At 69.5% G+C, this 115,343-nt stretch carries 97 protein-coding genes and 5 pseudogenes (2 of these 102 cut by a window edge); 57 read left to right on the top strand and 45 right to left on the bottom strand.

The features are described from left to right. The 4 genes and pseudogenes from ACIRR9_RS19180 to ACIRR9_RS19165 all read right to left on the bottom strand — a co-directional run. Positions 1–368 carry the 5' portion of a GAF domain-containing protein gene (locus ACIRR9_RS19180; RefSeq protein ID WP_403753017.1) on the bottom strand. 82 nt of this gene lie to the left of the window's left edge, so 368 of the gene's 450 nt are visible here — the first part of the coding sequence; its start codon is at positions 366–368; its stop codon lies off the left edge, out of view. 79 nt (positions 369–447) lie between these two features. Next, positions 448–1,002, bottom strand: a pseudogene (locus ACIRR9_RS19175) (alkaline phosphatase family protein); the annotation flags it as partial. A gap of 398 nt (positions 1,003–1,400) precedes the next feature. Further along, a complete protein-coding gene (locus ACIRR9_RS19170) occupies positions 1,401–3,881 on the bottom strand; it encodes a SpoIIE family protein phosphatase (protein ID WP_403753015.1) in 2,481 nt (826 codons plus the stop codon). A 261-nt stretch (positions 3,882–4,142) separates the two neighbouring features. Next, a complete protein-coding gene (locus tag ACIRR9_RS19165) occupies positions 4,143–4,838 on the bottom strand; it encodes a TetR/AcrR family transcriptional regulator (RefSeq protein ID WP_403753013.1) in 696 nt (231 codons plus the stop codon). A gap of 166 nt (positions 4,839–5,004) precedes the next feature. Between ACIRR9_RS19165 and ACIRR9_RS19160 the strand changes: the two genes are divergently transcribed. The 4 genes and pseudogenes from ACIRR9_RS19160 to ACIRR9_RS19145 all read left to right on the top strand — a co-directional run. Next, on the top strand, positions 5,005–6,210 hold the full coding sequence (locus ACIRR9_RS19160; protein ID WP_403753011.1) for a cytochrome P450: 1,206 nt from the start codon (positions 5,005–5,007) through the stop codon (positions 6,208–6,210). A 46-nt stretch (positions 6,211–6,256) separates the two neighbouring features. After that, positions 6,257–6,454, top strand: a complete 198-nt coding sequence (locus ACIRR9_RS19155) for a ferredoxin (RefSeq protein ID WP_403753009.1) — start codon at positions 6,257–6,259, stop codon at positions 6,452–6,454. After that, entirely contained in the window at positions 6,451–7,626 is a 1,176-nt protein-coding gene (locus ACIRR9_RS19150; RefSeq protein WP_403753007.1) for an NAD(P)/FAD-dependent oxidoreductase, read from the top strand. The genes ACIRR9_RS19155 and ACIRR9_RS19150 overlap by 4 nt, the downstream gene beginning before the upstream one ends. Further along, positions 7,623–8,155, top strand: a pseudogene (locus tag ACIRR9_RS19145) (SDR family NAD(P)-dependent oxidoreductase); the annotation flags it as partial. The gene ACIRR9_RS19150 and the pseudogene ACIRR9_RS19145, both read left to right, overlap by 4 nt. A gap of 262 nt (positions 8,156–8,417) precedes the next feature. Here the strand turns inward: ACIRR9_RS19145 and ACIRR9_RS19140 are convergent. Beyond that, positions 8,418–8,786, bottom strand: coding sequence for a DoxX family protein (locus ACIRR9_RS19140; protein WP_403753005.1), 369 nt, complete (start codon positions 8,784–8,786; stop codon positions 8,418–8,420). 126 nt (positions 8,787–8,912) lie between these two features. On the opposite strand from ACIRR9_RS19140, the gene ACIRR9_RS19135 reads away from it, so the two are divergent. Continuing rightward, positions 8,913–9,374 carry a MarR family winged helix-turn-helix transcriptional regulator gene (locus tag ACIRR9_RS19135; protein WP_403753002.1) on the top strand — a complete coding sequence of 154 codons (462 nt, stop codon included), beginning with the start codon at positions 8,913–8,915 and terminating at the stop codon, positions 9,372–9,374. A 280-nt stretch (positions 9,375–9,654) separates the two neighbouring features. Here ACIRR9_RS19135 and ACIRR9_RS19130 read toward each other — a convergent pair whose 3' ends face one another. The 5 genes from ACIRR9_RS19130 to ACIRR9_RS19110 form a co-directional block, all read right to left on the bottom strand. After that, positions 9,655–9,843, bottom strand: coding sequence for a hypothetical protein (locus ACIRR9_RS19130; RefSeq protein ID WP_403752999.1), 189 nt, complete (start codon positions 9,841–9,843; stop codon positions 9,655–9,657). A 772-nt stretch (positions 9,844–10,615) separates the two neighbouring features. Beyond that, complete coding sequence (locus ACIRR9_RS19125; RefSeq protein ID WP_403752996.1) at positions 10,616–11,092, bottom strand: aldehyde dehydrogenase family protein; 477 nt, start codon at positions 11,090–11,092, stop codon at positions 10,616–10,618. Between the two features lie 306 nt (positions 11,093–11,398). Continuing rightward, entirely contained in the window at positions 11,399–13,414 is a 2,016-nt protein-coding gene (locus tag ACIRR9_RS19120) for an FtsX-like permease family protein (protein ID WP_403752993.1), read from the bottom strand. A 19-nt stretch (positions 13,415–13,433) separates the two neighbouring features. Then, positions 13,434–14,117 carry an ABC transporter ATP-binding protein gene (locus tag ACIRR9_RS19115; RefSeq protein ID WP_403752990.1) on the bottom strand — a complete coding sequence of 228 codons (684 nt, stop codon included), beginning with the start codon at positions 14,115–14,117 and terminating at the stop codon, positions 13,434–13,436. A gap of 16 nt (positions 14,118–14,133) precedes the next feature. Next, positions 14,134–14,505, bottom strand: coding sequence for a DUF4333 domain-containing protein (locus ACIRR9_RS19110; protein ID WP_403752987.1), 372 nt, complete (start codon positions 14,503–14,505; stop codon positions 14,134–14,136). Between the two features lie 160 nt (positions 14,506–14,665). On the opposite strand from ACIRR9_RS19110, the gene ACIRR9_RS19105 reads away from it, so the two are divergent. From ACIRR9_RS19105 to ACIRR9_RS19065, 9 genes are all read left to right on the top strand, one after another. Further along, positions 14,666–15,850 carry a sensor histidine kinase gene (locus ACIRR9_RS19105; RefSeq protein WP_403752984.1) on the top strand — a complete coding sequence of 395 codons (1,185 nt, stop codon included), beginning with the start codon at positions 14,666–14,668 and terminating at the stop codon, positions 15,848–15,850. Positions 15,851–16,921: 1,071 nt separating this feature from the next. Next, positions 16,922–18,337 (top strand): amidase, encoded by a 1,416-nt coding sequence (locus ACIRR9_RS19100; protein WP_403752981.1) that lies wholly within the window; start codon positions 16,922–16,924, stop codon positions 18,335–18,337. A gap of 756 nt (positions 18,338–19,093) precedes the next feature. After that, positions 19,094–20,728 carry an ABC transporter substrate-binding protein gene (locus ACIRR9_RS19095; RefSeq protein WP_403752978.1) on the top strand — a complete coding sequence of 545 codons (1,635 nt, stop codon included), beginning with the start codon at positions 19,094–19,096 and terminating at the stop codon, positions 20,726–20,728. Positions 20,729–20,738: 10 nt separating this feature from the next. Further along, positions 20,739–21,734, top strand: coding sequence for an ABC transporter permease (locus ACIRR9_RS19090; protein ID WP_403752975.1), 996 nt, complete (start codon positions 20,739–20,741; stop codon positions 21,732–21,734). 3 nt (positions 21,735–21,737) lie between these two features. Beyond that, on the top strand, positions 21,738–22,592 hold the full coding sequence (locus ACIRR9_RS19085; RefSeq protein ID WP_403752972.1) for an ABC transporter permease: 855 nt from the start codon (positions 21,738–21,740) through the stop codon (positions 22,590–22,592). After that, positions 22,589–23,584, top strand: coding sequence for an ABC transporter ATP-binding protein (locus ACIRR9_RS19080; RefSeq protein ID WP_403752969.1), 996 nt, complete (start codon positions 22,589–22,591; stop codon positions 23,582–23,584). Before ACIRR9_RS19085 ends, ACIRR9_RS19080 begins: the two co-directional genes overlap by 4 nt. Further along, positions 23,581–24,384, top strand: a complete 804-nt coding sequence (locus ACIRR9_RS19075) for an ATP-binding cassette domain-containing protein (RefSeq protein ID WP_403752966.1) — start codon at positions 23,581–23,583, stop codon at positions 24,382–24,384. The genes ACIRR9_RS19080 and ACIRR9_RS19075 overlap by 4 nt, the downstream gene beginning before the upstream one ends. 72 nt (positions 24,385–24,456) lie before the next feature. Continuing rightward, a complete protein-coding gene (locus ACIRR9_RS19070; RefSeq protein ID WP_401347967.1) occupies positions 24,457–24,933 on the top strand; it encodes a hypothetical protein in 477 nt (158 codons plus the stop codon). Positions 24,934–24,956: 23 nt separating this feature from the next. Beyond that, entirely contained in the window at positions 24,957–26,516 is a 1,560-nt protein-coding gene (locus ACIRR9_RS19065) for a class I adenylate-forming enzyme family protein (protein WP_403752962.1), read from the top strand. Positions 26,517–26,574: 58 nt separating this feature from the next. Here ACIRR9_RS19065 and ACIRR9_RS19060 read toward each other — a convergent pair whose 3' ends face one another. Continuing rightward, positions 26,575–27,165, bottom strand: a complete 591-nt coding sequence (locus tag ACIRR9_RS19060) for a TetR/AcrR family transcriptional regulator (protein ID WP_359219304.1) — start codon at positions 27,163–27,165, stop codon at positions 26,575–26,577. A 93-nt stretch (positions 27,166–27,258) separates the two neighbouring features. Between ACIRR9_RS19060 and ACIRR9_RS19055 the strand changes: the two genes are divergently transcribed. Next, on the top strand, positions 27,259–28,959 hold the full coding sequence (locus ACIRR9_RS19055) for a CocE/NonD family hydrolase (RefSeq protein ID WP_403752959.1): 1,701 nt from the start codon (positions 27,259–27,261) through the stop codon (positions 28,957–28,959). Positions 28,960–29,099: 140 nt separating this feature from the next. Here ACIRR9_RS19055 and ACIRR9_RS19050 read toward each other — a convergent pair. Next, a pseudogene (locus tag ACIRR9_RS19050) lies at positions 29,100–29,192 on the bottom strand (RidA family protein); the annotation flags it as partial. A gap of 407 nt (positions 29,193–29,599) precedes the next feature. Between ACIRR9_RS19050 and ACIRR9_RS19045 the strand changes: the two are divergent. Then, entirely contained in the window at positions 29,600–31,369 is a 1,770-nt protein-coding gene (locus ACIRR9_RS19045) for a hypothetical protein (protein WP_403752956.1), read from the top strand. A 71-nt stretch (positions 31,370–31,440) separates the two neighbouring features. On the opposite strand, the gene ACIRR9_RS19040 is transcribed toward ACIRR9_RS19045, so the two are convergent. Further along, positions 31,441–31,977, bottom strand: coding sequence for a GNAT family N-acetyltransferase (locus ACIRR9_RS19040; protein WP_403752953.1), 537 nt, complete (start codon positions 31,975–31,977; stop codon positions 31,441–31,443). Positions 31,978–32,158: 181 nt separating this feature from the next. Here ACIRR9_RS19040 and ACIRR9_RS19035 point away from each other — a divergent pair, with 181 nt between their 5' ends. Beyond that, on the top strand, positions 32,159–32,296 hold the full coding sequence (locus ACIRR9_RS19035) for a hypothetical protein (protein WP_403752950.1): 138 nt from the start codon (positions 32,159–32,161) through the stop codon (positions 32,294–32,296). 351 nt (positions 32,297–32,647) lie between these two features. On the opposite strand, the gene ACIRR9_RS19030 is transcribed toward ACIRR9_RS19035, so the two are convergent. The 4 genes from ACIRR9_RS19030 to ACIRR9_RS19015 all read right to left on the bottom strand — a co-directional run bounded on the left by ACIRR9_RS19030 (position 32,648) and on the right by ACIRR9_RS19015 (position 39,063). Next, positions 32,648–34,288 (bottom strand): DUF5597 domain-containing protein, encoded by a 1,641-nt coding sequence (locus tag ACIRR9_RS19030; RefSeq protein ID WP_403752947.1) that lies wholly within the window; start codon positions 34,286–34,288, stop codon positions 32,648–32,650. 133 nt (positions 34,289–34,421) lie between these two features. Then, positions 34,422–35,933 carry a family 43 glycosylhydrolase gene (locus tag ACIRR9_RS19025; protein WP_403752944.1) on the bottom strand — a complete coding sequence of 504 codons (1,512 nt, stop codon included), beginning with the start codon at positions 35,931–35,933 and terminating at the stop codon, positions 34,422–34,424. Then, entirely contained in the window at positions 35,930–38,056 is a 2,127-nt protein-coding gene (locus ACIRR9_RS19020) for a beta-galactosidase (protein ID WP_403752941.1), read from the bottom strand. Before ACIRR9_RS19020 ends, ACIRR9_RS19025 begins: the two co-directional genes overlap by 4 nt. Next, positions 38,053–39,063 (bottom strand): LacI family DNA-binding transcriptional regulator, encoded by a 1,011-nt coding sequence (locus ACIRR9_RS19015; protein WP_403752938.1) that lies wholly within the window; start codon positions 39,061–39,063, stop codon positions 38,053–38,055. Before ACIRR9_RS19015 ends, ACIRR9_RS19020 begins: the two co-directional genes overlap by 4 nt. 568 nt (positions 39,064–39,631) lie before the next feature. On the opposite strand from ACIRR9_RS19015, the gene ACIRR9_RS19010 reads away from it, so the two are divergent. The 4 genes from ACIRR9_RS19010 to ACIRR9_RS18995 all read left to right on the top strand — a co-directional run bounded on the left by ACIRR9_RS19010 (position 39,632) and on the right by ACIRR9_RS18995 (position 44,552). Then, a complete protein-coding gene (locus ACIRR9_RS19010) occupies positions 39,632–41,005 on the top strand; it encodes an ABC transporter substrate-binding protein (RefSeq protein WP_403752934.1) in 1,374 nt (457 codons plus the stop codon). A 3-nt stretch (positions 41,006–41,008) separates the two neighbouring features. Further along, positions 41,009–41,920 carry a carbohydrate ABC transporter permease gene (locus ACIRR9_RS19005; RefSeq protein ID WP_403752931.1) on the top strand — a complete coding sequence of 304 codons (912 nt, stop codon included), beginning with the start codon at positions 41,009–41,011 and terminating at the stop codon, positions 41,918–41,920. Continuing rightward, complete coding sequence (locus ACIRR9_RS19000; protein ID WP_403752928.1) at positions 41,917–42,831, top strand: carbohydrate ABC transporter permease; 915 nt, start codon at positions 41,917–41,919, stop codon at positions 42,829–42,831. The genes ACIRR9_RS19005 and ACIRR9_RS19000 overlap by 4 nt, the downstream gene beginning before the upstream one ends. Positions 42,832–42,935: 104 nt before the next feature. Then, the gene (locus ACIRR9_RS18995) at positions 42,936–44,552 is read left to right on the top strand and encodes a family 20 glycosylhydrolase (protein ID WP_403752925.1); all 1,617 of its coding nucleotides are present in this window, start codon (positions 42,936–42,938) and stop codon (positions 44,550–44,552) included. 133 nt (positions 44,553–44,685) lie between these two features. On the opposite strand, the gene ACIRR9_RS18990 is transcribed toward ACIRR9_RS18995, so the two are convergent. Beyond that, complete coding sequence (locus tag ACIRR9_RS18990; protein WP_403752922.1) at positions 44,686–45,951, bottom strand: ATP-binding protein; 1,266 nt, start codon at positions 45,949–45,951, stop codon at positions 44,686–44,688. After that, entirely contained in the window at positions 45,948–46,619 is a 672-nt protein-coding gene (locus ACIRR9_RS18985; RefSeq protein WP_403752919.1) for a response regulator transcription factor, read from the bottom strand. The genes ACIRR9_RS18990 and ACIRR9_RS18985 overlap by 4 nt, the downstream gene beginning before the upstream one ends. A gap of 86 nt (positions 46,620–46,705) precedes the next feature. Between ACIRR9_RS18985 and ACIRR9_RS18980 the strand changes: the two genes are divergently transcribed. From ACIRR9_RS18980 to ACIRR9_RS18970, 3 genes are all read left to right on the top strand, one after another. Next, positions 46,706–47,623: a hypothetical protein gene (locus ACIRR9_RS18980; RefSeq protein ID WP_403752916.1), complete on the top strand. Its 918-nt coding sequence runs from the start codon at positions 46,706–46,708 to the stop codon at positions 47,621–47,623. A 154-nt stretch (positions 47,624–47,777) separates the two neighbouring features. Beyond that, positions 47,778–48,482 carry an SIMPL domain-containing protein gene (locus ACIRR9_RS18975; protein ID WP_403752913.1) on the top strand — a complete coding sequence of 235 codons (705 nt, stop codon included), beginning with the start codon at positions 47,778–47,780 and terminating at the stop codon, positions 48,480–48,482. A gap of 61 nt (positions 48,483–48,543) precedes the next feature. Further along, a complete protein-coding gene (locus ACIRR9_RS18970; RefSeq protein ID WP_403752910.1) occupies positions 48,544–48,708 on the top strand; it encodes a LuxR C-terminal-related transcriptional regulator in 165 nt (54 codons plus the stop codon). A gap of 297 nt (positions 48,709–49,005) precedes the next feature. On the opposite strand, the gene ACIRR9_RS18965 is transcribed toward ACIRR9_RS18970, so the two are convergent. The 4 genes from ACIRR9_RS18965 to ACIRR9_RS18950 form a co-directional block, all read right to left on the bottom strand. Beyond that, a complete protein-coding gene (locus tag ACIRR9_RS18965; protein ID WP_403752907.1) occupies positions 49,006–49,683 on the bottom strand; it encodes an SDR family NAD(P)-dependent oxidoreductase in 678 nt (225 codons plus the stop codon). Positions 49,684–49,948: 265 nt separating this feature from the next. After that, positions 49,949–52,804: an FAD-binding and (Fe-S)-binding domain-containing protein gene (locus tag ACIRR9_RS18960; RefSeq protein WP_403752904.1), complete on the bottom strand. Its 2,856-nt coding sequence runs from the start codon at positions 52,802–52,804 to the stop codon at positions 49,949–49,951. Continuing rightward, on the bottom strand, positions 52,791–54,503 hold the full coding sequence (locus ACIRR9_RS18955; protein ID WP_403752901.1) for an IlvD/Edd family dehydratase: 1,713 nt from the start codon (positions 54,501–54,503) through the stop codon (positions 52,791–52,793). The genes ACIRR9_RS18960 and ACIRR9_RS18955 overlap by 14 nt, the downstream gene beginning before the upstream one ends. Before the next feature lie 429 nt (positions 54,504–54,932). Further along, positions 54,933–56,558, bottom strand: a complete 1,626-nt coding sequence (locus ACIRR9_RS18950; RefSeq protein WP_403752898.1) for a carboxylesterase/lipase family protein — start codon at positions 56,556–56,558, stop codon at positions 54,933–54,935. Positions 56,559–57,176: 618 nt separating this feature from the next. On the opposite strand from ACIRR9_RS18950, the gene ACIRR9_RS18945 reads away from it, so the two are divergent. From ACIRR9_RS18945 to ACIRR9_RS18915, 7 genes are all read left to right on the top strand, one after another. Then, positions 57,177–57,983 carry an IclR family transcriptional regulator gene (locus ACIRR9_RS18945; RefSeq protein ID WP_403752895.1) on the top strand — a complete coding sequence of 269 codons (807 nt, stop codon included), beginning with the start codon at positions 57,177–57,179 and terminating at the stop codon, positions 57,981–57,983. A gap of 244 nt (positions 57,984–58,227) precedes the next feature. Continuing rightward, positions 58,228–59,088, top strand: coding sequence for a fumarylacetoacetate hydrolase family protein (locus ACIRR9_RS18940; protein ID WP_403752892.1), 861 nt, complete (start codon positions 58,228–58,230; stop codon positions 59,086–59,088). 11 nt (positions 59,089–59,099) lie between these two features. Then, positions 59,100–60,116 (top strand): zinc-binding dehydrogenase, encoded by a 1,017-nt coding sequence (locus ACIRR9_RS18935; protein ID WP_403752889.1) that lies wholly within the window; start codon positions 59,100–59,102, stop codon positions 60,114–60,116. 14 nt (positions 60,117–60,130) lie between these two features. Then, entirely contained in the window at positions 60,131–60,871 is a 741-nt protein-coding gene (locus ACIRR9_RS18930) for an SDR family NAD(P)-dependent oxidoreductase (RefSeq protein WP_403752886.1), read from the top strand. Between the two features lie 876 nt (positions 60,872–61,747). After that, positions 61,748–63,580 carry an AMP-dependent synthetase/ligase gene (locus ACIRR9_RS18925; protein ID WP_403752883.1) on the top strand — a complete coding sequence of 611 codons (1,833 nt, stop codon included), beginning with the start codon at positions 61,748–61,750 and terminating at the stop codon, positions 63,578–63,580. Positions 63,581–64,158: 578 nt separating this feature from the next. Next, on the top strand, positions 64,159–65,817 hold the full coding sequence (locus ACIRR9_RS18920) for a tannase/feruloyl esterase family alpha/beta hydrolase (RefSeq protein WP_403752880.1): 1,659 nt from the start codon (positions 64,159–64,161) through the stop codon (positions 65,815–65,817). A gap of 72 nt (positions 65,818–65,889) precedes the next feature. Next, complete coding sequence (locus ACIRR9_RS18915) at positions 65,890–66,588, top strand: TetR/AcrR family transcriptional regulator (RefSeq protein ID WP_403752877.1); 699 nt, start codon at positions 65,890–65,892, stop codon at positions 66,586–66,588. A 77-nt stretch (positions 66,589–66,665) separates the two neighbouring features. Here the strand turns inward: ACIRR9_RS18915 and ACIRR9_RS18910 are convergent, their stop codons facing one another. The 4 genes from ACIRR9_RS18910 to ACIRR9_RS18895 all read right to left on the bottom strand — a co-directional run bounded on the left by ACIRR9_RS18910 (position 66,666) and on the right by ACIRR9_RS18895 (position 68,558). Next, the gene (locus ACIRR9_RS18910; protein ID WP_403752874.1) at positions 66,666–67,277 is read right to left on the bottom strand and encodes a TetR/AcrR family transcriptional regulator; all 612 of its coding nucleotides are present in this window, start codon (positions 67,275–67,277) and stop codon (positions 66,666–66,668) included. A gap of 91 nt (positions 67,278–67,368) precedes the next feature. Then, the gene (locus ACIRR9_RS18905; protein ID WP_403752870.1) at positions 67,369–67,707 is read right to left on the bottom strand and encodes a hypothetical protein; all 339 of its coding nucleotides are present in this window, start codon (positions 67,705–67,707) and stop codon (positions 67,369–67,371) included. A gap of 321 nt (positions 67,708–68,028) precedes the next feature. Next, on the bottom strand, positions 68,029–68,241 hold the full coding sequence (locus ACIRR9_RS18900) for a hypothetical protein (RefSeq protein WP_403752867.1): 213 nt from the start codon (positions 68,239–68,241) through the stop codon (positions 68,029–68,031). A 158-nt stretch (positions 68,242–68,399) separates the two neighbouring features. Further along, entirely contained in the window at positions 68,400–68,558 is a 159-nt protein-coding gene (locus ACIRR9_RS18895; protein ID WP_403752864.1) for a hypothetical protein, read from the bottom strand. Between the two features lie 121 nt (positions 68,559–68,679). On the opposite strand from ACIRR9_RS18895, the gene ACIRR9_RS18890 reads away from it, so the two are divergent. Continuing rightward, entirely contained in the window at positions 68,680–69,600 is a 921-nt protein-coding gene (locus tag ACIRR9_RS18890) for an alpha/beta hydrolase (protein ID WP_403752861.1), read from the top strand. A 52-nt stretch (positions 69,601–69,652) separates the two neighbouring features. Here ACIRR9_RS18890 and ACIRR9_RS18885 read toward each other — a convergent pair whose 3' ends face one another. Beyond that, positions 69,653–70,624, bottom strand: a complete 972-nt coding sequence (locus ACIRR9_RS18885; protein WP_403752858.1) for an NAD(P)H-dependent flavin oxidoreductase — start codon at positions 70,622–70,624, stop codon at positions 69,653–69,655. 288 nt (positions 70,625–70,912) lie between these two features. Here ACIRR9_RS18885 and ACIRR9_RS18880 point away from each other — a divergent pair, with 288 nt between their 5' ends. The 12 genes from ACIRR9_RS18880 to ACIRR9_RS18825 all read left to right on the top strand — a co-directional run bounded on the left by ACIRR9_RS18880 (position 70,913) and on the right by ACIRR9_RS18825 (position 88,113). Then, positions 70,913–72,319, top strand: a complete 1,407-nt coding sequence (locus ACIRR9_RS18880; protein WP_403752855.1) for a 4-hydroxyphenylacetate 3-hydroxylase N-terminal domain-containing protein — start codon at positions 70,913–70,915, stop codon at positions 72,317–72,319. Between the two features lie 13 nt (positions 72,320–72,332). Beyond that, positions 72,333–73,427: a CaiB/BaiF CoA transferase family protein gene (locus ACIRR9_RS18875; RefSeq protein ID WP_403752852.1), complete on the top strand. Its 1,095-nt coding sequence runs from the start codon at positions 72,333–72,335 to the stop codon at positions 73,425–73,427. A gap of 10 nt (positions 73,428–73,437) precedes the next feature. Beyond that, entirely contained in the window at positions 73,438–74,211 is a 774-nt protein-coding gene (locus ACIRR9_RS18870; protein ID WP_403752849.1) for an enoyl-CoA hydratase, read from the top strand. 31 nt (positions 74,212–74,242) lie between these two features. Beyond that, positions 74,243–75,397: an acyl-CoA dehydrogenase family protein gene (locus ACIRR9_RS18865; protein ID WP_403752846.1), complete on the top strand. Its 1,155-nt coding sequence runs from the start codon at positions 74,243–74,245 to the stop codon at positions 75,395–75,397. Positions 75,398–75,467: 70 nt separating this feature from the next. After that, a complete protein-coding gene (locus ACIRR9_RS18860; RefSeq protein ID WP_403752844.1) occupies positions 75,468–76,385 on the top strand; it encodes an enoyl-CoA hydratase/isomerase family protein in 918 nt (305 codons plus the stop codon). 946 nt (positions 76,386–77,331) lie between these two features. Then, entirely contained in the window at positions 77,332–78,849 is a 1,518-nt protein-coding gene (locus tag ACIRR9_RS18855) for an ABC transporter substrate-binding protein (RefSeq protein WP_403752841.1), read from the top strand. A 63-nt stretch (positions 78,850–78,912) separates the two neighbouring features. After that, on the top strand, positions 78,913–79,854 hold the full coding sequence (locus ACIRR9_RS18850; RefSeq protein ID WP_403752838.1) for an ABC transporter permease: 942 nt from the start codon (positions 78,913–78,915) through the stop codon (positions 79,852–79,854). Beyond that, a complete protein-coding gene (locus ACIRR9_RS18845; RefSeq protein WP_403752835.1) occupies positions 79,851–81,668 on the top strand; it encodes an ATP-binding cassette domain-containing protein in 1,818 nt (605 codons plus the stop codon). The genes ACIRR9_RS18850 and ACIRR9_RS18845 overlap by 4 nt, the downstream gene beginning before the upstream one ends. Beyond that, positions 81,665–82,528 (top strand): ATP-binding cassette domain-containing protein, encoded by an 864-nt coding sequence (locus ACIRR9_RS18840; RefSeq protein WP_403752832.1) that lies wholly within the window; start codon positions 81,665–81,667, stop codon positions 82,526–82,528. Before ACIRR9_RS18845 ends, ACIRR9_RS18840 begins: the two co-directional genes overlap by 4 nt. Positions 82,529–82,599: 71 nt before the next feature. Then, positions 82,600–85,107: a glycoside hydrolase family 3 protein gene (locus ACIRR9_RS18835; RefSeq protein ID WP_403752829.1), complete on the top strand. Its 2,508-nt coding sequence runs from the start codon at positions 82,600–82,602 to the stop codon at positions 85,105–85,107. 114 nt (positions 85,108–85,221) lie between these two features. Next, positions 85,222–86,787, top strand: coding sequence for a carboxylesterase/lipase family protein (locus tag ACIRR9_RS18830; protein WP_403752826.1), 1,566 nt, complete (start codon positions 85,222–85,224; stop codon positions 86,785–86,787). A 126-nt stretch (positions 86,788–86,913) separates the two neighbouring features. Next, positions 86,914–88,113 carry a serine hydrolase domain-containing protein gene (locus ACIRR9_RS18825; RefSeq protein WP_403752823.1) on the top strand — a complete coding sequence of 400 codons (1,200 nt, stop codon included), beginning with the start codon at positions 86,914–86,916 and terminating at the stop codon, positions 88,111–88,113. Positions 88,114–88,295: 182 nt separating this feature from the next. Here the strand turns inward: ACIRR9_RS18825 and ACIRR9_RS18820 are convergent. From ACIRR9_RS18820 to ACIRR9_RS18775, 10 genes and pseudogenes are all read right to left on the bottom strand, one after another. Continuing rightward, positions 88,296–88,388 (bottom strand): annotated as a pseudogene (locus ACIRR9_RS18820) (RidA family protein); the annotation flags it as partial. Beyond that, positions 88,373–88,890: pseudogene (gene proY, locus ACIRR9_RS18815) on the bottom strand (proline-specific permease ProY); the annotation flags it as partial. The pseudogenes proY and ACIRR9_RS18820, both read right to left, overlap by 16 nt. Positions 88,891–88,943: 53 nt before the next feature. Beyond that, on the bottom strand, positions 88,944–90,128 hold the full coding sequence (locus ACIRR9_RS18810; RefSeq protein WP_403752821.1) for an ArgE/DapE family deacylase: 1,185 nt from the start codon (positions 90,126–90,128) through the stop codon (positions 88,944–88,946). Between the two features lie 293 nt (positions 90,129–90,421). Then, positions 90,422–91,696: a M20 family metallo-hydrolase gene (locus ACIRR9_RS18805; protein WP_403752818.1), complete on the bottom strand. Its 1,275-nt coding sequence runs from the start codon at positions 91,694–91,696 to the stop codon at positions 90,422–90,424. A 50-nt stretch (positions 91,697–91,746) separates the two neighbouring features. Then, positions 91,747–92,364: a LysE family translocator gene (locus ACIRR9_RS18800; protein WP_403752816.1), complete on the bottom strand. Its 618-nt coding sequence runs from the start codon at positions 92,362–92,364 to the stop codon at positions 91,747–91,749. Between the two features lie 98 nt (positions 92,365–92,462). Further along, positions 92,463–93,584 (bottom strand): diaminopropionate ammonia-lyase, encoded by a 1,122-nt coding sequence (locus ACIRR9_RS18795; protein WP_403752814.1) that lies wholly within the window; start codon positions 93,582–93,584, stop codon positions 92,463–92,465. Positions 93,585–93,844: 260 nt separating this feature from the next. After that, positions 93,845–94,735 carry an MBL fold metallo-hydrolase gene (locus ACIRR9_RS18790; RefSeq protein WP_403752811.1) on the bottom strand — a complete coding sequence of 297 codons (891 nt, stop codon included), beginning with the start codon at positions 94,733–94,735 and terminating at the stop codon, positions 93,845–93,847. Positions 94,736–94,789: 54 nt separating this feature from the next. Further along, the gene (locus ACIRR9_RS18785; RefSeq protein WP_403752808.1) at positions 94,790–95,245 is read right to left on the bottom strand and encodes an SRPBCC family protein; all 456 of its coding nucleotides are present in this window, start codon (positions 95,243–95,245) and stop codon (positions 94,790–94,792) included. Positions 95,246–95,289: 44 nt separating this feature from the next. Further along, positions 95,290–96,069 (bottom strand): SDR family oxidoreductase, encoded by a 780-nt coding sequence (locus ACIRR9_RS18780; RefSeq protein ID WP_403752805.1) that lies wholly within the window; start codon positions 96,067–96,069, stop codon positions 95,290–95,292. 110 nt (positions 96,070–96,179) lie between these two features. After that, a complete protein-coding gene (locus tag ACIRR9_RS18775) occupies positions 96,180–97,058 on the bottom strand; it encodes an MBL fold metallo-hydrolase (RefSeq protein WP_403752802.1) in 879 nt (292 codons plus the stop codon). Between the two features lie 80 nt (positions 97,059–97,138). Between ACIRR9_RS18775 and ACIRR9_RS18770 the strand changes: the two genes are divergently transcribed. The 3 genes from ACIRR9_RS18770 to ACIRR9_RS18760 all read left to right on the top strand — a co-directional run bounded on the left by ACIRR9_RS18770 (position 97,139) and on the right by ACIRR9_RS18760 (position 100,026). Beyond that, entirely contained in the window at positions 97,139–97,570 is a 432-nt protein-coding gene (locus ACIRR9_RS18770) for a MarR family transcriptional regulator (protein ID WP_359212649.1), read from the top strand. A 735-nt stretch (positions 97,571–98,305) separates the two neighbouring features. Further along, complete coding sequence (locus ACIRR9_RS18765) at positions 98,306–99,232, top strand: LysR family transcriptional regulator (RefSeq protein WP_403753070.1); 927 nt, start codon at positions 98,306–98,308, stop codon at positions 99,230–99,232. 113 nt (positions 99,233–99,345) lie between these two features. Beyond that, entirely contained in the window at positions 99,346–100,026 is a 681-nt protein-coding gene (locus tag ACIRR9_RS18760) for a TetR/AcrR family transcriptional regulator (RefSeq protein ID WP_403752799.1), read from the top strand. Positions 100,027–100,071: 45 nt separating this feature from the next. Here ACIRR9_RS18760 and ACIRR9_RS18755 read toward each other — a convergent pair whose 3' ends face one another. From ACIRR9_RS18755 to ACIRR9_RS18745, 3 genes are read right to left on the bottom strand one after another with little or no spacing between them, the layout of a single operon-like run. Next, positions 100,072–100,980: a TIGR03564 family F420-dependent LLM class oxidoreductase gene (locus ACIRR9_RS18755; RefSeq protein WP_359212639.1), complete on the bottom strand. Its 909-nt coding sequence runs from the start codon at positions 100,978–100,980 to the stop codon at positions 100,072–100,074. Positions 100,981–100,993: 13 nt separating this feature from the next. Further along, positions 100,994–101,896, bottom strand: coding sequence for an SMP-30/gluconolactonase/LRE family protein (locus tag ACIRR9_RS18750; protein ID WP_403752796.1), 903 nt, complete (start codon positions 101,894–101,896; stop codon positions 100,994–100,996). A 46-nt stretch (positions 101,897–101,942) separates the two neighbouring features. Further along, complete coding sequence (locus ACIRR9_RS18745; RefSeq protein ID WP_403752793.1) at positions 101,943–102,773, bottom strand: TauD/TfdA dioxygenase family protein; 831 nt, start codon at positions 102,771–102,773, stop codon at positions 101,943–101,945. 164 nt (positions 102,774–102,937) lie between these two features. Between ACIRR9_RS18745 and ACIRR9_RS18740 the strand changes: the two genes are divergently transcribed. From ACIRR9_RS18740 to ACIRR9_RS18725, 4 genes are all read left to right on the top strand, one after another. Continuing rightward, entirely contained in the window at positions 102,938–103,687 is a 750-nt protein-coding gene (locus ACIRR9_RS18740; protein ID WP_403752791.1) for an SDR family NAD(P)-dependent oxidoreductase, read from the top strand. Continuing rightward, positions 103,680–104,663, top strand: a complete 984-nt coding sequence (locus ACIRR9_RS18735; protein ID WP_403752788.1) for a TIGR03621 family F420-dependent LLM class oxidoreductase — start codon at positions 103,680–103,682, stop codon at positions 104,661–104,663. The genes ACIRR9_RS18740 and ACIRR9_RS18735 overlap by 8 nt, the downstream gene beginning before the upstream one ends. 21 nt (positions 104,664–104,684) lie before the next feature. After that, on the top strand, positions 104,685–105,242 hold the full coding sequence (locus ACIRR9_RS18730; RefSeq protein ID WP_401348134.1) for a nuclear transport factor 2 family protein: 558 nt from the start codon (positions 104,685–104,687) through the stop codon (positions 105,240–105,242). Between the two features lie 62 nt (positions 105,243–105,304). Next, positions 105,305–105,898, top strand: coding sequence for a TetR/AcrR family transcriptional regulator (locus tag ACIRR9_RS18725; RefSeq protein WP_403752785.1), 594 nt, complete (start codon positions 105,305–105,307; stop codon positions 105,896–105,898). A 31-nt stretch (positions 105,899–105,929) separates the two neighbouring features. Here the strand turns inward: ACIRR9_RS18725 and ACIRR9_RS18720 are convergent, their stop codons facing one another. From ACIRR9_RS18720 to ACIRR9_RS18705, 4 genes are read right to left on the bottom strand one after another with little or no spacing between them, the layout of a single operon-like run. Then, positions 105,930–106,868 carry an HpcH/HpaI aldolase/citrate lyase family protein gene (locus ACIRR9_RS18720; protein ID WP_403752782.1) on the bottom strand — a complete coding sequence of 313 codons (939 nt, stop codon included), beginning with the start codon at positions 106,866–106,868 and terminating at the stop codon, positions 105,930–105,932. Further along, positions 106,868–108,082: a CaiB/BaiF CoA transferase family protein gene (locus ACIRR9_RS18715; protein ID WP_403752779.1), complete on the bottom strand. Its 1,215-nt coding sequence runs from the start codon at positions 108,080–108,082 to the stop codon at positions 106,868–106,870. The genes ACIRR9_RS18720 and ACIRR9_RS18715 overlap by 1 nt, the downstream gene beginning before the upstream one ends. A 1-nt stretch (position 108,083) precedes the next feature. Then, positions 108,084–109,532, bottom strand: coding sequence for an aldehyde dehydrogenase (locus tag ACIRR9_RS18710; RefSeq protein ID WP_403752776.1), 1,449 nt, complete (start codon positions 109,530–109,532; stop codon positions 108,084–108,086). An 11-nt stretch (positions 109,533–109,543) separates the two neighbouring features. After that, positions 109,544–110,503: a TIGR03621 family F420-dependent LLM class oxidoreductase gene (locus ACIRR9_RS18705; RefSeq protein WP_403752773.1), complete on the bottom strand. Its 960-nt coding sequence runs from the start codon at positions 110,501–110,503 to the stop codon at positions 109,544–109,546. 139 nt (positions 110,504–110,642) lie between these two features. Between ACIRR9_RS18705 and ACIRR9_RS18700 the strand changes: the two genes are divergently transcribed. The 6 genes from ACIRR9_RS18700 to ACIRR9_RS18675 form a co-directional block, all read left to right on the top strand. Beyond that, on the top strand, positions 110,643–111,497 hold the full coding sequence (locus ACIRR9_RS18700) for an enoyl-CoA hydratase/isomerase family protein (protein ID WP_403752770.1): 855 nt from the start codon (positions 110,643–110,645) through the stop codon (positions 111,495–111,497). A gap of 86 nt (positions 111,498–111,583) precedes the next feature. Further along, on the top strand, positions 111,584–112,891 hold the full coding sequence (locus ACIRR9_RS18695) for an aromatic ring-hydroxylating dioxygenase subunit alpha (protein WP_403752767.1): 1,308 nt from the start codon (positions 111,584–111,586) through the stop codon (positions 112,889–112,891). After that, on the top strand, positions 112,888–113,226 hold the full coding sequence (locus tag ACIRR9_RS18690) for a hypothetical protein (RefSeq protein ID WP_403752764.1): 339 nt from the start codon (positions 112,888–112,890) through the stop codon (positions 113,224–113,226). The genes ACIRR9_RS18695 and ACIRR9_RS18690 overlap by 4 nt, the downstream gene beginning before the upstream one ends. A 10-nt stretch (positions 113,227–113,236) precedes the next feature. Further along, the gene (locus ACIRR9_RS18685; protein WP_401348150.1) at positions 113,237–114,004 is read left to right on the top strand and encodes an SDR family NAD(P)-dependent oxidoreductase; all 768 of its coding nucleotides are present in this window, start codon (positions 113,237–113,239) and stop codon (positions 114,002–114,004) included. A 31-nt stretch (positions 114,005–114,035) separates the two neighbouring features. Then, positions 114,036–114,947 carry a PaaX family transcriptional regulator C-terminal domain-containing protein gene (locus ACIRR9_RS18680; RefSeq protein ID WP_403752761.1) on the top strand — a complete coding sequence of 304 codons (912 nt, stop codon included), beginning with the start codon at positions 114,036–114,038 and terminating at the stop codon, positions 114,945–114,947. 176 nt (positions 114,948–115,123) lie between these two features. Beyond that, positions 115,124–115,343: the 5' end (the start) of a family 78 glycoside hydrolase catalytic domain gene (locus tag ACIRR9_RS18675; protein ID WP_403752758.1), read on the top strand. The gene runs 2,897 nt beyond the window's last position; 220 of the gene's 3,117 nt are visible here — the first part of the coding sequence; the start codon lies at positions 115,124–115,126; the stop codon falls past the right edge of the window.

Here is a 115,343-nt window from a genome sequence, read left to right as displayed (position 1 = left end):
TCGTGGTAGCCGAGCCCGACCACCGCGACTACCCGTGTGCCGTCGTCCGGACCGAAGGCAGGAAGTGTGAGAGAACCCCTCGACCCGGCGGCACGGCCCGCCTTGACGGCGACGCCCGTGGGGTCGTTCTGGAAGTCGTCGATGGCGACGGCTTCCCGGCGCTGCAGGGCGGTTCCGGCCATCCCCTTGCCGAAGGGGATGACGGAGGTGCCGCTCTGCACCGCGGGCGGCAGGTTGTGCGCCGCCACGAGGGCGATCTCGCCGTCTCCCGCGAGTCCGGCGAGGTGAACGGAGCCGAGGAAGCCGCCCTGCCGCTCCACGAAGGCGGCGAGCCAGGCGGCGATGTCGGGACGGGCGTTTCGTATCACCGTCTCATTGAGGGGGTGGACATCTGTGCTCCTTGATGACGGACAGAGTGGCCGAACGCAGGGGGCGGCCGGCGGGAGGTCAGATGCCTGCCAGTCGCAGGAGCAGTGCCTTCACTTCGGTGGCCGCGTAGGCGTCCTGCTTCAACTCCGGTACGTGGCAGAGGAGTACGGGGCTGTGGTCGGGGTCATCGGGCAGGCGGCCATGGCTGCCGCTCACGCCGGAGGGGTCCAGTGGGACGGTGCGGATGCGGTAGCGGAAGCCGGCCTTCTTGCGCACCACCGCGCCGACGGCGCGGAGCTTCACCGCCGGGACCGTGTCGTCGAATGGCAGCTCGGCCGGGTCGTAGCCGGGTTTGCGATGGGTCTCGACCTGGCGGGCGAAGTCGGGGGCGCGGGCGTCGTCGAGCCAGTAGTACGTGAATCAGGCGTCGGGGTCGGCGATCACGACGAGTTCACCCGAGCGCTCGTGGTCGAGTCCGTGGGCCGTCTTGCCGTCCGCGTCCAGGACCTGTGCCACGCCGTCGAGTTCACTGAGGAGCCCCGCGGCCTGGTTGATGTCGTCCGGGTCCTTCACGTACACGTGGGCGATCTGATCGTCGGCGACGGCGAAGGCGCGGGAGGTCCAGGGGGCGAGGGCCCCAGCGACCGACCACCCCGGACCGGGGACGCCCCCGGCCGCCTCAGCCGTGCATGGCGGGGTCTCGGCTTGCTGCAGGAGCCCGCCGTATGGTGACCTCTGGTGAAGCCGGAGCCCCTGAGCTTCTGTAGAGACCGAGGCCCACCGGGCGAGCGGGCGCCACGGGCGGCTGCGATCCCGGAGTCGAGGCTGTCCCCGGAGAAACCCCGGCCGTACCGGCCTGGCCTCCGCCCAGCGCCCGGTCGCCGTGCGTGAGGGGATACCTGCCTGATCCGAGAGGAGTGAGGGTGGCGGTGCGCCGGGCGTCGGCTGGGTTCGCGCTGAGCCCCGCGAACGTCGCGCCGCAGGTCGTGATCGGCGGCGCCACGGACACCCGGGCACCATCTGCTGGAGTGCTAAGCGTCCAAGGAAAGCGGCTCCAGACCCAGCGCCGCCCAGATGGTTTTGCCTGTGCCGGTCTGGCGCGTGCCCCAGCTGCGGCTGAGCTGGGTCACGAGGAGTATGCCGCGCCCGCCCTCGTCGTACGTACGGGCGCGGCGCAGGTGCGGAGCGGTGTTGCTGGTGTCGGAAACCTCGCAGATCAGCTGACGGTCCCGGAGGAGGCGCAGCCGGATGGGTGGTGAGGCGTGCCTGATCGCGTTGGTGACCAGTTCGCTCACCACCAGCTCGGCGGCGAAGGACAACTCTTGCAGGTCCCAGACATCGAGCTGGTCGGCGACGAGCTTCCGGGCCCCGGCCACCGCCGAGGGATCCGGCGGTATGTCCCACGTGACCACGAGGTGCGGATCGAAGGCCCGGCTGCGGGCGACGAGGAGGGCGATGTCGTCGACGGGGCGCTCCGGCGGCACCGTCGCGAGCACAGCGTCGCAGACGTCTTCCAGCGATGCCGCCGGGTGAGAGAGCGCCCTCCGCAGCCGTTCGATGCCCAGATCCATGTCCTGTTCATGCGACTCGACGAGTCCGTCCGTGTACAGGACGAGGAGGCTGCCTTCCGGGAGGAACACCTCGGTCGTCTCGAAGGGAACCCCGCCGAGGCCCAGCGGGGGGCCGGGCAGCACATCCAGAAAGTCGACATTCCCCATCGTGCTCACGACGGCGGGTGCCGGATGGCCGGCACTGGCGAGGGCGCAGGTACGGGAGACCGGGTCGTAGACGGCGTACAGACATGTGGCGCCGAGGCCACCTGCCATTTCGGTCGCCTGGTCGGGAGGCGCGGTGCCGTCGGGGAGCGCCTCCTCGGACAGCCGGATGACCAGGTCGTCCAGATGAGTGAGGAGTTCGTCCGGGGGCAGGTCGATATCGGCGAGAGTCCGAACCGCGGTCCTCAGCCGCCCCATGATCGCCGAGGCCTGGACCCCGTGTCCTACGACATCGCCGACGACCAACGCGACTCGGGCACCGGAGAGAGGGATCAGATCGAACCAGTCGCCGCCCACGCCGGCCACATTGTCCGAGGGCAGGTAACGGTAGGTGGCCTCGACCGCCACCTGGGGCGGCAGGCGCCGGGGGAGCAGAGTGCGCTGGAGGGTCAGGGCCGTCTCCCGTTCGCGTGTGTACCGGCGAGCGTTGTCGATACAGACCGCTGCCCGGGCTGTGATCTCCTCCGCGAGGAGCAGGTCACCTTCGGCAAATGGCTCAGGTCTCTGATGACGGAGGAAGACCGCCACCCCCAGTGTGTGGCCGCGAGCTCGCAGCGGTACAGCCATGGCCGTATGAATGCCGTAGGTCCGGATGCTGGCCTGACGGCCGGCGTGTCCGACCGACCAGCCCGCCGCCTGCGGATCGAGTTCGGCGTGGAGTACGGCCTGCCCACTGGCCAGGCATTCCGCCGTCGGAGAGCCCGGACCCCAGACATCCACCTCCCCGGGACGGAGCACCGCCTCAACCACTCCCGGCAGTACCGACTGCTGCGCGATGCGACGGAGCCGGAAAGCCCCTACCGCGTCCGGCCTCAACAAGACTTGCTCGATCGGCGCCTGCTCAGCGTGCTCGAGATCGGGGAGCAGATCGACCGTGACGAAGTCGGCGAAGTCGGGAACAGCCACATCAGCGAGCTCCTGGGCCGAGCGGACGACGTCCAACGTGCTGCCGATACGTGCACTTGCGTCGTTGAGCAGTTGCAGCCGTTTGTGAGCCCAGTACTGTTCGGTCCTGTCATGGACAGACAGCCCTACGCCCCGGACGATGCCGCCAGCATCCTTGAGGGGGTAGACGGACAACGACCATGCCTGCTTGCGAAGCTCACCTGCGACCTGAACCTGGACATCGACATGCTGCGGCCGGCCGGATTCCAGCACCCACGCCATGCAACGCTCAACTCGTTCGAACTCCTCGTGAAGCATGAGCTCGGAGTGCAGGAGGCCACGCATCTCGCCCTCGGAGAGGCCGATGGCGCGCTCGGCGAAATGGTTGGCATTGACCAGTCGAAGGCGGGTGTCGTACGTCTCCATCGAGCAGCAGGACGCCTGGTAGAAGCTCCACCTGACAAGTTCCCCGGTCTCAGGAGCGAAGGCACCGACGATCCGCGCGGACAGGATCACCCAGTACGAGGCGCCGTCGTCGTCCGTCTGGTGATGCGCGAGCAGACGAACGTTCTCCACGTGGCCGTCCCGGTGACGCAGCCGGGCCGTCCCGACCCACCGGCGAAGGGACGGCAACTGCCGCAGCGCCTCGTCAGGGACCGGCGCGTCGACCAGGTCGGCGGCCGGCGTGCCGACGACCTCCGCAGCGGCGTAGCCGAGGAGCCGGCGGGCGCCCTCGTTCCATTCGGCGATCATGGCGTGCTCGTCGACGACGGCCATGGCTGTCTGCGCCGTCTCGGATCCCCCGACCGGCCCGCTCGGCGTCTGGGCTCCGTCGGCGCGGATTCGTTTCACGACCACCTCGCCTCCACGCCCTCAGGTTCTTTCCCCCTTCACCCATATTGCGGGGCTGGTGCCGATGGACGCGAGGCCAGGCGACGTTGCCGAGTGCGATCCCGGTACCCGCGCGGCAGCGGCACTTCCGCTGCCGGCTCGGAGGGTGGGTCACCCATTCGCGAAATGTGACCAATCACCACGTCTGGCCACCAGCGTGCTTGCTCTTGCCCTAGGTGTGCTGTCCGGCCGACCCCACCGGGCCGTGGAACGGGCCACGCCCTAACACGGGTGTCCCTCACCCCCCGGGCCAGTCACGTCCCCTTCTTCGGTCCGGACCGGCCCAGCCGCGGGGAGCAGGCGGCGGAGGAGCGACCGTTCCAGGTCGGCCAAGTGTGATTCGCTGCTGGTATGGGGCAGGGTCCGCCACAGGACGAGTTGGCCGTGCACGGCCGTCCACAGATGGGTGCCCAGGACCTGGGCCTCCGCGCAGCGCTCGGGGGCGACCACCGCCAGGTACGTCTCCACGGCGGCGGCCCACGCCTGGTACACGGTGGCGAGCGGATGGTCAGAGGCGGCCCGGCCCTCCGGCTCGTACTCCAGTCCGAACATGAGCCGGTACCGGCGCGGCTTGTCGACGGCGAACCGTCGGTACGCGACGACGGTGGCCTGTACCCGCTCCCACGGATCCCCACCGCGGGCGGCGACCTCCTCACCCGCCTCGGCCATCTCCGCGGCCAGCCCGCGGTAGGCGTCGGCCAGCACGGTCCAGACCAATTCACGCTTGTCCTTGAAGTGCAGGTAGATGCTGGGGGCGGCGATGCCGACCTCACGCGCGACACCCCGTAGGGACAGCGCGTTCTCCCGTCCGGTCTCCTCCAGGATGCGGGCCGCGGCGTCCAGGATCTCCTGCCGCAGACGCTCCCCCTCCCCCCAGGCGTTGCCGACCCGCCGATTCTGCTCCTGTCTTTCTTCCACGCGCTCCCCTCCCTTTGCCATCCAGCCACCCACCTCCATCGCCTCAATCCATTTTCGGTCAAAACCGCGATGCCGGTAACCACCACCAGTCGCCAGACCACCTAACACTGTTAGTCTATCCAGGTAACCACCTAACATCGTTAGGTGAGTAACGAGAGGAGCACCCATGCCCCCGACTCCGTCCTCCCCCGCGTTCGTCCTCACGCGCCCGAAGGACGCCCCTCTGGACCCGCCGCCGCTGTACACCCAGCTGCGTGAGGAACAGCCCGTCACCCGGGTCTCGCTCTACGACGGCCGGCTCAGCCCCTGGCTGGTGACCCGCTGGGAGGACGCCCGTACCGTGCTGGGCCACCCGGCCTTCAGCACCGCACCGTCCCACCCGAAAGCACCCAACATCAGGGAGGGCCAGACCGAGCCCCTGCGCGGCTTCTTCCAGAACTTCGACGCCCCCGTCCACACGACGTTGCGCCGCACCCTGACCCGGGAGTTCATGATCAAGCGCGTCAACGCGCTCCGCCCGGGCGTCGCCCGCATGACCGACGAACTCCTCACCGCCATGCGCAAGCAGAGCGGCCCGGTCGACCTCGTCGAGCACTTCTCCCTGCCGCTGCCGTCCCTGGTGATCTGCGAACTGCTGGGCGTGCCCTACGAGGACCACGCGTTCTTCCAGCGCGAGTCGGCGATCCTGGTCAACATCACGACCTCTCCGGAGGCGTTCCAACGGGCCTTCGCCAGCCTCGGCGAATACCTGCTGGGCCTCGTGCGGGCCAAGCGCGACACGCCCGGCGACGACGTGGCCACCCGGCTCGCCGCTCAGGTGGACGAGGGCGTCATCACCGACGAGGACGCCGCCGGCCTGGGGGCCTTCCTGCTGTTCGCCGGCCACGAGACGACCGCGAACATGATCGCGCTGAGCACCATCACCCTGCTGCAGAACCCCGACCAGATCCCGTATCTACTGGCCGGACCGGAGCAGGCGGCGGCCGCCGTGGAGGAACTGCTGCGCTACCTCAGCATCGTGCACGTCGGTCTGCGCCGCACGGCCCTGGAGGACGTCACCATCGGCGACGTCACCATCCGCGCGGGCGACGGCGTGATCATCTCCACCAACGTCGCCAACCGCGACCCGGGCGTCTTCAACGACCCGGACGACATCGACCTGGCCCGCGCCAACGCCCGCCAGCACCTCGCCTTCGGCTACGGCATCCACCAGTGCCTCGGCCAGCCCCTGGCCCGAGCCGAACTCCAGATCGCCCTGCCCGAACTCTTCCGCCGACTCCCCGATCTGAAGATCGCCGTGCCGTTCGAAGAGATCGCGTTCAAACAGGAGACCGGCGTCTACGGCGTAAGCGAACTCCCCGTCACCTGGTGACCGAAACCACCCGATCCCCCCACGAGAAGAACAGGGAAGAACCATCATGCATGTAGAAGTCGACGTCCCCAAGTGTGTCGCCTCGGGCCAGTGCGTACTGCTCGCCCCGGACGTCTTCGACCAGCGCGACGAGGACGGCATGGTCGTCCTCCTCGACCAGACCCCGCCGGCCGAACTCCACGACGCCGTCCGCGAGTCGGCGACCGTGTGCCCGGCCGCCGCCATTCGGCTGGTCGAGTCGTGAACCCCGCCCGCGTCGCCATAGCAGGCGCCTCCGCGGCCGGCCTGGCCGCCGCCGAAACCTTGCGCCGGGAGGGCCACACCGGCACCATCACCCTCATCGGTGGCGAACCGGGAATCCCCTACGACCGGCCGCCCCTGTCCAAGGAGATCCTCTCCGGCGCCTGGGCTCCCGACCGACTCCCCCTGCGCACCCCGGCCGATCTCGACGCCCTCGGTCTGGACGCCCGCTACGGCCACCAGGCCATCGGAGCGGACACCGCGGCCCGGACCGTGCTGCTCGCCGACGGCACTGAAGTACCGTACGACGGCCTGATCGTGGCCACCGGTGTACGCCCCCGGCAGCTCCCCGGCACACCGGCCCACACCCTGCGTACCCTGGACGACGCCCTGGCCCTCAGGGACCGCCTCGGCCCGGGCCGCACCCTGGCCGTCGTCGGCGCCGGATTCCTCGGGGCCGAAGCCGCCGCCATAGCGGTCTCGCTCGGCACCCGCGTCACCCTCCTCGAACCCGCCCCGGTCCCCCTGGCCCACGCGGTCGGCGAGGACATCGGGCGCGTCCTCTCCCAGGCTCACCTGGACCACGGCGTCGACCTGCACACCGGCACCGGCGTGAGTGAGGTGATCCCCACCGGCGTACGGTTGGTGGACGGCAGCCTGATCGAAGCCGAGACGGTACTGGTCGCCGTCGGCTCCCAGCCCAACACCGAATGGCTGACCGGAAGCGGGCTGCGCCTGGACGACGGGCTGGTCTGCGACGAGTACTGCGCCGCCGCCCCCGGTGTCTACGGGGCGGGAGACGTGGCCCGGTGGCACAACCCGCTCTTCGACACGTCGATGCGCATCGAGCACCGCACCAACGCCGCCGAGCAGGGCATGGCCGCCGCCCGCAACCTCCTCGGCGCCCGGCGGTCGTTCGCCCCCGTCCCCTACTTCTGGTCCGACCAGTACGACATGAAGATCCGCGCCTACGGCTACCTGCGCGGCCACGACGAGGTGCGGGTCGTCGAAGGCAGCCTGAAGCAAAGGAAGTTCACCGCCGTCTACCGCACCGGCGACCACCTCACCGGCGTCCTCTCCCTCGGCATGCCGCCCAAGGCCATCCGGCCCTGGCAACGGGCCATCGCCACCCGAGCACCCTGGCACGAGGTGCTTCCGAAAGGAGTGGCGGCATGAGCGACATCACCGGCTTCGAAGGGCGAGGTGTCATCGTCACCAGCGCCGGATCGGGCATCGGACGTGCCGCTGCACTGCGCTTCGCAGGCCACGGTGCGCAGGTCCTCGTCGCCGACATCAACTCCACCCGCGCCGCGACCGTCGTCAAGGAGAGAGAAGCGGACGGCGGTATCGCGCGGGCGGTCGTCGGCGATCTGAGCGACCAGAACACCGTCGACGAGGTGATCACCACCGCGGTCGAGTCCTTCGGCGGCTTCGGCGTACTCGTGAACAACGCCGGAATCATGGACAGCATGACCGCCACGGCCGACGTCGGTGACACGGAGTGGGAACGGGTCATCCGCATCAACCTCACCGCACCGTTCCTGCTGACCCGCGCCACCCTGCCCCACCTGCTGAACGACGGAAGGGGCGCCATCGTCAACACGGCCTCCGAGGCCGGTCTGCGCGGCAGCGCCGCACTGCCTGCACCGTCTCCAAGCATGGTCTCGTCGGACTGACCAAGTCGACCGCGGTCATGTACCGGGAAGGGTCGAATCCGGGGATCAGAGGGGGTTACTGAGTCCGCCGCGCGGCGGCCGCGTCGATGACGCCTCAGCGACGGTAGTCGGTGCTGCGTCAACCGTTGCCGATCAACTGCCGCCAAGGGCGAAGGCGATGATCCCCGTGACGACCGGGGCGGCATCGACGCCGGAGTCCCTGCGCGCGGGTGGGGGTGGCGATCACCTCGGGGCGCGGCCCCTCCAGGGCAGGGGGGGCCACCGGGCGAATCCACCTCCCCGGGCGTGGGGTCACATGGCCAGGGTCAGGGTGACGGCCGCAGCGACGGAAAGCAGGCAGAACACCATGGGAGCGATGGCGTTCGCGCGGGTGTCAGGGTTGGCGAAGTCGCCGGCTCTGCCGTGGAAGACGGCCGCGCCGACCGTCAGGACGGCGAAGCCGGTGGCCGCGGCGATACCCAGGGGCTGCCAGAAGAGGCCGACGACCAGGCCGGCGGCGGCAATCTCGGCCAGCCCGATCAGGCGGACCGCCCCGGGGCTCAGTCCCATGTGCGACTGGAGGGTGTCGATGCTCGCCCCCTTGAGCCTGACCTTGGGCACCCCGGCGGAGATCGTTATCAGGGTCAGCAGCACGCTGAGGATGGCTGCGGTGACGTACATGGGTTCAGTCCTTCCAGCTCGGTCGAAGCCCGGCAGGCGGCCACGCCGACGACCACACGAGAAACTTTCTTTCGAAAGAAAATATAAGTTTGCTACCGAAAGAAAGCAAGCGCTACTGTGATTCGCATGGGACCCAGTGACGAAGCCGCACCCTTCACCGAGGAGGAAGAGGCCTTCCTGGCGGCTCTGCAGCCGGCCGTCATGGCCATGACGCAGGCATTCGACAAGGCGATGCGCACTCAGGGCCTGACCCGGACCGAGTACTTCGTTCTCTTGGCGCTGAGTAAAGCCCCCGACCACACCATGAAACTCGGCGACCTGGCCGGCCTGTGTCACGTCTCGCCCCCGGTGCTCGGGCGCACCGTCCAGGCCCTGGCCGCCGAGGGGCTGCTCCTGCGTGAACAGGCACGACACGATGCCCGGTCGTTCAACGCCGTTCTCACCGACACCGGGCGCACCCGCTTGGAACAGGCACTGCCGGTCTACGTCGCCACGTTGCGCCGACTGGTCCTGGATCATCTGCATCGCGAAGACCTCGACGTGGGCAAACTTGCCGCCGCCTGGCAGCGTATGGCGGAGACGGCCTGACGTGACACAGCCCCGTTCGGGAGCCGCCACTCAGGACAGGGGTACACGCTCCAGCCAGACAGCAGCGCTCACCGCTCGATCTCATCGGTGAGGCCAGGAGACGACGTCGAAGGGGCCACCGCGGCGCCGTCGATGCGCCACAGGCGCCGATGCAGGTGCCGTGGACAGTGACCTTCTCACGCAGCTTGTGCAGGGGCAGGACGCTGGCACGGGTGCCAGGCAGATGGACGGCTCCAGGGGTTGTCGATGCTGTCGGATCCCCTCACGCCGTGGAGATCTTTTAAGTGCCCAACTCCGCAGCGGCGTCGGCCTGATGGTCACGTTCGCAGTCGATCGGGCTCCTGTATCCGGACACGCCGTGCAGCCGACGGGTGTCGCAGAAGCCGGTGATCCAGGTGGCGATCTTCAGCCGCGCCTTAGTGCGGGTGGTGAAGGTGTGCCGGTGGGCGTACTCGACGCCGAGGGCCACGCCGTAGACGATGTCCGAGGGTGATGGGCTGATGGGACGGGTCGGAGACGAGGATCAGGGACCGGGAAGAGGACCTTCTCCCCCACCACGCCCAGCACCCCGAAGGCGTAGCCGCTGAGGATCGCCAGCACGGTCGAGGCGGTCACCGCCGTGCCCGTGATGATCAGGCTCGACCTCAGGTACTGACCGAAGCCTCCCTGTCGCCACGCCTCGCTGAAGTTCGACCACTGCGGGTGGCCGAGGTCGAGTGTTCTCCCGCTGTCGGGGCTCACCGCGACACCGAGGATCCACACCACCGCCGGCGAGAGCCGCCGCGGCGCGAACCGGTCGGCGACGGCGAGTGGCCTGCGCGTCATGGCATGACGTGCTCGACCTGTGCGCATGCGCGCATCCCGGTGAGCGACGGGTCACTGCCGTGACCGGAGTGCCGCACGCCTCCGTGTGGCACCTCCGACACCGCGGTGCCGTGGGTACGGGGTCATTACGATCCCGGCGCGCAGCGCGGTCCGCGCGCATGGTCCGCTCGTGGCCGCGTGCCCAGGCGCTGACGACGAGCCCCGCGGTACCGCGTTGGCCAGTCTGAAGGCCTCGGACTCGCCGGTGAAAGAACCCGGGGCGTTCCGGCAGCGCTATCCGGTGACGACCTCGGCGTGGTCGGGCAGGGTCTGTAGCAGACGCCGTACGGAGGTGAGCTGGTCTCCGTTGTTGAGCGGGCCGAAGTCGGCGACCGGATCGTCGGGGCCGCCGGGGACCTGCTGAGTCGCCCGCTCGGCTAAAGGCGTCGTGGGTCCGATGGCGCACACCGGGCAGGTGCTCGGAGGCCAGCTGGTCGGTCGGCCAGGAGCGTGGCAGAGGAGGGTGTGGTGTCGGACGGTTCGAGGACGACGGTATTGCCGGCGGCGAGCGCGAGGGCGATCTTCCGCACGGCCGTCATCTGCAGGTAGTTCCGCGGGGCGATCTGCGCGCAGACGCCGATGGGCTCCCGGCGCAGCACCGACGTGCGGCCGGGAGTGCACTCGGCGGCCGCCCCGCCGAGCAGGTTGCGCGCGGCGCCGGCGAAGCAGCGCAGCACGTCGGCGCTCGCGGGCAGTTCGTCGGCAGGGCAGCGGGCGCCGGGACTGCTGGTGTCCGCCGCCTCGGCGCTCGCCAGGACGTCGGCGTGCCGCTCCAGCGCATCGACGACGCGCAGGAGCACGCCCTGGCGAAGATGCGGGATGGTGACCGAGGACGCGGGGCACTCAGGACCCACTCGGCCTTGCGGTACGGCGCCTCCGAGGAGGCAGTGGGACGTTTTCCCGTCTTGGAGGCCTCGGCGTTCGCATCCTTCGCCCCCTCGTTGCGGGCTGCCTTGACGCCCTCCCGCTTTTCCTGCGATTCAGCGGAGTCGTCGTTCCGGCGCTACCCGCCGACCCGTATGAGCCCATGTCTGCCGACACCGACCGATGAGTCGTCGGAAACTGAACGGTTTCATGCGTGGACTCTCGTCGGAGTGGTCAGCGCGCGCAGCGCCGGGGCCTGCCCAGCATTCAAACCGGCCTTGGCAACTCGCACGGCGTCAGGCCTCCGTCTGTACCGGACCTGCCGTCACCTTCCGTAGCAGCGGTCGACTGCCGGCGATCGCGGCGAGCATGGCCAACGCGCCGACAGCCAGGCAGATCAGCAGTTGCAGGGCGCCGACGGCATTCATGGTGGTGCCGGCCGCCTTGTTCAGTTGCGTGGCGCCGAAGGCGCCCATCGCGGTGGTGCCGCCGGCCAGGACGGCCAGAGGGATGACGGTCTCGCGGGTCCGGGCCTGGTCCAGCACCTCCAGCGGGGTACCGGACAGTCGCAACAGACCGTAGATCCGGCGCCGGTCAAGGACGTTCGCGGCGGCCGTGAGACCGGCCGAAGCGGCCGCGACAAAGAAGCTCAACGCCAGGGTCGCGGTGCTGACCGCGGCGACGCGGGCTGTGACCGTGTCGTCCGGCGCGGACACGTACTCCCGCGTGAACGGATACCTGCCGGACCCGAGAGGGGTCAGGGCGGTGACGGCGGTGTCGACGCTCTCCGGGCTGCCGGAGACCTGGGCGATCACGCCGTCCACGCCGCCCAGCAGGCTGTCGTAGTCGTTCTCGCTCGTGACCGTGACGGTCGCCGTGACATCGGCCCGGCGCAGGAGGGTACGGGCCCGGGTGGCCGTGTGCCGGGCGTCGGCCGGGTTCGCGGTGATCACCGCGACCTGGCCGTGGTGGCTCGGGCCGTCGGCGCCGAGCGTGCTGACGGAGAAGAACCCGGCCACGAATCCCGCGAGCACCAGGCCGCTGACGGTGCGCCAGGCCCCGCGCGGGTCGTCGCTGAGCCGGCGGGCGGCCAGCAGCGTGGCCGGGCGCTTGGCCCGGCGGCCCACGATCCGGCCCAGCCGGTCCACGACCCAGGGACCGAACAGCCAGAACCCGCCGTAGAACAGCGCCAGCAGAGCGAGCAGCTGCCGGGTCTTCAGCTGACCGCTGTCGCCCGTGGACATCCAGACGAAGAGCAGGACGGCGACGAACAGCACCAGGCGGATAGCGCGGGTGCGGCGCGGGGCGGCCTGCTGGGCGACGCCCAGGGGCGCGGTGGCCACCTGACGCAGCATCGTCACCGCGCTCACGGTGATCAGTGCCGTGACGGCCAGCACCACCGCCGCGAGCCACAGCGGCCCCACCCACACCTGCTCCGTGTACCAGGAGCCGACGCCGTACGGGATCTCGGCCAGCGCGGGCAGGAGCACCACGTAGGCCAGCGCACCGGCCAGTGCACCACCCGCACCGACTCCCCCCGCCTCGACCGCGGTCATGGCGAGGATCTGCCGCGGGGTCGCCCCGGCCAGCCGCAGCACGGCGAGGCGCTGTTCACGCCGGGCCGCGCCGAGCCGTCCGGCGGCCGAGGCCAGCACGACCACCGGCATGACGAGGAGTACCACCCCCAGCAGCACGGTCCCCTGATCGATGCCGGTGAACACGCTCGCCCGGGTCCCGGTGAACCCGGAGACCGGCGCGCGCTGCGTCAGTCCCTCGTCGTAGTAGTTCTGGTTCCCGGCCGTCCCGGAGACGGCCGGGTCGCCGGGCGCCCGTCCGACCACCGCCACCAGTTCGTCGGGCGAGGCGAGACCTGCGGCGCCGATCGTGCCGGGCGACCTCACCTTCGGGAACCGGTCGGCGAGTTGATCGGCGGGGAGCTTGTGCAGCAGCTCGCCCAGGGCCGGGGAGACGTACACCTCGCCCGGCTTCGGGAAGTCGTTCAGGCCTGGGGGCGCGGGGGTCGGGGCGCGGCCGGGCAGCCGAGCCAGGTTGACCACGGTGACCGGTTCATCGCGGACATACGTGATGGTCGTGGCCTGGACAGCCGTCGCCCGCTTCAGCGGTACGGCGTCGGGGGTGCGCCAGGTGGTGTGGTCGGCGCGGGCCCCCGCGCCGAGGGCGGCGGCGGTCATCACCAGGAGGAGGAAGGAGCCGACGGCGGCGGCACCGGCCGCGAGCAGCTGGGAGTGCAGGCCACGGCGGCCTGAGGCTTTGGCGAGGTGCCAGGTCAGGGGCAGGACGGGGGAAGGCATGGCGGCTGTTCCGGTGGGCTTAGGCGACAGTGAACTGGCTGTGGCCGCTGATCCGGCCGTCGCGGACCTGGAGGACGCGGTCGCAGAGGGCGGCGACGTCGGCGTCATGGGTGACCATCACCAAGGCGGCACCCGTCTCCCGGGTCGCGAAGGTCAGCAGCTGGACCACCTCGGTGCTGGTGCGCTGGTCCAGGGCGCCGGTGGGCTCGTCGGCGAAGACCACGTCCGGTTCGACGGCCAGGGCGCGGGCGATGGCGACCCGCTGCGCCTGTCCGCCGGAGAGCTGGCCGGGGCGCCGACGCTCCAGCCCGTCCAGACCCAGCGGTGCGAACCAACGGCGGCCGCGGGCGACGGCCTCATCGCGCGGCATGCCCTCCAGCATCAGCGGCAGCGCCACGTTCTCCTCGGCGGGCAGTTCCGGCAGTAGTTGGCCGGACTGGAACACGAACCCGAACCGCTTGCGGCGCAGTTCGCTGAGCCGGTTCTCGCCGAGCTTGTCCACGCGTTCGCCGCACAGCAGCACCTGGCCATCGTCGGGGCGGATGATGCCCGCCAGGACATGCAACAGGGTGGATTTACCGGAACCCGACGGGCCCATGATCGCCAGCGAGTCGCGCTCGCCCACCTCGATGTCCACGCCGGCCAGGGCGGTGGTGGAGCCGTACTTCTTGACGAGGCCGTGTCCGGCCAGAACGGTACTCATTGTCGTGGCCCCCTTCTCAGCGCTCGAACTTCCAGGTGACGCGCTTGGCGTCGGCCTTGACCACACGGACCGGGATCTCGACGGTCCCACCGCCGCTCTTCTCGCCGGTGCAGGTGAGGGTGGCTCCGGCCACGGCCTTGAGCCCGGTCGGGCAGGTGACTCGGGAGAGCTTGTCGCCGATCCAGGGCAGCGGGTGGTACTTGCTCTCGGTGCGGCCTGCAACGATGTTCGCCGCGAGCACCGTGTGACCGTCGACGGATGCCGTGCTGTACTCGTCCAGGCGGGTGGTGGACTCGGTGCCGGAGAGCAGATGCGTTCCGAGGCCTCCCAGGGCGACCACTGCGGTCACACCGCCGACGGCGCCGACGGCGAATTTGCTGCGCTGCATCTCGTACTCCTGGTGTCCGTGGTGAGGAAGCAGCACCACACTCGCCCGGGTGCCCGGCCGCGCGCCTCGGCCGAACGGCCGGAATCGTGGGCCGGACCCGCTGGGCGCCTCGGCCATTCGGCCGATCCCGCCGCCACGGCTCTGGCCTACGGTGATCGGCATGAAGCATGTTTCCGCCCGGGGCTGCGCCCATGGCCTCGCCGTAGGGGTCCTGCTCGCCGCGGCCGTCGTCGACGTGGTTCTCTACGCGGGTTCCGACGGAACGAGCGTCCTGCCCGGACTGGGCCCCGTCTGGCAGACCCTGGCCGTGGTGCTCGTCGGGCTGGCCGGCGTGCTGTGGCCGGCCGGGCGGCGGCCCGAGTGGCTCACCCCGCAGGTGCGCACCGGCGTGCCCGCTCTCGCCTCGGCCCTCCTCACGGCCGCGTCGCTGTTGGTCCACGGGCCGGTCGTGTTCGGGCCGGGCGAGATCGTGATCCTGCTGACCCTGCTCTTCATCGCGGTACGGCACTGCTCGCCCCGCTGGGCTCTGGTGTGCGGCGTCCTCAGCGCTGTCGCACTGCTGGCCCTTCCTGCGCGCGGCGACGTGAAGCTCAGCAGTGACCTGCTGGGCCTGCAGATGATCGGCCTGCTGCTGGTGGGGCTCGTCGCCGGGCTCGCGGGCTATCTGCGCTCGATGGACTACCGCCGCACCGTCGCCGTCGCCGACACACGCCGCCAGGAGCGGCTGGCGATCGCCGCCGACCTGCACGACTTCGTCGCCCACCACGTGACCGGCATCCTCGTGCAGACACAGATGGCCCGCATGATGACGTCCACCCAGCCACAGGAACTGGACCCCGTCCTGGCCGGCATCGAACGCGCCGCGACCGAGGCCCTCGCCTCCATGCGCCGCACGGTCGGCGTCCTCCGCGACACCGGCCCCGAGGCAGCCGATCGCCGCCCGGTCGGCGACCTCGAGGGCATCGCCGAACTGGTCGGGGGGTTCGCGACCCCGGGCCAGAGGGCCGTCCTGCGCCGCGACCCCGCCGTGTCCGACGGCCTCCCCCATGAGACGCAGGCCGCGGCCTTCCGTGTAGTCCAGGAGTCACTGACCAACATCCGGCGGCATGCGGCCGACGCCACATATGTCGACGTCTGGCTGCGAGACCACGTCGGCCGGCTGGAGGTGACGGTGGCAGACGACGGTCGCGGGCACACCCAGCTTCCTGCGGCCGCGCACGGTGGCGGCTTCGGCCTCGTCGGTCTGCAGGAGCGGGTGACCGCGCTGGGCGGCCGATTGGACGCCGGGCCGCGGGGCGGCGTGGGGTGGCAGGTGCGGGCGGTGTTTCCGGCGCGGAGATCCTGAAGAAGGCCGCCGCCACTTGGCGGCCCTCCGGCCCCGCCACTGCCACCGGTCACCGCCGACGGAGCAGGCCCGACCGGCGCCGCGACCGCCGAAGGAGCGATCGGACAAGCAGGCTGTCGAACGACGGCCGTCCAGGGTGTAACGAGCCGCCGCAGATCCGCGCGCCCCTCAACGCGCCCGCCAGGCACACACCACCAGCCGCGCTGACGGGCCGGCCGCCCGACGCCACCACCATCGCCCACCTCATCGTCGGGAGCGACCAGTGACCATTGCCGCTGCCACCCCTACGCCGCCGTCGACAAGCGCCTCGACCGCATCGCCGCCCTCGGCATCGGCGGCCGAGGCGTCGAACACCTCTACGTCGCCCGCGAGAACCAGGGCAGCCCCCTCGTCGGCGCCGCAGTGCAGGCCCTCGCCGATCTCGAACCGAACCCCACGGCGCTACTCACCACCGGATCCGTCTCCCCCGGCTGGATCTCCCCGCACATCGCAGAGAACGACGGGCCCGGAGGCGCCGCCGTCATCACCCGCGCCCTCGCCAGACACACCACCCACGGTTGTCCGCCCCCTCCTGGGACGGGACGCACGTCCTGAGGCGAGTACGCGGCGACATCGACGCCGCTCAGATGTTCCGGGCCGCCGATCCGCTCAGCGGTCTCCTCGCAGGCCACGGCCAGCGCGACGAGAGACCCCGGCTCGGCGGCGGCAAGGTCGGGCTCCGGCATCCAAGTCCGAGGACGGATCCGCTGCCCTGGGTGCCGGACATCGCGGAATCGCTCCACCGATACGGTCGGGGCCGGCTGCATTCCACAGTGACGTGCGTCTCGTTCCACCCCTCGGCTCCTGAACGCGGATCCCCGGGCTCCATTGGCTTCGCCACCTGTGGCAAGGGCGATGCGCAGAGATCTCTGCAGCTCCCAGCCCTGCCTGCGGCACCTTCGTAGACCGTATGGCACCTGGTGCACCACAGGCACTGACCGGCCGTGGGCTTTCGCCGCACCCCTTGACGCAGCGAGGCGGACGCGTTCATATAACGAGTGCTTCACTAAAACCAGCGAGGGAGAATCCCCAGTGCCCGACGACCTCACGTGGCTCAGCGCACACGAACTCGGACAGCTGTACAGGAGCCGTAAGTTGTCGCCGGTCGAGGTGGTCGGCGCGGCGCTGGATCGCCTGGAGCAGGTGGACTCCCGCCTGAACGTCATGGTGACGGTCACTGCGGAGGCCGCCCGCGAGCAGGCGCTGAAGGCCGAGCGGCGCTTCGCCTCCGGGGAGGAGTTGCCTCCGCTGTACGGGGTTCCCATCACGGTGAAGGACCTCACCGACACGGCCGGTGTGCGCACCACTTACGGTTGCGTCGCCTACGCCGACCATGTGCCGGACGAGGACGCCGCCGCATGGTCACGGCTCAAGGACGCCGGGACGATCCTGCTGGGCAAGACCACGACTCCCGAGTTCGGACTTCTCGGCGTCACCGAGAGCAAGCTGACCGGAACCACCGGCACCCCATGGGCCCCGGACCATGCGGCAGGCGGCTCCAGCGGAGGGGCCGCAGCCTCGACCGTCGCAGGTGTCGCCCCGATCGCCTGGGGCTCCGACGGCGGGGGCTCCATCCGGGTACCGGCCTCGCTCTGCGGAGCGGTCGGGGTCAAGCCCTCGACCGGCCGCATTCCCCACATCGGGAACACGGAGCCCGACAGCACCGAGGGCCCGATCGCCCGCCGTGTCGTGGACGCCGCGCTCCTCCTCGACGCCACCGTCGGCCCTCACCCCTTGGACCGCTTCTCCCTGCCCGCCACCGGCGAACAGTACGCGCGGGCCGCCCTGGCCGAGGGGGATCTGAGCGGACTGCGCATCGCGGCCGACCACGGTCTCCTGCACGGTCCCGTGGACCGGGAGACCCAGCGCGTCTTCTCCGCCGCCCTGGAGGACCTGCGGGCCGCCGGAGCGGTCGTGGAGGAGACCCAGGTGGAGCTGCCGGACCCGATGGAGTTCTTCCTCGCTTACTGGGGCACCGAGTACATTCCGTTCGTCGAGCTCATGCGCGCGGCGGAACTCGAGGTCTGGCCGCTGGCGGCGGACATCGCCGATCGGGCGGCGCGACTTTCACCTGCGGATGTCGGACGTACCGGACGCGAGACGAAGACCGACATCTACTGCGCCTACGCGAAGGTGTTCGCCGACTTCGATCTGCTGGTGACTCCTACCACCCCCTTCCCTGCTTTTCCCCACGCCGGGGACGTGGGTGGCCCCGCCACCGTCAACGGACAGTCTCTCGCCGAGCCGGGATGGCACCTGCACCGGCTGACCGAGTCACCCAGCCATGCAGGGCTCCCCGCCATCTCCGTGCCCTGCGGATTCACCTCGGCAGGCCTTCCGGTCGGCCTCCAGATCATCGGCCCTCAGCACGCCGACGCAGCCGTCGTCTCCGCCGCCGCCCGCTACGAACGCGCCACCGCCTGGTGGACCCAGCACCCCGCACTCTGAATTCAGCCCGCGTAGCACCACCGCGCGCCGGACGCACCCGACAGGAGAACGCCGGCCACACCGCCCGCCGAAACCGGCGGCTGCGGTCTCCCGGCGCCGGCGCGTCCGGGTAAGCCCGTCGGACCCCTACCCCGACGACGCGGCCCGAGCTCCCCACCTCACCGCAGATACCGGCCAGAGGCCGGCCAACGGCACATCGCCGGAGTCGGCCGCCGGCAGAGACCCCGGCCGTACGTGCCGGACGACCCGGTCCACGCCCCCCTGGGGGTGGACCATCGGCCACGGCGCCAGAAGTTTGCGGTGCGCCACCGCTCCGTCCGCGATGCCTCACGCAGACGCGGGTACCGTCGCGGACGCGGCTCTTCGCATACGGACGACTTCGTCCGTGCCCGGCGTGGCCCTCGCGCTCCCTCCGGGTCGGCTCGGCACGGAAGCCGGAAAATCAATCCGTGCGCCCGGCACAAGGCCCCTGCCCTGCGGATGTGATGCCACAACAGGGGCTCGGGTCTGACGGCCGTGGTGAACGACTCGCCCCGTCGACTCCCGCCTGTCACGTGACAGGCGGGACCGGGAACGGCTTGATGCAGGCAGGTGCCCTGCGACCGCCCCCTGCCCCCGGCACCCGGACCAACTCGGACGAAAGTCACGACCTGGAAAAGCCCCGGGATGAGCATTGCCTGTTGTACATCACCCGTCATACATTCTCCGTCAACTTGGCTCGAAGGCGGCCGCAGGCTGCAACGAAGGGGCGTACCGATGGCTACACGACACATCCCGAGGGCCGCGGTGCTCAGCCTCGTACTGGCCGCGTCCACGCTCACAGCGTGTTCCGGCGGCTCGTCGGGCGGGCAGAAGTCGGTTTCCGCGGACGACCTGGTCTCCTCACTCCCCGCCGCCAAGGGAGACGTCGGCCAGATCACCTGGAACCTCACCGGCGGCGAGCCGGAAACGCTGGATCCCGCCAACGCGGCGACCACACAGAGCGGACAGGTGGTGCGCGATCTCTGCGACTCCCTGCTGACCCTGGACGCGAAGTTCAACCTCAAGCCCAATCTGGCGAGCTACCAGCAGCAGTCGCCGACCAAGCTCGTGCTCACGGTCCGCCCGAACGTCAAGTTCTGGGACGGATCGCCTGTCACCGCGGAGGACGTCGCCTACAGCCTGCGATGGGCCTCCGATCCGTCGAAGATCGCCAGCTATCTCTTCGCCGATGTCGACTCGATCAAGGCGACGGCTGCCGACCAGGTCACCATCACGTTCAAGCAGCCGGACGAGATGTTCACCAGCGAACTGGCCAACATGGTGGTCATGAAGAAGGCCTTCGTCGAGAAGGCCGGTGCCAAGCTCGGCACACCGGCCGGCGGTCTGATGTGCAGCGGACCGTTCAAGCTCGACAAGTGGCTCAGCGGCGACAGCATCACGATGAGCCGCAACGACGCCTACTGGAACCGTGCCCGGCGCCCGTTCGCCCAGTCGGTCAGATTCACGTTCGTCACCGATGCCACCGCCCTGGCCCAGTCGCTGAACGCCCGCGAGATCGACGGCGCCTACGAACTGTCCGCCTCCTCGGTTCCGGCCCTGGCGAAGTCCAAGGCGGGGCGCCTGGTCTTCGGGCCCTCTCCGCAGTCGATGAACATCTACGTCGCCCGCCCGGACGGTCCGATGGCCGACGGCGACCTGCGAGCCGCCCTGGAACGGATGATCGACCGCGACGCCCTCGCGAAGGTGGTGTTCCACGGGGCCGCCACTCCGCTGTACACCATGACGACCCCCGCGACCTGGCCCAACGCCCAGCGTACGGTGTACGAGAAGGCGTACAGGTCCTTCGAGACCACGCGGTCCTACGACATGGACGCGGCGAAGAAGCTGGTCAAGGGGTCCTCCTACAAGGGCCGGCAGATCGTGCTCGCGATCGCCGCGGGCGATGACGCCCAGTCGCGCACTGCGCAGTTGCTTCAGCAGCAGGCTCGGGAAGCAGGCCTCACCATCAGGATCCAGAGCATGCAGCCACTGGTCTACGCGCAGGCGGGTTACGACGCCACCAAGCGCAAGGGCGTCGATCTGATGCTGTCGTCGAACTTCAGCGCCGCGCCCGACCCGTTGGAGACCATCGGCTTCAGCTACCTGCCGAAGGTGACCTACAACTACACCGATTACAACAACCCCCAGGTCACCAAGCTCTTCGACGAGGCACGCAGCACCTTCGACGGGGAGCGCCGGGCCAAGACGGTCGTCGAGATGCAGGCCCTGTACGAGAAGGCGAACACGGTGATCCCGCTCGTCTCCACGAACACCACGACCTTCCTCAGCGACCGGCTGACCGGCGCGATCACCTCGTTCGCCTACTGGTCCATGCCGCAGCTGGCCTACGTCGGCGCCCCGAAGAAGTAGGAGCGACGAGATGTCCGTGTCCACCTCCACAGCCGGCCCGCCGGCCCGGCTCCGCGTCTCGTGGCGTCACCCCGTCCTGTCGCTCGCGGTGACGTACGTGGTCAGCCCGGTCGTCACCGTCCTGTGCGCCACCTTCCTCCTCTTCGCCGTCCTCGCCCTGTCCCCCGGTGACCCGGTGGCCCAGTTGCTGGGACCGCACGCCTCGGACTCCGCGCGAGCGGCGATGCGGGCCAGGCTCGGCCTGGACGACCCGCTGCCGGAGCGCTACTGGCACTGGCTGACCGGTGCCCTGCACGGGGACCTCGGCACCTCACTGACCTACCGGCAGCCGGTCTCGGATCTGCTCGTGCCCCGGCTGCTCAGCACGCTTCTGCTGGTCGGCATGTCAGCGGTCCTCATCCTCGTCGCGGGCCTGCTCCTCGGCGGGATCGGCGGGACCAGCCCGCGGTGGCGCCCGCTGGTCAACGTCGTGTCCGGGCTGGGCATCGCCGTGCCGGCCTTCGTCGCCACCACCCTCCTGATCAGTGTGTTCGCGGTGAGCCTCGGCTGGTTCCCGACCGGCGGCGCGGGCAGCGGCCTCGCCGACCGGCTGTGGCACCTCGTCCTCCCCGCGGTCGCCCTGTCGATCGGATACGCCGCCTATCTGATCCAGCTGACCTCCAGCGCGATCGGCGAGGAGGCGGCGGCCGAGCACGTGGTGACCGGCCGCGGCCGCGGGCTGCCCCGCTCCTGGGTCTTCCGGCGGCACATCCTGCGCAACGCGGCCCTGCCGGTCCTGACCGCGTCCGGCCTCACCGTGGCCGGTCTGGTGGCCGGCACGGTGGTGGTGGAGCCCGCCTTCGGCATCGACGGCATCGGCTCGCTGCTGATCAGGAGCGTCTCCGCCAAGGACTATCCGGTGGTGACCGCGGTCAGCGCGTTGATCGTCACCGTGTTCGTCGTCGTCACCACGTTGCTGGACGCCGGTCAGCACCTGCTGGATCCGCGGCTGAGGGAAGGACGCTGACCGATGGCCACACTCACAGCCACTCTCCGGCTGCGGAGCACCGGGCGCAGAGGGCTCGGCGACCCGCTGCTCCTCGTCTCGGCCGCGGTGGCCGCCTGTCTGGTGGTCCTCGCGGTGGTCGGCCCGTGGATCGCGCCCCACGACCCGGCGGCCACCGACGTCCTCGCCGCCGGTCAGGGCCCGAGCGGCGCGCACCTGTTCGGCACCGACTCACTGGGCCGTGACATCTTCTCCCGGGCGCTGACGGGAGCCCGGCTGAGCTTCGCGGGGCCCGGCATCATCGTGCTCGGCAGCGCCGGTCTCGGCACGTTGCTGGCGCTCGCCGCCGCCTGGCACGGCGGCTGGGTCGACCGGTTGCTGAACCGGGCGCTGACCTTGCTGTTCGCGATTCCCGGTGTGCTGGTGGCCGTGGTCGCCGCGGCCGTCTTCGGTGCCGGCTTCTGGGCACCGGTCCTGGCCCTGACCATCGTCTACACGCCGTACGTGGCCCGGGTGGTGCGCAGCGTCGCGATACGGCAGCGGCAGCTGCCGTACATCGAGGCGCTTCAACTGGCCGAGCTGTCGAGCTGGCGGATCTGCGTGCGGCACCTGCTGCCCAACGTGGCGCCCATCGTGCTGGCCCAGGCGACCATCGGTTTCGGCTCGGCTCTGATGGACTTCGGGGCGGTCTCGTTCCTCGGGCTCGGCATCCAGCCGCCGGAGGCGGAATGGGGGGTGATGGTGTCCGACGGCCGATCCGAGGTTCTGGACGGCGCCGTGCAGCAGAGCATGGCCGCGGGCCTGTGCATCGTCGTCTCCGTGGTGGCGTTCAACGTGCTCGGCGAGCGCCTCGCCCAGCGGTTCGGAGGGACCCGATGACCAGCACACCACTGCTTCGGATGCAGGATGTCGGGATCACGGCCGGGGACCGCAGGAGCAAGCGCACGCTGGTCCGCGGCGTGGACCTGACCGTGGCGGCCGGCGAGACCATGGGCCTCGTCGGCGAGTCCGGCTCGGGCAAGTCGATGCTGGTCAAGTCCGCGATGCGGCTGCTTCCCCAGCACGCCGAGACCTCCGGGCGGATCGACTTCGAAGGACGGTCGGTACTCGGCTTCTCACGCCGCGAACTCGCCGCCTACCGCTCCCGCGACGTCGCGCTCATCCACCAGGACCCGCGCGCCCACACCAACCCGCTGCGCACCGTCGGCGACTTCCTCGTCGAGGGCGTCGTGGCCGGCAGGCTGCTCGGCCCGCGGGAGGCCCGGCAGCGTGCCTGCGAGCTCATGACGAGTATCGGCATCACCGATCCGGAACACCGCCTGACGCAGTACCCGCACCAGCTCTCCGGCGGTCTGCTGCAGCGCATGATGATCGTGGCGGCGCTGCTGCCCTCCCCCAAGCTGGTCTTCGCGGACGAGCCCACCACGGCTCTGGACGTGACAGTGCAGTCGGAGGTGATGGCGATCCTGCAGGAGCAGATCCGGGAGCGGAACCTCGGTCTGCTGTTCATCTCGCACGACCTGGACCTGGCCGCCGCCGTGACCGATTCCCTGGCCGTCATGTACGCCGGGACAGTCGTCGAGCGCGGAGCCACGACGGAGGTCCACTCCCGTCCCCTGCACCCGTACACCGCGGGGCTGCTCGCCTGCCGCCCCAGCACGACGGCGGTCACCCGGCTGCAGCCGATCCCGGGCCGGCCGATCTCGGCGTACGAGGCGGGACCGGGCTGCGCGTTCGCCGCGCGCTGCCGTTTCGCCACCGAGGAATGCCGGCAGGACCGGCCCCGACTGCGCACCGTGGAGGACCGGTTGGTCGCCTGCCATCGAGTGGAACAGATCAGCGCGGAACTTCCCCAGGCGGTGCACTCATGACCGAGGCAGCGATCCTGGCTCGGGACACCGGCCCCGCGCTCATCGTGGAGCACCTGCGCAAGGAGTTCCCCACCCGCTCCCGTGACGGCAAGGCGGTCATCGCCGTCGACGACGTCGGCTTCGCCCTGGAACGCGGTGGGTCACTGGCGGTCGTCGGTGAGTCCGGCTCGGGCAAGACCACCGTCGCGCGCATCGTCGCCGGACTGGAGCGGGCCACCAGCGGAACGGTCACAGTCACCGGGAGCGGGAAGCGGTCGGCCCGCCCCGTGCAGATGGTCTTCCAGGACCCCTTCGCCTCCCTGGATCCGCGCCAGCGCATCGGCGCCGGTCTGACGGAACTCCTGCGCGTACGCATCGGGCTGGGACGCGCCGCGGCCCTGGAACGGGCGACGGGCCTGCTGGCCGAGGTCGGGCTCGACGAACAGCACGCGGCCCGGCTCCCCCGCGACCTGTCCGGCGGGCAGCGGCAACGCGTGGCCATCGCCCGGGCGCTGGCACTGGAACCGGAGATCCTCATCCTCGACGAGGCCGTCGCCGCCCTCGACGTCAGTGTGCAGGCGCAGGTGCTGAACCTGCTCTCCGACATCCGTGAACGCACCACGGTGGCCTTCCTGTTCGTCTCGCACGACCTGGCCGTGGTACGCCAGGTCACGGACCACTGCCTGGTCATGCAGCACGGCTGCGTCGTGGAGGAGGGCCGCACCGCCGAGGTACTGGACCACCCCCGGGCCCCCTACACACAGGAACTGCTCGACGCGGTGCCCAGGCCTGGCTGGCAGCCCCGGCGCCGACGCGCCTGACCCGCCGTCCGCCAAGGTCCGGGCGGACACATGCCCTCGTAGTAAAGCAGCCGCTACACAAAGGAGCCGACCATGGGCATCCTCTCCACCGAGGGAGCCACGACACTCACCGTGCCCCACCCCTCCCAAGCACCGGCCTTGCTGGACGGAACGTTCACCACGCCCTGGTTCGTCGTCGACGACGACCGCGCGAAGGACTTCGAGAAGGCGTCGTACCACGACCAGTACCCGCACGCCTACGAAGGCGAGGACGGGTACGGCGAGGACCTGGTGGAGGGCTTCCACCTGCTCAGCCTGCTGGACGTGCTGTGCAACCACTCCGTGTGGTCCGAAGGCCCGTGGATCGCCTGGAACTACGGACTGGACAACGTCCGCTTCGTCTCGGTGATCCGCACCACCGACCCGTTCCGCATCCACGGTCACGTCCGCGAGGTCATCGACCGCGGGGAACAGGGCCACCTCGTCGTCACCGACCTGCGTGCGGAGGTCCGGGGCCGGGAGCGGCCGGGATTCGTCGCGACGCTGCGTGCCCTGTGGTCCACCGTCTGAACCGCCGTAGAGAGGCCGAAAGCATGGAACTGAACGAGCACCAGCAGTACCTCCTCGGCAAGAACATCCCCGAGGCACTGGACTACGCGGCCCAGCAGTGGCCGGACAACGTCGCCCTCACCCACCTCGAGGGCGGCGGCCCCACCCTGACGTGGGCCGAGCTGCGCGAGCGGATCAGCCGGGTGCGCACCGGCCTCGAACGCCTGGGCGTCACACCCGGCCAGAAGGTCGGCATCATGCTGCGCAACCAGGTCGAGTTTCCGCTGACCTGGCTCGCGGTCATCGAAGCCGGCGCGGTCGCCGTGCCGATGAACCCGAAGTACACCCCCCGGGAGATCGACTTCGTCCTGAGCGACGCGGACGCCCGGTGGCTCGTCGCCGCCGATGACGTCGTCAGCGGCGCACTCGCCGACGACCGCGTCGGTCCGGTCCCGAGCGAACGGATCATCGCCGTGGGCGAACCGGTCGCGGGCGTGCACGACTTCGCCGCGCTGATCGCGCAGGACGCGGCGCCACGCACCCACCGGGCCGATCCCGGTGAAGTGGTCAACATCCAGTTCACCTCCGGTACGACCGGACTGCCCAAGGGGTGTCTGCTCACCCACACCTACTGGATCCAGATCGGCGTCTACGGCTCGGCCCTCGGGGACGCGCGGCGCATCCTGGCGGACCACCCCTTCTACTACATGCAGAACCAGGCCTATCTGATGATGGCACTGGCCGGTGGAGGGGGCCTGTACGTCACCGCGGGGCTGAGCCGGCGCAAGTTCATGAACTGGCTCGTCGACCACCGGATCGACATGGCGTGGATCGACGAGGGCATGCTCGACTTCCCGGAGAGCGAGGCCGACGGGCAGCTCGCCCTGAAAAGGGCACCGGTCTCGGCCCTGCCACCCTCCTTGCACGAACCCCTGGAACAGCGCTTCGGCCTGCGGGCGCGCGAGGTGTACGCCAGCACGGAGGTCGGCAACGGCACCTACGTCCCCTACGACCGCACCGACACGGTCGGCACCGGTTCCATGGGCTGGTGCTTCCCCCAGCGCGAATCGAAGGTCATCGACCAGAGCGGCGGCGAGGTCGAGCCGGGCCACTCCGGCGAACTGTGCCTGCGAGGCCCCGGCATGATGCTCGGCTACCACAACCGCCCCGAAGCGAACGCCGAACTCTTCCTGCCCGGCGGCTGGTTCCGCACCGGGGACATCGTCCGCAAGGACGCCGACGGGCAGCACTACTACGAGGGCCGCCTGCGCGACGTCATCCGCCGCAGCGGCGAGAACATCGCCGCCGCCGAGGTCGAGCTGCAGATCATGGCCCTGCCCGAGGTGGACGACGTCGGCGTCATACCGGTCCCCGACCCCCAGCGCGACGAGGAGGTCAAGGCGGTCGTCGTGCTCAAGCCGGGCGCGAGCCTGACCGCGCAGGAGATCGAGGCGTGGTGCCTTCAGGGACTCGCCCGCTTCAAGGTCCCCCGCTACGTCGAGTTCCGCGACAGCCTCCCCTACACCGCCAGCGGCAAGATCGCGAAGGCGGAACTCCGTGCCGAGCCGCACAGTGACCGCGTCGTGGACCTGCGCGCCTCCTGAAGCACGGCAGCGGACCGGCCGGAGGACACCGGTCGGTCCGCGGACCCGCGTCCCGACCTCAGCCGGCCGGCAGTTCCACGAACGACAACACCTTGAGAAATCGCTCCAGCGCGGCCAGCTGGCGCTCGGGGGTCCAGATCTCCGGGTGCTCGACCACGGACAAGGCTATGCCGGACACCCACACGCGCACCATGTCGACGGTTCCTTCCAGTTCGTCCGCCGGGACCAGTTCCTCGACGGCCCGCACCAGAACCGCTCGCATCGCCGGCTCCATGCGCTGCAGGTGCCGCCGGATGACCGGTTCCGCACCCTGGTGCGTCAGCAACGCCACCCGCGCGCGCTCCTGCCTCAACGCGTCCTCGGTGTCCGGCAGGAACCATGTGAGGGCGAACCGCATCCGTTCACGGGGATCCGCGATCTTCTCCAACTCGCCGAGGACGGCGTCCGCGTCGGCCAGCACAAACTCCAGTACCGCGTCGAGCAGGGCCTCGCGGTTGGCGAAGTAATGCGTGATCAGCGTGCTGGACCCGCCCATCCGCTGCGCGATCTTCCTGAGCGTCAGCTCGGGCAGTCCTCCCTCGCTCAAAGCCTCGAGCGAGGCCACGACGATGTCGCGAACTCGCTCCTCCGGATCAACGTACCGCGGCACCTGGGACCTCCCCGCCCTTCACACCCGACCGTCGCCTGACACAACCCGCAGAAGCTGTTATACAACAACCGAAACATATCTCGGAGGCATGCCATGAGCTTCACCATCGTCGAGACCATGACGTCGGAGCCGCCGTCGCAACACGCTCGGGAACACATGGTCGCCATGCGCGACGGAGTGGAACTGGCCACGGACGTCTACCTGCCGGACGAGGTCAGCACCCACTCCGCCGTTCTCGTGCGGACCTGCTACGACAAGTCGAGCCGGTACACCGCCCTGACCTTCGAGGCCGAGTACTACCGCTCCCGCGGCTATGTCTTCGTGGCCCAGGACGTCCGGGGCAAGTTCCGGTCGGGAGGGGAGACCCTCCCCTACGCCTACGATGTCGCCGACGGCTACGACACGGCTGAGTGGATCACCCGACAGCCCTGGTCCAACGGCCGGATCGGCGTGACCGGCCAGTCGTACTACGGCTTCACCACCTGGGCCGCCGTGGCCAGCGGCCACCCGGCCATCAGAGCGGCGGTCCCGATGGTCACGGGCATCGACATGGGCGCCGGCCACGTGGGAGCACAGTGGAGCCAGCAGGTCCCCTATATCGCAGGACTCAACGACCTCCTGCAGATCTGGACCGACCGCAACGGCTACCTCGCCGAGATCGACTGGAGCGCCGACTCCGTCGAGAACATCGTCGCCGCGGCCCGCACGCGGATAGGCGAGTGCCGGGCGGCCACGGACATGCTCGGGCGCTCCGCGGACCAGGGATGGTACAACCCCTACGGTGACCGGCACCCGTATCACACCACGTCGATTCCGGTCCTGCACTGGCAGAACTGGTACGACCCGGGCCTCGCCCCCCTCGGCCTGCGTGACTGGCGGCACTTCCGCTCCCTGGCCGGCCAGCGCGACCTGCACTTCCTCCGGGCCGGTTCGGCCGACCACTCCGGTTACCTGCTTCAGGACGTCGGAGCCGGCGACGAGCGCAACCCGTACCTCAGCGAATCCACGCTCGCCGAGAAGATCGAGACCGAGTGCGGCGAAGTGGCGGACTTCTTCGACGAGCACCTCGACGGGCTGCGGCCGACAGCCCCCCGTCCCCGTGCCCGGTGGCACGTCGGACACGTCGGCTGGCAGTCCTCCCAGGAATACCCGCCGCCCAGCCGACCGCTCACCTTCCACCTCTCCGCCCACGGCTCGGGGACGTACGCCCTGAACCCTGAGCCGGACGAGAACGCGACGTCCCTGGCGTGGACGCACGACCCCGAGCACCCCGTCCCGTCGAGCACCGACATCGAGGCGATCTGGTACCTGCTCGCCGACTGTCCCGACGAGCGCGACCTGGCGGACCGGCGCGACGTGCTGACCTTCCGCACCGAACCGTTGACCGAGCACGTCGACTTCGCCGGACAGCCGGTCCTCACGGGACGCGTCACGTTCTCGGCCCCTTCGACGCATGTCTTCGCGAAGCTGCAGGACGTGCACCCCGACGGCACCACCCGCCCGATCTCATGGGGCCGCGCAGTCCTGTCCGAGCGAGCGGGCGGCTCCTTGACCCTTGCCCTGGACGACAACGCCTACCGGCTCCGCAGGGGCCACTGCCTCCAGCTGCAGATCCAGTCGAGCGACTTCCCCCACTCCGCCGTGCACCCGGGCACCGACGGCAACCCGTGGCTCACGACGAAGCGGATCCCGAGCACGCAGAGCCTCGGCGTCGGAGGCCTCACCGGCGCACGGCTCGTCCTCCCCGCCATCACCATCGCGGAGGCTCCGGAGACACCGGCTCAGGTCGGCTGACAGACGTCGGGAAGCGGGAATCCGGCGGCCCGATCCTGCTCGGACGGCCGCGTCCGGCCGGCCCACGTCGAGGGCGTCGCGAGACAGTCCATGGAGACATGGGTCGGCCATGAGGCTCGTGGGCAGGGCTCGCCGTCCCGGTCGGACAGCTCGACCTGGATCTCGACCTCGACGGGGGCGTGCAGCGGGAGCACTGCGACGCCGACCACGCTGCGGGCGTGGACGCCTCTGTCCCGGGAGTGCGCGGTCATGCGGGTGCCGCAGCGTCCGCACCAGATCACTCCGTCCAGCAGAGCCGGCGCGTCGAGCAACGCGCCCCTACTCAACGAGCGTGCCCGGTTCGCCTCGATCCTGGCCGGGTTGCGTTGGTGCCGGCCGGTGTCGACAGAGGCAGGCAGTACTTCGGTCAAGGAGACCAGCCGTTTCCCGCGTGGGCGGCGGACGCGGCCGGTGAACGGCCGACCCGCCAGGCGGCGGCGCAGGTCGGTGTGGCTTCGACCATAGACGGACACCCCGACACAGGCCGGTTGCCGGAGCATGTTCTGGATCACGATCCGGCTCGGGCAGCGCCGTCCCCACTGCCCCTTGCCCACACCGGCACGCCTTCGGCACCCAGGAATGGCCGCACGACGACACTCCGGTGACGAAGACCCTCACCTACCGCAACAGCGGCAGCGCACCCGTCACCCTCCACCTCACGACCGAAGGCGCCCCCGGCGTGTTCACGGTGACCCCGTCCGACCTGACCGTCCCGGCAGGCGGCACCGCCACCGCCACCGTCACCGCCGACACCCGCAAGCGCACCACGGACGGCGTCTACTCCGGCGCGGTCACCGCCACTTCCGACGACGGCAAGAACGTGGTCCGCACCCCCGGGCTCGTCACCCGCGAGGTCGAGTCGTACAACCTGACCATAAAGACCATCGGCAAGAACGGCGGGAAGCCGGAATACGCCACCAGTTCCCTGAACTCGATGAGCAGCAGCAAGTACTGGTACCCCTTCGACCGAGACACCGACGGCGACTACCAGGTGACGATTCGAGTGCCCAAGGGCCGCTATGTGGTGGACAACTGGATCACCGAGGCCGACAGAAGCTCGATGCTCGTCTCCCCCGGCCTGTCGCTCACCAAGGACACCACCCTCGTCTTCGACGTCCGCAAGGCCAAGGGCGCCACGGTCACCGCGCCGGTTCCCGGGGCCGCCCCACGCAATCCGATCGTGAAGTACGCCGCCAACGGGAGCGGCTTCGGCATCGCCGTGGCCGTGGACGGCGGCATCACCACGGCCCAGGTCGGGCCGAGCGCTCCGGCGGACGAGTTTGCGGCCCAGTACAGCGGTGTCTGGTCGGCCGGCGGAGGCGCCGAGCCGCAGTACGACATCGTGGTCACTCGCAAGGGATCCTTCTGCACCGGACTCACCCGGACGGTCCGGCAGTCGTCGATGGCCAGAATCGAGACGGCCATCGGCTCCGACGTCAAGAACGGAAAGGCCGAACCGTCCGGCCAGAGGGAAACCCCCGGCTTCCCTCAGCTGACCCAAGCCGGCCCCGGCACTCTGGGGTACACCAGGCCCGTCCCGACCGCTCGCGCCGTGACCTACGTCTCGACGGACCAGGGCCTGCGCTGGAGCCTCGGCCAACGCATCTACCGCGTCAGCGAGCCCTCGCCGTACCGCGAGATCACCCCCGTCGCCGCCACGCGCTACGCAGCGGGCCGGACCTACCACGAGACATACAACAAGCCGGTGTTCGGTTTCGCTGTCGCGGACGGACCGAACTGGATCGGCGGAAAACGACTGGGCAACACGTACGCCCTGTGCAACTCGCTGCTCTCCGACGGCCATTACGTCTTCGACGTCGCGGCCAGTGAGAAGACCGTGCTCAAGGCCGGCCGCACGACATACCTCAGCACCACCGTGGACCCCTGCTTCACGGGTGTGCTGAGCGGGCTGCCCGCGGAGAAGACCAAGTACACGCTGGCCATGCAGTCACGGCGCAGCCTGAGCACCTACTCGGTCAGCGACCGGGTCACCGCGACCTGGACCTTCACCTCGGCGTACGTCGACCCCGACGGCCCGGCACAGGCCCTGCCGCTGTCCGCGGTCCGCTTCACACCGGCGCTGACACTGACCGGCACCGCCCAAGCGGGGCGTCGCACCACGGTGCCGGTCGTGGTGCAGGGGCCCGCGGCCGCCCGGGGGCACCTGAAGTCCCTGGCCTTACAGGTCTCCTGTGACGGGGGCCGCACCTGGCGTACGGTCGCCGTCCGCACCGACGCGTCGGGCCAGCGGTCCATCACCCTCACCCACCCGGCGAGGCCGGGCACGGTCTCCTTCAGGGCGGCCCTGGCCGACACCGCGGGCAACACGTACACCGGCACCATCGACAACGCCTACCGCACCGTCCGGTAGCCACCCCTGGTCGGGCCGGTAGTTCGAGACCGGAGTTCTGACGGGGTTCGTGCAAGACGCTCTGGCTCAGGTCACTCTGCCTGCTCCGTCTTCGTGTCAAAGACCCGAAAGCCCCGCCGCTCGTAGTTGCCGAGCGCATGCGGGCTGTCCTTGCTGCACGTATGCAACCACACGCGCTTCGTGGGCTCCCGGTGCTCCCACCGCTTCGCAAGGTCCCACGCCCGCGCCGTCCCGTACGACAGCAGATAACCGCCGATCCCTCGCCCCTGGAACGCCGGAAGCAGCCCGAATTGCGTGATCTCCACCGCGCCATCCGGCTGTGGGTCCAGCTCGATGTATCCCGCCGGCGTGCCCCGCTCGTACACCAGCCACGTCTCCACTCCCGGCTTGGAGACGAACGCCAGCCACTGCCCCGGCGTCCACTCGCGGCGCTCGCTCCAGTCGAAGCCTGCACCCACCACGGCGTAAAGCAAGCAGTTCAGCTCGGGCGAAGGAATCTCCACCCGGACAATCGACAGATCACCTGAGGTCGCGGCCTCCGGCACGCGAACGGAAATCAGATCAGCAGCAGACGTCTGTTCGAGAGACCAGGTGGTAACCGCGTTCATGACCTCATCTCATCACACCCTGTGTCGAGGAGGCTGACAGCCCACCGGCGCCATTGGCTCTGACACTGTTCAAACCGGCAGCACCACCACGGCACCACCAGCTTCACAACCGCCCCCTCCAACCCCTTCACCGGCTCGGGCGGTCTGAGCGGGGCTCTGTCCGCGATCACAGGGAGCCGTCATGGTCGGTGAGGTGGCGTTCGAGCGCATGCGGGCCGTCGGCGGCACCTGGCAGCGGCTCTTCACCACCCTGATACCCCGGGCCACCGGAGCCCGCGACAAGGGGCCCGCCTCGCGTGCGCCCTCACCACCGCCATAGCCCGCCTGCACGTTCCCAGACGACTTGATCGTCCGCGTACCGGACCGGACATGATCCGGCGGACAGGGCCTACTCGTCCGGCACGATCCGTGCATCTTCCTCTGGTCAGACCCTGACGAACCAAAGAAAAGCCCCAGATGTTGCCCAGCCGGACGGCGGTCCCGGCCTGTTCCATCCGCGCGATGAGCTGACGGCGCCCGGCCGCGTCTTCACCGTCGTACGCCGCGGCAGTGGTGGGCGCCCCGCCATCCCGGGGGCCGCAAGCCCTCCGTCAAGCCGTCACTGCTCCATCGTGAGACGAGAGCCCGAGACGCTGGTCCCGGCGCAGGAGGAACCCGAGCAGGACCTGAATCAGCCGCGGTCCACCACCACCGGCCGCTGCCCAGCCAGGCCGGCGGATCCATGGCTCCTCTCACGGGAGTACAGCGAGAAGCGCACGACACCGGACAGTGAACCCGAGGCAGGCATGAAGCCGTGCACGCGGTCCGGGTTCTCCCCGATCCTGATCCTGGTGCCGGCGGCGGTCTCATCGCCGTTCAGCCTTCTCTGCGGCACGAGTTCACCGTCCTTGGCGACAAGCTCGTCCGCCTGCAGGACGGCCACAGGCCGGTCGCCGTTCGGACGAAGGTCCACCGTGAAGTTGTGGCCGGCCGCGATGAACGTGTCTTCGCCGCTCCACAGCAGGAGCCCGTAGCCGAGGGGCTCGCCCTCTCCCCGCTCCTTGTGAGCCTTGATCACGAACTCGTACCGGCCGAAGGTGATCGGCTCCTCCTCACCGGCCCGGACTCGGAAGCCGCACACACGGTCCTGGGTCTGGGCCCTGAGAATCTCAGTCTCCAGTGCCGCGAGCTGAGCGTAGGTGCGGCGCAGGTCGCGGGCCTCGTCAACACCCAGGGAGTCGAAGCCGAACGGCGCGACTCCGATGGCACCGTACTTTCCGATGGCGAGAAAGCTGTGCGAGACGCCGTGTGCGTCAGCACGCATCTCGGGCACGAACAACGCGGTGTTGGTGTCCGCGTAGTTCTTGAACGGAATCTCGAAGTCACCGAAGTACACATCCGGCGCGAGGAAAGCGATCGCGGGGGCCGCCAGCTTCCAGACCGCGCTGACGTGCGGAAGCGGTCCCCCGCTGGGGAACACACCGGGTGCCTGCCCGCCGGCGAACACGACGTCCGCACGCGAGGACTCGTCCGGCACGATCGAGTCGAGCCACGCGTTGACGAACAATGGGATGTCGTGGTGCGCCCGGCCGGCGGCGGCGACGTGCTGGATGTAGGTCGCGTAGTGCCAGGCCATGAACAGCTCGGCCGTGCGGTCGGCGTCGCCGGTCAAGGCGCCCCATGTCGGGGCGGAGGGTTCGAGAGGGGCCCGGACGTGCGGCGATGCTCCAGAGCGCAGGGCGTCCACAAGGGGGGCCGGTACGGGAGCCTCCCAGGCGGCGGCCGCGTCCGCTCCGTGGGAGCGGGCGGCGCCGAGAAGGCCGACCTCGTTCTCGACCTGCACCATGATCACGGTCTTCTCGCGGCCGTCGACCCGTGCGAGGTGCTCCATGAAGGCGGCGAACGCGGCGGCGTCCGCGTCGCGGTTGGCCGCGGAGAACGGGCTGAGGTTGTCCAGCGGGATGCCGGCCGCGTCGAACTGCAGGGGAAAGCGGTACGGGTTGCGCTTCACCCAGACCGGCGTGTAGCTCGAGGAGCCGTTCTTCCAGCTCCCGAACCAGAGAAGCACCAGCTTGAGCCCGTGCTCGCGTGCGCCGGTGAGCATGGCGTCGACCAGGCCGAAGTCGAACTCTCCCTCGCGTGGCTCCACGAGTTCCCAGCTCACCGGGGCCAGCACGGTGTTCACCCCCGCACCGGCGAATCGCTCCCACAGCGGCTGGAGGTACTCCGCGCTGGACGACGTGGAGTTGTGAAGTTCGATGCCGCGTATCAGGAAGGGATCGCCGTCCACGACGAGCTGACCCGTGACCGCGTCGATGTAGTGGTCTTTCAACGGGGTTGTCCAATCGTTGCTGCATGACGGGGAGGTGCCTGCGTGCCAGGGCACGTCACGGGCGCCGACCGCGCCCCGCGTCCACGCGCGCGGGCGGCGACGTGGCACGAGCGGTCGGCGGACCCAGGCTTGATCATTCCGGGTCGGGCGCGATGTCCCAGCCGGCGTAGCGGAACTCCGCGAAACGCACCACTCCCTCGCTCGTATGGAGCCCGATGACCCGGCCGGTGAACGACGCGCAGGTCTCCGCCGTCCAGTACCGCCCGTCCAGCTCCGCGAGCGGTGTCCCGTTGGCCAGCAACCGGACCAGGTCCCCGCCCACGGCCGTGGCCTCCTCCGGCGGCGTTCGCAGTTCGAGGCCCAATTCGACCGGACCGGTGCGGAACGTCGTACGCCACTCCTGTCGCAGACCGGCAAGCGCGGCCCAGGCGGTCACGACCGTGATGTGGTCCTCCGTCCTCGCCTCCAGGCCGAAGTGATGCCGCTCGTCGTAGCGCACGGCCAGACCTCCCACGCCGTCGGAGGCGTCCACCGTGGTCGTCACCACGGCGTTCAGGTGGCGCTGACGACGGCCGACGAAGACCGGCTGCGGATCGCCGAGGCCGGCCTGCTGCCCACGCAGTTCCAGGTGCTCATCGGCGACACGGGCCACGGCGCGGGGTGTGGTGCGGACGGCCAGCCAGCCGGGATCGTCGAGGGCGGTCTCGTCCTTGAACGTGAACACGACGTGCTCGGTGCCCGGACGCGGAGCGAGTTCGACGGGAGCGACAGTCGGCCAGCCGTCGTCGGCCCAGACCACATCGGTGATGAACGTCTCCCGGCCCAGCGGAGAGAATGCCTCCGCCGCACCGACCGGACGCACGCCCAGCAGCACCAGCGCCCAGCCACCGTCGGGGGTTTCCACCAGATCGGCATGACCGGTGTTCTGGATCGGCCATGAGTGTCCGCTCGCCGTCAGCAGCGGATTGGCCGGGTACCCGGTGAACGGGCCGGCGGGGGACGCGCCGCGCGCGATGCTCACCGCGTGAGCGCGTTCCGTGCCGCCCTCGGCGATCACCAGGTACCAGTGGTCGCCGTGCCGGTACAGGTGGGGGGCCTCGGGGAACCGCAACCCGGTCCCGGACCAGAGCGAGCGGGGAGCTTCGAGGGCCCGGCCCGTGGCCAGGTCGACCCGGACCTGCTCGATGCCGTGGTGGCGTCCCGCCTCCTCCCCCGACAGCCGTAGTCCGGAGTAGGTGACGTAGGCGGTGCCGTCGTCGTCCCAGGCGAGGTCCGGGTCGATGCCGTCGACGCCGGTGATGGTCAGTCCTTCGCTCCACGGGCCGGCGGGGTCGGTGGCGGTGAACACCACGCAGCCCCGGGGGCTGCCGACCACTGTGACGATGACGTGGAAGACCCCGTCGTGGTAGCGGATGGTGGGCGCGAACACGCCGGCGCCGGTGACGACCGAGCCGACGACGACCTGCTCCGGGCGCTCGGCGACATTGCCGATGTGTTCCCATGTCACGAGATCGGTACTGCGGTACACCGGCAGGCCGGGAAGGTACTCGAAAGTCGAGGTCACCAGGTAGTAGACGCCGTCGACGAGGATGACACTCGGGTCGGGGTTGAAGCCCGGGATCAGGGGGTTGGGCCGGCCGGTCATGCCGTCACCAGCTCGACCGTGACAACGACGTCCCACGGGCCCAGCTCGATGGCGTCCCCCGCGCGGAACTTGCGGGCGGCCAGTACGTCTTCCAGGTCGACGGGCGCGGTGACCGTCTGGGGTTTCCACGCCCAGTTGTGCAGGACGTGCACGCGCCGACCGCCCTTGTTCGTCGCGCTGTTGACCGTGACGCTCTGCGGAAGTTCGCCCCAGAGCGCGGCTGTGGGGCGCGCCCACTCGAAGAGGGCCCTGGCGAAGGAGGGGTTGGGCAGGGTGCCCACGCACGTGATGCGTCCCTCGCCGTGGGGCCGGGTCGTCGCGGCCGCGAACTGCCCGAAGTGCGGGTGCTGGTAGCCGGCCAGGACCTGTGCGTCGGTGGCCAACAGGCCGTCGGCCCAACGGGTGGCAGTGGCGTCCTTTGTCAGTCGCAGTCCGCTGTCCGGCACGGCGGTCAGCGGGACGTCACCATCGAGGTTGCTGTATTCGCCGTAGACCGCACCCGCGGGTCCGGACAGGACCGGGGGCGCGACCTCCGCCCGGGCCCGGCCCTCCTCGTCGGTGTAGCCGGTACGCGGTCCCAGGACGAGGTGTCCACCCGCCGCGGCGTAGGCGGTGAGCCAGTCGAGCAGAGGCCGCTCGGTCACCTGCGCCCCCGCGGCGACGAGCAACGGGTGCTGTGCCGCGAACCGCGCGGGATCCGGGTGCTCCTGACCCGGCGCTCCGTGGAGGATCTGGTGGTCGTGGACCAGCCGGGCCTGCAGCCGGGCGTCGAAGGCACCCCGGTAGAAGGCGTCGAAGATCTCCCGGTAGGCGTGCCGGTCGGGGGCTCCGTGGGCGTCGGCCAGCGGCGGCTGCTTCTCCATCAGCCACTTGCTGGCAGTGGAGTACAGGAGGACGACGTCGCTGTGCGGCGTCAGGTCGGCCACCGTCTCGCCGGCGGCCTCGAACTCGGCTCCCAGCGCGGCTATCTCGCGGTAGGCGCGGCCGGGGACCTCGCTGTGCGGAAGGACGCCGCCCCAGTACGTCTCGGCGCCGAAGCGCAGGGTGTTCCACTGCCAGTACTCGATCATCGTGGCGCCGCGTGCCACCAGGGCCCAGGCGGCCTGGCGCCACTGCCCGTCGTAGGCGGGCTTGATGTGCCCGGAGTCGTTCACCGACAGGGCGACCGTCTCGGTGACCAGGAAGGGCGCCTGCCGGGAGGCGTACATGCGGTCCGCCGTCAGGTGCAGGGCGGGCACGCCGGTGGTGAACCAGTGCCGCTCAGTGGGGTGCGGTTGCGGGAGCAGCAGCGCGTCCTGCATGCCGTAGTAGGCGTTGCCGGAGGTGATGTCGAGTTCGCGGGACGTCAACTCGTCATCCATGGCGGGGAGTTGATAGGCGATACAGGTCGTGACGAACTGGCCGGGCTCGGTGTAGCCGCGCACGATGTCGGCCTGCCAGCGGATGAACTCGGCCGTCTGCTCGGCCTGGAACCGGCGCCAGGCCAGGTCGTACTGCGGTTGCGCGTTGCCGTCCGGTCTCCACAGGTCGGACCAGTCGGACAGGCGGTGCGACCAGTAGACGAGACCCCACTCCTTGTTGAGGGTCTCGACGTCCCGGTAACGGTGGCGCAGGTGGTCGACGAAGCGCTGGAAGACACCGTGGTTGTGCAGCAGGTGGAACCCCGGTTCGTTGTCCACCTGGACGCCGATGACCGCGGGATGGGCGGCGTAGCGGTCCATGATGACGCGGATGACGCGCTCGGCGTGGAAGCGGAAGGCGGCGTGGGTGAAGTCGGCTTCCTGGCGTGCGCCCCAGCCGACGCGTTCGCCGCCGGCGGTCTCGCCCGCGATCTCGGGGTACTTGCGCGCGAGCCACGGCGGAACCGCGTAGGTGGGGGTTCCGAGGATGACGTGGATGCCGCGGGCGTGAGCGTGGTCGAGGACCGGCTGCAGCCAGTCGACGTCGAAGCGGCCGTCCTCGGGTTCCCAGGTCGACCACACGGATTCACCGACGCGGATGACGCTGAATCCGGCCGCGGCCATCCGGTCGAAGTCCTCGGTGACACGCTCGCCACGCTGGTACTCGGCGTAGTAGGCCGCTCCGAAGAGGACGCGGCGGGGCAGGCGCGACGTGCTCGTCACGAAGACTCCTGACTGTGTGTGGTCGCTGCGCGCCGGGGCGGTGCGGTCGACTCGCGGACTGCGAGGACCGGTTCACCGAGATGCATCCGGCGGCCGGTGGCGGTGGGTGCGGCGATCTCCTCGACCAGGAGTGCGACGCCTTCGGCCGCCATGGCGTCCAGGTCGTGGACGATGGTGGTGAGAGCGGGGTTGAGGAAGCGGGCCGCGGGGATGTCGTCCATGGCCACGACGCTGACGTCGTCGGGCACGCGAAGGCCGTTCTCGTGCAGGGCTCGGATCAGACCGATCGCCATCTCGTCGTTGGCGACGAACACAGCGGTCATCGCCGCGTCCTCCGCGAGACGGAGCCCCGCCTCGTAGCCGCCCTCGCAGGTCCAGCCCCCCTCGATGGGCTCGACCACCGGCAGGCCGGCGTCGGTCAGCGCGGAGCGCCAGCCGTCGGCACGGTCCCGTGCCGCCCACCAGCGGTCGGGCCCGGAGAGGTGGCGGATCTCGGTGTGGCCGAGGTCGATGAGGTGACGGGTCGCCACATAACCGCTGCGGTCGGCACGCTCAGCCGCCTCTATGCGGCGAGGGGCGGAGACGCTGTGGAACCGTCCCATGGTCAGCACCGGCACGTCGATGGTCACCGCGATGGGCCCCTCATCGATGTCCTCGGGCAGGATGATGCCGTCGACGCCCTGCTCCAGGAGTCGCTCGATCGGGCCGGCGAGAGCGTGGGTGTCGTCCTCGCCCGTGTGTGCCGCGATCGTCGCGTAACCCAGTCGGCGCGCTGCCGCTTCCGCCGCGACGAGCAGGGTCGACGGTCCGTACAACCGGGCGTCGAGCGCGACGACACCGATCCGGCCTGTGCGGCCGGAGGTGAGGCTGCGAGCCGCCGCGTTGGGACGGTAACGCAACTGCTGCGCCGCGAGAAGCACCTTCTCCCGCACCTCGGGGCGGACATGCGGCTCGCCCCTCATCACACGCGACACGGTCTTCTGTGACACACCCGCCAGGCGTGCCACGTCGGTGCTCGCAGGCCGAGGAACGCCCCTGTCCCCGCCGGTGGGTACCACGGCTCACCGATCCCTTCACATCTCGCCCCGCCCGGCGGCGACTTCGCACCGGGCAGCTGAACGCGCTCAGACTACGTAGTCAACCGCGGAATGGGAAGAACTCAGATCGCCGCCCGTCCGACGTAACCCGTCCGTCATCCAAAGCCGGAAAAACAGGCACGACGTCCCTCTTGACTTCAGTACGTCCGACGATTCAAGGTACCGCTTGACTTCGTAGTCAAAGCGCGGACGGGGATCGCAGAGCGGTCGCCGTCGCGCCCGGTCCCGTGACCCGGCGATACGGGCCAGGTGACGGTTCCGAATCCCACGGTGAGTGTCACCCAGGCCGAGGAACCGGCTTGAGTGACCTTCGGAACCAGGGTCGCCGTCCGCCGATGCCTCGGTGGCGGCGTGATGTGAACCCATGCGTCCCAGACCGGGCGACGCAGCCGCTGCATGCCGACATGCAGTGTCCGACGCGGTCGATGTTCGACAGCACCTGGGCGTCAGATCGCCCGGAAGAGGGAGAGCGCCAGTCATGACCAGTCAGCCGAAGAACACTTCGAGAGCATGGAGTCGCCGCTCCTTCCTCGCCACGAGCGCGATGGCCACAGCGGGAACCGCGCTGACCGCCTGTTCCGGCTCCGGCAGCTCGTCCGACAAGTCCGTCAAGCCCATGTCGTCGGCGAGCATGGCGGCCGCGCTGAAGAAGCCGACCGAGATCACCTTCTGGACCTGGGTCGATCTGAAGAAGCAAGTAGCGATGTTCGAGGCGAAGTACCCCAACATCAAGGTGAAGATCGTCAACGCCGGCCAGAGCGCCGATGAGTACAAGAAGCTCAGGACAGCGCTCAAGGCGGGCACGGGAGCGCCCGACGTGGTCCAGATCGGGCTCGACACCCTGAGCGCGTTCGTGATCACGAAGGACCTGCTGGACCTGGCACCGTACGGCGCGGGTGACCTCAAGGACGACTTCGTCGACTGGACGTGGAAGCAGGTGTCCACCGGCGACAAGGTCTACGCGATTCCGCAGGACAGCGGTCCGCTGGGCACGCTCTACCGCAAGGACGTCTTCGACCACTACGGTCTGCGCGTTCCCGAGACCTGGGAGGAGTTCGCCGCGCAGGGGCGTAAGCTGCACGCCGCCAACTCCGCGATCTCGATGACGAACCTGCCCAACAACGACGCCCCGAACTGGCTGGGGCTGGCCTGGCAGGCGGGCGCCCGCCCCTTCTCGGTGAACGGGACGAACGTCACCATCGGCGTCAACTCCGCGAAGATGAAGCAGCTGGCCGGCTTCTGGACCCCCCTCGTGCAGCAGGGCATCGTCTCGGCCGACGCGGACTTCAACAACGACTGGTACGCCGGTCTCACCAAGGGCACCTACGCCACCTGGGTCACCGCCGGCTGGGCTCCGCTCTTCTTGCAGGGCGCCGCCGCGAAGAGCGCCGGCAAGTGGCGTGTGGCGCCCGTTCCGCAGTGGAGCGACGGGGCATCGGTGTCGGGCAACTGGGGAGGCTCGACGAACGCGGTCACCGCGCAGACGCAGCACCCCGAGGCGGCGGCCGCCCTCGCCATGTTCATCAACCACGACAAGCAGTCGTCCCTGAGCATGGCGACCGAACTGTCGCTGTTCCCGCCGCTGCGGAGCACGCTGGCCAACCCCGAGTTCATCGGCCAGAAGTCCGCCTTCTTCGGCGGTCAGAAGGTCAACCAGCTGTTCTCGCAGTACTCCGGGACGGTCAGCACCGACTTCCAGTGGAGCCCGTTCAACGACTACGTCACCAGCAGCTACAACCCGACCGTCGGCACCGCCCTGACGCGCAGGAAGTCCCTGTCGGACGCCCTGGACGCGTGGCAGGAATCGCTCACCTCCTACGCTCGCAAGCAGGGCTTCAAGGTGACCGGCTGAGTCATGGCTCTCGCACTTCCCGGGCGTCGCGGACGCCCCCGACAGCGCCGGCCGCACGGCCTGGCAGGCTTCCTCTTCGTCGCACCGTTCATGATCGTGTTCGTCGCGATGTTCGTGGCTCCGCTCGGCTACGCCGGGTACCTGAGCCTGTTCCGTACCCAGATCGTCGGTGGAACGGTCTTCACCGGCCTCGACAACTACGTCGACGCCTTCCACGACCCACAGCTCCGCGCGGGCCTGGCCCGGATCGTGAAGTTCTTCTTCGTCCAAGTTCCCCTCTCGATGGTGCTCGCCACCGTCTTCGCCCTCCTCATCGACTCGGGCCGGGTATGGGCACCGAAGGTGTTCCGGCTGGCGTTCTTCGTCCCGTACGCGGTTCCGGCGGTCGTCGCCAGCCTCCTGTGGGGCTACATGTACGGCCGGAAGTTCGGCGCCTTCACCCAGCTCGCCGAGCACATGGGACTGGCCAACCCGGACTTCCTGTCGGCCGGCCACCTGCTCTCCTCGATCGCCAACGTCGTGACGTGGGAGTTCACCGGCTACAACATGATCATCCTGTACGCGGCGCTCCAGGCCATTCCCGGGGAGCTCTACGAGGCCGCCGCGCTGGACGGCGCCGGTCCGATCCGCACCGCCCTGTACGTCAAGCTGCCCCTGCTGCGGCCGGCCCTCGGAGTGATCCTGCTGTTCTCGATCATCGGCGCGTTCCAGCTGTTCAACGAACCGCAGGTGCTCATCCCGTCCGCCGGCGCGGCCATCACACCCAGCTGGACACCGAACCTCTATGTCTACAACCTCGCCTTCACCGATCAGCAGACCAACTACGCCGCCGCGGTGTCCTTCGCACTCGGCCTCGTCATCCTCGTGGCGACGTACGTGGTCTTCGGCCTCGGAAAGCTAAGGAGGCCGCGGTGACCAAGACCCTCGACGCACCCGCCGTCGCACACACACCGGCGCCACCGGCCGCCCGGACCCGGCGGCGCAAGGACCGTAAGTCGGTCATCGCGACCGCCTTCCTCCTGGCCTTCTTCTGCTACTTCCTGGTGCCGTTCTTCTGGCTGGTCGTCTCCGCGACCAAGACGAACGGAGATCTCTTCGACTCCTTCGGGTTCTGGTTCTCCGGGCACTTCAACCTGTTCGACAACGTCCGGGCCGTCTTCGCCTACTCCGACGGCGTGTTCTGGCACTGGATGGCCAACTCCGCCTGGTACTCGATCGCCGGCGCCCTGGGGGCGGCCCTGCTCGCGACCTCGGCCGGGTACGGGTTCTCCAAGTTCGCCTTCTTCGGCCGGTCCGGGATGTTCACCCTGATCCTCGGCACGATCGCCGTGCCGACGACAGCGCTGGCCATCCCGACCTACCTGCTGTTCAGCAAGGCGGGACTGACCGATACCCCCTGGGCGGTGATCCTGCCGTCGCTGGTCAACCCCATCGGCATCTACCTGATGCGGGCCTATGTGGGGGACTCGGTGCCCGACGAGATCCTGGAGGCCGGGCGCATCGACGGAGCGAGCGAAGCCAAGATCTTCTTCCGTATCGCGCTGCCGATGACCGTGCCGGGATTCACCACGGTGTTCCTGTTCTCACTCGTGTCGACGTGGAACAACTACTTCCTGCCGCTGGTCATGATCAGCAACCCGAAGTGGTACCCGGTCACGGTCGGACTCGCCCAGATGAACGCCACCGCCAACGCGGGCGGTGGTGCACAGGCACTGTTCTCCGTGGTCATCACCGGTGCCCTGATATCGATCATCCCCCTCGTCGTCGCGTTCCTGCTGCTTCAGCGGTTCTGGCAGTCCGGGCTCTCGGCGGGTGCCGTGAAGTAGCCCCGAAACCGGCGTTCCGACGGAGCGCGAGGGCTCCCTGTTCAAGTCCGTGATCTCGATGCCCGGCCAGTCGGCCGGGCATCCCATCGAGAAGGGAACTGGCTTTGACCGACAACGGTTTCAGCAGACGCCGCATACTGGCGGGCGGGCTCGGCGTGTTCGCCGGCGTGGCGGTGGCGCAGACGGCGAACGCCGCTCCACTCTCCTCGTCCTCCACTGCCGACGAGGTGGCGTCCAGGCCGTCCACGATCCCCGCGCTTCGGGAGTGGACCGCAGGCTCGGGTTCTTTCCGGATCGGCCCGTCCGCGCGCATCGTCGTCCGCGCCGCCGACTCGCGCCGTCTGCGGAGCGACGCCCAGGTCTTCGCCGAGGATCTGCGGGCGCTGACCGGCCACGACGCCCCGATCGTGGTGACGGACGCCGCGCCGCGCGACGGTGACATCGCGCTCGACCTGCGTGCGACGGACGCCGTGCTCGGCACCGAGGGGTATCAGCTGACCGTGGACAAGAGTGTCCGCGTGAGCGCGAGGGCGTCGGCCGGCGTCTTCTACGGTACCCGCACCCTTCTCCAACTCCTGCGGCAGGACACCAGCATCGTCGCGGGCACGGCCCGTGACTGGCCCCGCTACGCCGAGCGCGGCCTGATGATCGACACCGCCCGTAAGCACCACTCGTACGACTGGTTCGTGTCGCAGATCAAGGACATGGCCTACCTGAAGCTCAACTACCTGCACTGGCACTTCAGCGACGACGAGGGCTGGCGTATCGAGAGCCGCCACGGTCTGGAGTCGGCGGAGCACCTCACCAAGCAGCAGGTGCGCAGCCTGATCGAGCTGGCGACGCGGCACCACATCACCGTGGTGCCCGAGATCGACATGCCAGGCCACCTGGGCTATGCGCTCAAGGCCCACCCCGAGTTCCAGCTCAAGGACCCGGACGGCAACGTCACCGCCACCAAGATCGACTACTCCATCCCCGCCGCGCGTCGCTTCCTGCGCGACCTCGTCGAGGAGTACCTGCCGCTGTTCCCCGGTCCCTACTGGCACATGGGCGCCGACGAGTTCCTCGGCGAAGCGCAGTTCGCGAACTACCCCCAGCTGGGGAGGTACGCCCAGCAGGAACTCGGCTCGTCGGCCACGGCGCAGGACGGAATCCGCAATCTGGTCAACGAGTTCAACAAGTTGGTTCGGTCCCGCGGAAAGACGCTCCGCGTCTGGAACGACACCTTCACCTCCGATGTCGCCTTCCCGGTCGACGAGAGCGTCGTCGTGCAGTGGTGGACCGACCTCAACACCCCGATCCCGAGCACCAATCCGGTGACACCCCAGGACCTCGTCTCCCAGGGCTACACCGTCTTCAACTCCAGCTTCTTCCCCACGTACGACTACCCCGACTACTTGAAGCCCGCCTCGGCCACCCCACGCGCCCTGTACGAGAACTGGACCGCGAACAGGTTCCACGGTTTCGCGTACTTCGACGACTACGGCACCGGTTTTCCGTTCCACGACCTCGACGCCACCGAGCCCAACCTCCTCGGCTCCGCCGTGCACTTCTGGAACGACGGCGCCGCGTCCAGCACCTGGACCGAGGAGAAGACCGCCGAGTCGCTCTTCCCGCGCCTGCGCGTGATGGCACAGCAGACGTGGGAGTCGGCCCCGCTGGTCAGCACATACGCGGAGTTCGAACCGATCCTCCAGCGGCTCGGGTCGGCACCGAGCTGAGCCGGGCCGCGTCTCACAGGAGGGTGGCCGACCCGCCAGTCGGCCACCCTCCGCACTGTGCAGGCCCCGGAACATCGCGTGCCCAGGCCGGCTCCCGCAGTTCTCCCCCATCACATCGGCGTCGACGGCCTTCTCAGGTCAGGCTGCCTGTCGCCCGGCTGCCCGGCCCGTCCGGCGCGGTGATGCGGAACGACAGGTGCGCGCCCTTCGAAGTGTCCCTGACCACGAGGGTCCCTCCGTGAGCGGTGGCGATGTCGCGGGCGATGGCCAGGCCGAGTCCGGAGCCGCCCGCGTCCCGTGCCCGGGCTTCGTCCAGGCGGTGGAAGCGCTGGAACACCCGCTCACGGGAGGTGGCTGGGATGCCCGGGCCGTCGTCGATGACGTCGATCCCGTCGGCGGTGACCCGGACCGTGACCCGGGAGGCGGCATGGCGGACCGCGTTGGCCACGAGGTTGGCGACCATGCGCTCCAGGTGGGAGCGGGAGCCGGTCACCAGGACGTCGGATTCCAGCTCCAGTGCGATCTTCACGGGGGCCGGGCGGGCGACTGCCTCGGCCGCCACCTGAGCCAGATCGACCTCGGTGCCGATCAGGGGTTCGCCCCCGTCGAGCCGGGCGAGCAGCAGCAGATCACCGGTCAGCTCCTTGATGCGGGCCACGTCGGTCAGCGCCTCGGTTACAAGGCCGGGCGCCTGATGCATCCCGAGTTCGAGTCGTGCGCTCAGGGTGGCCACCGGGTTGCGCAGTTCGTGGGCGGCATCTGCGACGAACTGCTTGTGCCGCTCGACCGCCGACTCCAGCTGGCGCAGGGTGGCGTTCATGGTCTGCGCGAGACGTGCCACCTCGTCGCGGGTCATCGGCTCGGGCACCCGCCGGTGGAGGTTCTTGGCGGTGATGTCGGCGAAGGTCGCCCTGATCGACTCCACGGGGGCCATCGCGCGGCCCATCAGCTGCCACGTCATCGCGGCCATCAGCGCCACCAGCGCCGGAACACCGAGCAGGAGCAGTCGTTCGAGCGTGCTGAGGGCGTTCCGCACGGGGGCCAGCGAGACCTTGGCCTTCACCGTCTTCGGGCCGTCGGCGGTGTCCACGACCGTGCTGGCGGTCGCATAGCCGTCGGCCAGCACCACCTTCTCCTCGTCCGTCCCGGCGGTGTGGTCGCTCTCCTCCGGCGTCGGCTCCGAGCCGTCCACCCCGCCCGGTGGAGCCGCGTCGACGGGCGCGTCCTCCTTGAGCGCCGAGGCGCTGGCCCTGACCTTCCGGGTGGCCTGATCGGCGACGCCGGCTTCAAGACTGTGGCGCATCGTGAGGATCAACACCAGGGATGCCGAGGTAAGCACCGTGGCGACGATGACGGTCGCGGCCAGGGTCACCCGTATCCGCACCGACAGCCGGTTCACGGAAGCTCCAGTAGGTAGCCGCTGCCCCACACGGTCGTCAGGGTGCGGATGCCGAACGGCGCGTCGATCTTCCGGCGCAGGGCGCTGACGTAGACCTCGACGATGTTGGGATCGCCCTCGAAGGCGAAATCCCAGGCATGCTGGAGCAGTTCCGCCTTGGTCACCACCTGGCCCGCCCGGCGGGCCAGCAGATGGAGCACCGCGAACTCCTTGGGGGTCAGCGCGATGTGTACGCCGCCACGCCGGGCGCATGCCGCCGCCGGGTCCACCTGCAGATCCCCCACCTCGATGACGGCGGGTCGTTCCTGCGCCCCGCGGCGGACCAGGGCCCGCAGCCGGGCCAGCAGCACCGCGAAGGAGAACGGTTTGGCCAGGTAGTCGTCGGCGCCGCTGTCCAGCGACTGAACCTCGTCGAGTTCACCGTCCATCGCGGTCAGCATCATGATGGGCGTCCAGTTGCCGGCTTCGCGCAGCTTCCGGCACACGGCGAATCCGTTGAGACCCGGCAGCATCACGTCGAGCACGATCGCGTCGTACCGGTGCTCTCCGGCCATCCAGACAGCCTCACTGCCGTCACCGACCACGTCCACGGCGAAACCCTTGTCCACCAGTCCGGACTTGATGACGTCGGCCAGTCGCTGTTCGTCCTCGACCAGTAGCAAGCGCATCGACCCAGCTTCCACCATCGGACCTGAAGGAATCCTGAAGACCCCTCTCAGGACCGTTTCAGGCACTGCCGGGCAAGCTCTCGGCCATGAACACGACCACGAGCCCCCCTGCCAGGCGCCTGACCGCGGCCGGCGCGCTCGCCGCCCTGGTGCTCACCGGATGCGGAATCAGCAATGCCGCCACGGACCCGGGCGGCGGCAGCACCTCGCGGAGGGCCCTCTCCGGGATCTGCGCAGCCTCCACGCAGCGAAACGGCGTCGTGCACTGCACGAAACTGTTCCCCGGGACGAAGCCGGTACGGCTCCCGGGCGACCCGTCCCGAACCCAGCGCTACGGAGCCGTCGAGCGCGGCGTCCCGACGTTCCACACCCGCGGCAGTGACCTGCCGCTCACCGCCGCCGTCACCAGGAGGCTGGAAGCGGAGGCCAACGGTGGCCGTACCGACTACGCGAACACGATCTACCTCGCGACCGTCTCCAAGGGCAAGGTCACCGAGATCAAGCCGGTTGCGAACATCGAGGAGAACGCCGTCCTTCGCGCCGTCTTCGGCGGCCGGGCCATGGAGGGGACCATCGGTGTCCGCACCCGCCAGGGCGACTACAGCTTCACCGCGGCCCTTCCCGTCCGCATCGAGTTCGCGGGCTCGCCGGAGCGCGGACAACTGACCGGAAGGATCTCCAACGCGACCAGCGCCGTCCGCAGCGCCAAGGGCTCCTGCTTCGCCCCGCTCAACCGCACCCGGGCGAATCCGCTGGTCGGAAAGTTCACCGCCAAGATCGGCATTCAGCGCGTCCCGTCGATGCACGGGGCGTTCGACGACGAGCTCATTCTCATCTGGGCCACTGACGAGAGCAACATGGGCGACGCGTACTACCCGAGCGTCGCGACCCTGCTCGGCGGGGACAGGCTCGGCCCGACCTGGGAGACCTCGCTCCACGGAGTGCCGTCGCTGGGCCCGCCCGTCAACCTTCGTCTCGTCACCGGCGGCGGCAGGACCTGCTGACGAGCCCACCCGCTGCGTGCCGGTCCTGACACGACGCCGGCACCGGCCGCACGGTCGCAACCGCGTGGACACCGACGGCCGGGCAGCGACTGCGCTGCCCCCAGAACCGCCGAGCATGAGAACCACTCCCACCGCCCTGAGGAACGGCCCCGCCATGCAGGAGCAACCCGCCCACCCCTACGGCACTCCCGACGCCCCACGCGTCGCCGTCCGTGGAGAAGCGCACCTCGAAGTCGACCCCGAATTCGCCGGTATCGGCGTCACCGTGAGAGCCCGGGGGACCGACCGCCGCGGCACCCTCGCCGACCTCAGCCGCCGAAACGCCCTCGCAGCCGACCTCATCACGGGCTACGGCAACGCCGTCGAACGCATGGAAACCGGCGCCCTGGCCATCACCCCGGAACTCGCCGAACACGGCCGCCGCGAACGCGTCCGCGCCTACCACGGCCACGTCCACACCACCGTCGAACTCACCGACTTCTCCGCACTCGGCGAACTCACCGCCCGGCTCGCCGACCTCGACCTCACCGACGTGGACGGCTGCTGGTGGGGCCTGCGCCCCGGCTCACCCGTGCACCGCCAGTGCCGCCGCGCCGCCGTCCACGATGCCGTGCAACGCGCTCGTGAATACGCCTCCACCCTCGACGCCGGCCTCGTCGCGCTCGTCGAACTCTCCGACAGCGGCCTGACCACCGGCGCCCCGTCCACCCACGACGACCACTTCGACCAGATGGCACCGCGCGGCGCCAGGGACGACTTCGCTGCTGAAGCATCCCTCGCCATCGATCTCCGACCCGAACGGCAGACCGTGACCGCACACGTCGAAGCGCACTTCATCATGACCCCGCCACGGCTGTGACCGTGATGGCTCTCTCCGGCCGCCACCGAACGCTCACAGCGGCAAGAGGTCGCCCAGCCGCATGCTCGCCCGGCTGTCCGCAGGGTTCACCGACGAGCACATCGCCCGCTCGCTCGGCTGCAGCCTTCGCACCGCGCGACGCAGGGTCGCCCACCTCATGCGCGAACTCGGCGCCACGACCCGGTTCCAGGCAGCGCCGCGCGCACGAGACCTGGGCTGGCTGTAGCAGCGCCGGCTAGGAGCCCTGACGCACGAACGCGGTCGGCGCCCGCCGCCATGCGCCGGAGCACGCCGGTCCGGATCCTGCCCCGTGGCTGTGGGCGGCGGGCAGATCAGCGCGGTGTCCGACGCATCCTCATAGGAGACACGAACTGCCGCTCTGGGCCGCGTCCCTCCCGCTCCGCCGCCGCCCACGGCCCGGCTCCGGCGCGCCACCGTGTTCCGTGGAAGGCCACCTTTCGACCTCCGCCGCACAGTGATGGACCCGTCCAGAGCCGGACCGTTCACGGCGGTGTACAGCGGTTCAGTAGGTCGCACGCCCCCCGCTGATGTCGTACACGGCGCCGGTGGAGAAGCTGACGCGGTCGGAGGCGAGGAACGCGACGAGTTCGGCCACCTCCTCAGGGCGTCCGATGCGACCCATGGGGATCAGGCTGGCGAGGCGCTCGAGTACCTCCGGCGCGGTGGTCGCGTTCATCGGTGTGGCGATGACGGCGGGCGTGATCACGTTGACCAGGACCCCACTGGTGGCAAGTTCCTTGCCGGCGGCCTTGGTGAGCGCGATGACGGCGGCCTTGGAGGCCGAGTAGGCGGAGAGGTTGGGGTTGCCGTCCTTGCCGGCCATGCTGGCGAAGTTGACGACTCTGCCCCAGCCCCTCTCCCGCATGCCTGGTACGAACAGACGCATGGTGTTCACCGTCCCCATGACGTTGACGTCGAGGACGCGCTGCCATTCGTCGCGCACGGTCTCCAGCAGTGGCTTGTTCGGCCCGACGATGCCGGCCGAGTTGACCAGCACGTCCACCGGCCCTATGCTGTCGGCCGCATCACGCAGTGCCGCTTCGTCGGTGATGTCGACGCACACGTCGGCTTCTGCGAGGTCGAGTGTCGTCACCTTCAGCCCGTCGGCGCGCAGACGCTCGGCGGCGGCGGCGCCCAGCCCGCGCGCACCGCCTGTCACGAGGGCGGTTCTGGCGTTCATACGGTGTCCTGCCTTCCAGTCGGGTGGGTGTGGCCTGGTGATTCGAAGGAGCGGAGTGAGTCGGAGCTCCGGACACGGCCGTCACAAGGCTGAGTCCGATGGACGGCTGAGGAGACTGGGCCGTCCCAAGCCCCGGCTCTTGGCTGCACCGTCGTTGGAAACAGGCGATCGGGGTCGCGCTCGGCCCTGACCGAGGCGATGGGCAATGCCCCTTCGATGTCCGACGACGTGCTGCGGGCCCTCGATTCCACCGCAGCAGCCCTGCTCACGGGTGAGGACGTGTCGCGTCGTCGAGAAGCTCCAGCAGATGGCGGTAAGGATGCCCGGTCGCCCTGGTCATGCCGAGTTCGCAGGTCCTGTTGACAGAGGCGTGGGCGGCTGCCGGATGCCGCAGTGCGGCTCGTGCCTCGGCCGCCGTCGCCGATGCGGTGAGCTCCGGGTGCAGCAGGCCCCGGTCACCGGCGAAGGCACAGCAACTCCAGTCCTCGGGTTGCACGACCTCCTCGGCGACCGCGGCCGCCACCCGCAGCAGCGCCGGGTTGAGGCCGAGCTGTGTGGAGGAGCAGGTGGGATGGACGACCACCGAGGGAAGACGGCGGGCCTGCGGCAGCCCGGGCAGCACGGTCGTGTCGACGAACTCCACCGCGTCCACGACTCGGACGGCCTCCTCGGCGAGCATGCGGGCCAGTCCCTCGGTGCACGAGGCGGCGTCGACCACGACGGGCAACGCACCGTTGTCGGTGGCCTCGCGCAGGACGGGCAGGACGCGGTCGCGCATGGCCGTGTGTCCGTCGGTCAGGCCCTTCGACTTCCAGGGTGTTCCACAGCACAGCGAGGCGATCTCGGCCGGCACCCGGACTTCCACACCGGCTCGCCGGCACAGGGCCAGGAAGGCGTCCCGGACTCCCGGTCCCGCCTCAGGGTCGGCCGGTGCGAACATCGTGGAGAGGCAGGCCGGGAAGTACACCGCCTGTGGTGTCCGCGTCTGCACGGGGCGGCGCCGGCTGCCGCCACGCGGCAGGTCGGCGGACCAGGCGGGCACCGTGTCCGCGCCGAGCAGCGCCCGCCCGGCCGCGGTGATCCGCGCGGGCAGCGCGTCGGGCACGGTACTCGCGGCGGTCAGCGCTATCGCGGCCCCTCTGGTGACGCCGTCCCAGTGCCGGGCCACGTACGCCCACACTTTCTGTTCGGTCCGGCCACGCTGTTTCGCACGCAGACTGCGTGTCAGGTCACCGGTGTCGATGCCGACCGGGCAGGCGGTCGCGCACATGCCGTCGACGGCACATGTGTCGACTGCGTCGTACTGGTATTCCCGCTCCAGCTCGGCGAGCAGCCCGGTGTCGCCCGCCTCCTTGGCCCGGGCGATCTCCCGGCGCAGCACGATCCGCCGGCGTGGGGAGGTGGTGAGGTCCTGGCTCGGGCAGACCGGTTCGCAGTAGCCGCACTCCACGCACCGGTCGACCTCGGCCTCGACGGTGGGCGTGGACTTGAGGTGGCTGATGTGCCCGGCCGGGTCCTCGTCCAGCAGCACTCCGGGGTTGAGCAGGCCGAGCGGGTCGAGCAGCCGTTTGACCTCGCACATGACGTCGTAGAGCTCGTCGCCGTACTGCCGGCGGACGTAGGGCGCCATGATGCGTCCCGTGCCGTGTTCTGCCTTGAGGGTGCCGCCGGCGCCGAGCACCAGGTCGACCATGTCCTCGGTGAAGCGCAGGTAGCGGTCGACGTTGCCGGGCGCGTCGAAGTCCTCGTTGAGCAGGAAGTGGACGTTGCCGTCCTTGGCATGGCCGAAGATGACGCTCCCGCCGTAGCCGTGGCTGTCGAACAGTCCGGTCAGCTCCGAGCAGGTCGGCAACAGCGCCTCGACCGGGACGGCGATGTCCTCCAACAACGCTGTCGTCCCGGACGGGCGGGCGCCGGCGACCGCCGTGTAGAGCCCCTTGCGGATGTGCCACAGTGCCGCCCGGGCGACCGAATCGGTGCTCAGCTCCGCGGGGGCCGCCAGGGGAAGGCCGGCGATGAGGCGCGACGAGGTGTCGACTAGGTCGGAGAGTTCCTCGCCCGACGGGCTCTGGTGCTCGACCAGCAGCGCGGCGTGGTCCCGTACCGTGAGCTCGCGCAGCGCGGCGATCGCGCGGGGGTCCTGACGGGCGACGCTCAGGCTGGTGGCGTCGAGCAGTTCGATCGTGGTGAAGCCGGTGTCGACGAGGGCCGGCAACGACCCGGTGGCGGCGGCGAGGTCGGAGAAGAGCAGCAGCGCGGTGGCGGCATGCGGGTGGGCCGGGACGGTGCGGAACGTCGCTTCGGCGACGAAGGCGAGCGTGCCCTCGCTGCCGATCACCAGGTGCAGGAGGATGTCGGCCGGACGGGTGTGGTCGACGAAGGAGTTGACTCCGAGGCCCATCGTGTTCTTGATCGAGTACAGCTTCTCGATGGTCCCGACCGACGCCGGGTTGCCCCGCACCCGGTCGCGCAGACGGGCGAGACCCTCATGGAGGTCGGGTTCCAGGGCGCGCAGCCGGTCGTCGGCGTCGATGGCTCCGGTGTCGAGCACCGTACCGCTCGGCAGCACCAGGACGGCGGACTCCAGCGTCCGGTAGGTGTTGGCCTCTGTACCGCACGTCATGCCGGAGGAGTTGTTGGCGACGACTCCGCCGATCGTGCAGGCGGACTCGCTGGCCGGGTCCGGGCCGAGCTTGCGGCCGTGGCGGGCGAGCCGGTTGTTGACCGCGCGCACGGTCGCTCCGGGCTGTACGCGGACGCGTGCGCCGTCGTCGAGGATCTCGATCCCTCGGAAGTTGCGGCGGGTGTCGACCAGGACCCCGTCATTGGTGGCCTGCCCGGACAGGCTGGTACCACCGGAACGGAAGGTCAGCTGGAGTCCGTGCGCGCCGGCCGTCCTCATAAGAGCGGCGACCTGGGACATGTCACGAGGGGCGACGAGGGCCTGCGGGACGAGCAGGTAGTGCGAGGCGTCGTGGGCGAAGGACAGCCGGTCCGAGGCGCGGCCGGTGACCGCGCCCGGAGCCGCCGACTCCAGTCGGGCCAGCAGGGCCGCGTCGGCGGCGAGCGGGTGGCCGGGCTGGACCGCCGGTGCGACCCGGCGGCGGTCAGTGCGACTCACGACTGACCTCCGAGCCGCTGGACCCGGTGAGGAAGTCCAGGTCGGCTCCGGTGTCGGCCTGCTGGACGTGGTCGACGTAGAGCCGCTCCCAGCCGCGACTCGGGGCTGCGAAGCCGGCGACGGTCGCCTCGTTGGGGGTGCGTCGGGCGAGTTCGTCGGCGGGCACTTCGAGGTCGATGCGGCGGGCCTGTACGTCCAGGCTGATGACGTCTCCGGTGCGCACCAGGGCGAGGGGGCCGCCTGCGGCAGCCTCGGGTGTCACGTGCAGCACGACCGTGCCGTAGGCGGTGCCGCTCATCCGGCCGTCGCAGACGCGGACCATGTCGCGCACGCCCTGTTCGAGCAGCTTCCTCGGCAGGGGCATGTTGGAGACCTCCGGCATGCCCGGATAGCCCTTGGGGCCGCAGCCGCGCAGGACCATGACGGAGTCGGCGTCGATGTCCAGGTCCGGGTCGTCGACGCGGGCGTGGAAGTCCTCGATGCTGTCGAAGACGACCGCCTTACCGCGGTGGCGCAGCAGGTGGGGCGAGGCCGCCGCCGGTTTGACGAGGGCGCCCTGCGGGGCGAGGCTGCCGCGCAGGACGGCGATGCCGCCCTCGGCCACCAGCGGCTTCTCCCTGGTGCGGATCACCTCGGGGTCCCAGATCGGGGCGTCGTCGAGATGGTCCACCAGCGGGGTGCCGGTGACGGTCAGGGCCTCGGGATCGAGCAGGTCGCGCACCTCACGCAGAACGGCGAGCAGACCGCCGGCCCGGTGGAAGTCGTCCATGAGGAAACGTCCGGCCGGCAGCAGGTCCACCAGGACGGGTACCCGGGAGCCGATGCGGTCGAAGTCGTCCAGGGTCAGGTCGATGCCGAGACGGCCGGCGATCGCCAGGAGGTGGACGACGGCGTTGGTGGAGCCGCCGACGGCCGCGAGGGCCACGATGGCGTTGTGGAAGGAGGCCCTGGTCAGGAAGGTTCCGGGCCTGCGGTCGGCGGCGACCATGTCCACCGCGAGGCGGCCGGTGCCGTGTGCGGCCTCCAGGAGGCGACTGTCGGCGGCGGGGATGCCTGCGGTGCCGGGCACGGTCGTGCCGAGCGCCTCGGCGACGATGGCCATCGTGGACGCGGTGCCCATGGTGTTGCAGTGTCCGCGGCTGCGGATCATCGCGGACTCGGAGCGGGTGAACTCCTCGTTCGACAGCGTGCCGGCCCTGACCTCCTCCGACAGCCGCCACACATCGGTGCCGCAGCCGAGCGGCGCGCCCCGGAAGGTGCCGGTCAGCATGGGACCGCCGGGGACGACGACGGCGGGCAGGTCGACGGAGGCGGCGGCCATCAGCAGCGAGGGGATCGTCTTGTCGCAGCCGCCGAGCAGGACGACGCCGTCGATGGGGTTGGCCCGGAGCATCTCCTCCGTGGCCATGGCCGCCATGTTGCGCCAGAGCATGGCGGTGGGGCGCATCTGGGTCTCGCCCAGGGAGATCACGGGAAGGTCCAGCGGGATGCCGCCCGCCTCGTACACGCCGTTGCGGACGGAGGCCGCGACCTCGTTCAGGTGCGCGTTGCACGGGGTCAGGTCGGAGGCGGTGTTCGCAATGGCGATCTGCGGTCGGCCCGTGAACGCGTCGGCGGGCACGCCTCGGCGCATCCAGGCCCGGTGAATGTAGGCGTTGCGGTCCTGACCCGCGTACCACTGTGCGCTGCGGAGCTTCACACACGGCTCTTTTCATTAATCGGTACGGCGGTCTACGATTTGGAACACGGGGAGCATAGGCAGATCTGCCCCGCGACCGACAGACCCCCGGGCGGAAAACACCGCACCGGAGGCCATTTCGTCGCCGTGGCGCCCGCGAGTCCCGGCAGGCGCCCAGGGCTCGCGAACGTCGTGGAGCGACCGTGTCGTGCCCGGCACTCGCGACCGAGTGGGCCCCGATGTCAGGACCCGGCCGCGGCCGGAGTCGCATACCGCCGGACTTTCCTACCGGCCCCATGGCGCACGCGGTCGGCGGGCGCACGCGGTCGGCGGGCGCACGCGGTCGGCGGGCGCACGCGGTCGGCGGGCGCACGCGGTCGGCGGGCGCACGCGGAAGGAGCGACCGGAGGCCGCTCCTTCCGCCACGGGGATCCGTCGGAACAGCCCTGACTAGTCGATCACCTTCTCCCACAGGGCGCAGTGATGGTCGGTGGCTCGGCCACCGGCCGGCACCGGTCGGGCGGTCGCGCTCCCCAGCGACTGGACCTGTCCGGCGGGTGCGTAGGTCGGCCAGTGCGGCACGGTCGAACCGTTCGGCCTGCCCTTACGGGCGAAGTTCGACCAGTAGTCGATCAGCCGGTCGGCGGACGCTCGCTGAGCGGCATCCTTGGTGAGGCCGAAGTCGAAGAGGTAGGAGAGCTCGGAGGTGTGGGTGGCGCCCAACGGGAAGTCGGCGGTCAAAGGTATGATCGGCGGTGCGTTCGTGTCGTTGAACTCGTATGTGTAGAGCGGCGTCCGCCTGTTGATGAGTCTGGCCGACTTCAGCGCCGGACAGGCGAAGGCTCCGTCGCCGAGCAGGGTCGCGAGGGCGAGTCCGGGGCTCGAATAGGCGCTGATCGGGTACTCGGCCGCGATGGCCGGGGCCGCGTTCCCCCACATGGAGGCGATCAGCGACTGGTAGTTGTCCGCGGTCACGGTGCCGAAGGCGCCTTGGGCGACGAAGAGCCGGCCCTCGTTGTGGTTGGCGCCCTGGAGGACCGGTACCCGGGTGAAGGCCCCCTCGGCCAAGCGGGTGGACACCTTCTCCGGCAGGGCCGCGCCACCCCACAGCGGTCCCCATGAGTTGACGATCGATGCGCCCTGGCGCGCCATCAGTTCGGCGGTCGACTTGCCGCGGAGACAGGCGACGACGTCACCCGAGGTGCAGCCGGCCGCGGTGGCCAGGGTCGTGCCCTGCGCCTCGCCCTGGGCCAGCGAAGATCCCTTCAGACCGCAGCCGCTCTCGGCGACGAGCTTGTCGAACAGCCCCTTCGCCAGCGGCGAGACCAGTTGGATGCAGGCGCTCGCGGCTCCCGCGGACTCACCGAACACGGTGACGTTGTGCGCGTCGCCGCCGAAGGCGGAGATGTTGTGCCGGACCCAGGCCATCGCGGCCTGCTGGTCCTCGATCCCGTAGAGACCGGAGGCGTGGGCGCCGCCTTCAGCGGTCAACTGGGGCAGTCCCAGAAAGCCGAACATGCCCAGCCGGTAGTTCATCGTGACGACGATGACGTCGCCGCGGTCGACCAAAGGCAACGGGTCGTACCACGAGCCGGCGCCGGAGACGAATGCCCCACCGGGGATGTAGACCATCACCGGCAGTTTGCGGGACATGGTCCGCGGCGTCGTCACGTTCAGATAGAGGCAGTCCTCGCTCCCCAGGACCGAGCCATCGGGCGAGCCGACCGTCTGCGCACACATGTCACCGGGTGAGGTCGCAGCTCGGACGCCTTTCCAGGGCGCCGCCGGCGTCGGCGACCTCCAGCGCAGAGAGCCCACCGGAGGAGCGGCGTAGGGGATGCCCTGGAAGGATCGGGTGCTCGTCGCGTACGCGCCTTGGACCTTCCCCTTGTCGGTGTGGACGACAAGGGGCGCCTCGGCGGGGACCGACGCCTCCGAGGACTGGGCCGCGGAGGCGGTGGACGCCGGAAGCCCGCTCATCGCGGTGAGCAGGAGCGCCGCGAGGACTCCGCCGACGACCGCGCGAGGTCTGCGGCCGGCCCTTGGAGGCCGGAGCCACGGTACGGACAACCTCATGCTTTTCTCCTTCTTCGATGGACCGCGAGCCGGACGTGGAGGCGTAAGAGGAGCGATGACCGAGATCCGTGCGCTCTGCCGCACGAGCTGAATCCGACGAGGACGGACCGGCCCTCGGAGCCGGCGGCGAGGTGCCGCGAACACGCGAGTGCGGCCGGGTCCGCGGCCATGCCGTTCGCGCCGGGGGCTCGCCGCGAGCAGGCCCGGCTGCCGGTGACACTCAGGCGGTGTGCGGACTCCCGGAGCGGGTCGGCCACCGCTCTGCCGTAGGAGATCAGGGGGCCGCCGTCGGCCATGGTCACCGGGCGCCCGTCCAGCGCCCGTGCCGGTACGACCCGGGCACGAAGGCGGTTCGTTCGCATCCTCATCACCCTTCCCAAAACCGACCGAGTGAACGCTCGGTTTACAGTGGCGTCACGCTGGCACCACCGAGCCAGCCATGTCAAGGCAGACGCCCGAACGGCACTTCTCCACACCAGCGCCGCGTGGAACGCATGCCCGAACAGGGTCGGCCTCCGGCCTCGCGGACCGCCTCGGCCACGGAACCTCTCCCACCAAAGCTCTTTTCATCTGTCGGTACGGCGGTCTAAAGTTTGGAACACGATGGAGCATACGGAGATGCCGGCAGCCGCCGCGGACGAAAGCAGTGCCGATCCCGGGGACACGAACCGCCTGGTGGGTTCGGACCGGGTCCTGGCCGTACTCAAGGAGCTCGCCCGTCATTCCGACGGCGTGGGACTGGAGGAGATGACCCGGGCGATCGGAGCTCCGAAGCCGACGGTGCACCGGGCGCTCGGGGCTCTGCGCCGGGCCGGCCTCGCCGACCAGGACGGACGAGGCCGCTACCTGTTGGGGGACGAGTTCCTCCGCATGGCGTTCGCCTACCACGAGGCTCGTCCGGACCACAAACGCATCACGCCCCTGCTGGAGACCCTGGCCGCCCGGTTCGGCGAGACCGCCCACTACGCCGTCCTCGACGGCCGCGAAGTGGTCTACCGGGCCAAGGTCGATCCGCCCAGCGGAGCGGTCCGGCTGACCTCCACCGTGGGGGGACGCAACCCGGCGCACTCCACCGCCGTCGGCAAACTTCTGCTCGCCCACCGGCTGCCCACCCGGGAGGCTGTCGCGGTCTGGTTCGACGCGGGCCCGCTTCCGTCTCCGACGGCGCGGACCCCGCGCACGGCAGCGGACCTGCATCAGCAACTCGAACGGGTGCGGCAGCTGGGCTACGCGGTCGACGACCAGGAGAACGAGACCGGGGTCAACTGCATCGCCCTGCCCGTCTACGCGGGCGCGCCATCGGTTCCCACCGGCGCCGTCAGCGTGAGCGCCCTGGCGTACCGCACTCCGCTGACGACGCTGACGGACGCCGTCGGGGAGATCAGGGAACTGCTCGGCATCCTGGGCACGACGGCTCAGCCGTGACTTCCGTTCCGCCCTGGAGCCTTGTGCACTGACCGGGCTCCGACACCCCACGCCCCGTCGACCTGTCGGAATACCGCAATGGCCGCCGTCCGCGCGCACACCGCGTGGCTCGGCATCGCGCAGGAACCGGCCGGCGGACGCCTCCGGACCACGGGGCCTCGGTCGATCCGTGCGCCGGTCCCCTACGGCCTCCTCGAACCTCAGTCCGCACCGACCCGTCACCACTCGTCAGGAGAACCATTCCGTGTACCTCATGCGCATCGGCCCCCTGGGCGCCGAGAAGCCCGTCGCCCGTCTCGACGGTGACACCTACGTCGACCTGTCCGATGTCGTGACCGACTTCGACGAAGCCTTCTTCGGCTCCGGCGGCATCGACCGTGTCCGTCCCGTGGTGGCCGAGCGCGTCGCCGCCGGTCAGCTCTCCCGCTTCGCCGGGGAGCGGATCGGCGCCCCGATCGCCCGGCCGCACCAGATCCTGTGCATCGGCCTGAACTACCGTGACCACGCGGCCGAGACCGGACAGGCCGTGCCCGACGAACCGATCCTGTTCACCAAGTCGCCCAACACGCTGATCGGACCGAACGACGACGTACGCATCCCCCGCGGCTCCACCAAGCCGGACTGGGAGGTGGAGCTGGGCATCGTCATCGGCAGGCGCACCAGCTACCTCGACTCGGTCGACGAGGCGCGTGACGCCATCGCCGGCTACCTGGTCGTCAACGACGTCAGCGAGCGCGCCTTCCAGATGGAGCGCGGCGGACAATGGGCCAAGGGCAAGTCCGCCGAGACCTTCAATCCCGCCGGTCCGTGGCTTGTCACCCCCGACGAGATCGACGACGTCCTCGCCCTGGACATGTGGCTGGACATCAACGGCGTGCGCCGTCAGGACGGCAGCACCAAGACGATGATCTTCGACCCGTACTTCATCGTGCACTATCTCAGCCAGTTCCTCGTCCTCGAACCGGGCGACCTGATCAACACCGGGACCCCGCCCGGCGTCGGCATGGGCTTCAACCCGCCGGTGTGGCTGCAGCCTGGCGACGTCATGGAACTGGGCATCCAGCAGCTGGGCAGCCAGCGGCAGCACGTGCTCGGGCCGCGGTGAACGACGCATCCATGCGCGCGTTCGTCCTGACGGGACCCGGTGCGTACGAGGTCAGGGAGGTACCCGCACCGGTGGCGGCTCCCGGCGAGGTGGTGGTCGGCATCGAACGGGTCGGCGTCTGCGGGACCGACGTCGAGTTCTTCACCGGTGAGATGGCCTACCTCCACACCGGTCACGCCTCCTACCCCCTGCGTCCGGGCCACGAGTGGTCCGGACGCGTGGCGGCGGTCGGTCACGGCGTGGCCCGCTCCTGGATCGGCCGACGGGTCATGGGCGACACCATGCTCGGCGACGGCACCTGCAGGCGCTGTCTCAAGGGGCGCCAGCACCTGTGTGAGAAGCGCCAGGAGGTGGGCGTCCGAGGGGACCGGCCCGGTGCGCTCGCCGAACGTCTGGCCGTTCCGGTCACCTCGCTGCACGTTCTGCCCGACGGCGTCGACTCCGTCCTCGGCGCCCTGGTCGAACCCGGCGGCAACGCCCTGCGGGCCGCGCAGGCCGCCGACCTCGGACCCGGATCCCGCGCTCTGGTCCTCGGTCCCGGGACGATCGGCCTGCTGGTCGCGATGTTCGCCCTCACGACCGGTGCCGAAGTGCACCTGATGGGACAGACCGAAGAGTCACTCGCGTTCGCCCGCAGCCTCGGCTTCGAGCACGTCTGGCGGGAGAACGACATCCCCGCCCTGCGCTTCGACGCGGTCATCGACGCCTCGAACGCCGTCCACCTGCCCGCCGCCGCACTCGACCTCGTCGAGCCCGGCGGCCGGGTCGTCTACATCGGACTGGCAGGCGAACCGAGTCGGATCGACACCCGCACCCTGGCCCTGAAGGACGTGACCGCCGTCGGCATCCTGTCCGCCTCCCCCGGCCTGGCCGCCACCATCCGGGCCTACGCCGACCAGACCGTCGACCCGACACCGCTCGTCGCCGCCACCATCGGCCTCGGCCAGGTCGGTGCCGTCCTCTCCGGTCGGCGTCCGCCGAACGCCGGCCCCGGCCCGAAGATCCACGTCGATCCGCGCCTTCCCTGATCCAGGAGCCTGCTTTGACTGAACTCGACGGTCTCGCCGCACTCGTCACGGGTGGATGCAGTGGAATCGGAGCGGCCACCGCCACACTCCTACGGGACAAGGGCGCACAGGTCGCGGTCCTGGACCTGCACACCGAGAAGGCGCCCGCAGGCGTCACAGCCGTGCGTTGCGACATCACCGACACGCGCGCGGTCAATGCGTCCGTCGCCCAGGTCGCAGAGCTCTTCGGACGTCTCGACGTACTGGTCAACAACGCCGGAATCGGCGCGGTCGGTGCCATCGACGCCCAGGACGACACCCAGTGGGCCCGCGTCCTCGACGTGAATGTCACCGGCATCGCCCGGGTCACCACGGCCGCGCTGTCGCACCTCCGATGTTCACCACACGCGGCAGTGGTGAACCTCTGTTCGGCCGTCGCCTTCGTCGGCGTACGTCAAAGGGCGCTTTACAGCGCCAGTAAGGGTGCGGTCCATGCCCTGACACTCGCCATGGCCGCCGACCATGCGCAGGACGGGATCCGGGTCAACGCCGTGGCCCCCGGCACCGCCGACACACCTTGGGTCGCACGCCTGCTCGACAGCGCGGACGACCCGGACGCGGCAGCCGAGGCGCTCCGGGCACGGCAACCACTGGGACGCCTGGTGACCGCCGAGGAGGTGGCCCACGCCGTCGTCTCGCTCGTCTCTCCGCACGCTGGATCCACCACCGGAACGATCCTCCGCGTCGACGGGGGGATGACCAGCCTGCGTCTGTGACAGGACGGACCTCGCGTCTCGGAACAAGCTCACCGGTGATACTCGGCCGGTGAGCTTGTTCTGTCGCGCCCGCCGAGGCGGGGCGCGTTCCTCTCCGCCGACCCGAGTCGGGAGGACAACAGCCTCCGCGAGGTCGTCCCCGTGCTGGTGGCCGTCGGTTCCCGGGCCCGCGGCGGACGGTGGTCCGGCCGTCGCCGGGCCAGGACAACGGGCTGATGGTCGGAATCAGGCTGCCCTCGCCACAGGGGCCGACAGTGGTGTCGGCTGGGAGATCTCGCGAGAACGGCTACGACACGAACTGCTTCATCCGGGCCGTCAACCACACGAGCCTCGGCTTCCCCTACTACGCACCGCACACAGTCCACATCGGCGACGACACCCACGGTTCGCGGATGAGCGTCGTTGGAGGCGTCGGCCAGGCGGGTCCGGCTGTGAGGCGCGCCCGTGTACTTGATGACGCCGGGGGACGTCGAGCCGGCTCGCACACCTTCGCCACGGTCCCCGGACGACGCGGGGACCACCGGAGGCACGGAGATCCGGATCCGGTGCACCATGTGCGAGCCCGCCGGTATTGAACAAGAGTCATTGAATTACATTCAGAATTCGCCTCAGAAATCCGGAGTGACATTTCGGGAGCCGACGGCGCTGAAGTAATCGAGGTGCACAAGACCCTTCTGTGTGAACCCGCAGTGCAGGTCATGTCGAGATCCCGTGCCCAGCCGAGGCAATTATGTGCTCTTTTGGCGTTGTACAGGTTTATTTGGACGCCCCCATTCAGCCCGTTTGCCGCATTTAAGCCACTTAAGTTTACCGAGAGTTACACCTGAAGAACTGCGCTACCTTCGCGCCAAATAGAGCGCGCAAGGGAGTCGCGAAATGCGCGAGTTTTCTGCTTCTTCATTAGAGTCGGTCCGGCCCGTTGGCGGCCTGGCAGACGCCGTATTCGATCGCGCAGCCGAAGAACCGGAAGCCATCGCGCTCGGCTGGAAAGACGAGAATGGCAAGTGGCTCGACGTCACGGCCGCCGAGTTCGGTATCGAGGTACTGGCGGTGGCGAAGGGCTTGCTGGCGAAAGGTGTCCGCTTCGGCGAACGGGTCGCCATCATGTGCCGCACCCGCTACGAGTGGACGGTGTTCGACTTCGCCTGCTGGACGATCGGCGTCCAGGTCGTCCCGATCTATCCGACCGCTTCGGCCGAGCAGATCACCTGGATCCTCCACGACAGCCAGGCCACGGCGATCGTGGTGGAGAACGAGATCAACGCCATGACAGTGGCCCGGACCATGAGCCGGCTCCCGCATCTTCGGCACCTGTGGCAGCTCGACGCGGGCGTGCTGCTGGAGCTGCTCGACGCCGGAACGAGCATCGACGACGCCACGGCCCACCGGCAACGGCAGGCGGTCGTCCCGAACACGGTGGCCACCATCATCTACACGTCAGGGACGACGGGAACTCCCAAGGGCTGCGTCATCACCCACGGCAGCCTCATGCACCAGACGGACACCGTCGTCAGCCGCTGGGACCCGGTGTTCCACTCCCGGAAGAACGACCAGGCCTCGACACTGCTGTTCCTTCCGCTGGCGCATGTCTTCGGACGGATGGTGCAGGTCGCGGCGATCCGGGGCGGTGTCCGCCTCGGCCATCAGCCGGAACTGACCGCGTCGGCGCTGCTCCCGGACCTGGCGACGTTCAAGCCCACCTTCATCGTCTCCGTCCCCTACATCTTCGAGCGCATCTTCAACTCCTCCCGCCGTGCGGCCGAGAAAGCGGGCAAGGGGGCGGCTTTCGACCGTGCGGTCTCCGTCGCGGTCGAATACGCGGAGGCCGTGGAGGCCCGCGCGTGGGGAACGGGACCCGGTCCGTCCGCCCGCCTGCGACTGCGGCATCAGTTCTGGGACCGGCTCGTCTACGCCAAGCTGCGGGCCGCCATGGGCGGGCAGCTGCGCCATGCCCTGTCGGGCGGCTCGGGCATGAAGCGCAGCCTCGGGCTGTTCTTCGCCGGCGCCGGCATCTCCGTCTACGAGGGGTACGGCCTCACGGAATCAGCCGCATCCGTCACCATCAACCCGCCGGAACGCACACGCTACGGCACGGTGGGCCAACCGATTCCGGGGACGACGGTGCGCATCGCCGACGACGGCGAGGTCCTGGTGAGCGGGCACACCCTGTTCAAGGGCTATCTCAACGACGAGGAGGCCTCCCGGCAGACCCTGCGCGGCGGGTGGCTGTACACGGGCGACCTGGGAAGCCTCGACGAGGACGGCTATCTCACCATCACCGGCCGCAAGAAGGAGATCATCGTGACCTCCGGCGGCAAGAGCGTGTCCCCGCTCCTGCTGGAGGAACGGGTGCAGGACCATCTACTGGTCGCTCAGTGCGCGGTCGTGGGCGACGACCGCCCCTACATCGCCGCGCTCGTCACCCTCGACCCCGAGTCGGTGAAGCACTGGCTGTCGATGCGCGGCAAACCGTCACTCACCGCGGCGGAACTCGTGGCCGACGCGGACCTCACGGCAGAGATTCGGCGCGCGGTCATGGCCGCCAACACCCTCGTCTCCCAGGCCGAGTCCATCCGGACGTTCCGCGTCCTGGCCCGTCCCTTCACCGTGGAAGAAGGTCATATCACGCCGTCGCTCAAGCTCCGGCGGAACGCCATCGCCGAGGCGTATGCCGAAGACATCGAGGCGCTGTACGACAAGCGACCCTGAGCGAGGCCGACCGGCCGAAGAAATCCAGAACGACAAACGGTGCCTTCAATGCCCGAAGGCGCCACTCGTACGGTGACGCAAAGGTGGACCGAAGGCAATCGAACCCGCTTACATCCATGGCGGACCAGAGCTTCTCCATGTGCATTTCGTACGACTTTCCCAGCCCCGGCGATTACCCGAAGGAATTCACCGACGGGCCCCGTCATATGCCGACGCCGATAAAGGGGGCGGTCGCTGAGGAAGGCCGGATCATGACATGAGCCCCGGACATCCACGGGGCGGCCGGCGATGTTGCGCCCCAGCGCGCGATGCAGTCACAGGTGGACCATGAGGCGGTGGCCGAGGTCCAGTGGCGTACCGGACACCGCAGCGGGGAAACACAAGGGCGGTTCGCCACCGGGCCTCCGTTGAACCAGCCGAAGCCGTCTGCTGCCGACGACGCGCTCGCTCTCACGATCAGCTCTCACTTTGGCCTCGGAATTTTCCGATGCCGTTGCCGCCTCCCTTGCTCTTCGCCGATCAACCACCTATATCGTTCGTTAGATAGTGTTCATGAGCCGATCCCCACAGGAGGACATATGAACAAACGCATCCTCGTGTCCGCCGTCGCGCTGCTGACAGTGCCGGGCCTCGGATTGGTCCGGGGTATTTCGCCGACGGCCACCGCTTCGCCCTTCGGCGGGGCACCGACGACCGCGACCGAGGCCAGGACCAAGTGCGCGTCGCTCGCGGGACAGCACGTGGCCGCTTCGGCGATCGGCCTGCCGACCCGGGGTGCCGATGTCGGGTCGGCGACACTCACCGCCGCCGACCCGAAGACCGGCCGGCCCGAGTTCTGCCTGGTACGAGGCAAGGTGAACAGCCACGACACCACGGCACCGGACATCAACTTCGAGCTGAACCTGCCGACTTCCTGGAACAGGAAGTCGGTGCAGTTCGGCGGCGCAGGCTTCAACGGTGACCTGGTCACCGGGCTCGACGTGCCTCCCCAGTACGGCAACCCTTCCGCGGCACGGGGCCGGCCTCCGATCGACCTGGGCTACGCGACGTTCGGAAGTGACGGCGGCGTCGCCGTGGGCACCAATCCTCCCGGGTCGTTCGCCCTGGACAAGGAGGCTCTCGCGAACTACGCGGGTGAGAGCGTCAAGCGCACCCGAGACGCCGCCATCGACATCACGAGCGGGTACTACGGCCGGCAGCCTGAGAAGCAGTACTACGTCGGAGGCTCCAAGGGAGGCCACGAAGCACTGGTCGCGTCCCAGAGGTACGGCGGCGACTACGACGGGATCATCGCCTACTACCCGGCCGACCAGAACCAGGCCCTGGTGCTCAGCTGGTACCACATGTGGCAACAGGCCTACTCCCGCCCCGGCGGCTATCTGAACGCGGCCAAGCAGCAGTTGGTCCACGACGCCGTCGTCCGCACCTGCGACGGCCTCGACGGCGCGGCAGACGGAATCGTCTCCGACGTCAGGGGATGCGACCATGCCTTCTCTGCCGAGTCCCTCCGTTGCCCCGGCGGTACCGACAGCGGTGACCACTGCCTGTCGCAACGGCAGATCGAGACGCTGAAGTCGGCCGCCTCCCCCTACAGGTTCGCCTTCCCGCTCGCCAACGGAGTCACCCGGATCGGCCCCTATCCCGTCCTGCGGGGCGCCGACCTCGGCGGCGCCTGGTTGGACAGCGCGGGCGACGGGACGGACACGGGGTATCACTACTTCACCGATCCGGTGATCCGCTACTTCATCGAGCAGGACGCGGCCGGCTCCTCGGACCACTTCGACTACCGACGCTACGCGGCGCGGGTCAAGGCTCTGTCCCGGCTCTACGACGCCACGGATCCTGACATCGACCGTTTCGCGGACCGCGGCGGGAAACTGATCATCGTGCAGGGAACCGAGGACATGCTCGTCCCGCAGGCCGCCACCGACGCCTACTACGACCGGCTTACCGAACGCTACGGTCCGTCGGTCCGTGATTTCGTGCGGTATTACGTGCAGCCCGGCTACGGCCACGCGAGCGGCCGCTTCGACCTGGCCTGGGACTCGCTCGCGGCCCTGGACAAGTGGGCGGGCGGAGGGGCCCCGCCGGTCCGTCCGGTGGCGACCGACGCCAACCCCGCCACCGCGGGCCGCACCCGCCCGTTGTGCGAGTATCCGCTGTGGCCGCGGTACGAGGGTCACGGCGACATGGATCAGGCGAAGAACTTCACCTGCGCCGGCAGGGGCCGCAACTGAGGACGGTCTCGGTACGGTGAACCGGGGTCCGTCGCGGCCTGTGACGAACCCTGGCCCGAAAGGAGATGCACCGTGGTACGGCAGCCGGCTCGGACCAAGCAGCCGAACAGGATGCGGCGCGTCGAGCCGACACCCGGATTCGAGTCAGATCCGGGACCGGAATGGCGGCACTACGACGCACTGGAACTCCCGCCCCTCCTCGGAGCCGCCTTGGAGGAGTTCCGCGCCCACGGGTACCACGGGGGTTCGATCCGGGCCATCGCCGGTCGGGTCGGAGTGACCCTGCCCACGCTCTACTACCACCACGGCAGTAAGCAGGGGCTGCTCGTGGCTCTCCTCATGGGATCGATGCACGACGTGCTGGTCCGCACCCGGCGCGCTCTGGAGGGGGCGGGCGACCGGCCCGAGGAGCAACTGGCCGACGTCGTCGAGGCGGTCACGCTGTACATGACCCACCGGCGCCACCTTGCTTTTCTGGACGGGGAGATCCGCAATCTGGAAGCCGACAACCGGGAACGCTACCGCGCGGAGCGCGAGGAACTCTCGGTGATGCTGCGCCGTATCGTGACGGACGGTGTCGCGGACGGCGTGTTCACCACCGCCTATCCCACTGAGGCGGCTCGGGCCGTCCTGTCCATGTGCCAGGCGGTCGCCACGTGGTACCGGACGGACGCTCCGCTGACCGAGGCGGAGGTCGCCCGGAGGTACGCCGTGATCGCCCTGGACACGGTCGGCTGCCGTGGACGCGGCACAGCGGTCCAGGGGCGATGACGCCGATGCGCCGGAGCCGAGCCGGGCGGTGGGCCTCGGCTCCTCCCACGACCGGGAGGACCTGCCCGGGGCCGGGGCTACAGCTCGACGGTGAGCAGTGTCTGCAGGTACCTGCGGACACTGCCCGCCATGTCGACCGCGTCCCGGTCGTAGAGCCATTGGATCTGCAGGCCGTCCACCAGGGCCAGCATCCACCTGGCCGCATCACGGGGGTCGACGCCGGCGCGCAGCTGACCGGCGTCGGCGATCTCCTGGAACGACTTCTGCACGGACGCCGTGACCCAGGCGTAGCGCTGTTCGAAGTAGTCGTGCACCGGGTGCTCACGCGACGTCGCCTCGGCGGACAGGACCGCATAGAGCTCGGTCAGCGCGGGGCTCTCGCGCTGGTTGGACTCGATGAGGGTGATCAGGGCGCGGAGGTATACGAGGCCGCCTGCGGCGCGCGCCTCCTCGATGACTTCCCGTGCTTGGGCGTCGCGCCAGGTGAGCACGGCCTCGATGATGTGGTTCTTGCTCGGGAAGTGATGCAGGAGGCCTGCCTGGCTCAGTCCCGCGCGTTCGGCCACGTCCCGCAGTGACCCCTTGTGGAAGCCTGCCGTCGAGAAGACCCCTACCGCCGCGTCGATGATCTCCCGCCGCCGAGCCGCGCTCTTGGCGTATTCCCCGCGGAGTGATGGTGGCGTCGTCATGCCAGTACCGTAACCTGCACCGACGGGAAAACCTAGCGGTTGCACGGTTTCGGCTGAACCGGCCCTCGCCAGTCATGTCGATGCAGATGCGTCACGCCGTCGTGGACTCGCCGTCCCAGCCCGTGTAACGGTAGTCGCCGAACCGCACCGTGCCCTCGCGGGCATGGACCCCGATGCCCCTGCCGGTGAAGGACGCGGATGTCTCCGCCGTCCAGTACCGGCCGTCCAGTTCGGCGAGCAACGTGCCGTCGGCCAGTAGCCGGATCCGGTCGCCACGCAGCCACGGTGACGGCTGCGGGCGGTTGCATCTCGACTCGAAATTGCGCCCGCACAGCGGAGAGCGCTTGATGTTGAGTCCCGGCCCCAGCACGACGTGCACACCCAGGGCACGGGCCTCGCGCCCGATCGCGGCCCCCACGCGCGCGGCCACCTCCGAATCCCGGCTGGAGGCCACCACGACCGCGGACGGAAAGCAGGTGGACGGCCGGCTGGCGTGGAACCCAAGTGGTCGGCGGCCGCCACCTCCTGACGGCGTGTCCCGTGCGGGCCGTAGGTGAGGACCAGCGAAGGGATCCCGGCGTCCGCCAGCGGCACGGTCGACCAGAAGTCACGGCCCGAAAGCAGCGAGACCTTTCGCTCCAGCGGCAACGCGGCAGGGTCGACGGCAGTCCTGTGGTCGGCATGCACACGTCTTCTCCAGGCGGCGGTGGCGTGCGGTGGCGCGGACCCCCAACTGAGAATTGACCACTATTCAAAATTTACTGACAGGACTCCGGCGCACCGATACCCGGGAGTGTGAAGCGAACGCCCCTGCCGCCTCCCCGGCGCGCGGTTCGGAGTCGGGCACCTCCGGGCCCGCGCACAGGCGCATGAACACCTCGGCCGGTCGGGCCAGATCCAGGGTCGGGTCGAAGTACCACTGCACCTGCAAGCCGTCGAGAACCCCCATGAGCAGCCTGGCCATGTCCTCGCTCCAGCCCCTCGGCCACCACCGACGTGAGACCGCTGTACCGCTCGGCGAACAACTCGTGCCCCCGGTGCTGGGGATCGGTGGCCGCACTCATCAGAGTCACGTAGAGCTTGATCAGACCGGGCTGCTCCAACGCCGCCGGGAGCAGTTCCTCACGCGAGGAGAAGTAGTACATCAGCGCCGGCTGCTTCACGCCCACGCGGTCCGCGGTCACCCAGTTCGGCGAACGCCTCCAACGCGGCATCCAGGATGCGCTCACGCCGCTCGATGCTCTTGCGGTAGGGCCCGCGCGGTTTCCTGGGAGTGGTCACGCGCCGACGATACTCGACGCGCACAGCCCCTAGGGCGCCGACGGGGGCCGCGACCCGCGCGAGGTGATCCAGAGGCGCACACGCCTTACGTCGGTGTTATACGAACGTATAGCATCGCGACATGACCGATGAAGGTGTGCTCGATCCCTGGGTTGCCGACTGGCTCCAGCAGAACTCCCGGCAGATCCCCATGAAGGACATCTACCTCATGGCCCGTCCGACGGAGTCTCCGTTCCCCGTGACCCGCGCACTGCCGCACGTCGACGACGAGGTCGTCTCCGGGATCCCGGTGCGCATCTACCGGGGGGAGAGCCGACCGACCGGGCTCGTCGTCTACTTCCACGGCGGCGGCTGGTGCACAGGCAGCATCGGACTCATGGACAACGTCGCGCGCGAGCTCGCCCACGCCACCGGCGCTGTCGTGGTGTCCGTCGAATACCGCCTTGCACCCGAGCACCCGTTCCCGGCAGGGCTCGACGACTGCGAGACGGTGACCCGTTGGGCGCTCGCCAACACCGCCCGTTTCGACGTGCCGCCGTCGAACGTCCTCATCGCCGGGGACAGCGCCGGGGGGAACCTCGCCGCGGCGCTCACCCTGCGACTTCGCGGCGCCGCCGGCGTCCGGCTCGCCGGCCAGGTCCTCATCTACCCCTCCGTCGCCACGCCGACCGCGAACTTCCCTTCCCAGAAGGAGTTCTCGGGTCTCAACATGCCCGCGGAGGACGCGGAGTGGGTCTGGAACGCGTACAGCGGGGGCCGGAACCTGGCCGACGATCCGCATTTCACCCCCTTGGCGGCCGAATCGCTCGCAGACCTGCCGCCGGCCTTCATCGTCCTCGGTGGCTGCGACTTCCTGCGCGACGAAGGGCGCGCCTACGCCGCGCGGCTGCGCGACGCGGGCGTCGACGCCGAAGACGTCTGCTTCCCGGGCCAGATCCACGGCTTCATGAATCACATGTTCCCGGCGGCGGCCGACGCCTTCGAGCAGATCGGCATCTGGGTTCGACGACGCTGCGACGCCACCGACCCCCGCCTTCCGTAGCCCGTACGACCGACACACGAGGAAGGGCGGGCCGGAGCAGAGCGGGCGACTCTCAGGTGAGCACGCCGGCAAGACGGCCCGCGATCAGCGCGTGCGCCTCGGTGACGATGCGGCCGATCAGGTCCGCGACCGTCGGGATGTCGTGGATGAGCCCCTGGACCATACCGGCGGTCCAGATGCCCAGATCGGGGTCGCCGACCTCGTACACCTGACGGCCGCGGGCCCCGGCCACGAGGTCGCGGACGTCCTCGAACCTCCCGCCCGCGTTCAGAATCGACACGACCTGCTCGCTGACCGCGTTGCGGGCCACCCGCGCGGTGTTCCGCAGCGGCCGGAAGATCAGGTCGGTGCCCCGCTCATCGGCCTCCACCAGGCGTCGCTTGACGTTGTCGTGCACGGGCGCCTCGACGGTGGCCAGGAACCGGGTGCCCATGTTGACGCCGTCGGCGCCCAGGGCGAGCGCCGCGACCAGCCCGCGGGCATCGGCGAATCCACCGGAGGCGATCATCGGGATGGTGATCTCCTTCGCCGCGGCCGGGATCAGTACCAGGCCGGGAATGTCGTCCTCCCCCGGGTGGCCCGCGCACTCGAAGCCGTCGATCGAGATGCCGTCCACGCCGAGTGCCTGTGCCTTCACGGCGTGGCGGACGCTGGTGCACTTGTGCAGCACCTTCACCTCGCCGGCATGGAACGCCGGAAGGTGCTCGGCCGGGTTGGCCCCGGCCGTCTCCACCACCGGCACCCCCGACTCGACGATCACGTCCCGGTACTCCGCGTAGGGCGGCGGGCTGATCGACGGCAGAATGGTCAGGTTCACCCCGAAGGGCCTGTCGGTCATGTCACGGCAGCGGGCGATCTCCTTCGCCAGGTCCTCCGGCGTCGGCTGGGTCAGCGCTGTGAGGAATCCCAGCCCGCCGGCGTTCGCAACCGCCGACACCAGCTCGGCACGGCCCACCCACTGCATCCCGCCCTGGACGATCGGATACTCCACTCCGAACACGTCGCAGAACCGTGTACGCACCATGTCGAGGTTCCTTTCCGCTCTGATTTCCCGGACACACTAGCGTCCCTATCGATCGATAGATAATGTGGTGACGGATCTCTCGCCGCACCGAGGATCCGCGCATCCAGATGTCCATATCGACCGATAGATATCCGGAGATGGTGACGGCAGCCGGTCGGGGGCAGCGTGCAGCCGACACCGCAACCCGCCGTGGACGAGACGCGAAGGCTGCGGCAGACCCGCCGCCACCGCCTCAGGGCTCAGCCGAGCGCGACCATCCGCCCCCGACCGACACAGAGAGAGCGACCGATGACTTTGCGCACCGCCAAGGAGTACCGCGAGGGCCTGCGGGACGGCAGGACCGTCTTCTACCGCGGCCGCCGCGTACCTGACGTTCTGCAGGAGCCCGAACTGTCCGTCGCGGTCGATCACTCCGCGCTCTGCTACAGCATCGCCGACCGGCACCCGGAACTCGCCGTCGCCCAGGGACCCACCGGCGCCTACTCGGCCTTCTACCAGGTGCCGCGGACGGCCGAAGACCTCAGAACCCGCGGTCACCTCATCGAGACCGTGTCCTCCCTGGGAGCCGGCACGATCGTCCTCAAGGAGGTGGGCAGCGACGCCCTGTTCGCCCTCCTGCGCGCGCTGGACGGGGAAGGGCTGGAAAAGGCGCGTGCCTACCATCAGCGGGTGTGCGACGGGGACCTGGCGCTGGCGGTGGCGCAGACCGACGTCAAGGGCGACCGTTCACTCCCTCCGCACCGGCAGGCCGATCCGGACCTCTACCTCCACGTCGTCGACGAGGACGCGGAGTCGATCACGGTGCGCGGGGCCAAGTGCCACACCTCCTTCTCCGCGAACGCCGACGAACTGATCGTCCTCCCCACCCGTGCCATGGGGCCCGAGGACCGGGACTACGCGGTCTCGTTCGCGATTCCCGTCGACACCCCCGGCCTCCACCTGTATGTCTCGCCGTACTCGGCCGGGGAGCGCAACGACTTCGACTTCCCGCTGTCGTCGAAGCACAAGCTCCTGGAGAGCCTGACGGTGTTCGACAACGTCCGCGTGCCGAAGGAGCGGGTCTTTCTCAACCGCCGCCCCGAGCTGGCCGGCCCACTGGCCATCTCGTTCGTCGACTACCACCGATTCACGGCCATCAACTACAAGCTGCCGCTGCTGGACGTCCTCGTCGGGTCGGCTTCGCTCATCGCCGAGTACAACGGCATCAGCCGGGCGGGACACGTCAGGGACAAGATCGCCCAGCTGATCGCCTATGCCGAGACCGTCCGCGGCCTCGCCGAGCTGGCCGCGGTCCGCTCGCGGCCCGGACAGCACGGCATCCAGCAGCCCGACCCGCTCGCGGTCAACACCGCCAAGTACACCTTCGCGCACGGCTTCCACGACGCCGTCGCCAAGCTCATGGACCTCTCCGGCGGCCTGCTGGTCACCGGTCCCGGCGGCGAGGACTGGGCCGACCCCGACATCCGCGCCGTACTCGAGAAGTACTACGCAGCCGCCGTCCCTGCCGAGCAGCGGCTGCGGATGCTCAACTTCATCGGCGATCTGACCGCTCGTGACTACGGCGGCTACCAGGCCGTTCTCGCCACCCATGCCGAAGGGTCGCTGGAGGCCGAGAAGATGCAGATCGCCCGCTCCTACGACCCCACCCGGGCGCGCGAGTACGTCACCCGGCTCGCCGACCTGGAACTCGGCTGAGGGGGGTGGCAGGATGACGGGACCTCTCGCAGGGCTGCGCGTCGTCGAGCTGGCCGGCATCGGTCCGGGGCCTCACGCGGCCATGATCCTCGCCGACCTCGGCGCCGACGTCGTTCGTGTCGAACGACCGCGTGGCGGGCTCGATGTCACCGACGGCAGACCGGACCACCTGCTGCGTGGGCGCAGGTCTGTGGCGGCCGACCTCAAGACGCGCCAGGGCGGCGAGCTGGTGCTCCGGCTCGTGGCCCGGGCCGACGTGCTCATAGAGGGGTTCCGGCCGGGGGTCGCCGAACGCCTCGGTGTAGGTCCCGAGGACTGCCACCGGGTCAACTCGCGCATCGTGTACGGGCGGATGACGGGCTGGGGCCAGGGCGGCCCGATGGCGCAGCGAGCCGGACACGACATCAACTACATCAGCCTGACCGGCGCCCTGCACGCTGTCGGACGGCCCGCGGAACGCCCGGTGCCTCCCCTGAATCTCGTCGGCGACTTCGGCGGCGGCTCGATGTTCCTGCTGATCGGGGTCCTCGCCGCACTGTGGGAACGGGAACGCTCGGGCGAGGGCCAGGTCGTGGACGCGGCGATGGTCGACGGCACCAGCGTGCTGCTGCAGATGATGTGGAGCATGCGGGGCCAGGGCACCTGGTCCGACGAGCGGGGAGCCAACCTGCTCGACGGCGGCGCACCGTTCTACGACACCTACACGTGCCGGGACGGCCGGCACGTAGCCGTCGGAGCAATCGAGCCGCAGTTCTACCAGGCTCTGCTCACCGGACTCGGACTCGACCCGGTCTCGCTGCCCGAGCAGCGAGACCGGTCCGGGTGGCCCGTACTGCGGGACCGGCTCACCAGGGCCTTCCTCACGCGTTCCCGCGACGAGTGGGCCGAGATCTTCGCCGATGTCGATGCCTGCGTCACTCCGGTCCTGGCCCCCGGTGAAGTGCCGCACCATCCCCACCTCGCGGACCGCTCCACCCTCACGGAGATCGACGGCGTACTGCAGGCTTCGCCGGCACCGCGCTTCTCACGGACCGCCCCGCAACAACCGGCCCCTCCCCCAGCACCCGGGCAGGACGCGGACGCCGTGCTCGCCGACTGGAAAGCCTGAAAGGTCCCCGATGGCAGCCCCCATCCTCGTCGAATACGACAGCCCCGTACTGCGGATCACCTTCAACCGGCCGGAGCGCCTGAACGCTCTCACCACAGGGATGCTGACTCTTGCCGCGGATGCGGTGGAGGCAGCCGGCAGTGACACCGGCGTCAGGCTCGTAGTACTCCGCGGGGCAGGACGCGCCTTCTGCGCCGGGGTCGATCTCGCCGGGGACGCGGACGGGACGCTGCCCGGCACCGATACGATCGACGCCGCGAACCGGCTCACGCTGGGCCTACGGGAAATTCCCCAGCCCGTCCTGGCTGCCGTGGGCGGACCCGCGGTCGGCGTCGGCTGCTCCGTGGCTCTCGCCGCCGATGTGACGGTGGCCCGGGCCTCGGCTTACTTCCTCCTCGCCTTCGCACAGGTCGGCCTCATGCCCGACGGCGGTGCCACCGCACTCGTTCCCGCCGCGATAGGCCGTGCCCGCGCGACCCGTATGGCGATGCTCGCCGAACGCGTTGCCGCGCCCGTTGCCGAAGAGTGGGGCCTGATCACTCACTGTGTGCCCGACGCCGCCTTCGACGACGAAGTCGAGCGGCTGACACAGCAGTTCGCCCAGGGCCCCACAGCGGCGTACGCCCGGGCCAAGCACGCCGTCAACGCGTCGTCGCTGGCGCAGTTGCGGAGTGCTCTGGACATCGAACGTGAAGGCCAGACACAGCTGTTCGCCACGGCGGACTTCGCGGAGGGTGTCGCCGCCTTCCGCGAGAAGCGCCGCCCCGAGTTCTCCGGAAAGTAGGCCCGGCCCGCCGGCCGGACAAGGAGCCCCCATGGAACGCAACCTGTACACCCCGGACCACGAGGCCTTCCGTGACAGCGTCCGCACGTTCGTCGAGCGCGAGGTCGCACCTCATTTCCAGCAGTGGGAGGAGCAACGCCTCGTCGACCGCCGGTTGTGGCAGGCGGCCGCCCGTCAGGGCATCCTCGGGCTCGCCGTGCCTGAAAAGCACGGTGGAGGCGGTGAGCACGACATCCGCTTCCGCGCGGTGGTGATGGAAGAGCTGGCCGCGATCGGTGCCGCCTCGGTGCAACTGGGCCTCAGTCTCACCGAGGACATCGCGATGCCCTACTTCCTCGAACTCACCGACGAGGACCAGAAGCGCCGCTGGCTGCCCGGTATCGCGGCCGGAGAGCTGATCTCCGCCATCGCCATGACCGAGCCGGACGCGGGCAGCGACCTGCAGGGCATGCGCACCACCGCAGTGCGCGAAGGTGATCAGTGGCTGCTCAACGGCGCCAAGACGTTCATCACCAACGGGATCCAGGCCGACCTCGTCGTCGTCGCCGCACGTACCGACCCCTCCGCCGGGTCGAAGGCGATCAGCCTCTTCGTGGTCGAACGGGACACCCCCGGGTTCAGCCGGGGCCGGAAGCTGGAGAAGATCGGCCTGCACGGCCAGGACACCGCTGAGCTGTTCTTCCATGACGCCCGGGTGCCCGCCGCGAACCTGCTCGGCGAACCGGGCACCGGGCTGCGCAGCCTGATCCGGTGCCTGCCGCGAGAGCGTCTCGCGATCGCGATGAACGCCCAGACCGCCGCGGAAGCCGCCTTCGGCTGGACCCTGGAGTACGTGCGTGAGCGCAAGGCCTTCGGCCGGCCGATCGCCTCCTTCCAGCACACCGCCTTCACCCTCGCCGAACTGCGCACCGCACTGGATGTCAGCCAAGCGTTCATCGACCGGGCGATGCTCGCCCTGAACGACGGCCGGCTCACCGTGGAGGACGCGGCCAAGGCGAAGTGGTGGGCGACCGAACTGCAGCAGCGGGTGACCGACCGTGGTCTTCAACTCCACGGCGGTTACGGCTACATGACGGAGTACCCGATCGCCCGTGCCTTCCTCGACGGCCGCGTCCAGTCCATCTACGGCGGCACCAACGAGATCATGAAGGAGATCATCGGCCGACAGCTGATCCGCCCGCACTGAGCCGACACGGCCTCAGCCCCAACGGCGGCCCCGCCCCGTCCACACTCATCGAGGCCCCTCTCGCCTGCCCATGACGGGCCTCGTTCCTCCTTCGGAAGGCACGATGACCACGACGCAACCCGCCGCCGACGCCCCCGCAGCCGTACTGGAGCGGCACGGTCATACCGCGCTGATCACGTTCAACCGTCCCAGAGCCCTGAACGCGGTCAACGCGGAGCTGTCCGCGGCTGCAGGGGCCGCGCTGGAGGAGTTCGCCGCCGACCCGGACCTTCGGGTGGCCGTACTGACCGGAGCGGGCCGCGCGTTCTGCGCCGGAATGGATCTCAAGGCCGCCGCCGCAGGCCTGCCCGTCATAGCGCCCGGTCACGAGGAATGGGGATTCGGCGGTGTGGTCAATCACTGGGTGGACAAGCCGCTGATCGCGGCGCTCAACGGTCCGGCCTTTGGCGGCGGCGCCGAAATCGTCCTCGCCTGCGATCTCGCCGTCGCCGACGAGAACGCGACGATCGGGCTTCCGGAGGTACGCCGGGGCCTCATCCCGGGTGCCGGCGGCGCCATACGGCTGCCGCGTGTCATCCCCCGCAGCACAGCGCTGGAGATGCTCCTCACCGGCGAGCCGATCACAGCGGCCACCGCGGAACGCCGGGGTCTGGTCAACAGGGTGGCACCCGTCGGCAGTCCGTGGAGACCGCCCTGGAACTGGCCGCAGCGGTCGCTGCCGGCGCGCCCCTGGCCCTTGGTGCTGTCAAGCGCCTCGTCCACGCCTCTCCCGGCCTCGGATCCGACTGGGAAGCCAACGCTTGGTCCGCCAACGACTCCGAGTGGCAGCGAATCAGCGCCAGTGTGGACGCCTCGGAGGGTCCCCGAGCCTTCGTGGAGAAGCGCGAGCCGCGCTGGACGGCGTGCTGAAGCCAGTGATCACCGGCTTCACCGACACACAGCAGCACGAAGGCGCCATTGGCCCCACTCTGCCGGCACCGGGGAGTGAGCCCCGATCACGGCGCGCACCGACGGTCTCATTGACGCCTGAGTCTCCGATCAGCACGAACATCCGGACACCGAAGCCCACGCCCAACGACAGCGGTCACGTGATTTCCCTTGTTCTACGGCGAGCAATGCTGTATATCGTTCGTTAGATAGAATGCATGGCGCGGGCACCGCAGCCACCCGCCTGAAAGTCCCGGGTCTTCCGGAGCCGCCGGAGGTCGAGTTCGTGAGCCGACTCGGCCCCCGCTGGAGGGCGTGTGAACCAATACACCTTCACGTCCGCCGCCCCCCTGCCGCCCGGACCGAGCCGCGGAGGCCGCAGGCCAGACCAGGACACGGACGACGACCCCCTCCGGCGAACCTGCCGGCAGATCTGCGCCACACGGTCTCCGACACATCTCCGGCTCACCTCGATGGGGCCCCATGTGAAGGAATTCCGCCACTGAACAACATAAAGAGCTGACCAAACCCGTAGAGGCACCGCTCAGGAAATCTGGGAATTTGAACCAGAGATAGACGGACCATCGACACACCTCGTCGCCACAGCCCTGCGGAGGTGACGAACACACCCAATACCGCACCGTGCACCACCAGGCCCACCAGGCGCCAATACCGTGCAGCGCACCCTGTCGGGAGCGGGTTGTCGGCAGCTGTCACGGCGCGCAGTGGACCTTTCCGTAAACCCAGCTGCCGGGTACCTCCGACCGCCAAGGCCGGAATTCCGCGCCGCCGTAGCACGATTTCGGCGCAGGCCCGTGCGGCTTTTCGGCGTTCTCGCACGCGACTTTCGCTTGATCGACGCGGCTCCCGAAGACCCTGGGCGAAAAAACCGAACACCGACCTAGCGGTTGGTCGGATTTCGGTCTACGTTATGCGTCACCTCGCCCCGATGCGCGGGGTGCCCGGACACGTTCCCGTCCCCCAGGACACGCCGAGAGGACGCACCATTGCTCAGCACGAAGAGGCTTTCCGGGGCCGCGGCCGCCGCCGCGATGACACTGGCACTGGCAGCATGCGGCGGCGCGCAGACCGGCAGCGACCAGAGCGGCACACTGACTCTGGGAGCGCTGCTCGCTCCCTCGACGTTCGCCGCCAACGCCGCCAACTGGGGCAACGAGTCACCCTACTTGCAGGCCGCCTACGACACCCTGCTGCGTGAGTCGCCGGACGCCAAGATCGAGCCCTGGCTGGCCACCAGCTGGTCGTACGACTCCAGCAAGACCGTACTGACCATGAAGCTCCGCAACGATGTGACGTTCACCGACGGCACGAAGTTCGACGCCACGGCCGCCGCCAAGAACGTGCTGCGCCTGAAGGACGCGTCGGCGAACAAGTCGAACCTGGCCGCCATCAAGACAGCGACCGCCGTGGACTCCACAACCCTGCGGATCACCCTGACGGTGCCCGAGCCTGCGCTGCTGCACTATCTCGCCCAGAACGCGGGCCTGATGGAGAGCCCGAAGCACTTCGGCGCCTCCGACGAGAAGACCAACCCGGTCGGCTCCGGCCCCTACATCCTGGACAGTGGCGCCACCGTCGCCGGCTCGAAGTACGTCTTCACCAAGAACCCCGACTACTGGGCGAAGGACGAGCAACGGTTCACCAAGGTCGTCATCGGCGTCTACACGACCCAGGCCGCGGTGAACGCCCTGCAGGGGAAGCAGATCGACGGCGCCCAGATCGATCCCGACCACCTCAAGCAGGTCAAGGCAGCCGGGTACGGCGTGCAGGTGAAGCAACACGACTGGACCGGCCTGCTCCTACTCGACCGGGACGGCAAGCTGAACCCCGCCCTGGGCAAGGTGCAGGTACGCCAGGCGATCAACTACGCCATCGACCGCGCCGCCATCCTGAAGACCGTTCACGGATACGGGACAGTCACCGGTCAGGTCTTCGCCAAGAACGACCCGGCCTACATCGCGGAACTCGACGACCAGTACGCCTACAACCCGGCCAAGGCCAAGCAGTTGCTCGCCGCGGCCGGCTATCCCAAGGGCTTCACCCTGCCGATGCCGCTCATCCAGGGTGTCAGCGGCTCCTCGCAGTTCGACCTGATCAAGGAGTACCTCGGCGCGGTCGGCATCAAGGTCGACTATGCGGCCGAGCCGGTGAACAACCTCATCGCCGATCTGCTGGCGCCGAAGTTCGCCGCGAGCAAGATGTCGCTGAACCAGGACCCCACCGCCTGGCAGACCGCCAACGTGGAGATCGCGCCGAGCGCGGCGTTCAACCCCTTCCACACCCAGGATCCGAAGGTCGACCAGCTGCTGGAGACCATGCGCAGCGGCAGCGAGACCGAGGCACTCGCGGCCGCCAGGCAACTGAACCACCACGTCGTCGACCAGGCCTGGTTCGCCCCGTTCTACCGGGTGGACACGATGTACGCCGTCAGCAAGAACATCGAGGTCACCCAGCAGAGCGACAACGTCGTCCCCTACCTCTACAGCTACAAGCCAAAGGCCTGATCCGTCGCGGGTGGGCCGCTCCCCGTCGTAGCGGCCCACACCTCCCGTCTCACAAGGACCTCGATGCTCCGGTTCGTGCTCCGGCGGCTGGCCTCAGGTGTCGTCCTGACAGTGGCCACCTCCGTCGTCACCTTCTTCCTTCTCTACGCCGCCGGCGGAAACATCGCCCGGCGCATCCTCGGGCCGCAGGCCACCACGGTCGGCATCCGGGCCAAGCAGCACGAGCTCGGCCTCGACCGACCGATTCCGGCCCAGTTCGGCCGCTGGGTCTCCCACGCCCTGCGCGGTGACTTCGGCGCGTCGTGGTTCGACAATCTTCCGGTCACCCAGGTGATCGGCGACCGGCTGCCGGTCACCCTCTCGCTGGTCGTCGGAGCCACGCTGGTCACCGCGGTCGTCTCGGTGCTCCTCGGGGTGCTCGCGGCCCGTCGCGACGGCTGGGTCGACCGGCTCGTGCAGTTCGTGTCCATGCTGGGCTTCGCGGTCCCGAGCTTCCTGGTGGCGGTCGCACTCGTGCTGGTTTTCGCCATCAAACTCGGCCTGGTCGCTCCCACGGGTTACACGCGCTTCACGGACTCCCCCAGTGGGTGGCTCTCGTCGATCGTCCTCCCGGTGATCGCACTGTCGATCGGCAGCGTGTCGGGCGTCGCCCAGCAGATCCGTGGTTCCCTCCTCGACGCCCAGCGCCAGGACTGGGTCCGCGTCCTGCGCAGCCACGGACTGCCTGAATCGCGCGTGCTGTACCTGCACGTGCTGCGCAACGCCGCTGGTCCGGCGCTGTCCGTCCTGGGGCTCCAGTTCGTCTCGCTGATCGGCGGTGCGGTGATCGTGGAGCAGATCTTCGCGGTCGCCGGCCTGGGCCAGGCCGCCGTCAGCGCCACCAGCCAAGGCGATGTGCCGGTTGTCATGGGGCTGGTGATCGTGGTCGGCGCCATCGTCGTCGTCCTCAACCTCCTGGTCGACCTGCTGCTGGGTTGGCTGAATCCGAAGGTGCGCCGCGCATGACCACACAGCATCCCCCGCAAGACCTCGCAACGGTCCCGCTGCCGGAAGGCCCCGCGCGCGTCTCGTCGTTCCACCGGCTGCTGCGCAACCCGACCGGGACCGTGTCGCTGGCCTTCCTGATCCTCCTGGCAATCTCGGCAGTCCTCGCACCGCTGCTGGCCACGCACGATCCGAACACCGCCTCGGCGAACGACATCCTCGCCAAGCCGAGCGGCGACCACTGGCTGGGCGCCGACAGTTCCGGGCACGACGTCTTCTCACGCCTGCTCTACGCGTCCCGGCCCACCCTGACCGGCGCGCTGGTAGCCGTCCTTGTCGCCGCGGCGGTCGGAATCACGATCGGCCTGATCTCCGGCTACTACGGCAAGTGGCTGGAGAGCGTCGCGTCCTGGGTGGCGAGCATGCTGATGGCACTGCCCGGAATCGTCGTCCTGTTGGCGGCGCGATCCGTGCTCGGCCCCTCGGTCCTCACCGCGATGACGATCTTCGGTGTGCTGCTGTTCCCGACCTTCTACCGGGTGGTCCACGCCAGCGTCTCCGCGGTGCGGCAGGAGCTGTACGTCGACGCCGCACGTGTCGCGGGGCTGTCCGACGGCAGGATCATCGCCAGGCACATCTTCACCGCGGTACGCGCGCCGGCGATCATCCTGGCCGCCGGCGTCGCCGGCGTCGCCATCGCTGTTCAGGCGGGCCTCGACTTCCTTGGCCTGGGGGACCCGAGTCAAGCCACCTGGGGCGGCATGCTGCAGGACGCGTTCGCCGGCATCTACACCGCCCCGATGCAGCTGCTGTGGCCCAGCATGGCGCTCGGCCTGACCTGCATCGCGCTGGCCCTGCTCGCCAACGCACTGCGCGACGCGCTCACCCACACCGGTGGCGAGCCGGTCAGGCGCCGTACGCGCCGTGCCTCACCGGCTGTCACGGTCACGACCGTACCGGCCATCGTGCACGACGAAGCGGGCACAGGCATGGGCCCGGCGCTCCTGGAGCTCGATGCCCTCTCCATCGGCTACGACAGGCGCGACGGCTCGGTGAAACCCGTAGTGCAAGGCGTTTCCCTGAGCATCCGGCGAGGCGAGGTGCACGGGCTGATCGGCGAGTCCGGCTCCGGCAAGACCCAGACCGCGTTCTCGATCATGCGGCTGCTCCCTCCGGGAGGACGGATCACCGGCGGGACCATCGCGTTCGAGGGCAGCGATCTGGCGCACCTGTCCGAGAAGGAGATGAACCGGCTGCGCGGCCTCAAGATCGCCTACATCCCGCAGGAGCCGATGAGCAGTCTCGACCCCTCCTTCACCGTCGGCCACCAACTGGCCGAGCCGCTGCGGGTCATCAAGGGCATGAACCGGGCCGCAGCGAAGGAGACTGGACTGGCGCTGCTCACGCGGGTGGGGATTCCCGACCCTCGGCGCACCTGGGAGGCATACCCCCACGAGATATCGGGTGGCATGGCCCAACGCATCCTCATCGCCGGTGCCGTCTCGTGCCGTCCCGATCTGCTCATCGCCGACGAGCCCACCACCGCTCTCGACGTGACCGTGCAGGCGGAGGTCCTCGACCTACTGCGCGATCTGCAGAAGGAGTTCGCCATGGCTCTGCTGCTGGTCACCCACAACTTCGGTGTCGTCGCCGACCTCTGCGACCGTGTGTCGGTCATGCGTGACGGGCGGATCGTCGAGACGGGCCCCATGCGGCAGGTCTTCGCCGATCCCCGCCACGAGTACACCCGCGCGTTGTTCGACGCGATCCTCGAGGACAGCCGGCCCCGTGGACCGCTGGCCGCTCCGTCCGCCACACAGGGAGCGCCGTCATGACCGATCGACTGCTCGACGTCGAGAACCTGGTGGTCGAATACCCGGGTCGGGGCTTCGGCAAGAAGCCCTTTCGCGCTCTGCACGGCGTCACGCTCGACATCCGACCCGGCGAATGCGTCGGACTGGTCGGCGAGTCCGGCTCCGGCAAGACCACCCTCGGCCGGGCCGTCCTGGGCCTCGCCCCGGTCACCGGCGGCGCCGTCCACTACCTCGGCCGTGACATCAGCCATCTGTCCCGCAAGGATCGGCGGGCGGTCTCCGACGACATCCAGGTCGTCTTCCAGGACCCCTACTCGTCGCTCAATCCGGCGATGACGATCGGGCAGATCCTTGTCGAGCCGCTGACCGTCAGACAGATACCGAAGGTCCAGGCGACCCGGCGCGTTCACGAACTGCTCGACATGGTTCATCTGCCGGCGGACAGCGCCGGCAGGCTGCCGCGCGAGTTCTCCGGGGGGCAGCGGCAGCGCATAGCGATCGCCCGGTCGCTCGCCCTCGGGCCTCGACTGATCGTGTGCGACGAGCCTGTCTCCGCCCTGGACCTGTCCACCCAGGCCCGGGTGCTGGCCCTGCTGCAAGAGATCCAGGAGACAACCGGGGTGGCCTACCTGTTCGTCTCGCACGACCTCTCCGTCGTACGACACCTCTCCCACCGTGTGGCGGTCATGTACCGCGGCGAGATCGTCGAGTGGGGCGACGGCGATGAGGTGACCGGTAAGCCCAAGCACCCCTACACCCAGCGACTTCTCCTCGCCGCGCCGGTGCCCGACCCGGTGCTGCAGGAGCGGCGTCGAACCGAGCGGCAGCGTCTGCTCAAGAGCGGGCGACAGCAGAGTGAGCCGACCGACGCCCTCGCATGACCACCGACGCTCTCGCATGACCACCGGGGCGCAGCCCGAGCCCCAGCACCTTCTCCGAGAACGGATCCTCCATGCCCTCCCACGTCACGCCCGCCGCCGAGAACGGACAGCTGACCCCGAGCACCGCGGCGGTCCCGGGCGACCGCCTCACCGACGCTCCGCTGCTCGAAAAGCTGGCCATGCTCACCCTTGAGGAGAAGGTGCAGCTGATCACCGGCCGCGATCTGTGGACCACCTGGCCGATGGAGAAGATCGGACTGCGCCGCATGCTCGTCTCGGACGGACCGTCCGGCGTCCGCGGTGAGGTGTGGGACGAACGCGACCAGTCGCTCAACCTGCCCTCGGCCACCGCCCTCGCCTCCTCGTGGGACCCGGACCTGGCGCGGCGCTACGGGGCGGCGGCGGCGGTCGAGGCCCGGCGCAAGGGCGTCGACGCTGTCCTCGGCCCGACGATCAACCTGCACCGCTCCCCGCTGGGCGGCCGGCACTTCGAGTGCTACAGCGAGGACCCCATACTGACGACCGAGCTCGCCAGCGCCTACGTGACGGGTGTGCAGGACAACGGCGTCGGCGCCACCCCGAAGCACTATGTGGCCAACGACTTCGAGACCGAACGCTTCACCGTCGACGTCCGGGCCGACGAGCGCACGCTGCGCGAGCTGTACCTGCTGGCCTTCGAGAAGGCGGTGACCGAGACACGGCCCTGGCTGCTGATGAGCGCCTACAACGCGGTCAACGGGATCCCCGCGACCGAGAACCCGCTGCTGCGGACCCCGCTCAAGGACGAATGGGGCTTCGACGGTGTCGTCGTCAGCGACTGGACGGCCGTGCGCAGCCTGGAATCGGCGAAGGCCGAGCAGGACCTGGCCATGCCCGGTCCCGCCGGACCGTGGGGCGCCGCACTGGTCGAAGCGGTCCGCCGGGGCGAGATCGCGGAGGAGGTCGTCGACCGCAAGGTGCTGCGCATCCTCCGGCTCGCCCGGCGGGTCGGTGCGCTCGACGGCTCCGCTCCGGCCGAACCGGTCTGGGTCGAGGACGGTATCGCCCTGGCCCGGCACGCCGCGGCCGAGGGAACCGTGCTCCTGGAGAACCGCGGTGAGCTGCCCTGGGACGGTGGGACGCTGCGCAAGGTAGCGGTGATCGGCGAGAACGCCCTGGCCGCGCGCACGCAGGGCGGTGGTTCCGCGACCGTGATGCCCGAGTACACCGTCTCCCCGCTGGAAGGACTGCGGGCCGCGCTGCCCGACGCCGAGGTCACCTACTCGGCCGGGGTAACCACCCCCATCGGCGTGGTGGAGCTGCCGCCGGCCCAGATGACCAACCCGGTCACCGGCGGCCCGGGCCTGCGGGCCCGGTTCCTCGCAGGGGACGGCAGGGAACTGTTCACCGAGGACCGTCTCTGCGGCCACCTCGTCTACCTGGGCGGCAAGGCGCCGGTCGGTGAGAGCCGGACCTTCGAACTGACGACCAGGTACACCCCGGCCGAGTCCGGCACCGTGCGGCTCGGCTTCGCGCTGGCCGGTTCCGGCCGGCTCTACGTCGACGGTCACCTGCTCGTCGAGGCCGTGCTCGACGCCGACGAGGACCCGGGCTCCGGGCTGCTCTCCGCGCCGTCCACATCGGCCGAGTTCAAGCTGACCGCCGGGGTCCCGCTGGACCTGCGGCTGGTCTACGACCTCGTGGACCGCACCGGCCTGGGCACACAGGCGATGTCGGTACGTCTGGGCAGTGAGCCCGCTGTGGTCGACGGGGACGCGCTGATCGCCGAGGCCGTCAGTGCCGCGGCCGAGGCCGATGTCGCGGTCGTCGTCGTCGGCACCAACGCGCTCGTCGAGTCGGAAGGCCACGACCGTACATCGCTGTGTCTGCCTGGTCGACAGGACGACCTGGTCCGCGCGGTGGTCGCCGTCAACCCGCGCACCGTGGTGATCGTCAACGCGGGTGCCCCGGTTCTCATGCCCTGGCGCGACCGGGTCGCCGCACTGCTCGTCGGCTGGTTCGGCGGACAGGAGTTCGGCAACACCCTTGCCGACGTGCTCCTCGGCACTGTCGAGCCCGGCGGACGGCTCACCACCACCTGGCCCGCCGAGCAGGCCGACGTCCCCGTGCTCTCCTGCACGCCGGAAAACGGGGTGGTCGAATACGGCGAAGGCATCCATATCGGCTACCGGGCCTGGCTCAGGGCCGGGACGCAACCGGCGTACTGGTTCGGCAGCGGCCTCGGCTACACGGTCGTCGACCCGGTCGAGGTGTCCGCACCGCCGGCTGCGGCGCCCGGTGAGGTGGCGACCCTCCGCGTCCGGGTGGCCAACCGGGGCGGACGCGCGGGCAAGCAGGTCGTGCAGGTGTACGCCGAACGGCCGGACAGCGCCGTCGACCGGCCGGTGCGCTGGCTGGTCGGCTCCTCCCCCGTGGTCGTACCGGCCCGAGGGACCGCCGAGGTGGAGGTCGCCGTACCCACCCGCTACCTCGCCCACTGGGCGGACGGCTGGGCCTACGAGGCCGGCGGATTCATCCTCCGGGTGGGCACCTCGGCCGTCGAACTCCCGCTCCGGACGACGCTGGTGGTGTCCGGATGAGCGGCACGTCCGAGCCGGTTCACCGCCACCCCCACCGAGCCCGGCGGCCTGTCCGCAAAGCCCTCGACCATTCGATGGCATCCGTCATCCGCACCACGTGAGAAGCCGCCGCACATGCCTTACGTACACGCAACTGTCGAGCAGGGAACCTTGCGCGGCATCGGCAACGCCGGTGTCGTCAGCTTCCTCGGCGTCCCCTACGGTGCCTCCACGGCCGGGGACAACCGCTTCCGCCCGCCCAGGCCGGCGGAGCCCTGGGACGGGGTACGGGACGCCCTCACCTTCGGACCCTCGGCGCCGCAGACCGATCTGCGGCTGAACGCCACAGGCAGTCTCGCGCCACTGCTGACCCTTCTCATGCCGCGTGCCGGCGTCCCCACGGAAGGGGGTGCCGTCGACGAGGACTGCCTCCGGCTGAACGTCTGGGCGCCGTCCGGCCGACCCACGGGCTCGCTGCCGGTTCTGGTCTGGCTCCACGGGGGTGGCTACTCCTACGGGTCGGGTAACGAGATGTCCTTCAACGGCGATGTCCTGGCGGCCGCAGGTGACCTCGTCGTGGTGACTGTCACCCACCGGCTTGGGCTCCTCGGCTTCCTCGACCTGCGGGAGCTGGGTGAACCGGGTTCCGCGAACGCCGGGCTGCTCGACATCGTCGCCGCACTGGAGTGGGTTCAGCGCAATGTCGCGGTCTTCGGAGGCGACCCGGCGCGGGTCACCGTGTGCGGTCAGTCAGGCGGCAGCGGGAAGGTCGCGGCGCTGAACGCCATGCCCCGGGCCCGCGATCTCTTCGCCCGTTCGATCATGATGAGCGGACCGTTCGGGCGATCGCACAGCGCGGCGGACGCCGGCGCCCTCCGCGCCCGGACGATGAGTCTCGCCGGCCTCTCCACGGTCGACGAGCTGCGCGCAGCGCCGGTCGCCCGCCTCCTGGATGCGCAGACGGCGGTACTCCGCGACGTGGCACAGATGTCCAGGGGTGACGATGATCGTGGGCTGGAGCTGGACCGGGCACCGGGATTCGGCCCCTCCCACGACCCGGAGGATCTGCCCGGCGACTCCTTCGGCGACGAGGCGACCGACGGCGTGCGGGGCAAGCAGTTGCTGATCGGCTGGACCACGCACGAGTCGAGCTTCCTGATGGCCGCCGACCCGTCGTACCGGACCGGTATGCGGCCGGACGCGGCCTCGGCCCGCGTCGACGCGCTGGCGGACGTCGACGGCGTCACCTACGCCGACCTCGCCGCGCAGTTCCCCTGCGAGGCGCCGCACCTGCTGCTCGCGCGGCGTATGAGCCGGCTCATGTTCCACGAGCCGGCCCGCAGGATCGCCGGGCTGGCGGCGGCGAAGGCCGACGGAGTGTGGGCCTACGAGTTCCGGCAGCCCACCGAGGTGCTGGGCGGCCTGCTGGGCGCGACCCACTCCCTCGACCTGGCCTACGTGTTCGGTACGGTGGACCGCATTCCGCTGACCGGCCGCAGCCTGGACCGGCACCGGCTCTCACGCGACATGATGCGCGCGTGGGCCTCCTTCGCGCACACCGGTGACCCCGGCTGGAAGCCCTGGGCCTCGGCCGAAGCCGTGCACTCCTTCGGAACGTCGTACGGGCCGGATCTGCGGCTCCCCGAGGACGTGGACATGAGCAGCCCACTGGCAGGCTCAGGACCGCAACCGCCGGGGTGAGCGCCGGTCCGGGATCTGTCCTGCCCGCCGACCGGATGCGCCCCCGTTCCCATTCGGCTCGCCGATGCCCACGTCCAGGCCCTCCTTCTCGTTTGCCTGCCTGACCACCGACAGAGAGGAACCTCCGTGAGCACCGACGCTCCCCGTGCGTCCGGTCACGCCGCCACGGCGGCCGACGCCGTCCAGGGCTTCGTGGCCCCGGGCTTCGAAGCCGTGAGCAGGCAACTCGCCCAGCTCGTCGCCGAGAACGCCGACTACTCGGCGCAGTTCTGCGCCTACGCGGACGGCAGGACTGTCGTCGACATCTGGAGTGGGCCCGATGCCGAGGAGAACTCCATCCAGGGGATCTTCTCGGCCACCAAGGGCGTGGTCGGTGTGTGCGCAGCCCTCCTGATCGAACGCGGCCTGCTTGATCCGGACAAGGAGATGAGTCACTACTGGCCCGAGTTCGCCCAGGGTGGCAAGGGATCGGTCACCGTACGCACGGCTCTGTCGCACCGAGCCGGAATCCCCGGCGTCGAACCGCAGGTGACACACGACCAACTCATGGACCACGGCTACATGGCGGCGCGCCTCGCCGCCCAGACGCCGCACTGGCACCCGGGCGCCGCACACGGGTACCACGGCCTCACCATCGGGACGCTCGTGGACGAACTTGTCCGCCGCATCGACGGCCGGATTCTCGACCGGTTCTACCGTGAGGAGATCGGCGTCCCTCGGGACATCGATGTCTTCATCGCGACACCGGAGGACCAGGAACCCCGTGTGCGCGACGTGCTCCCGCAACAGCCCACCGCCGAGCAGGCGGCGGCCATGCAGGGCTCGCCTCTCCGGCAGTCGGGCGACACTCTGCCCGGTATGGCCTTCAACCTGGCAGTCAACGACCCACTGGCCGAGCTGATGCCGAATGTCCGCCGGTACCGCGCCGCAGGACAGCCGTCGGCCGGCGGCGTCGGATCCGCCCGAGGCCTCGCCCGGCTCTATGCCTCCCTGATCAGCGAGGTCGACGGCATGCCGCGGCTGCTGTCACCGGAGACGGTGGCCACAGTCTCGCAACTCCACTCGGTCGGCCTCGACATGGTCCTCTGTCTCCCCACCCGGTTCGGCATCGTCTTCCAGAAGCCGGACCCCACCCGAATGCTCTGCGGCAGCCACCAGTCGTTCGGCCACGACGGTGCCGGAGGTGCCATAGGTATCGCCGACCCGTGGCACTCTCTCGGCTGGGGCTACGTGCCACGCCGGATGTCGACCCCCGGCGGCGCGGACGAACGCGGCCTGACACTGGCCGGCACAGTGCGCCAGTGCCTCGCCGAACAGCGTGCTTGATCCCCTTCTCCTCGAACCAGGCAATGTTCTGCGCCGGGGACCTGAGCGCCGAAGGACACCCGGCAGACGGCAGGATCGCCGAGGACGGCGGCGACGGCTCTGGCGGTGAGCGGCGGAGCGGTGTGCCACCGGGTGGGTGAGCCGCTGACCACGGCGGTCAACGACCCGCCGGTTCCGTCACCTCAGTCGGATATCTCGACCTGTACCTCCACCTCGACAGGGGCGTTCAACGGGAGGACCGCGACGCCAACCGCGCTGCGGGCGTGAACCCGCCGTCGGCCCACAGGTGGGTGACGGAGGCGGTGTCCCCCACGGCGGAGAAGCCGAAGGTGAGCACGCCGACGCCGATCACGAGCATCGCGGTGATGGCGACCACCTTGATGGCCGAGAACCAGAACTCCATCTCTCCGAAGAGCTTGACGGAGATGAGCTTGGCGACGAACAGGACGAAGAGGGCTGTCGCGGCGGTGGCCCAGACGGGTACGGCCGGCCACCAGTAGGCGATGTAGTGGCCGGCGGCGGTCACTTCCGCCATGCAGGCGGAGACCCACAACGCCCAGTACGCCCCCCGACCCCCGCCCCGGCGTAGCAGGCGATCAGGCTGGGGCCGATCCTGGCGATGCCGGCACCGGATCCGTAGAAGAGGCCGACGCCGATGGCGCCGCCGATCGCCATCATCTGAACCTGGCGGGCGCTGAGCACACGCTGGTAGCCCTCGTCGGGCGCTCTGTCTGCGGCGGGGGACCCGCCGTGGTGCTGGTCGACCTGAGTGGTCATGGTGATGCACCTTTCGATCCGTGCCGGACCGGGCTCCCGGTCCGGCCGACGGCTCAGGAGCAGAAGTCGGTGATGGTGGCCGTGAGGATGTCGGTGAGGCGGTCCAACGAGGCCAGGTCGACGTACTCGGTGGCCGCGTGGGCGCCTTCGCCGTCGACGCCGAAGAGCAGACAGGGGATGCCCGCGCGGTCCAGGAGGGCGCAGTCGGTCCAGAACGGTTCGGCCCGCACTACGGGCGGGTGGCCAAGGACCTGCTCGGCGTGGTGGGTGAGCGTACGGACGACATCCGCCTGCGGAGAAGCCTCGAAGGGTTCACGGTGCAGGCCCCGGCTGAGCCGGTAGCGGAAGTCGGGGACCGTCTCGGCGAGACCGTCGAGGAGCTCGGTCAGTTCCCGCTCGACGGTGTCGGCGTGCTCGCCGGGGACGGTGCGGCGCTCCAGGGTGATGCGGCAGTGCGCCGGGTAGGTGGAGGCCTCCTCGCCGCCGTGGATGACGGAGGCGTGCACGGTGCCGGTACCCAGCAGCGGGTGGGCCGGACCTTGAGCGAGACGCCGGCCGAGGGTCTCCAGCGCGACCAGGAAGTGGCCGGCTCTGGCGATGGCGTCGACGCCGAGTTCGGGCCGGGAACCGTGGGCAGCACGGCCCTGGATCTCGACGTCGAACCAGGCGAAACCCTTGTGCGCGAGGGTGACCTCCAGGTGGCTCGGCTCGGTGACGATCGCCGCGTCGGCCGTGAAGGACTCCAGCACCTCCTCGGTGCCCGAGCTGCCGTACTCCTCGTCGGCGACGCAGGCGAGGATGACGTCACCGCGCAGGCCTCTGTGGGAGGTGGCTCGGGCGGCGGCGACCATCATGGCCGCGATGCCGCCCTTCATGTCGAAGGCGCCGCGGCCGTGCATCCTGCCGTCGCGGACCTGCGGGTCGAGCGGGTCGCCGTCGTAGTCGGCGAGGCTGACGGTGTCCAGGTGGCCGTTGAGCATGAGGGACCGACCGCCGCCGGTGCCGCGCGCGATCGCCACGAGCGAGGGCCGGCCGGGCCGCTTCTCCAGGCTGTGGATCTCGAAGCCGCGCGCAGCCAGCCACGCGCCGCAGAACTCGGCGACGGCCCTCTCGCCGGCCCCTCCTGGTACGAGGTCCGGGTTGACGGAGTCGATGCGGATCAGCTCGGCCAGCAGGCGGCCTGCTTCCGGGCCCGGGCGATCGGCGGCGACCGTGGGCGAAGGGTTCTCGGGGAGCATGGGGACCTTCCGGGGCTCGGTGGGCCTCCGGTTGCCGAGCCTCCGGCGGAGGGAGGACCAGCGTGGAGGCAGCGGTGCTTGCCGAGCACCGTGCCGCAACGAGCTCACATCGGTCCAGCGAAGGTTTCCGACCAATAGCCATCGGAAATCCCGAACATTTTGCCTGCGTGTGCCGAGTACGGGGGCATGCCGGATCCGGGGAGCGCCTGCGGGCGCTCCCCGGATCCGGCTGTGGGGTTCTGGTCGGCCGTCCTGGCCTGCGCGGTGGGGTTGGCTACGGACGTGGGCGGCGGTCAGTCCTGGTTGGCCAGGCGCAGGAGGGCGGTGGCCAGGACATCGACGCCGTGGGCGCATGCCTCGGGGGTGGAGTACTCACGGGGGTTGTGGCTGATGCCGTCGTACTCACCGCGTACGAAGATCATGGCGGTGGGACAGAGCGCCGCGATCTCCTGGGCGTCGTGGCCGGCACCGGACAGCAGCGAGATGTGCTCCAGCCCGTGGTCGTCGGCAGCCTGCGCGATGACCTTCTGCACACCCTCGTCGAAGGGGACGTAGGCCGTCCTGGCCATCCGCCGGACGGTCAGCGACAGGCCCGGGCCGCTGTTCTCCAGCCTCTCCAGGAAGGTGGCGAGCGCCTCCTCGGCGCGGGCCATCTGCGCATCGTCGGGGTTGCGCAGGTCGACGGTCATCTCGGCGCGGGCCGGGACGATGTTGGTCAGGTCCGGGTGGACGATCAGATGGCCGACGGTGGCCCGCAGGTCCCCGTACTCGCCGGAGTCGACCAGCTCCCGCAGGTGGACGATGATCTGCGCCGCGGCCAGGCCGGCGTCGGCGCGCAGACGGGTGGGTGTGGTGCCGGCGTGCGCGGCGCGGCCGTGGATGGTGATCTCCTGCCAGGAGATGCCCTGCACTCCGGTGACGACACCGATCTCGACGTCGTTCTCCGCGAGCACCGGGCCCTGTTCGATGTGGCACTCGACGTAGGCGTACGGCGGGGTCAGGCGCACGGCGGCGTGACCGTCGAAGCCGGTGCGGGCCAACTCGTCGCCCAGGGTGCGACCGTCACGGTCGGTCAGGCCGTGGGCGTACGCCAGGCTCAGCCGGCCCGCGGCCACGGCGCTGCCGAGCATGTCGGTACCGAAGCGGACGCCCTCCTCCTCGGTGAACACGCCGACCTCGATCGGGCGGCGGGTGCGGATGCCGCGCTCGTCCAGGGTGCGGACGACCTCGATGCCGCCCAGGACACCGAGGCAGCCGTCGAAGGCACCCGCGGTGGCGACGCTGTCGATGTGCGAGCCGGTCAGCACCGGAGCAGCGGTGGGGTCGATGCCCTCCCGGCGGCCGTAGACGTTGCCCATGCGGTCGACGCGCACGCTCAGTCCGGCGTCCTCCATCCACGCGATGACCTGGCGGCGCCCGGTCGCGTCGGCGTCGGTGAGGGCGAGGCGGTTGACGCCGCGCAGGCCGGTGCGCTCGTCGTCGTACGCGCCGATCTCGGCGAGGTCCGTCAAGGACCGCCACAGGCGGTCGCCGTTGACCGTGATCTTGTCGGGGTCGGAGTTCGTCATGAGTTGTCTCCCGGAGGGTGCCGGAAACGGTGGGTGCAGGGGGACGTCGATCAGCCGGACGCGGTCGCGACCACAAGGCCGAAGCCGATCAGCACGACACCCGTGGTCCGCCCGAGAGCCCGGCGGACGCGCGGCTTGTGCAGGACGGGGCCGGCCTTGGACAGCAGGCACACGTAGCTGCCCAGCCAGGCGAGAGTGAGGACGGCGTGGAGAAGGACGAGGAGCGTCATGGCCCACGCGGTGGGCAGGTGGGGTGGAGCGAGGGTGGGAAGCAGTCCGGTGTAGAAGACGGCGATCTTCGGGTTGAGGACATTGCTCACCAGACCCGTCCGCCATGGGCTTCCGGTGACGTCGGGGGCGTCCGTCGCGGCGGCCGTCGCGGAGCGGCGGTGCTGCCACAGCGCCTGCGCGCCCAGGAACAGAAGGTAGCCGGCGCCCAGGAGCTTGACGGCGAGGTACGCCGCGGGTGACGCGGCCAGCACGGCCGCGAGCCCGGCGACCGTCAGCGCACCCCGGACCAGCAGCCCGGTCGCGATCCCGCCCACGGTGCGCAGCGCGTCTCCGCGCCCGGCGGCGAGGGCCCGGCGGGTCACCACGGCCATGTCCGGGCCGGGTACGACGGTCAGCAGGCCGAGGACGCCGAGCGCCGTCGCGAGGTGGGTCAGCATGCTGCCGTCCTCCTGCTGACGGACCTGGTCGAACGGCTCGGCCGGCTGGGGAGCAAAGGGCGATGTCTCAAAGCAGGGGTCTTTCAGGTGTCGCGTGTTCAGTGATCGGTGGCGGAGTGCGGATTGGCCGCCGTGCCCTCGGTGCTCAGGAGCACGACGACGGAGGAGGGGCCCAACTCCATTGCCGTACGGCGTTCCTCGCCGCCCACGCCGGTGAGCGCGGCACGGAGTCCGGCGAGCGCCGCGGCCCCGCAGGGACCCGAGGAGACCCCGAGGGCGACGAGGTCGGCGGCCGCACCGGCGCTGTCGGCATCCGTTATGGCGACCGCGGCGTCCAGCCCGCCGTACAGGTAGGGCCAGGCGGTGCTGGACGGGGTGCCGCAGTTCAGCCCGGCCATGGTGGTCTCACCGGTGGTGACACTGACCGGTTCGCCGAGAGAGAGGCTCTCCAGGACGCAGGCCGCGCCCTCGGGCTCCACGGACAGCAGCGCCGGGGCGCGACCGGCCGTGCGGCTGCGGTAGTGGGTGACGACGGCCTGCGCCAGCGAGCCCACGCCGACGGGCACCGCGACGACGTCGGCCCCCTCGACCGCTCCCGCCGCCACCAGTTGCTCGTCGATCTCGGCACACAGGGTGGAGTACCCCTCGACGATCCAGCCGGGGATTCGCTCGTATCCCGGCCAACCGGTGTCCTGGACCAACACCGTGTCCGGCCCTTCGGCCGCCTCGGCCGCCAGCCGGACGGCCTCGTCGTACGACCCTACGACCTCCGTCACCTTCGCCTGCTCGGCCACGATGGCGGCCACGGCCCCGGGGTGGACACCCTGAGGGACAAAGACATGTGCGTACTGCCCGAGCCGACGGGCCATCCGGGCGACCGCCCGGCCGTGGTTGCCATCGGTGGCGGTCACCAGGGTCACCGGCGCCGGTTCACGGCCGTTCGCGGCCCGCTCGGCCAGCGTGCGGTGGACCGCCCAGGACGCGCCCAGCGCCTTGAAGGCGGGCAGTCCGAGACGGCTGGACTCGTCCTTCACGAACACGCGGCCGACACCGAGTTCCGCCGCGAGCGAAGGAAGTTCCGTCAGCGGGGTGGGCGAGTAGTCGGGCAAGGAGCGGTGGAAGTCCCGTACCTCTGCGGGCGCGGGTGCACACCGCCAGGTGCGGGCGCTGGACCGGGCGAACCACGGCAGCGAACGGGGAGAGGAGGAGTTGTCAGACACATGCCCAGGGTCCGACGCTCTCCCAGAATCGGTCCAGCGAATGTTTCCGACCTATACCCATCGAAAAAACCGAGGATTGGTTCTGAGCGGACACCGTCTCCGAACTCGTGGCGTTGCCGGCCTCGAACCGCGTCGGTCTCTCCGCCGGCGCCGTCAGGGCACAAGGGGTGACCGCGGGACGTCCTGATGATGGGTGCCGAGCCCGTGAGACTGATCGAGGGCTCGGCATCGATCAGTCTCGACCGCCTGGGCCGCCATGCTTATTCCTGGTGCCCCAGCCGCACGATCATGTCGGGGTGACGCTCACTCAGGTCCTTGAGCTGGTTGAAGCTCTTGATGCTCGGCTCGCGCTCCTGCATGTAGGTCCCGGGCTCGACACCGTTGTCCCAGCCCCAGCGGGTGTGGCAGACGTCGCCGGTCATCAGGACCGGACCGGTCGGCGTGCACGCTATGTAGGAAACGTGTCCGGTGGTGTGGCCGGGGGTGAGGATCGCGAAGAACGAGCCGTCGCCGAACACGTCGTTGACGCCTTCGAGCTTCCCGCCGAGGTCCTTCTCGAACTGGAGCTCCTCCAGCGGCGGCCGTCCGGCCAGCAGGTGGTTGTACGTGCCCTGGGCGAACAGGTTCAGGAAGAGCGACGCCTCGGCCTCGTCGGCGCCGGTGTAGATCGGGACGCCCTTGGGAATGTCCGGCAGCCCGGAGACGTGGTCGAGGTGCAGGTGCGTCATGAAGACCCCGTTCAGCGGGACTCCCTCGGCCGCGATGATGTCCGCGGTGGTCTGCTGAGTGTCCATCTTCTCGATGCCCCCGAACTTCCGGAGCATCATGCCGACGCCCACGCCCACCGGGTCCTCCACCAGCTTGCGTGAGACCCCTGTGTCCACCAGGAAGAAGCCGTAGGCGGGGTGCCGCAGGACGTGGGCGTAGATCTTGATCGGCTCCTTGCGGTCGGTGATCCCGGCCGCGACGGCCTTCGGGTGCTTGATGTTCAGCAGACCCGTGATCGGGGCCTCCCAGTTCGCGCCGACCGTCTTGAGCTCGATCGGGCCCGGCTCGTCGATCCGGGCCTCCATGGCGGCCGCGCTGATCGGCGCGCCGAAACGGGCCGACTTCGCGCTGTGGGTCGTGGCCTTGAACGTGAGCAGCTTCATGATGTGCTTCCTCTTGCCTGATCGCTGGTAGCTGATTGCTGATTCGTGCTGTGGCTAGCGGGCGCGCTGTTCGCGGGCGTGGGCGTCGAAGGCGCCGAGTTCCTTGGTGTAGATGCTGTGCAGCCTGCGCGGCGCGGCGATCCGCTCGACGAAGCCGGCGACGCCGGACTCGCCGTCGAAGCTGGCGGCGACCTTGACCAGCGTCTGCCCGCCTTGCGGGGCGAGGGTGTACGTCGTGACGAGACCGGAGCCGTTGGTGTCGGTCAGGACGAGGGTCCGGCCCGGGGTCGGCTCGGTGACCTTCATCCGGATCACCTTGGCACCCCCGGCGAAGTCGATCTTGACCTGAATGACGCTGCCCGTGCCCACCCCGCCCTGCACGACCTGGCAGTCGTAGAACGGGGCCGGCAGGAACCGGGCGTGCAGGTGCATGTCCGCGAGGTAGCGGTAGACCTCGTCCGACGGGGCGTCGATGGTGTGCTCGGCGGACGCGGCGACGGTGTGAGCCATGGGAGTGGCCTCCAATTCTCTGTGGTGAGGTGCTGGTATCCGGTTCAGACGGTCTTGATGGTGCCGCCGTCGATGACGTAGTCGGCGCCGGTGATGTTGCCGGCCACGTCGGACAGCAGGAACGCGACCAGGGCCGCGACCTCGCCGGCCTCGCTCATGCGGCCGGTCGTGATGTTCTGGGCCTTCGCGATCTGCTGGACGAAGTCGGCGAGGCCGACACCCGCTGCCGAAGCCAGCTGGGCGACCGGGCCGTCGGGGTCCTCGTAGACGGTGGTGCGGACCAGGCCGGGCGAGACGGTGTTCACGCGCACGCCCTGAGGGCCGAACTCCTCGGCCAGGGACTTGCCGAGCGCGGTGACCGCCGCCTTGACGGCGCTGTAGCTGGCCGGGACGCCCAGGGGCATCCGGGCGACGGCGGAGGAGATGTTCACGACCGCCCCGCGCCGCTCGATCAGGCTGGGCAGGGCCGCGCGCGTGGCACGGACGGTGGCGAGCACGTTGATGTCGAACATGCGGGTCCACTGGGTGTCGCCCGCGTCGAGGAAGCCCATGACGGCCTCGTCCCCGCCGCCCACGTTGTTCACCAGCAGGTCGATGCCGCCCAGCTCGGCCAGCGCGCCGTCGATGAGGGCGGTGACGCCTTCCGCGGTGCTCAGGTCGGCCGCGATCGCGATCGCGCCGGTCTCCTTCAGCTCGGGTGTGATCGTGCGGGCGGCGCCCACGACGCGGACGCCCTCGCCGATCAGGGTGCGGACGGTGGCCAGACCGATGCCCCGGCTGGCGCCGGTGACGACCGCGGTCTTGTCTGCGAGATTGAGGTTCATGACACTCCTATGGGGGATTCATGGCACAACCCATGAACTGATGGATGGGGGGGGATTTCTGCGAGGTCAGCGCCCTGTGCGACCGGGCGCAGGGCGCCGGCTGGGCGTTGTCAGGCGTCTATGGGGCGCCAGGCGGCCATGTCGGTGATCTCGACGCGGCCGAAGGGCTCGGGGAAGTGGACGCCGAAGCCGATGGTGTCGGGTTCGGCGAGTTCGAAGAGGAGGTCCTCGCGCAGGCGGGTCGACTTGGCGTGGTCGTGGTCGAAGGTGTTCTCCCAGCGCGGGTGGACGACCTGGAGCGGGGAGTGGAAGGCGTCACCGAAGGCGACGACCTTCTTGCCGCCGGCCTTGATGACGTAGGCGGCGTGGCCCGCGCTGTGACCCGGCATGTACCGGACGGTGACGCCCGGGAAGATCTCCTCGCCCTCGGCCACGGTGCGCACCCACGGTGCCATCGCGTTGATCATGTCGCCCATGCCCTGAGCCTCCGGGAAGTGGCGCTGGGACCACTCGGACTCGGCGACCAGGTAGGGAATGCCGGCGAACACGGGCCGGTCGCTGCCGGGGGCGGGGTGCCAGGCCCAGCCGAAGTGGTCGGCGTGCAGGTGCGTGAACGCGATCGCCTCGATGCCGGCGGGGGTGTGGCCGAGAGTGGCGAGGTTCTCCAGCAGGGCGCCTCCGGTGATCACGCCGTAGGTGTTCAGCGGCGGGCCCATCGTGATCGGTCCGGCCCCGGCGTCGATGAGCAGGGCCCGGCCGTCGTGCTCGACCAGCAGGCTCCCGACGCTGGCCATCAGGTGGCCGCCCTCGTCGAGGTAGTCGGCGTGCTCCGCCCAGAACTCCTCGCTGGGCTCGGGCAGCAGCATCCGGGCGTTGAGCGTGGCCTGGCCGTCCGGGACGAAGGTCAGCTTCGTCTCACCGAGGGTGAGGCTCCGGATGCCCGCGGCGGTGCGGTGCCGCTCGCCGGGATTCGTGGTGGTGTCCGTCATGGGACCGCCCCCTATTCATATGACCCGAAAGGTTCAAGTCATATCTATCATAGCCTGAAGCAGTCCGCTACTCTGGAGACATGAAGATGACGAACGCGCAGGCGGAAGCACAGTGGGAGCTCGGCAAGCTCTTGCACGACCTCGACATGCAGTGCGCCGCACGGATGCGCGACTGGGTGACTCCGCTGGGCCTGACCGTCGCGCAGGCCTCGGCCCTCCATGAGATGAGCGGCCCGATGACCATGAAGGAGCTCGCGCAGAAGATGAGCTGTGAGCCGTCGAACGCGACCATCATCATCGACAAGCTCGAATCCCAGCAGCTCATCGAGCGCCACCCCCACCCCACCGACCGGCGCGCCAAGCAACTCGTCCTGACCTCCGAGGGCACCGCGCTGCGCGCGAAGGTCCTGGAAGCCGTCAGCCGCGAACCGGTCTTCCCCGGCCTGGCCGAACCGGAGCTCAAGGCACTCGAAGGCCTGCTCCAGCAGTCGCTCTCCGCCGGCAGCTCATAGATCGGTCACCCCAGGCCTGCGATCGAGTCCCGAGCATGTAGGGCCACCCAGTCAGACGGCACGGCGTCTCGGCGCCGTCCCACACCTGTCGGCGATGATCTCGGCACCCAAGCAGACCGGCGAACCGGTCGACGGTGTCAAGGGCGTCGTCATGGAGCAGACGACGGGCCGACGGCCAAGGCTCGCCTGATTCGATGAACTCCGATCGCAGCAGGCCTGGGTCTGGCCGCGAGCGTGCAGCCGAACGAGTGGATGCGCGGCGACGCGGGTTCCGCGTTTGACGAAAACGGCCTGTCCGGAGAGGGTGCGGCGCTGCGGGAATCCGCGGCATCGTCGGCGAAGGCGATGCCGCGTCGTCAGCGCGCCCGCAAGTTCGCGTGTGCTTCGTAGTCAGCGAGGCCATGAACTCGTCGGCGAACAGCATGAACCGGCGCACAACCGCCTGACGATCCGGGACCGTCTTCGGTTGAAGCCGCCGACCTTCGCGCTGCTGCTTCTGCCGGCCGGCAGCACCACACCGACCGAACCTGACAGCTTGTCCGCGCGCCAACGCTCACGCCCCTCGCGGTAGGCGCACGTAACCTGCGCCGAATGACCGCGGGTCGCCAAACGTGCAGGTCAGGACGGCGAGTATGCGATATCGGTTTCTGGTACCGTCGCCCCCGATATCGGTGCGATCGCGCTACTCGATCATGCATCCGATGCAATGTCTCGGGCTTGAAGGACGTGCTGCCGATGTTCGACCTGCACCGACTGCGCCTGCTCCGCGAACTCAAGCACCGCGGCACCCTGGCAGCCGTCGCCGCGGCGCTGTCCTACGCCCCCTCCTCCGTCTCCCAGCAACTTTCCCAGCTGGAGGCAGAGGTGGGCGTGCCACTGCTGGAACCCGTCGGACGACGGGTTCGCCTGACCGCCCAGGCCGAGATCCTCGTCGCCCACACCGAAGCGGTCCTCGAACGCCTGGAGCGCGCTGAGGCGGACATCGCCGCCTCCCTGGACGACCTGACCGGCACTCTGCGCATCGCCTCGTTCCAGACCGCCGCCCTGGCCCTGATCCCGACCGCGCTCGGCCTGCTGCGCGAACAGCATCCCCGTCTCCGCGTCCACGTCACGCAGATGGAACCGGAGCGATCGCTGCCCGCTCTCCAGGCCCGCGACTTCGACCTGGTCCTCGCCGAGGAGTACCCGGGCAACCCCAATCCGCGGTCCGCCGAACTCGAACAGGAGGACCTGCTCGACGACCCGCTCCATCTCGCTCTGCCCGGTCCCACCGACGAACCGGACACGAACGGTCCGACGGCCACGCTGCGTTCCCTCGCCAACCACCCGTGGGTCATGGAACCCGAGGGAACACCCGCACGGCACTGGGCGATGACCATGTGTCGCAACGCCGGTTTCGAACCCGACGTACGCTTCGACACCACCGACCTGCTGCTCCACCTCCGCCTCGTCGAGCAGGGGCACGCCGCCGGGTTCCTGCCGGACCTGGTCTGGATCGGCCGACCGCCGGCCGTCCCCCTGCGACCGTTGCCCCGCGGCCAGCGCACCCGCCGCGTCTTCACCGTCGTACGCCATGGCCGCAGCCGGCATCCCGCGATTGTGGCCTGCCGGGACGCTCTCCACCGGGCTGCCCACCCGCAGACTGGACACCGAGTGCCGTGACCGGCCGCTTCGCATCGCGGACGACTCCGGCGTCGGCACCCCTGGCCCCTGTAGGCTGAGCTGCGAGGAAGACTGGTCGGCCTGCACACCGGCGGGCTACGAAGGAGAGGTACGTGGCGCAGCAGACGTCCCGGCCGAAGCAGCCGAACCGGATGCGACGCGAAGGCCCCGAACTCGGCTTCGAGGCGGATCCGGGAGCCGACTGGCGTCACTTCGAGGAGCTGCAGCTCTCTCCTTTCCTCGAAGCGGCACTTGAGGAGTTCGGAGCCCACGGCTACCACGGCGGCTCCGTGCGTGCCATCGCCAACCGCGTCGGCGTGACTCTGCCCACCCTGTACTACCACCACGGCAGCAAACAGGATCTGCTCGTCACCCTTCTCATGGGATCGATGCACGACATCCTCGTCCGCTGCCGCCACGCCCTTGCCGAGGCCGGAGACCGGCCGGAGGACCGGGTGGCGCACATCGTGGAGAGCTTCACCCTGTACATGACCCATCGGCGTCGGCTGGCGTTCCTCGACGGAGAGGTCCGTAACCTCGAACCCGAGAACCGGGAGCGTTATGTCGCGCAGCGAACCGAACTCTCCTTGATGTTGCGAGCCGTTGTCGACGACGGCATCACGGACGGCGTGTTCCACACGCCCTACCCGGTCGAGGCCGTCCGCGCCGTCGTCTCGATGTGCCAGGCCGTCGCCGTCTGGTACCGGCCTGAGGGCCCGCTGGGCGAGGCCGAGGTCGCCCAGCGCTACGTGGAACTCGCCCTCGACACCCTGGTGGCCGGTCGGTGCGCATAGCAGCCCTCACGGTCCTAGGCCAGGAGAGCAGTGGCGCGTGAGCCGTCAGGTCACCAGTGACGTCAGCAGGTCCATCGTGCGCTTGCGGGACTGCCGGCGATCCTCCCCCACCGGTACGACGAACACCTGGATGTCAGTCGCCCCCGCGTCGAGAAGACCTTGCAGCTGACGGGTCACGCTCTTCTCGTCACCGAGGACGGCCACGTCCGCCGGGCTCTGGGCGCCGCCGATGTCCATGATGCGACGGTAGTTCGGCATCCTCTCGTAGCTCGCCGCCGTCGCGGCGACGGCGGCGCGGGCCTCGGTGATGTCGTCGTGCACCGCCACCGGCAGGCCCGCGACGATCCGCGGCTCGGGTCGCCCCGCCGCCGACGCCACGGCCCGAAGTCTCGGCGCGACATGAGTCTCGACCGCCCGCGCCGACGCCATGAACAGGACCACGCCGTCCGCCAGTTCGCCGGCCACCCGGAGCAGACGCGGTCCCAGCGCCGCCAGCAGTACCGGTACCGGTTGCCGTGTCTCCACCCTGGCGCCTCGGGCCGTCCACTCCGATCCCTCGAAGGTGACCGGCTCACGGCGCAGTAATCCCGTCAGAATCCGCAGGTATTCCTCCGTGTTGTGGCCGGGGCGGTCGTACGAGAGGCCGTACATCCCACTCACCACCGGTTCGTGCGAGGGCCCGATGCCCAAGGTGAAGCCGGGCCGCCCCATCGCCTCCGCCACCGAGGCGGCGCGGTTCGCCTGGAGGAGGGGGTGGCAGGGGTACGTCTGCAGTACGGCGGTCCCGAGTTCGATCGTCGAGGTCTCCCGGCCCGCGACGGCCATCGCGGCCAGCGGGTCGCCGAGGACCGTGCTGTCGTACCAGACGGAGCTGAACCCTCCCTTCTCGGCGTCCTTGGCCTGTTCGACGAGCTTCTCGGTGGTCGTCGGTCGTCCTGTGAGCCCTATCCTCATGCGGCATGGCCTTTCAGCGCGGTACGTGGTCCTGTCCGAACTTGTTCTCGGGAACCCCCCTGACGCCGAGGCCGCTCAGGGCGAGGATCCGGCCGTCGGCCTGGGCGTTCTCGTTGCCTCGGGAGGTGACGACGAGGACATCGAGATCCGGGCCGACGAACGCCACGCTGGTCGGGCTCACGACCGGTACCGCGACGCGTCGGTCGAGGGTGCCGTCCGGTGCGTACCGTCGGATCTCGCCACCCTGGTAGGCGGCCACCCATAGGTATCCCTGCTCGTCGACGGTGGTTCCGTCGGGAACGGCCCCGTCGTCCGTGAACTCCGTGACGACCCGCCGATTGGTGGCCTGACCGGTCGAGGCGTCGTAGTCCCAGGCGTGGACCCGGCGAAGTCCGCTGTCGTTGCAGTAGAAGGTCGTACCGTCCGCGTCGAAGCACGGCCCGTTGGTGACGCCGATGGGGTCACCGATGACGTGCACGCTCAGGTCGGCGTCGACGCGGTAGAGCTTGCCGGACGGGCTCGGCAGGTCCTTCTGTCCGTCGAGCAGGGCCTGGATGAGCGCACCGTCGGCCATGCCGGTGACGAACCGCCCCTGGCGGTCGACGGTGCCGTCGTTGAAGCCGAAGCCGGGGCCGAGGCCGGCTTCGAAGACGGTTTCCGCGGCGCCCGACTCCAGGTCGAACAGATAGACACCGTCACCGGAGGTGACGACGGCTCCGCCGCCCTTCCGCAGCGCGAGTGAGGAGATCGTTTCCCCGGGGAACCTGGAGCTCCGCAGATCACCGCCGTCGAGGGCGCACTGGTGCACCGCCGCGTCGAACACGTCGATCCAGTACAGCCGTTCCTGGTCGGCATCCCAGACGGGAGCCTCACCCATGCGCATCCTCGACTCGGTCACGACACGTGTTTCCAGCATGAACACCCCTCGTTCCTCGCGGTTCCGGGTTCGGCACCACGCCGGTTCACGCGCTGACGAGTTCCTGCCCCACCAGCGTGGTGCGGTGCATCAGCCGACGTGAGGTGGGCTCGAAAGGCAGTGCGCGGTGCAGCATCCCCGTGTTGTCCCAGATCACGAGGTCGCCGCGGTGCCACTGGTGACGGAGGGAGAACCGCGGTCGGGTCGACCAGTCCAGGAGCCGCCCCAGCAACTCCCTGCCCCGGTCGGCCGGCCGGCCCACGACGGTGTCGGCGGTCGCTCCGATCAGGAGGGACTTCCGCCCGCTGCGGCGGGTCCAGACCAGCGGGTGCACCCTCGTCGGGACCTTCTCCCAGTCGGCCCGCTGTTTCGCGGTGGCGTCCGGGTAGGCGACGGCCTGGGCGGCGGCGAAGCTGTGGACCACCCGGAGGTCGGCGATCTCGGCCTTCTCCGTGTCGGAGAGTGCCTCATATGCGGCGTAGGTGTTGGCGAACTCGGTGTCACCGCCGGCCGGATCGACCTCGCGGGCGGTGAGCAGCGTGCCCTTCTGCGGCAACTCGTCGGTGGCCCCGTCGATGTGCCACAGGAAGTTCCCACGGCGGTAGCCGGCCAGCACGCTCTTCTGCGGGTCGAGGGTGATCCTGGCTATCTCGGGGTGCTCTCCGGGATCGTTGACCTTCGGCACGACGACTTCGCCGAGCAGCCGACTGAAGGCGACCAGATCGCCGTCGTCGATGTGGATCTCCCGGTAGACGACGACGCCGTACTGGTCGAGTGCCGCCTGGCAGTCGTCGGCGACCTTCCTGGCGGGCAGTTCCCGGCCGGTGAGCCCGGTGATCTCGACGCCGATGTTCGGCGCCAGCTTGGTGGTCGTCACGGACATAACTTCATCCCACCTCTTCTCTTCGGGGCGCGATCGCTGATGTTATACGTTCGTCAAACACGAGCGTAAGACGCGTGCGGGACCGGGATTTGTCGCGCGATCGCGTGCCCTCGTGATCGACGGCCGGAGCGGATCACATCCACGAAGGGACGGACGACATGGGTAATCGGCTCGATGGCAAGGTCGCGATAGTGACGGGTGCCGGATCGGGCATAGGGCGCGCCGGCGCGCTGCTCTTCGCCGCCGAGGGGGCGAAGGTGGTCTGCGCCGACATCAGCGGCGACGAGGAGAAGACCGCGGCCGAGATCGGCGCGGCGGCGGTCGCGGTGCACGTCGACGTCTCGGTCGCCGCCGACGTCGAGGGGATGGTCACCACGGCGGAGGAGCGCTTCGGCAGACTCGACATCCTCTTCAACAACGCCGGCATCGGCGGGCCCAAGCTTCTCGTCACGGAGCAGACCGAGGAAGCCTTCGACCACGTCATCGGCGTGAACCTCAAGGGCGTGTTCCTGGGGATGAAATACGGCATCCAGGCGATCCTCCGCAGCGGCGGGGGCTCCGTGATCAACACCGCGTCGGCGGCCGGCCTGGTCGGGTGGCGCAAGAACGCCGTCTACGGCGCCTCCAAGGGCGGCGTCATCCAGATGACCAAGGCGGTGGCCCTCGACTACGCCGACAAGGGCGTCCGGGTCAACGCCATCTGCCCGGGAATGACCTGGACCGGCCTGGTGCCGGACGCGAAGGAGCACCCCGCCCCGCCCGCCGACGTGCCGATGCCCTACCAGCCGATGAAGCGGTGGGGACTGTCTAGCGAGCTGGCGACGGCCGCGCTCTTCCTCGCGAGCGACGACTCGTCGTTCGTCACCGGAGTGGCCCTTCCGGTCGACGGAGGCTACGTCTGTGGGTAGTGAGCGTCCGTTCCGGTTCGCCGTCCAGACGACCACGGCGACGTCCGCGGACGAGTGGCGTACCCTCGCCCGCCGGGTGGAGGATCTCGGCTACTCGACCCTGTTCCTCGCCGACCACTACATCGGCCCGGGGCCCGTCAGTTCGCGTACCCTGCTGCGTCCGCAACACCTGGCGCCCATCGCCGCCATGGCCGCGGCGGCGGCATGGACCTCGACACTGCGCATCGGATGCCGCGTGTTCTGCATCGACTACCACGTGCCGGCCGCGCTGGCCAAGGAGGCCGCGACCATCGACCTCCTCTCCGACGGGCGCCTCGAATTCGGCATCGGGGCCGGCACCAACCAGGGCGAGTACGAAGCCATGGGCGTCCCGTTCCTCGACGCACCGCAGCGGGTCTCCAAACTCGAGGAAGTGATCACTCTCGTCAAGGCGCACTGGTCGGGCGAGCCGATCGACGTCGAGGGCGCTCACGTCAACGTCACCGGCTACACAGGACTGCCACTTCCCGTCCAGCGCCCGCGCCCGCGCATCCTCATCGGCGGCTCCAAGAAGCGAGTCCTTTCGCTGGCCGCACGCGAGGCCGACATCGTCAGTCTGGCCAACGTCGGGTGGCACCCCCTCAACGACGCCGGGCTGACGCCCATGCAGGAGGCGCAGCGCCGGTTCGCCACGGTCCGTGAGGCGGCCGGCGCACGGCTGCCGGAGCTGGAGCTGGAGAGCTCGCCCTATCTGGTCGCCGTCACCGACGACGTCGACGGCACTCTGATCCGCTGGTCCACCGCACTGCGCGACGCCCTCCCCGAGACCCGTCCGGAGGCGCTGCGGAACCACCCGAACGTACTGGCCGGGTCGCCCGCGGAGATGAGCGATCGTCTGCACGAACGCCGTGAGACCACGGGAGTCAACTACATCACCGTCCCGCGCAGGCAGATCGACGCGTTCGCTCCCGTCGTCGCGGAGCTGAGCGGCCGATGACCGAGAGGAAGGACGACCGTCATGTCCGTCGAGCACGAGCTTGAAGAGCTTCGCCACGAGCTCCGCCACGTCAAGGACAGGATCGCGATCCTGGACTGCGTCATGAACCAGTCACGTGGCCACGACCGTCACGACGTCGAGTTGATGGCGAGCGTGTACCACCACGACGGGGTCGACGAGCACGGGCCGGCGGTGGCGCGCGGCCCCGAGTACGGGGAACAGTCGAACGACGCCCACGCTTCGGTGTTCGTCGACCACCTGCACAACATCACGACGCACACCTGCGAGATCGACGGCGACGAGGCGCACTGCGAGAGCTACGTCATCGGTGCCATGCGCGCCCGTGACGGCAAGTCCGTCTACCTCTTCGGAGGGCGGTATCTCGATCGCATCGAGCGGCGGGACGGCGTGTGGAAGATCGCGCTGCGACGGTGCACGCTCGAGTGGACGATGCAGGGCGACACTTCCCTGCTTGCTTCCGGGGCCTTCGCCGGGTTCATCAAGGGCACCTGGGACAAGAGCGATCCGTCGTACGCGCGACCGCTGAGGCTGGACGAGACCCCGGTCGAGAGGTGGTGAAGCCACGTGAAGCCACCTCTCTTCCGGGAACCGGCAGGCGGTGCTCCCTTTAACATGTCCTGATGCCAACGACCCGCCGTGTCGGTACGGACAAGTCCAAGACCCGCGCTCTGATCCTGGACCGGGCCGAGGCACTCCTGCTCGCCAAGGGGTACGCGGCGATTTCGTACCGGACCTTGGGCGCCGAGGCGGGAGTGACCGGCGCGCTCGTCCAGTACTACTTCCCCACTTTCGACGACCTGTTCGTCGCCCTGGTCCGCGACCGGTCGGAACGGAGCCTCAGGCGGCTGGAGGAGGGTCTCGGGAGCGATCGCCCGCTGCGCGCCATCTGGAACTACGCCAACAACAAGGACGCCGCGGCCCTGACAGCGGAGCTGGTGGCCATCGCCAACCACCGCAAGAAACTCCGGGCCGAGATCGCGGAGGCGGGAGAGAAGGCACGCGCTCTCGCGCTGGCGGCCGTGTCCCGCACGGCGAAGAACTACGAGTTCCTGGGGGAACCGGTCTCCTCCGACGTACTCGTCTTCCTCATCACGAGCACACCTCGGATGGTCGTCATGGAACAGTCCACGGGGATGACGACCTCCCTCCCCGAGACGATCGAGTTCTTCGAGCGCTTCCTTGACCGCGTCGAGCCCCTCGACGACGAGGACTGAACCCGCAGCCGGTCATGCGCGGACCGTGCGCTCAGGCGTCCGGCGCGACGCCGGCCACCGGCCCGGATACCGCGGTCCGGGACCGGGTGAGCACGTTGGCGGCCAGGCGGGCGTGAGCCGCGTCCACGAGGCGGCCGTCGTGGCCGATGGCGCCCGTGCCGTCGGCCTCGGCCCGACGGTAGCGCTCGACGATGTCCTGTGCTGCCGCGGCCTCCGCCGACGTGGGGGTGAACGCGTCGTTCGCGAGCGGGACCTGACTCGGGTGGATGGCCCATTTGCCGTCGAAGCCGAGCAGGGCCGCCTGCGCGGCGGCGGACCGGTAGCCGTCCGGGTTCCCGTACGCGGGAAAGGGCGCGTCGACGGCGGCGACGCCGGCCGCTCGGGCCGCGGTCAGGACCTGTGTCCGGGCGAAGTGCCAGAAGTCGCCGGGATAGCGGCCGAGCGGGTCGAAGTTGCCGTCGACCCGCGCCTGCAACGAGACGGACAGGTCGCCCGCGCCGAAGACCAGTGCCTCGACCCGCGTGCTGGAGCGGGCGATGTCCAGGGCGTTCGCCAGTCCTTCCGCGTCCTCGATGAGTACTTCCAGGGCGATCCGCCGGGCCAGGCCGAGCTTCTGCTCCAGCTGGGTGAGCAGCACGTCGACCCACCACACGTCGCGGGCGGTCCGGACCTTGGGCACGATGATCACGTCCAGGGCGTCGCGTGCGCCGGTGACGACCTCGATGATGTCGTCGTGGCACCAGACGGTGTCGAGGCCGTTGATCCGCACCGCCCGCAGGGTGGAACCCCAGTCCTGTCCGGTCAACGCCTCGACGGCGATGGAGCGCGCGGACTCCTTGACGAGCGGAGCACAGGCGTCCTCCAGGTCGAGGAAGACGAGGTCGGCACCCCGGCGCGGTGCCTTCGCACACATGCGCTCGCTGCTCGCCGGGGTCGCGAGCTCCGAGCGGCGGGACCGCGATGTGCCCATCAGATCGTTCCCTTCGTGCGCAGTTCGTCCAGCTTCTTTGCGTCGAGGCCGAGCAGCCTTCCGTACACGGCGTCGTTGTCGTGGCCGAGGCCGCGGCCGAGGTGAGCGACCCGGCCGGGCGTCTCGCTGAGCCGGACCACGGGGGCCTGGACCGTGACGTGACCGAGGTCGGGGTCCGGTATCCGGGTGAACGTCCCGCGGGCACGCAGGTGTTCGTCCGCGAGCAGGCTCGGGGCGTCGTACACGGGGGCGGCGGCGACCTCGGCCGCGTCGAAGACGCGCATGGCCTCGCTCAGGGTGTGCCGGCCGATCCACTCGGCCACGACCGTGTCGACCTCCGCGGCCCGCTCCTGTCGGCGGACAGGGTCGACGTACTCGGGGTTCTGCGCCATGTCCGCGCGGCCGACGGCGCGGAAGACGCGGGCGGCGATGCTGGGGGACGCGCCCGAGACGGCCAGCCAGCACCCGTCGGCCGTGCGGTAGGTGTTGCGCGGGGCGCTGGCCGCGAGCATGTTGCCGGCCCGCCGCTTCACCAGGCCGAGCTGGTCGTAGGCCAGGGTCGCCGATTCCAGCAGCCGGGTGAGCGGCTCGACGAGGTTCACGTCGACCAACTGCCCCTGGCCTCCACGCACGTCACGGTGGTACAGGGCCATCACGACCGCGTAGGTCGCCGCGAGGCCCGCGACGCCGTCGGCGAGCATGAACGGGGGCAGTGTGGGCGGTCCGTCCGGCTGCCCGGTCTGGTGGGCGAAACCGCTCATGGCCTCGGCGAGCGTGCCGTAGCCCGGGTGGTCGCTCTTCGGGCCGCCACGGCCGTACCCCGTGACATGGACCATCACCACATGCGGGTGCGAGGCGTGCACGGACTCGTAGTCAAGGCCCCAACGCTCCAGCGCGCTGGGCCGGTTGCCGGCCACGAAGACGTCGCTGATGTCCAGGAGCCGGTGCAGGAGGGCCTGGCCGTCGGGCACGCGGAGGTCAAGGCTGACGAACCTCTTGTTGCGGCTGATGCTCTTCCACACCAGGCCGATGCCGTCGCGCCGGTCGCCCCAGGTGCGCATCGGGTCACCCGAGCCAGGCTGTTCGACCTTGATGACCTCCGCGCCGAACTCGCCCAGTGTCGTCGCGACGGTAGGTCCGGCGGCGAGGGTGGCGGTCTCCACGACACGCAGGCCCCGCAAGGGTCCCTGACGGGGTGCGGTGTCCTCGGCCATGTCAACCAGCCCCGACCGAGACGGACTTCGCCTCAAGGTAGCCGTCGAGCCCCTCGTGGCCGAGCTCCCGTCCGATGCCGCTCGCCTTCATCCCGCCGAACGGCGCGGCCGGGTCCATGCTGTACGGCTGATTGACGCCGAAGGATCCACTGCGCACCCGTCGGGCCACGTCCAGTCCGCGCCCCGGGTCGCTCGTCCAGACCGAACCGGACAGACCGTATGCGCAGTCGTTGGCGATCCTGACGGCGTCGTCCTGGTCGTCGTAGGAGATGACGGACAGGACGGGACCGAAGATCTCCTCCTGGGCGATGCGCATGCCGTTGTCCACGTCGGCGAAGAGCGTGGGGCGTACGTACCAGCCCCGGTCGACGCCTTCGGGCATGCCGGCGCCGCCCACCAGGAGGCGGGCACCGGCGCGTCGGCCTTCGTCGATGTAGCCGCGGACCCGTTCCTGCTGGCGACGCGTGACCAGCGGGCCGATCTCCGTCTCGGGGTCGGACGGGTCGCCGACGACGAGGGACGTGACCATGGCGGCCAGCGCGTCGACGTACTCCTTGCGCCGTGCCGCGGGGACGAGCACGCGCGTCTGCGCCACGCAGGTCTGGCCGCTGTTCATGAGGCCGGCCAGCTTGATGCCTTCGGCGACGGCAGCCGGGTCCGCGTCGTCGAGAACGACGGCGGCCGACTTGCCGCCGAGTTCCAGGCTCACCCGGGTGAGCGACCTGCCGCACACTGCCGCGATCTCACGCCCCACGGCGGTCGATCCGGTGAAGGAGACCTTGTCCACGCCGGGGTGCGAGACGAGGTGGCGGCCGGTCTCCGCACCCGCGGGCAGGATGGAGACGACGCCTTCGGGGAGATCCAGTTCGGCCACGAGCTCAGCCAGCAGCAACGCGTCGAGAGGGGTCTCCGGCGACGGCTTGACCACGACGGGACAACCCGCGATCAGGGCGGGCGCGAGCTTTCCGACGAGCAGGAACTGCGGCATGTTCCACGGGACGATCGCGCCGACGACGCCGACGGGCTCCTTGCGGACCAGGATGTCCCCGCCGAAGCGGCCTGGACGGGACTGTTCCCAGGCGAATGCGGATCCGATGTCGGCAAAGGCGTCCAGGAGCAGCATCGGGAGGGTCGCCTGGGAGAACTTGGAGAAGCTGATGGGCGACCCCATCTCCGCCGTGATCAACCGAGCCATCTCGCGCCGGCGTTCCTTGTAGAGCCGGGCGAGCCGGCTGACCGCCGCGACACGTTCTTCCGGAGCCGTCCTCGGCCATGGCCCCTCGTCGAACGCCGCGCGTGCTCCCGCCACGGCCCGATCGACGTCGGCCCGTGCGGCGGCGGGGACGGTGGCGACCGGCCGCTCGGTGTGCGGGGAAATCACCTCGATGGTCTGGTCAGTGCTCGGGTCCGTCCAGCGCCCGCCGATGAACAGTTGCTCGGGCTCGGTCATCTGTCCTCTTCTCAGTGGCCTGTCAGGTGTGCGACGACGGGTGCGAAGTCCGCCGCCTGCCTCTGCTGAACGGTGATGTAGTTCGCGCCGAACCGCTCGCGCCGCTCGTGGAGACGGTCGATCACGGCGTTCGTGTCACCGATGAGCACGTTGGGGTGGTCGAGAACGCCGTCCGGGGACATGCCCACGGTCCGCGCCACGCGTTCGGCGGCGGATGCCGTGTCCGCGGTGATCCGGGCGAAGAACGGTGAGCTCTCGATCTCCAGCTCGCCGAGTCGCCCGCCCGCCGCCCTCCGGACGACGTCGTAGCGGTGGGCGGCCTCCTGCGCGGGTGTGCGGCCGGCGTCGTCGCGTTCTTCGAAGGGCACGTTCGCGATGCTCACGATGTCCGCCTCGCGCGCCGCCAGGGAGAGCACGCGTCTGCCGGATCCGCCGATCATGATCGGTGGCCGGGGACGCTGCACCGGCAGGGGCAGACCGGCGTGGTCGATCGCGGTGACGTGCTCGCCACGCAGTTCCAGCGGCGCGCCGCTCCACTGGGACTTGACGAGTGCGATCACCTCTCGCAGCTTGTCGACCCGTCTGCCGGGCAGCGCGAAGTTCAGTCCCATGGCGCGGTATTCGGGCTCGCTCCAGCCCGCGCCGATCCCGAACTCCAGCCTCCCGTCGGACAACAGGTCCAGCGTCGCGGCCTCCTTCGCCAGGACCGATGGCACGTGGTAGTCGACGCAGAAGACCCGGCATCCCACGCGCAGTGTCTCCGTCCTGGCCGCCGCCATCGTCATGGCGGTCAGCGGCGCCAGGTCCTGCGGCGGCCAGCGCGCCGCACGCTGGGCACGGCCGGGGCCGAGGTAGTGGTCGGCCAGGAGGAGCGTGCTGTATCCGAGGTCCTGGGCCGACCGTGCCGTGTCGTTCCACTCCTTCGCCGAGGTTGCGCTGGTCGCCTGGACGGCGAACCTAAATGGCTGCACACTTGTCACGCATCGAACGATAACTGTTGCGCTTCTACGCCGCCATGCCCCTGCACAGACGAACTGCGGGCGACGGCGGAGCCGTTGCCCCGGGGGCGCACACGCCGACCGGGCCGCCGCGAGAGCGAAGGGAAGGCACGTGGTCAAGCGCACACGTTTCGCCGAGTACCGGGACCGGTACCGCAATTACCGCTTCGAACTGAGCGAGGAGGGGATCCTGCTCATGCAGTGCCACACCGACGGCGGCAGCCTGGTGTGGGACTGGAAGGCACACGACGACATGGCGGACGCCTTCGCCGACGTGGCCGGCGACCGCGAGATCAAGGTGCTCATCCACACCGGCACCGGCGCGAACTACAACGCCGACTGGGGCCGCCTGCCCAACGGCGGACTGCCGGAGAAACCCCTGTACGACGCGATGCCCGGCGTCCGGGGCCTGCACAAGCTCGACGAGAAGGCCTGGTACAACCGCAACCTCATGTGGAACGTCCTCGACGTCGACGTCCCGATGATCAGCGTGGTCAACGGCCCGTGCAACATCCACTCGGAAGTCCCGCTGATGGGCGACGTGGTCCTGGCATCGCAGGACGCGTACTTCCAGGACGTGTCGCACTTTCCGCGCGGCCAGGTGCCCGGCGACGGACAGCATGTGATCTGGCCCTTCCTGGTGGGCCACAACAGAGCCCGGTACCTGCTGCTGACCGGCAAGAAGCTCTCCGCCCAGGAGGCGCTGGAGTGGGGCGCGGTCGCGGAGGTGCACCCCAAGGAAGCGGTACTGGACCGGGCCTGGGAGCTGGGCCGGGAACTCGCCAGGCGGCCGCACCTGGTCCTGCGCTACACCCGGCAGCTGTTCACCCAGAACCTCAAGCGCGCCTTCCTCGACGAGCTGGGCCACGGGCTCGGCCGTGAGACCTACGCCCAGCAGGAGTTCTTCCCGTTCGGCGGCGGCATGGAGCCGCTCGACCGGGCCTGGAACGAGAAGCCCTGGACCTGAAACCCCAGCATATAGAGAACAGGAATCTGGCGTATGTGCGCCCTATGTGTCTGCTATTGCAGCATAGTGTGGAGAGGACACAGATCATGACGGAACTTCAGGAACGTCTAGCCACCGGCAAAGGCAAGTTCACTCCGCAGTACCCCGCCCTCGGAACCGGCCCGGTCTCGTACGAGGACTGCATCTCGCCCGAGTTCTTCGAGGCGGAGCGGGAGGCGGTCTTCCGGCGTTCATGGCTGTACGTCGGCCGCTCGGAGCAGCTCCGGCGGAAGGGCTCGTACTTCACCCGCGAGCTGCCGGGCAGGCTGGCGTCGATCGTGGTCAGCCGCGGTGTCGACGGCCAGGTGCACGCGTTCCACAACGTCTGCGTGCACCGAGGCAACAAAGTCGTCTGGCAGGAGCATCCCCAGGAGGAGAGTTCCGGGTTCTGCCGGCAGTTCCACTGCAAGTACCACGGCTGGCGCTATGGCCTCGACGGCCAGGTCTCGCACATCACGAACGAGCAGGAGTTCTTCGACCTCGACAGGAAATCCCTGCGTATGCCGCCGGTGCACTGCGAGGAGTTCGCCGGCTTCGTGTTCGTGAACCTCGCCGAGGACCCCGTCCCGCTCCGCAGCTACCTGGGCGAGCGCCTCCTCGAACTGGAGCAGTACCCGTTCGAGATGATGACGCAGCGCTACGGGTTCCGTTCCCTCATCCGCGGCAACTGGAAGCTCGCCGTGGACTCGGTGTGCGAGTGGTACCACCCGCCGTACGTCCACGCCAGGTTCATCGACAAGGACGTGGCCAAGGCCGAGAAGTTGGTGCCGCCCGTGGACGCGTACCACTACGACCTCTTCACCCCGCACATGCTCACCTCGGTGCCCGGCCCGCCGCCGCTGCCGCCCCGGGAGCCCGGTACGGCGGGCCTCGCGTCGAGGGACCAGAAGTGGGTCTACCGCCTCTTCCGGGCGGGGCTCTTCGGGCCCGACGACGTGCCCGACCTCGGACCGCTGCCCGAGTTCCTCAACAAGGGCCAGATCCGTTCCTGGGGCAACGACCAGTTCTGGCTGTTCCCGAATCTCTCGGTGCAGATCTGGGCCCGCGGCTTCTACATCACGTACACCTACTGGCCCGAGAGCACCGGCTCCCACATCTACGACATCGACCTGTACTTCGTGCCGCCCCGCAACGCTCAGGAGCGACTGGCTCAGGAACTCGTCGTGGACAGCACCATCGAGTTCGCCATGCAGGACGTGAACACGATCGAGGCCACGCATTCGGGGCTGACGAGCCGCGCCAGCCGGCAGTTCCACCTCAGCGACCAGGAACTGCTCATCCGGCACTTCCACAAGACCGTTCGCGACACCGTCGCCGCTCACCAGGACGGCGCCGAGAAGGGCGAAGGCCGATGACCACGACACCGTCGCTCCCCGAGGGCTTCGCCGAACTGGAGCCGTACGTCGAGGACTGGGCACGGGCGACCCGGCAGGAACGCTACGAGATGCGCCTGTCCAAGACGATGAAGGAGCTGGACGCGTTCTACGACGCGATCGCTCCGCGCGCGGAGGAAGCGATCACCCACCTCAACGGCCTGGCCCTCGACAACCTGCCGGACACGGAACTGCGCCTGCTGCGGCTGCTCTACTCGTTGGTCCTCGTCTCCTACGCGGTGAACGTCTTCGAGCAGCCGCGCATCCCGGACTCGGGCGCCGCGTTCTTCGACACACTCGTCGAACCGGCAGTCTGAGGAGGCGGAGATGCACCTCACCACAGACGGCCGACGGGTGGCCGTCGTCACCGGCGGTGGGTCGGGGATGGGCCGGGCGATAGTCCACCGGCTCGCCGCGGACGGGTTCGCGGTCGCCGTCATGGACCTCGACGCGGCGGCCGCCGCGAAGGTCGCCGTGGAGGCACGGGAGAAGGGCGGGGAGGCGCTGGACGTGGGCGGCGTCGACGTGTCGGACCGGGCCCAGGTGCGCGAGGGGGTCCGGCGGGTCCGGGAGTCCCTCGGCCCTGTGCTCGTCCTCGTGAACAACGCCGGTATCACCGGTTTCCGGGAGTTCTCCGCCATCACGGACGAGAAGTGGGACCGCATGATGGCGGTCAACCTGGCCGGCCCCTTCTACGTCACGCAGACCGTACTGCCCGACATGATCGAGGCCGGGTGGGGGCGGATCGTGAACATCTCCTCCTCCAGCGCGCAGGGCGGCCAGCCGTTCATGGTGCACTACGTCACCTCGAAGGCCGGACTCATCGGCTTCACCAAGGCGCTGGCCCTCGAGGTCGCCCCCAAGGGCGTCACGGTCAACACGATCCCGCCGGGGTTCATCGACACACCCATGCTGAGGGAGTCCGAAAGGCGCGGCATGCTCGGGGGGACGGTCGACCACCATGCCGGCCTGACACCGGTGCGCCGGCCCGGCCGACCGGAGGACGTGGCCGCGGCCTGTGCCTTCCTCGTCTCCGACGAGGCCGGCTACATCACCGGCCAGATCATCGGCGTCAACGGAGGACGCAACACCTGATGGCGGACCGCATACCAGTACGCTCGCGCTGATGAATCCCCAGACAACACTGGTCGACGTCGATCTGCCGCGGGCTCAGATCGGCGCCAACCCCCAGCACCTGATCCTCGGGCTGTTCACCGACTACTGGTTCCGCGCCGTGGAGCCCCTGCCCTCGGCCGCTCTGGTCACGTTGCTGGGGGACTTCGGCATCACGCCCGTGAGCGCACGGGCGGCGATCGGCCGGCTGGCCCGTCGTGGTGTGCTGGACGTGGACAAGCGAGGACGCCGGACGTATTACCGGATGACGCCGGGTACGGCGCGCACTCTGGAGCAGACGCAACGCCGCATCACGGAGTTCGGCAGCGCCGACCGGCCCTGGGACGGCCTGTGGACCACGGTGGCGTTCTCCGTTCCCGATGAGCAACGGGATCTGCGGCATGTCATCCGCCGCCGCCTGCGCTTCCTCGGGTACGCCGCCGTGTACGACGGCGTGTGGATGTCACCGCATGCCGACGCCGGGCAGACGGTCGAGCTTCTGGAGAGCGTCGGCGTACGCAGTGCCACGGTGCTGCGCTCCACCCTCGTCCACGCACAAGGCGACGGAGACCCGTTGGCCGCCTGGGACCTTGACGCCGTTCGAGCCGGGTACGCCGAGTTCATCACGGAGTACACACCACTGCTGGACCGGGTGACCGGGGGGCGGGTGGGTTCGGCGGAGGCGCTGGTCGCGCGCACCACGGTCAAGGACGTCTGGCGCGAGATGATCGGCACCGGCCCCGAGCTTCCCGCGAACCTGCTGCCCGAGGGATGGCCCGGCCACCGGGCTCGCGCCATGTTCGTCCAGATCTACGACATCCTCGGGCCGCTCGCCGAGGTTCGTGTCCGCCAACTGGTCAGCGAGCACGATCCCGCGCTCGCCGCCGTGGTCGGCCACCGCACCACGACCCACACTCCGTCATAAGGCGCCTGCGGCTTTTTAACGTTTCAACCCACTGTCTCTTACCACACTGTTGGCCATATCTACCGATCCATCTGCTATGGCTCCAACCATGGACACGACTCACGTCCGTCGATACTTTCTTCGCTCATTCGGGGCTTTGAATCGATACAACCTCATGTAGCCGAAGGGACAGCGTCATGAGTGACGGAGTCGACGGTGCAACAGGCGCAAGCGTGCGGCGCAGGACGGTACTGGCCACTGCACTGGGCACCGTGCCGGTGGTCGCGGCAGGCGTGATCGGCCCGGCCGGCCCTGCGGTGGGCACCACCCGAAGCAGCACGGCGACGGAAACGGAAGCAGCGGCGCTGACGGTCGAGCACCGCACCGATCCCCTCGGTGTGGACGCGGCCCGTCCGA

The organism is Streptomyces sp. NPDC101234 (assembly GCF_044767525.1).
In the GTDB taxonomy this organism is placed as follows: domain Bacteria; phylum Actinomycetota; class Actinomycetes; order Streptomycetales; family Streptomycetaceae; genus Streptomyces; species Streptomyces sasae.
Note: the sequence above shows the minus strand (reverse complement) of the source record. Positions and strands in the feature narration are given on the sequence as shown.

Coding starts and splice junctions, on each gene's coding strand:
- ACIRR9_RS18935 (WP_403752889.1), top strand. CDS start 59,100: ATGCGCGCGTTCGTCCTGACGGGACCCGGTGCGTACGAGGTCAGGGAG.
- ACIRR9_RS18770 (WP_359212649.1), top strand. CDS start 97,139: ATGAAGATGACGAACGCGCAGGCGGAAGCACAGTGGGAGCTCGGCAAG.
- ACIRR9_RS18925 (WP_403752883.1), top strand. CDS start 61,748: ATGCGCGAGTTTTCTGCTTCTTCATTAGAGTCGGTCCGGCCCGTTGGC.
- ACIRR9_RS18950 (WP_403752898.1), bottom strand. CDS start 56,558: ATGAGGTTGTCCGTACCGTGGCTCCGGCCTCCAAGGGCCGGCCGCAGA.
- ACIRR9_RS18830 (WP_403752826.1), top strand. CDS start 85,222: ATGCCTTACGTACACGCAACTGTCGAGCAGGGAACCTTGCGCGGCATC.
- ACIRR9_RS18845 (WP_403752835.1), top strand. CDS start 79,851: ATGACCACACAGCATCCCCCGCAAGACCTCGCAACGGTCCCGCTGCCG.
- ACIRR9_RS19010 (WP_403752934.1), top strand. CDS start 39,632: ATGACCAGTCAGCCGAAGAACACTTCGAGAGCATGGAGTCGCCGCTCC.
- ACIRR9_RS18725 (WP_403752785.1), top strand. CDS start 105,305: ATGCCAACGACCCGCCGTGTCGGTACGGACAAGTCCAAGACCCGCGCT.
- ACIRR9_RS19080 (WP_403752969.1), top strand. CDS start 22,589: ATGACCAGCACACCACTGCTTCGGATGCAGGATGTCGGGATCACGGCC.
- ACIRR9_RS18840 (WP_403752832.1), top strand. CDS start 81,665: ATGACCGATCGACTGCTCGACGTCGAGAACCTGGTGGTCGAATACCCG.
- ACIRR9_RS19110 (WP_403752987.1), bottom strand. CDS start 14,505: ATGCAGCGCAGCAAATTCGCCGTCGGCGCCGTCGGCGGTGTGACCGCA.
- ACIRR9_RS18680 (WP_403752761.1), top strand. CDS start 114,036: ATGAATCCCCAGACAACACTGGTCGACGTCGATCTGCCGCGGGCTCAG.
- ACIRR9_RS19090 (WP_403752975.1), top strand. CDS start 20,739: ATGTCCGTGTCCACCTCCACAGCCGGCCCGCCGGCCCGGCTCCGCGTC.
- ACIRR9_RS18780 (WP_403752805.1), bottom strand. CDS start 96,069: ATGAACCTCAATCTCGCAGACAAGACCGCGGTCGTCACCGGCGCCAGC.
- ACIRR9_RS18810 (WP_403752821.1), bottom strand. CDS start 90,128: ATGCTCCCCGAGAACCCTTCGCCCACGGTCGCCGCCGATCGCCCGGGC.
- ACIRR9_RS18805 (WP_403752818.1), bottom strand. CDS start 91,696: ATGACGAACTCCGACCCCGACAAGATCACGGTCAACGGCGACCGCCTG.
- ACIRR9_RS18965 (WP_403752907.1), bottom strand. CDS start 49,683: ATGAACGCCAGAACCGCCCTCGTGACAGGCGGTGCGCGCGGGCTGGGC.
- ACIRR9_RS18685 (WP_401348150.1), top strand. CDS start 113,237: ATGCACCTCACCACAGACGGCCGACGGGTGGCCGTCGTCACCGGCGGT.
- ACIRR9_RS18920 (WP_403752880.1), top strand. CDS start 64,159: ATGAACAAACGCATCCTCGTGTCCGCCGTCGCGCTGCTGACAGTGCCG.
- ACIRR9_RS19040 (WP_403752953.1), bottom strand. CDS start 31,977: ATGAACGCGGTTACCACCTGGTCTCTCGAACAGACGTCTGCTGCTGAT.
- ACIRR9_RS19025 (WP_403752944.1), bottom strand. CDS start 35,933: ATGACCGGCCGGCCCAACCCCCTGATCCCGGGCTTCAACCCCGACCCG.
- ACIRR9_RS18800 (WP_403752816.1), bottom strand. CDS start 92,364: ATGCTGACCCACCTCGCGACGGCGCTCGGCGTCCTCGGCCTGCTGACC.
- ACIRR9_RS18985 (WP_403752919.1), bottom strand. CDS start 46,619: ATGCGCTTGCTACTGGTCGAGGACGAACAGCGACTGGCCGACGTCATC.
- ACIRR9_RS18980 (WP_403752916.1), top strand. CDS start 46,706: ATGAACACGACCACGAGCCCCCCTGCCAGGCGCCTGACCGCGGCCGGC.
- ACIRR9_RS18975 (WP_403752913.1), top strand. CDS start 47,778: ATGCAGGAGCAACCCGCCCACCCCTACGGCACTCCCGACGCCCCACGC.
- ACIRR9_RS19035 (WP_403752950.1), top strand. CDS start 32,159: ATGGTCGGTGAGGTGGCGTTCGAGCGCATGCGGGCCGTCGGCGGCACC.
- ACIRR9_RS18910 (WP_403752874.1), bottom strand. CDS start 67,277: ATGACGACGCCACCATCACTCCGCGGGGAATACGCCAAGAGCGCGGCT.
- ACIRR9_RS19065 (WP_403752962.1), top strand. CDS start 24,957: ATGGAACTGAACGAGCACCAGCAGTACCTCCTCGGCAAGAACATCCCC.
- ACIRR9_RS18695 (WP_403752767.1), top strand. CDS start 111,584: ATGACGGAACTTCAGGAACGTCTAGCCACCGGCAAAGGCAAGTTCACT.
- ACIRR9_RS18885 (WP_403752858.1), bottom strand. CDS start 70,624: ATGGTGCGTACACGGTTCTGCGACGTGTTCGGAGTGGAGTATCCGATC.
- ACIRR9_RS18710 (WP_403752776.1), bottom strand. CDS start 109,532: ATGACCGAGCCCGAGCAACTGTTCATCGGCGGGCGCTGGACGGACCCG.
- ACIRR9_RS19070 (WP_401347967.1), top strand. CDS start 24,457: ATGGGCATCCTCTCCACCGAGGGAGCCACGACACTCACCGTGCCCCAC.
- ACIRR9_RS18970 (WP_403752910.1), top strand. CDS start 48,544: ATGCTCGCCCGGCTGTCCGCAGGGTTCACCGACGAGCACATCGCCCGC.
- ACIRR9_RS18690 (WP_403752764.1), top strand. CDS start 112,888: ATGACCACGACACCGTCGCTCCCCGAGGGCTTCGCCGAACTGGAGCCG.
- ACIRR9_RS18750 (WP_403752796.1), bottom strand. CDS start 101,896: ATGCTGGAAACACGTGTCGTGACCGAGTCGAGGATGCGCATGGGTGAG.
- ACIRR9_RS19135 (WP_403753002.1), top strand. CDS start 8,913: ATGGGACCCAGTGACGAAGCCGCACCCTTCACCGAGGAGGAAGAGGCC.
- ACIRR9_RS19160 (WP_403753011.1), top strand. CDS start 5,005: ATGCCCCCGACTCCGTCCTCCCCCGCGTTCGTCCTCACGCGCCCGAAG.
- ACIRR9_RS18860 (WP_403752844.1), top strand. CDS start 75,468: ATGACGGGCCTCGTTCCTCCTTCGGAAGGCACGATGACCACGACGCAA.
- ACIRR9_RS18715 (WP_403752779.1), bottom strand. CDS start 108,082: ATGGCCGAGGACACCGCACCCCGTCAGGGACCCTTGCGGGGCCTGCGT.
- ACIRR9_RS18870 (WP_403752849.1), top strand. CDS start 73,438: ATGGCAGCCCCCATCCTCGTCGAATACGACAGCCCCGTACTGCGGATC.
- ACIRR9_RS18765 (WP_403753070.1), top strand. CDS start 98,306: ATGTTCGACCTGCACCGACTGCGCCTGCTCCGCGAACTCAAGCACCGC.
- ACIRR9_RS18875 (WP_403752852.1), top strand. CDS start 72,333: ATGACGGGACCTCTCGCAGGGCTGCGCGTCGTCGAGCTGGCCGGCATC.
- ACIRR9_RS18890 (WP_403752861.1), top strand. CDS start 68,680: ATGACCGATGAAGGTGTGCTCGATCCCTGGGTTGCCGACTGGCTCCAG.
- ACIRR9_RS19095 (WP_403752978.1), top strand. CDS start 19,094: ATGGCTACACGACACATCCCGAGGGCCGCGGTGCTCAGCCTCGTACTG.
- ACIRR9_RS18730 (WP_401348134.1), top strand. CDS start 104,685: ATGTCCGTCGAGCACGAGCTTGAAGAGCTTCGCCACGAGCTCCGCCAC.
- ACIRR9_RS19120 (WP_403752993.1), bottom strand. CDS start 13,414: ATGCCTTCCCCCGTCCTGCCCCTGACCTGGCACCTCGCCAAAGCCTCA.
- ACIRR9_RS18720 (WP_403752782.1), bottom strand. CDS start 106,868: ATGGGCACATCGCGGTCCCGCCGCTCGGAGCTCGCGACCCCGGCGAGC.
- ACIRR9_RS18790 (WP_403752811.1), bottom strand. CDS start 94,735: ATGAAGCTGCTCACGTTCAAGGCCACGACCCACAGCGCGAAGTCGGCC.
- ACIRR9_RS19075 (WP_403752966.1), top strand. CDS start 23,581: ATGACCGAGGCAGCGATCCTGGCTCGGGACACCGGCCCCGCGCTCATC.
- ACIRR9_RS19140 (WP_403753005.1), bottom strand. CDS start 8,786: ATGTACGTCACCGCAGCCATCCTCAGCGTGCTGCTGACCCTGATAACG.
- ACIRR9_RS18865 (WP_403752846.1), top strand. CDS start 74,243: ATGGAACGCAACCTGTACACCCCGGACCACGAGGCCTTCCGTGACAGC.
- ACIRR9_RS18850 (WP_403752838.1), top strand. CDS start 78,913: ATGCTCCGGTTCGTGCTCCGGCGGCTGGCCTCAGGTGTCGTCCTGACA.
- ACIRR9_RS18740 (WP_403752791.1), top strand. CDS start 102,938: ATGGGTAATCGGCTCGATGGCAAGGTCGCGATAGTGACGGGTGCCGGA.
- ACIRR9_RS18755 (WP_359212639.1), bottom strand. CDS start 100,980: ATGAGGATAGGGCTCACAGGACGACCGACGACCACCGAGAAGCTCGTC.
- ACIRR9_RS19155 (WP_403753009.1), top strand. CDS start 6,257: ATGCATGTAGAAGTCGACGTCCCCAAGTGTGTCGCCTCGGGCCAGTGC.
- ACIRR9_RS18880 (WP_403752855.1), top strand. CDS start 70,913: ATGACTTTGCGCACCGCCAAGGAGTACCGCGAGGGCCTGCGGGACGGC.
- ACIRR9_RS19055 (WP_403752959.1), top strand. CDS start 27,259: ATGAGCTTCACCATCGTCGAGACCATGACGTCGGAGCCGCCGTCGCAA.
- ACIRR9_RS19005 (WP_403752931.1), top strand. CDS start 41,009: ATGGCTCTCGCACTTCCCGGGCGTCGCGGACGCCCCCGACAGCGCCGG.
- ACIRR9_RS19085 (WP_403752972.1), top strand. CDS start 21,738: ATGGCCACACTCACAGCCACTCTCCGGCTGCGGAGCACCGGGCGCAGA.
- ACIRR9_RS18785 (WP_403752808.1), bottom strand. CDS start 95,245: ATGGCTCACACCGTCGCCGCGTCCGCCGAGCACACCATCGACGCCCCG.
- ACIRR9_RS18900 (WP_403752867.1), bottom strand. CDS start 68,241: ATGGCCAGGCTGCTCATGGGGGTTCTCGACGGCTTGCAGGTGCAGTGG.
- ACIRR9_RS19115 (WP_403752990.1), bottom strand. CDS start 14,117: ATGAGTACCGTTCTGGCCGGACACGGCCTCGTCAAGAAGTACGGCTCC.
- ACIRR9_RS19105 (WP_403752984.1), top strand. CDS start 14,666: ATGAAGCATGTTTCCGCCCGGGGCTGCGCCCATGGCCTCGCCGTAGGG.
- ACIRR9_RS18775 (WP_403752802.1), bottom strand. CDS start 97,058: ATGACGGACACCACCACGAATCCCGGCGAGCGGCACCGCACCGCCGCG.
- ACIRR9_RS18945 (WP_403752895.1), top strand. CDS start 57,177: ATGCCGGCAGCCGCCGCGGACGAAAGCAGTGCCGATCCCGGGGACACG.
- ACIRR9_RS18835 (WP_403752829.1), top strand. CDS start 82,600: ATGCCCTCCCACGTCACGCCCGCCGCCGAGAACGGACAGCTGACCCCG.